This is a genomic window from Citrobacter sp. R-1.5.2 (genome assembly GCF_035064245.1).
GTDB lineage: Bacteria > Pseudomonadota > Gammaproteobacteria > Enterobacterales > Enterobacteriaceae > Citrobacter.
In genome coordinates, this window is sequence record NZ_JASEYC010000001.1 from 230,687 (window position 1) to 344,750 (window position 114,064).

Below are 114,064 nucleotides of genomic sequence, written 5' to 3' on the forward strand. Positions count from 1 at the left end.
TTATCACTGGTGAGTCTGGTCTTATACAGCCACTGAAAAAAGCCGATAACGACCGGGGCCAGTGTGCCAGAGAGGAAACACACCATGGAAAAAGCCATAATCAGCTTTTTCCAGAGCGGAGCTTTCTGCCGTTCATCGCTTTTCATTGATGCAAAAAACGGCATCGTCAGCCCCGCTAATAGCGCCAGTATTAGTTGCTGCTGTTGCACAAAAGCGAGCAGCGCCAGCATCCCGTTCACTATCGGTGACAGTGAAGCGGCAAGCTTATTTAAAATCATGATGCCTCCTTCGTCAGCTATTCGCCCCATGACATCGCCCCATCAATTCGCCCCACGGTGTCGGGCGAAAAGACGGGGCGAACGTAAGGGACGAAGAAGGTGACCGCTGTGCGGCCATGTGCCGGAAAGCATGCTTCCCTGCACGACACGGCGTGCGCCAGTACATGCGGGCTGGACGCCCTTATTGCCTGTTGCATGGGGGTAATGTCGCGGCTGAACGCCGCGTCAAAACCCCCAGGGTCAACGGCGGCACACCGTCGCACGCTACGCGCGACCACCCCCTTTAAGACGGTCGCTTTGGCCTTTTTCTTCCCTTTGCTCGTTCCTCGCAGCGGGAATAAAAGGGAAGCTGACCTTTAAAGAGGGTGGTCGCGCCACGCTACCGGCTTTGGGCCGGAGACTTAGCCGCGACGGTGTGCGGGGCTGTGCCCCCCAGATAAACCGCTGTCGTAGGCGACAGCTTTTCGCTCGCTGGGGCGGCGAAATTTATCCGGCTCCCCCCGGCCTGCAAAATCCGCGTGGGCGCGGTTGTTTGCAGGTGAGGCGCGGTGCCTGAATTATTTTCGCTCCTTAACCCGCGAAAATATTTCTGTCCGCTGCCTCATTTTTACGGCCCCTGTTTCTTCGCTCCTTAATCCGCGAAAAACAGAAGCCGTAAAAACCTGAAAACCGTCATGCCCCATGCCCGGTTTGTCAGTATTACCCCCGGATTCGACCAAATTTAGCGATAATCTGGATGATAGTCGCCGGGTCTGCCGAATCACATTCTCTTAAAAATGATTGTCTGGCATCAGCCGTATGGTCAGGAAGAAAGCCATGTTTATTCTTTTTCACGATATTAAAGAATACACGTTCAGCAGAATGACATTCACTGCCGCCGTCATTTCCGGTTGCTTTACCGTACATACATAACACCACTTCGCAGGCGTCCGCAGCCATTACAGATGTTGAATATGACGCTATAACGCAGAGAAATAATACGGATAGTATTACTATCTTCATTTCAGTCACCGTTATGATTAATGAAAGATTACGTATTTTGGGTAATGTTATTTGCCGGAGTTATTTTCTGAATGTCTCTTTAATGCTATTTAAATGGACTGGCTTAAAGTAAATATCACTCATCCGGCGCACATCGCCGTGTATATCAATACTGACGATGACATCAATGCTTTTAAGTACCTTGCGTAACAGCACATCAAAAGGAATGTTCCGGCAGTCCGGGTTTTCATAGCAGCGGTCAATGATCCCTTCAATACATTCTTCCGGGCTGCCCGCATGCATGGAGGTAATTAATCCTTCATGTCCTGATCCGATAATTTTCAGCGCATCCCACGCCTCCCGCCCACGAATTTCCGCCAGTAATATCCGGTCAGGGTTCATACGATAATTAGCCCGGATCAGTCTGCCGGGCGTGACAATGGCGTTATCTCCAGCATCCGCCGGATAAAAAAGATGAACATAATTGCCGTGGTGATAAAGACGAATTTCGGGAGTATCCTCAATCGTTACCAGCCGGAGATGCAACGGAATATAATGCAGCAGCGTTTTCATATAGGTGGTTTTGCCGGAGCCGGTTTCACCCACGATAAAAATCGTTTTGCCGTATTCCACCGCCTTTTCCATAAAGCGGGGAATATCTCCGCTATGATATATCCGGATCAGTGCATTATTCTGGCTTTCAGTTTTTTTCTGACCAGCCACGCGCTGATAAAATCCCGCATCAATCCATGACTGATGTGTTTTCTGCTCAAACGAGGGTTTGCGTAACGTAATGGACACCGTATTACGCTCGCAGGCCGGGGGAATAATCGCCTGAATACGTTCGCCGGATCCTAATGTTGCAGAAAGAATAGGTGATGTATCGTCGATATTATCGTCATGCCAGGACGCCAGCGCTCTGGCAAAAGCACGACACTGACGCAACGTGATGGGGGATGCCTGTTTTTGCCATTTTCCCCGAATTTTTGTATGCAGCTCACCCGGTCGGTTAACAGCAATTTCTGTCAGGCCATCCTGAGCAAGAAAATCACCAAACAGCCGGTTTTTCATAAAATCCAGTGACAGGTTTTCAGCGCTCATACCATTTCTTTTTCAGCCGTAGTTGATAAACAGAGGAAAAATCAATATCCGTGCCGGTCATGATGCCGATCACATCGCCCTGGTTCAGGTACATTGTGGGCGGGATACTGATGCTGTTTTCCAGCGTCGTTTTCGCCATTTCCGCCGTGGCGGCGCGGGTGTTTTCGGTATAGTCGGTATTGCGGTCTTTACCCGGCGCGGCATCTGATGCCGCTGCCGCCACGTCCTGCACGGTACTCAGCATCAGGGCGTTGCCGAAACGCTCCCAGAAATGGCTGTCGATCCAGCCCGCGATCCCCGCCTCACCGAGTGGGCCGGTGGCCTGCGTATCGGTGAGCGGGATTTGCAGGCTGCCGGGCTCCGGCGTGCGCAGCTCCGTCCACAGCACAAACATCCGGCTGCGCCCGTGTTGCAGTGCGCCAGTGCGGTAGACACCACGAGCGACCGTTCCTGCCGGGATCAGCTTCACATGGTTACTGGCGCTCCAGACATTCTCACCGATCAGGCAGGAGATATGACCGCCAACATCGGATACGAAGCGCCGCATCATCGAACACGGAATATAGCGATCCACCGGGATATAGAGATCAGGATTAAGGCCAAGCGGCCTGACACCGGTGATGCGGGCAACGCCCGGATTATCGTTGTTATTGCTGCCTGTCGGTGCTGTCGTATCCGGACAGCGCAGGCGTCCATCTTCGCCACTGACCAGTACCGACTGACAGGACGTGTACGCCGTGGAGGCTGACGGGCTGCCCGACGTTTCCGCGTTGCTGCGCGATCCGCTTCGGGGCGTGCGTATATCGTCGCCTGACCCTGTACTGCTGCTGTTCAGCCCGCCTGCCAGTGCTGCCGCCTTGTTCAGGGCGGTCGGCCCAAGCGGCAGAGCTGGAGTGGCCGGGGCGCTCTGACTGGCAGGGCCTGCGCTTTCCTGCTTCCCTGGGCCGAACAGGCCAAACGGGTTACTGTCCATGCCCAGATTCTTACGCTCCTGCTGCACCGCCCCGGAGGAAGGCGGCGGCGCGGTGTCAGATTCTTTCTCATCACCCCTTTTCAGGGCGCTGAGAAGACGATCGCCACCGGATGCCAGCGCGATGACCAGGACCAGACTCAGCAGGCTGACGATCAGTGTGCGGCGACCAGAAGCTTTACGGAAACGGGTCACTTCCGGCTGACCCGGCGGTGTTTTCTGCTCCGGCTCCTGATATGCCATTGCCGCTCGGGCGCGTTCGCGGGCTTCTGCTTCCCGTTCTGCGGTGGTTTTTTCCGGTTCGTCCGGGAAAGATTTGTCGGTCATTTTGCCTCCAGCGTAACGGACGGCGAAACGGTGTCACTGTTGGTCAGCGGGATACGCCCGAATCCGTCGTTTTCGATCCCCACCACTGAGGTACCGTAGCGCAGTACCAGCTGCGGCGATGCCGGAACCACCATCACGGTGTAGTTGCCCTGTTTACCCGTCCGGGGCGTGGCTGCCTGCTCTTGGCCGTTCACCACCCGGAAAACGGAAGGCAGGGTTTTCGAGGGAGAAAAACCGATATACGCAAAACGACCGTCATCCCAGGTAAAGTCCGGGGCGATGGCGGCGGAACCGGCGGCCACCCGTTTTGTATAGCGCCAGTTGCGCGGCGTGGTGGTCTGCCCGAATGCCGCCGCTATCCGCTGCCGGTCCAGTGCTTCCTGCTGATGTTGCTGACGGGCGGCGCTGGCGGCGGCAGACTTTTTCCGCAGTTCGTCGGGATAGCGGTAGCGGATAACAAAGGCCTGGGCGGGAGAATCGTTATCCAGCACGTTCAGCTCCAGGCTGTAATCGCGCTTTGATGTCACCACGAACAGGTTGGTTTTCCAGTCTTTTGCCGTCGGCAGAAACACCTGGCTGACGTTGTTGCCGCTGGCATCCGTGACCGGCTGGGTAATCGGGTTCGGGCTGACACCCACCCGGTTGTCGCTTTTCGTCACGGTCCAGCCTCTGGGAAAACCCGCCTGCGCATCGATAACGGCTTCATCATCGTCAAACACCAGCATGGTGACATAGCCGGGGCGGGTACTGACGACGGTGGTGTTCTGGCTGTTGTACGTGACGTTCTGCATCCGGCTGTCATACGCGCTGCCGCGCGGTGTCGCCGCGCTCCATGCCACGCATGACGCCAGTAAACCCGTGAGGAGCAGAATGTGTTTCAGCATCATTCCCCCCTCAGCTCTTTGTCGCGCTGGTAGCTGGTGACGATAAAGCCCAGCGGGTTCACTTCACGCTGGCTGTCGGTCAGTTGCCGGTGCGGAACGTAACGGTAAGTGAGACGGATATTCCAGACATCCGTTTTCACGGAATTATCAGCAATACGGCGGATAGTGCGCTTGATACGCAGGGTTGCCAGATTATCCGGCCCGGTGCCAGGCGCGTGTACATTGGATATAATGGCGATATCAACAACATATTCCGCCTTGTTAAAAATCACGTCCGGTGCCTGGTCGCCGTTAAACCCGTCCAGATAGTCCCGGTTCACGCTGTCGCTGTTAAATAACTGCACGTCATCATAATCATGCTGAAGGGAGAAATAATTATATCCCTCGCGGAGTCTGACATAGTGTGCTGCCAGTGAATGCGCCAGTGCCTTTTCAGAAGAAATATCCCGCTCCTTCACGCGGGTCATATATTCATAGCGCCCGGTCTGTTTATCCACTGACCATAATTCAGTGTCGGTGGTTTTCAGCGGCAGCAGAATAATAATGGCCGCAATCGCCATTGCAGCCAGAATCAGTCCGGCAACGGCCACCCGCCAGGCGGTTTTTCGGGAACGCTCTTCCTTTTCCAGCAGGATGGATTCAAAAGAGCGGGAGACATTAACAACGTTCTGAATATCAGACATGGTGAGTCAGCTCCCGAATGATGGTGGGGGAATTCACCGGCTCGGGTTCGCCGGATACCTGCGGGAGGTCGCCCTGATGCCGTGCGCAGCCCGTGAGTGCGCACAGCATCAGAAGGAAGATGCTGAATTTCATGGAAGCCCCTTATCGTATGGATGCAGGAATGCCGCACCGGTGGCGCAGGCCACGGCGTGACGGGGAAAGGAAATTAACAGTCGGAAGGATTAACGGTGACGCTGCCGGTTCAGGCGTTTCATGCTTTCGATGGCGGCGGCGCGTTTCTGCCAGGCGCTCACGGTTTTACCCACGCCTGCGCCGGTGAGCCTGCCGGTCGCCGCGGCGACGGCCATGCCGCCTTTCGCAGCCAGGCGGGCACCGCCCTTTACCCCCGGCCCGGCGAGGTCGGCGGATTTGTTCGCCAGTCCGCTCAGGCCTCTCATGGCTGCACCCTGCAGCACCGCCTGTACGGCGGCCCCGCTGAGTGCGCTGGCGAGCTTCGCGGAGAACCAGACCACCACACCTGCCGCTATCCCGGCCAGCAGGCACTGCGCCGCCAGCGTGACCATATTGGTTTCAGCGGATGTTTTTGTTGCAGCATCCAGTATATTATTCAGGTAATTAATGGCGATACGGATGGATAAGGCAGAAAACATGATCGTTAATATTGCCGCGAAAATTGTTTTCAGCCAGTTATCAAACATCGGTTTAAGAAAACCGTACAGCAGGCAGAAAATAAAGAGCGGCGCGGTGATGGTCATTAACAGGATGGTAATTTCAGCGAGCAGGTTGGCAAAGGTTGCAGCCAGTAGCAGGACGATTGCGCCACTCCATACCAGGACTTCAGCAAGGCCGCCATTCAGTTTGACGTAAGTTGAGGTGTCCATATTAAATAACTTTTGCCCCAGCGCCTGTGCCTTTTCCCAGACGGTATCGAGCAGCGCCCAGACGTTATCATCGCCGCTGATACCGTCTTTGAGTCCCTGGATAGCCGCTACCGCCAAATCCAGCCAGCCATCCCGGTTTAACGCAAAGGTGGTGATCAGCAACATTCGCCCCACATCCCAGGCGACATCTTCAACCGGGGTCCGGAGTTTGCCAGCCAGCGTTTGATAACCGCGAAACAGTATAAATAAGGTAAAAGAGCTGACAATGATGACGCTGATCATCGTGCCGTAAGTGGAAGACTGGCCTTCCAGTACGGCATTCAGTCCATCCATGATGTTTTTGTCCATACCAACAAAAATACCACCGGACATGGTGCCTCACCTGATATATAAAGAAAGGAAATAGAAAACAGGGAAGATTCCCTGTTTTGCTGGAGGAGAAATTACTGTGTCACTGCATTTCGTTTTTCAGCTTCCTGCTGAAATATCGCCTCAAATTTCTCCTTAACCCCGGGCTGGCCTTCCTGTGCAAACATAAGTGCTGCCCGGTGGGCAAATTCGCAGTTATCGCTTGCCTCGCCATCCTTCAGGCATTGCGTATAAACCTCATAAGTTTCGTCAGGATGCTGTTTATACCAGGCTTCGGATTTGGTTTCCTTGCAGCCGGAGAGCACGATAACGCCTGAGAGTGTGCATAAGGTGAATAAGGGTCTGAGCACGTATAACCTCCTTATAAATTATTAAGGTCAGCAACAGGTGCCGTTAGCTGCTGCTGTTCAAAGGCTTTCTGTCTTTGCTGTTCCAGCAAAGTCGTTCGCTGTTCAGCCTGTCTGACAGACATCTCCCACTGATTCGTCAGCGCATTTAACTGTACGCTTTTCGCCGCGATGGCGTTAGCCAGATCCTGAGACTCTTTAGAGTCCTGCGCATTCGATATACGGTCAGATAAGTCTGATATATCGCTGAGTGTGCCGTTAATCCTGTTTTCAACGTCAGTGGTATTCTCAATCGCCATTGCCTGATTGAGGATTATCTGTTTGCAACTGTCGGCCAGAGCCTGAGATTTTATTCCTTCCTGTTCCGGGCTGCATACGCTGAACGATTTGTATTTACTGTAAAGGTTTTGCAGTTCAGCAGAAAATGAACTGTTCTGCGTGGTCAGCAGATCATCCAGTGAAATACCGTCCTTACGGAGATTATCAATATCGGTTTTCAGGCTTCGGGCATCACTGAGAAAACCCTGAATATTCCGCACGCCGGTTGCTGTAGCCAGTTGCTTCTTATACGCATCAAGTTCACTTTTATAATGGGTAGCCGTATCCTCCCATTGCTGTAGTTTCTGCATCCACTGGTTAATGGATTCGGTATTCTGCACGGCGTCGAAAACCGGTATTCCGGCGCTGAACGCCTGTGTCGAGACAAATAACGATAACGCCAGAAGGTGATTCTTGGAACGCATTGATATTACCTCCGGTTGGCTTTCAGATTGCCCGGTCAAGAAACGTATCTTTCCATTCATCAGGTCGCATACCGTCCTGATAAATGGCATCGAATATTTTCAGGTTGTCCTCACTGCCGCTGAGAAGCCGGGTGAGCTTACCCAGTCCGGACAGATCCATTTTCGCCATTGCCACAAACGGGCGGGTTTCTCCGGCCTGCAACGGTGTTTTCAGGATGACCATATAATGCTCGCCCGGATCCAGGTTTCTGACCGTCTCATAAACGCTGTTCGGCACTTTCATTTTCTCCACGTAATCTGCATGACTGGCTTTCGGATTGGCGAGGAAAATCTGGGTACCGCACTGCTCAATAATTGCCGGGGCGATGGGGTGTTTGACGATTTCGTCCGGTGACTGTGTTGCCGGAACGAAGATACCGTTCAGCTTGCGGATGACTTTCAGCATATTGAGCGAGAAGCGGGAAAATTCGACATCGGCCAGCCAGCGCCAGAACTCATCCATAAACATCACCAGGCGGCGACCGTCCAGAAGACTGGTCACGCGATACAGCAGGTAAAAGGTCACGGGGCCGCGAATATCGTCATCATCCAGAAATTCGGTGCCGTCGATACCAAAGTTATCGACATCGCTGATGGTGAATGTATCGGTCTCGTTATCAAACACCCAGCCGAACTCGCCCCCCTGCGCCCACTGTTTCAGGCGAATACGCAGCCCGTTGGTGCGGGCATCTGTAGTCGGCGGCTCCGGCAGCACTTCCAGCAGCCGGGTGATCCCGAACCGGCGGTACTCTGGCGGATAGTCCAGCATGATGGTATCCACGGCGGCACTGATCCGCTCCTCATCGCGTGGATCGAGCGGCTTACCGTTGCGGCGGCACAGCATGCGCACCAGCCGTTTGATGAAACTGATGTTCCGGCGGGTTGGCTCCAGCGCAAACGGGTTAAAGCCGGTGGGCTCGCCGGTACGGATGCGGAAGTATCGTCCACCCACCTGGCGGATCGCCATCTCCGCCGCCCGGTCCTTATCGAAATACACCGTAGTCAGCCGTTTGATGGTGGCAGAAGGCGCAAACGACGCCGGGTTACGGTACTTCTGCATCAGTTGTTGCATGACGGTCATCAGCAGGGTTTTACCGGAGCCGGTTTTTCCGATAATCGCCGTATTCCCCGGCGTTTTCTCTCCGGTGTCATCCCTCCCGGCCTGGCTGTCGTGCAGGTTCAGGTAATACCCGCCACCGCCGGGAGATGTGAGGATGGCGATGGCTTCCCCCCACGGATTACCGCTGCGTTTGTGGTGATGGAAGTTATGCAGGCAGGCCATATCGGCAAAATTCTGGCTACTGACGGCCACCAGTCGGGGACGCAGCGTATAGACGCCCGGCAGTTGCGCCAGATACGCGGCGGGCAGTGACAGGGTGGAGAGCGTCGTCATAATACCCAGATCGGCGAAGGGCTGGGCCAGAACGTTAGTGTCCTTCACCACCTGTCCGGCACTGTCTGAGGAGATCAGCAGGGAAAAGTGGAATTTACCGCACGACACATGTCCGGACTGGAGCAGGTCGCGCAGGACAATCAGCTCTTCGCGCTGGGAAATCGCGTCGTCGTCCGTAGAGTTAAGCCGTTTTTCCGCCAGCCGGATATGATTCTGCGCCTCATCCCGTGCCATACAGGAAAAGGATTGCGTCAGAACATACTCGCTTTCAGCGTACAGCAGCGCATCCAGCATACCGGTATGGGTTTCCGGGGAATAATCCTTAATCTCCAGACTGCGAAAGAAGCGGGAACCGCTGACCGTCTGGCATTCACCGGTGTCGGTGGTGAAAAAGACATCTGGCGTACTGAGCGTTTCATAAAATGGTGAGCGCGTTACGGCCACCTTCTGCCACTGACCGGTAAGCAGACGATGGAAGAACGCCAGTTGTGAGGAATACACTCGACCGTTTTCTTCATATATCCCCAGCGGCGTTGCCATATAGCGGGATAATGAGGATCCCAGTGCTTCACGGTATTCCAGCATGATTTTGAGCGCGACATCCAGTGCTACCTGCCGTTCACCGGGTGGTTGCGCTTTCATGGTTTTTTTCTCAATTGCAGAGAACGGCGCGTAGCAGACGGTGAAAAACAGCCGGTGCCGCCAGAACGGTTTTTCTTTTAGCGGCTGGTAATACCGCCGGGTGACGTCATCGGAAAAGGGAATACCCGAACAGGCTTCAAAAGCATCATGGTATTTTTCACGGAGCCGGTGAATATAGAATGTTACCGGCAGACCCTCATACGAACGAATAACGTTATTCAGGTGCGTAGCCATCAGGGTCAGGTGATGTTCGTCTTCACATTCAAAGACTGTGCCGCCCAGCTCCCAGGTAGCAACCAAATCACGGTGACGGTTTCTGATGACGTAAGGGTGAATATGGGAGGAATACGGAATATATTTATCCAGCGTGATACGCTCGTTTAATTTCATTTTCTGAATAAACTCCGAGACATCAACGTTATCGTACTGGTTTGCCAGAAGGGCGTTCGCGCCAAAATGGGTATTGGTGAAAAGTCGTCCACGGGTTTTAAACGCCAGCCAGAGCAGACTGAAATAATGAATGTCCTTTCGGGTTTTATTTTTCATTTCCGCCCAGGCAGGAATGAGCAGAACCGCCAGGTAATAGCTGACATAGACTGCCAGCAGGACGATGGCCCCGCTGACAAGAACGAACGGCACCAGAGGAATACCCATAATGGCGGCAGGCCGCGTAAGTGCTTTATTCAGCGTAGCCATCGTTGCCTCCCTTATGACGCCCAGTAGGCACCGAAGCCGGATGCGCCGACAATCAGGATCGCGCCGATGATGATGTTACGCATGTCATGCAGGCTCTTGCCATCGAACAGCACCTTGTAGCCTACCCACATGGTTGCCAGCGTGATGGTGACGGCGGCCAGTCCCAGCAGTCCGGTTGAGGTATTGCTCAGTGTTTCATTCGCTTTGTTAAAACCACTGTCCGCCGCCAGCACCGGGGCAGACAGCAGGACGGAAGCAACAGCGGAGTAACGGCGTTTACGCATGATCATTTCTCCTCATCAGGGATAACAGGAACCGCGCCGCGAATGACGACACCGGGATAATGCCGAGAAGCCAGGACCGGCACAGTGGCACCGGAAGGTTCGCCGCGCAGGACAACGGCGGGATAATGGACAGACGGCGGCGTGCTCCGGTCGGGGTCACGCGGGCGATCTTGCTGCGTGGACGGAACGGCATAACCAACACGCTGCACGTAGCTGGTCTGGTTAAAGGCGGATTCCGGTCGCTGACCGGTTTCAAAATTGCCGGAGTAGTAACAACTGAGCGCCCGTTTCAGCGTTCCGCCACGCCGGTAACAGTCACTGAGAATGCGTTCAAAGACGGAAAGATTAATGCAGGGGTTAAGCAGGTCGCTAGCCGTTACGCCGTAATGGTGGAAGTTAGTGCTGGTGATTTGCATCAGCCCGACCGAATAGCGTCGGCCTTGTTCCGCCAGTCGCCGGATGATACCGACAGCATCCTCCCTGCTGGCGGGCCGATGGGAAATAACACCTTTACCGCCTGGCACAATCTCAGCGATGGCATATGGGTTAAATGAGGATTCAACTCGTGCCACATCAAACGCCGTGGACGGATGAACGCTGGCGGCACACTGCATGGCCGCCGCCAGAAAAACGGAAGGAGAAAGCATGATGGTCTCAGAATAGTCAGACAGGCAATGTATGCTGCCTTCGGGTGGCACATCACCGGAAACAGAGGTAAGGGGGGCTGCGTTGGGAGTCAGGCGGGCCCGTTAGCCGCCTCGCTGTCGTCTCTGGGTTCGAGGAGTACCAGTTTGCCGGTGACAGCGATACCGGGCGTCAGTACTACGTTCAGCCCGGGTTTGCCATGATGGGGGAAGGCCGCTCCGACCCTGGTCCAGTAGGTGATTTTTTCGCCCTGCGGATCGGGCTGACCTTCTTGGGTGACAAACGCGTGATAAACAGGTTTTCGCATAGTGTTTTCCTTTCATGAATAACAGCAGTCGATGAAATAAATAGGTCACATCCCGATTCTGCATTCCGGTTTTAACGGGTCAGCGAGAACATTCAGCGGCACCCTGAATTATGGTCACGTGATAGCCCGAACCCTGTTTTTAAAGAGCAGTATCTTGCTCGGACGAATAAATTTCCATAAAATTCGCCAGTGAAAGATGACGTGGTCAGGGTGCGCTATCTGAATCAGACGGGGAACAGAAAAATCAAATGCGAAATAAGAGAAAAAGCGCGATAGATATTAATTTATTCGGCAGGTTAAATAACGTTGTATCAGTTTGAATGTGTATGCCGGATGTTGAAAATAGGTATAGTGATTTATGCGGATAATAAAAGACGTGCGGAGAAAATAAGTTCTCCGCACTCATAACGTCATATTTTCAGCGCTGTCGAAGTTCAAGTGTGGTCTGGCATGTCGTGCAGGTTGTTACGCCCGGCAGTGTCTGACGCCGTTTATCGGGAATAGGCTTACCGCAGAAGCGACAGTAGAACAAGGATGGCGTCGGAGCCGGTCTGAAACGGTTTTGTTCAATCATTTCTTCCAGACGTTGTTCATTAAATTCCTGATCGCGGTCGATCTCATCAGGCATGGGATGACCTCCTTTCTGATGCTGCCGTTTCGCAAAGCGTGATGCGGTTCCAGACGGCGGTAAGAGATAGACCATCCACCAATGAACCAAGAGCTTCGGTGACTTGCATCATTACCTCCAGCGCGTCAAATGATTCGATGTTTTCCGGGCGACTTTTCTGCCATAACTGCCAGATTTCGATGTCGGTAGCTTCATTCGGAATAGGCGTTCTGCCATACGGAACTGTGACCCCTATCAATCGGCGTCGAGCGCAGACTTCATTAGAGGTGAGGCCGAAATAGTGGTTTAGGAGTGCAATAGATCCTCCCAATTTGATGGCCCGGTTAATTTGTTGTTGGCGTAAAACTTCCTGACTGGACAGCGCCAGGATCTGGCGTAACGCGTCATGGCGGACAGTGACAGTTATAAACTGTATCGACGTCCGGCTGATAATAAACAATTCATCGAGGGATAGCTGATTGAGAGCATTCAGTTCGTCAAATGTGAATCCTAATGTTTCGCAATAACGAAAATTGCCTTCCTTTAGCGCACATAGAGCGTTTGTTAATACAGCGTAATTCAGTGAGGGGATCATAAGGCGGTTTCTCCCTTCAGCGCGTTAAGCGGTTAGCTAATTTGAGGTTGATCCATTCATCAATTTCAGATTCGAGCCAGGCTACACTGGCTGGGCCGATTTTTATTGAGTGAGGAAAAATTCCATTTTTCATATACAGGTAGATTTGTGAGCGTTTCAGGCCAGTTTTTACTTCAACTTGCTTCAAACGCAATAACTGATGAGATGTCATAACTTCCTCCAGTACAAAAACGGGGAGTGCCCGGAGATAACAAAAAACATAGGGAAGGGCAAAGAAGGAAGTTTATAAGTCCGTATTACGGATTTCAGCGTCATTAATACGGACTTTCAGATAGGAGTTATTTAACTGGATGCAGAAGTTGTGGGGGAGCCACGTTCAAGTGCCGTTTTCAGCGTGTCGCCACTCAGTCGATCAGTGATGCCGTCATCTGATGCCCATTGTTCGAAAATTGACAACAGCTTATAAGGCTGTCTGATTAATGGACTAATGGTATGGTTGTGTTTGCAGGCAAGCCAGAACAGGCGAGATAATGGCGTAGATATTCGCGTTGAAGAGGGGGGTGTTTTTTTATGCGCGAAAGGTATTTCGATTAGTTTCTCTAACTCCGCATATCGGATGACAAAACAAGCATCTTTGGGAAGAGTATGAATCGGAAAATATCCTTCACGTTGAAGTCTGTTGATCGATTGTGATGTGATGAACGCATGAATTTTCTCTGTAATTTCTTTCGGGAAGTGAACAAGTTGTCGTTTTATTCTTTCCTCCCATGTTGTTTTTTCTAATACCTGAAATGTTTCTCCTGACAAAGTTACTGTAATCCCATAGTTGATCTTATTAGCACCAGTGATAGGTTGCGGAATACCTAGAGAACGAGCCAGCAAGCGTTGAGTAAGTACATATTCATATCCTGTTAACGTTGTATCAATAATCCGCTGAGTAGGATAAATGTATTTCCCTTCAGTGCTAAGGATTAAATTCCTCCCATTAAGAAAACAATTCTTTTCAAGTAGACAAATCCGGTTGATAAATGAAGGGGGTATCAGTCTTAGCTTTGTTTTGAGATCAGAGGTTCTGACTTTACGTAATATAACGGGAGATTGGAAGTAAATGGAAAGAGAAATGTCGCCACATAATGCGTGGCGGTAAATTCCGCTGTGCGTTAAATCCATATTTGTTCTCCGCCTAGCTATTTGAACAGCCTCATTTATAGTGAGCCAGTCTTGCATGCGATTCTGACAATTGAAACCATTGTTATTTTTTGGCATAATATATCTCCTTTCAAGAAGAAATATCGCTGAATACTGACGTCGTTATTGTTGTTTGTTGATTTTGTCAGTGCGAAACATTTGAGGCTGTATATAGGAGGAGTGCTGCTCATTTTTTTAATTAATGATGATGCTGAGCATACGAATGCGGCACCCTTATTTTTATACAACCAATTCCTGATCAGAGAATGAAATATGGTTCACTAAAACGAATAAGAGAGTAGAGACGGCGACAGACCCGAAACGAGATATCGAGGGGCTATTCTTGCTGTTAATTTTTTATTGGTAAAAAAATGGGCATTTAAATAATGCCCAAAAAATGCTTAGCTGCTACGCAGAGAGTCCCATCTTCGCAGGTGAATGACTTAGTTAATCAAGGCCCCGCCATCGATATCCACGACCGACCCAGTCACGAAAGGGTTATCAATAACGAATAAATAACCTTTTGCCAGATCTTCCGCGTGACCAAATGTTTTTGCCGGCAGATTTTCCGCTGCCCTTGAGAGCATTTGTTGACGAGCTTCCGGAGCCATGCTGGCATAAGCCTCGGTGTCTGTTAGACCTGGGCTGATAATGTTAACGCGCAGTGGCGACAGCTCTTTTGCCAGTATTTTAACTGCCGCTTCCAGTGCCGCATTCATGGTGGTTTTGACCATTGTCCCAGGGACCGTCCGCCGGGCCAGGAACCCGCTAGTCAGAGTCAGCGTGCCGCCTGGATTAATGTTATCGCTTAAATAGCGTGCGACGGCCAGGCCCCCCCAAAATTTGATATCAAATGCCTGTTTCGCTTTCTGAAAATCAAGGGAGGTAAAAATCCCGCCAGGAGCCTGAGAACCCGCTGTAACGACAATGTGATCCACTTTGCCCAACGTCAGGCTCAAATTCTTAAGCTGCTCCTCATCAGCAATATCAATTTCAAGTGCGTCTACTGTTGAGTCGATTGTCTGAAGTCTCTGGCTAGCATTACTGAGTTTATTAGCATTGCGACCGGCAAGAATAATATTGTCGCCTCGTTTAGCCATTAACTGCGCAACAGCAAAACCAATTCCCGTTGCGCCGCCGATAATCAATGTTCGTTGAGTCATAATTTATACCACTGCAACAGGTAAGTACGGATAGTCGGTGTACCCCACTTCGGTGCCGCCAAACAGCGTGGCCGCATCTCCGATACTTGCCAGTGGCAAGCATTCTTTCAGCCGACGGGGTAAATCTGGGTTAGCGATAAATGGACGACCAAAAGCGACAAGATCTACTACGCCAGCCATCAGCAGTTTCTCGGCTTTATCTTTGGTGTAATTCCCCGCAACAATAATGGTACCGCTGAAGGTAGCACGCAGCGTTTCACGAAATTCATAAGGTACCTGTGGCGCATCATCCCAGTCGGCTTCTGCCAGATGAATGAAGGCGATACCTTTTTTCTCGCACCAGGCCGCCAGTACCAGAATGGCTTCGATAGCCTGCGGATCATCCATGCCGCGCTGGGTAATGAAGGGGGCCAGGCGGATCCCGGTGCGATTGGCGCCAATGGCGTCACTAATGGCCTCCAGTACTTCCTGAGCAAAACGCACTCGGTTGGCCATACTGCCTCCGTATTCATCAGTGCGTTTATTGGAAGTGCGACGCAGAAACTGATCGATGAGGTAACCGTTACCGCCGTGTACTTCTATCCCGTCAAAACCCGATTCAATGGCATTGATAGCCGCCTGACGATAATCTGCAATCACATGATTAATATCATCATGAGTTAATGCACGGGGTACCGGACAGTCGACCATATGCCCAATACCTTCGCTGTCGACCACCCAGACCTGCGCGTTCGGTGACAGTGCAGAGGGCGCGACAGGTTTACCGTCAGGGTGAAAACTTTCATGAGACATACGCCCCACGTGCCATAGTTGAGAGAATATTTTGCCGCCAGCTTGATGGACGGCACTCGTGATGAGTTTCCATCCTGCAACTTGCTCAGCAGAATGAATACCTGGGGTCCAGGAATAACCCTGCCCCTGAGGGGAAATCTGCGTTGCTTCGGTAATAATCAAACCGGCGCTGGCGCGCTGGCGATAATATTCTGCCATCAACGCTGTAGGAACGTTGCCCGGCTGAGCTGTCCGTGCTCGTGTCATGGGCGCCATGACAATTCGATTCTTTAAATCAACAGACCCGATATGGACGGCATCAAAAATCGTACGTTGCTGCATTCTTTTATTCTCCAATGGAATACGTTCTATCTTGACTTTACGTCCCGTAGGCTGATTTGATAATGACGATAATAATTGATGGTATATTCAGGAAAAATGAATAATGGGAAAACTCGAAGATGTGGCATTGCTGGTCGCAGTAGTGGAAGCTGGTGGGCTGGCCGCTGCAGGCAGGCGAATGAACCTTTCTCCAGCGACTATGACTGCCAGACTGAAAGCGTTGGAAGAACGTTATCAGACCAGGCTATTTAATCGCTCCACCCGCGCCATAGCGCTGACTCGGGCCGGGGAGGAGTTTTATCACGCGGGGCTCCGGGTGCTGGAAGAGATGGCGCAAGCAGAATCAAAACTGACCCAAAAGGATGGGATGCTGAGCGGCAGCCTTCGCATTTCCGCACCAACAGATTTTGGCTGCCAGTATCTCTCTCCTGCGCTCCTGGAGTTTTCCCGCCAATATCCAGAGGTAAGAAGTTCCGTCTATCTGAGCGAAAACGTGGTGGATTTAATTGCCAACCGGCTAGATATGAGTATTCGTTTTGGCAACCTCCCCGACAGTAATCTGGTGACGAAATTCATTCGTCCTAATCACCGGGTTCTTGTCGCATCAAACGCCTATCTGGAAACATATGGCGTACCGCAAACAGCGCAGGATCTACACGCGCACCGTTGCCTTGTGCTGGAACAGCGCGGTACGTTAATGAATGAATGGCGCTTTGAGACCCAGGAGGAATCCAGCGTAGTTAGGGTCTCGCCAGCAATGATTTGTGAGGATGGTGCACTGTTACGCCAGTGGGTCCTTGCTGGGGCTGGTATTGCCAGCAAGTCCTGGTGGGATGTAAAACGTGATATTGAGCAGGGAAGGCTCAAGGTTCTGCTGGAGGATAGCTTTATTGGCTTCAGCCGCCACGATAAAAAAAAGGTCGGTCTGCAATTTGTTTATCCGCAGAGGCGCTTCCAGCCATTGCAGGTCACGGCATTTAGCGCGTTCTTTATCGAGTGGCTCAAGAACGAATAAAATATCGTATAGATTACATCCTGAATTTATTGGAACAGGAGAAGTTTTCCGGAAGGTTTTCCGACTATGGAAATGTATTCGGGTGAGTGGCTCATTCTTCTGTTATTTAAGAAAACTCAATATAGTCATGACGACTTTTTCCGGTTGCTCTTGTTGAACCCAATGACCTGCTCCTGATATCGTCTCAACGGACTTCATATGGGAGCAAGCAGTGTTTTGCATTTTTTGTAAGGCCCCCGGTAACTGGAATGCTCCCCAATCTTTCTCTCCATAGATAAAGCACGAAGGTACATCAATCGTACGCCCTGCAAACAGGCTCAATTCGTTTTCATGATCGGCTAGAAAACTGCACCGGTACCAGTTCAGCCCGCCTTGAAATCCGGTCCTGCGGAATTCTTGCACAAAAAATTCCAGGTCGTCTTCGGTGAGCCATTCACAGTTTTCTATCTCGACAGACGTTGGGGTACAGGTTCCAATTGCATCCGGCATCCCTTCGTTCAATCCCATGATGTAATAGGATGGCATTTTGACCAGTTCCTTAGGAGACCATGAATTTAACATAAAGGGTGAGTTTCCTGCCCAATCCGCACTCTTGACGTGAAAATACGTGCGTAAAAATACGGATAATCCCATCCTGGAATTGATCATGTCATCATTAGCTTCACGTGTGCAGTAATAGTTCTGGTAGTGTTTTTTGGGAGGGGAAAGGGCGGCAAGAAGTTTTGCCATATCAGGCTCGTTTAACGCTTCCTTGCTATCGCCTCTAAGATGAGGCAGCCCACTGAATGGCGCGCTCATCAGAACAACTGAGCGGAAAATATCTGGACGAATCAAGGCACAATATGCAGCGACCGGTGAGCCAAAGTCATGGCCCACAACCGCCGTGATGGCGTTCAGGTTAATTGCATTCACAAGAGCGACGGCGTCCCGAACCAGATTCAAAATGTAAAAAGGCCGTAAATCTGAATCATATCCATTACGCCACCCTGTCGTGCGTCCATAACCTCTCTGGTCAGGTGCAATGACGTAAAAGCCTTTTCGGGATAACCCGAGCATGACATTTCTCCAGCTATAGGCAAGCTCCGGGAAGCCATGAAGAAGCAAAATACAGGGGCGGCCCGGATCGGAAAAGCCGGCTTCAAGAACGTGCATGTTCAAGCCGTTGACGCCAGGAATGTGTCTGGAACGAATGCCTTCCGGTAATTTGATTTTTTCTGGGGTGCCCGAGTGAGTCATTACATAAATCCTTATTCTAACGGGATGGACGTAGGGAGTGAACTATCGCCAGGCCATGAGTATTTTGGTGCCGAGTCATTTCACAGTTAAAGATAAATCACCCTGCTTAACGGTAATACGAGAATGTCCTTTTTGCCAGGCATCTACTCATCATAAATCTCATCCTAAGAGCTGCTAAAATCACGCGCTGGCAATAATTTAAAGTATTTTTTAATAACATCTTCCAACGTTCAATTATCCGGATGCAGAACGGGAAATATCTGTTCCAGACGTTCAGCGTTTATTTAGATATTAGCGGCTTCCATGCCGCCATACTTCGTTTTACGATTGTGCTAAGTGGTCAGGGATATTCTGACCTTACGGAAAACGCCTTACAGGCTGCATCCGGTTTTCGAAGAACTAAGGACAGCGATAATCATAAGTTCAGTGAATCAGGCTCTGTACATAGCGCTCACCTCTGGTGGCAATAATAGGTATTGAGGAAGATCGTTAATAAGGAATGATCTTGATTACCGGAATATTTACAGACCAACCCTTTTTCCGTAGCTAATACAGGTGGCCGATAATTATGCTGTGCTCCATTGTTAATGCCGGATTGCAAGGAATCGAAGCGATTTAGGGAAGCGACCACTATTGATCAGTAGACTGTCTAATGAAAAACGACCCGCGCCAACGAAAGCAAAACTACCAATGCATGCCATCATGATCCCCGTGTATTCCCAGCCTCCCCCAAGCCAGATAAAGCCGGTGGAGAAATGGCCTCCTATCAGCGTGGCAAAGAAGTAATAAAGTGCGCCGCCTATGGCTGCTAAGCGAGTGCATAAACCCATGCCGATGCCGATGCAAGTAGCTAATTCGCAACATCCCGCTATGATTACGACGAGCCACGCCATAGGTACATGCCACAAATCGGCAAAAGCATTAACATCGGCCAGATAAGGTACCGAACCGGCAAACAGTTTTTCTGTGAAGTGGGGGACCAAATCAAAGCCCACGTACATCCTCAGGAATATGAGTTGCCACTCAATGGCACTTATAGCCGACGAGTCGCTGGCAGTACTATTTACTCGAATGGTGCCAACAAACTGCGCCAGATACGAAAGGAATGCGAGAAGACAAGGTATCCAGACCCAGGTTATCAACACAAAGCCGCCGATGCGCCAACCGATCAGCAAGGTGAGTAGCCCTGAGAGAAAGCCAATAACGAAGTTGCGTGGTGTCACAATAAGTGAGATTGCTGTCGATACCGCCAGCCAGGCGATCAGAAAGAACTGGCCCAGTGGCGAAATCCCTGGTGTTTTCCCGGTGGCCACCGCGTAGATGGCCCCTATTAGACCGAGTGCTGTTAGTCCCGCCGTGATATAAGGAGAAGTCCGGGGAGGAGCAATGGCTACTGGCCGCCCCGGTATAATTGTTTGTGTCATAATTTCCTCTCAGAATGTTGTTGAATATACGTTATGGCTTGATATCTAATAATTATCGGGACTGTAGTGCGGTAATAGAAGTGAGCCCTATACTATTCTGCTTAACTAAAAGTCTCATTAGTGCGGGCATTGTTTTGGCTTCAACATTTAATTTTTCAACGTTTAATGCATATAAGGTCATTACATACCGATGTATTTGCCCTTTTTGCGGACATGGACCCGTGTATCCTGGTTCTCCGAAATCAGTGAGGGTTTCCTGTGCGCCATTTGGTAACTTTTGAGGATGACCACCTGATCCAGCGTTAATTTCACTTGTTGTAGAAGGTATGTTGGCGACAACCCAGTGTGTCCAGCCTATGCCAGTAGGTGCATCTTCATCACTCATGATCAGGACGAAACTTTTCGTACCCTTAGGTGCATTTTCCCAGCTAAGTTGAGGAGATATGTTGCCACCGCTACAACCGAGGCCGTAGGACGCACTTAACGTCTGCGTAGCCGTAAATTTTCCTTCGTTCATATCACGACTATGCAACATGAATTCCTCGGCGAAAGCCGCTTTCGAGAAAATGAGTGCGACGACTGCAACGATACTCCATGATTTGATGTTCATTAAAATCTACCCCCCATTGACGAGGCGAGAAAGAGTGCCGGACGGATCGCGAGGGCGAGTCGGGCGGCAAGGGCCCTCACCGGTAGCCTTGATTCCAGGATGGTCAGCGTGCGCGGCGTCTGGCAGGTGACCAAAGCACCTAAGCCGGTTGCCGGATCGACTTCCCGCGTCATTTGACGGAGAGAAAAGGGGATTGCGGCTACTTCTATAACCTCAGGTGGTGTACAGCGTAATCACACCAGGAATATTAAACGCCAAGGTTAAATTATATAATTCAGCATTATCAGAATGCTTATTTCGGAATTATTGAATAATAGACCCACATAATCTACGGCTTTCTCTGATGCGTTTAGCAAGATCCAAATTGCCATCTCAGATGCGGCATGGAGGTCTTGGGACTGCGCGTAGATCCTGTATACGCAGTAGTCGAAATGCTGGTCGCACATCCCGCACTGAAGGTTTTGATTGAAGAGATACTTGGTGCACAGTTAGACCGGGCGCTTGTTTTTTCAGTGAGACGCAACGAATGTTTAAGGAGTAAAGCTGTGTTTAAAGTATCATTGGGAATGGGCGACGCGTAACGGTACTGATGCGCTAAGCGTCGCTTGATACCGTTTGCCATTATGGGATTAGTAGTAGTTTTCCACTAGTGGTCCGGCTTTCTATATCCGCATGTGCCTTGGCCGCTTCAGCCAGAGGATATTCACCGCCTATTCTGATCTTGAGTTGGCCTGTACGAATCCAGTCAAAGAGTTGCGCTGAATGTGAGCGCAGTAGTTCAGGTGTACGGACGTGATGGGCAAAGACGGCGTAGCCGATTTTGATACTTTTGGGGAGCGCCATTATATCCAGCGCGCCTGGCCCGCCGAGTACCGGGCCAAACCAGCAGAAGGTGCCCGATATCCGAAGCGAATCCAGCGAGGCTTGATATGTCTTCGGGCCCGAACCGTCATAGACGACATGCACACCTTCACCGCCTGAAAGGCGAATCACTTCCTGCGCGAAATGTCCTTCCGTGTCCACTATCACATGATCGGCGCCCGCTTCCCTGGCGATAGCAACTTTATCAGGTGAAGAGACACGCCCAATGACATGTCCCCCTCTCAGCTTGATGATTTGGGTTAAAAGCAGGCCGACGCCGCCAGCCGCCGCATGAACCAGAGCAATATCACCGGGCTGTATCGGGTAAAAATCCGTGGCGAAATGACTGGCGGTCAGGCCCTGCATCATCACAGAGGCTGCGGTTCGGTAATCAATCTCATCAGGTATCGCCACAAGAGATGAGGCGGGAATGACAACGTTCTCTGCATAACTTCCTGGCGCATAAACCCAGGCCACGCGTTGCCCTGGCGATATGTCTTCTACCCCTTCGCCGACCGCCAGAACTTGACCTGCTCCTTCGACGCCCAGGACCTTCGGATTGGGCTCGGTCCAGAAATTACCCTGCCTGACGCCGATGTCCATAAAGTTTATGCCAGAGGCGTGAACCTTCACGAGGACTTGCCCTGCGGCTGGAATCGGGGTAGGCATCTCGATCTGCTCAAGCACTTCATAACCCCCCGGCCTGTTCATGACAATTGCTTTCATTAACAACTCCTATTATTGAACGTTCAGTCCAGAATTAAGCAAAAAAATTTATTTAAGTGCCTTTAAAGCTAACCGTGCCAAGCCGGACAGCTCGGCCTGGCTCGCTCCACCACGCGCTGCAAGACGAATCGCCGTCACGTTTGCGAGCAAAAAGGCGACCCCATGTTCAGGATTGAGATCTGCACCCATATCGCCTTCCAGCTTCGCCCCGGCAATTTTGCTTAAGAGCGCAGCGCGTAGAGGCCGCCCGGCAGATAGGCGAATGTTAACGAGATCGGCTTGGCTGTCAGCAAATTCATTGATGGAACTCACCCCAAGGCAAGGGCGATGTGCTTGCGACACAATACGTTCGAGCATTCGCTCCACTCCTTCAATAGCTTTCACACCCTCCTGCAGAAGCTTAATATGTTCAGCCGTTTCCGCGCGGGCATATTTCTGAAGCGCAGAACAGTAAAGCTGCCATTTGTCACCGAAGGTGTCATAGAGGCTTTGCTTTCCGATCTGCATCGCCTTGGTCAGCATCTGCGTGGAGGTCCCGGCAAAGCCATGCTCGCGGAATACCTCGATTGCTGCATCAAGCGCTGTGTCTGTATCGAACTCTTTAGGTCTTGCCATAGATTCGATAGTAGATGTATTGGAATGATTGGTCAATAACGGGCGCTGACTTGTTGATTGAACGGCCAGAGGGCTATGCAGACATCACCACGGCCTGTGAAGGACACGCCAATGCGAGTTAAGGTAAACACTTCGAGTCATGGAGCCAGGAAAAGTTACACTGGCTCTCATTCCCTTATCGTTTTAGGTCCGGCAAGCCGTTACTCTTGCGAATCATCTGCACCAGATGTGTGAGATTGGCTGAAAGCTGGCGGCGGCTCGGGTAATACATAACGAAAGGCTCTTCCGGAGGCGTCCACTCGGGCATTACGATAACGAGCCGGCCTTCAGCCACATGCCGCTCGATGCGCTTATTCAGACAATAGGCGATACCTACATCCGCAAGCGCCGCCTTCACAACGGCATCGGTCTCGTTGAGCACGACCCGGCCGGGGACATCAATTGTGCACGCGTCAGCGCCTCGTCCCAGTTCCCAGTGATAGATGGACTCATCGCCAATACGCATGCGGATACAAGAGTGCTGTTTGAGGTCTTCAGGAGAGGTTGGCGTACCGTGTGCGCCAAGATAAGCCGGAGATGCGACGACCACCCATTTTAAATCAGGGGTAAGGGGAATACAGACCATGTCTTTGGGGACGCTGCGCCCATAGCGAATGCCGGCATCGAATCCACCTTTAATGATATCGACCATATTGTCGTCGACGACCACTTCTATCTGGGCCTTTGGAAACCGAGTGAGGTATTGGCCCAGCACAGGACTGATAAGCAACTGCGATGCATCGCGCGGGACGTTAATTCGAATCGAGCCTGTGGGCGCATTACGGAACTGGGAAAGCTCCGCCAGAGCGCTATTAATCTGCTCAAAGCCCACCTCAAGTCCTTTCGCCAGAACTGCGCCCGCTGATGTCGTTGATACCGCTCTGGTTGTTCTATTTAGCAACTTGACCCCTAGCTTTTCTTCCAGTGTCCGCATGCCGTGGCTTAGCGCAGAGGTCGTTACCCCCAGTTCTGTCGCGGCAAGTCGGAAGCTTTTGCGACGGCAGATTACCGAGAACGCGCTTAGCGTTGCCAGGTCATTACGATTATGTGCGGGCATGCGGTTTTCCTCGGGTATCAAAAGGCACCTAATAGTTGAATCTTACTCAACAGGGTAAGGCTATCAGACTCGGGCCAGATATCTTGGCCTGGTGTGTAAATCGGCCTGCCGAAGTCGATCGGTCGTGATTAATTTCAAGAGAATAATTGCATCGACGTGAGCCGGTTTTCCAAGACTGGTCCTCATGTGCAAACCAATATCACGTCGTGTCTTTGCGTGCAAATCACTATTACGTTGAATCTGACTCATCAAAAGACGCTGTATACTTTTCCTCGACGACACCTCACGCCTGCCAATTGGGGGTTAAACATTCCCGTTATCATCATTTATAGGAGTTTTTATGCGACTTTTGCACACGATGCTTCGTGTCGGCGACCTTGACGCCTCAATTAAATTCTACACAGATGTCTTGGGCATGCGTCTATTACGACGCAATGATTATCCTGAAGGACGTTTCACCCTTGCGTTTGTGGGCTATGGGCCGGAAAGCGATACAGCCGTAATCGAGTTGACTCATAATTGGGACACAGAAAAATATGAAATCGGCACAGGATATGGCCACATCGCCCTGGAGGTAGAGGATGCCTATCAAGCCTGTGACTCAGTACGGGAACAGGGAGGAAAAGTAACGCGAGAAGCAGGCCCGATGAAGCACGGGACAACGGTAATTGCGTTCGTTGAAGATCCGGATGGATACAAGATCGAGTTCATACAGAAGAAGTAAATGTGTGCGCCGCACCCGGTACTATCATTAATGTACAATTCAGTCCCTTATCTTTGAAGGAAAGTCATGTGGCGAGGGACCAAAGACGAGAAGAGGGGAAAGAGTTGGTGATAGTCCGGGTGTAGGGCCAGATGGATAGAGTTGCAGCCGATGGGCTGCAGCAACTCTCATCATTGAAATCAAATCAAATCAAATCAAAAGAATTTGACTGATATATGTCTTAATCTGCAAATATAAAACTTACATACTGTCACCCCTCGGTTAACTTTCTGTATTTCCCTCATGCCTGTCGCGCTGTTTACTCTAAAACTTCTTAGCGCCCCGTCTGGCGTCAATACGGCTGTTGTAACCCATAGCGGCAGGGCAGAAGCGACATAAAATGGACACGTCCTCTTCATCAAAGCCCTTAGAGAGGGGGGTATACTGAGAGCTTGACCGATGCTCTCGCTGATTGCCTTGAAGTCTCACTCCAGTGTCAATGTCGTATACCTCTGCCGCAAGTATTATTATCAACGACATTCCAGATAATGCGTTAACGAAAATAATAGTTATCTAAGTAAAAGACTTAAAATCAAAAAAATATCATTGCACTTGTTTTTTGATTTTAATCAATATTTTTTCATTCTATTATTCGGATTTATTGAATGGTGAATTAATTAGAGATTGATAGAAAAAGATAAAACGTTGAGTTTAAATCCTTAGAGTAAATACTGCTCAGTAAATCATCTTTGTCGTTAGGCATTTTCTAGCCATAAATGCTAGGGGGGCGGAAGTTTTGTTTATTGTTTTATATTTGATTGTCCGGATTATTATTGAAACAAGGTGACACGGAAATGAAAGTTAAGATTTATTATTTAACATTTTTACTGGGGTTTGTTTCATTGATTTCATCGGTGCTGTATACGAAGAATTATGATGGAACCTGGTCAGCTGTGGTCATGATTTTGTTTTCGTTATTCATTCCTCTTTCCGCACTATTATGGCGTAAAAAACGCTTAATAAGCTTTATGCTGGCTTTGTTTTTTACCATTATTGTGGTTAGAAATGCTGGTCAGCATAACTGGTTACTTGTTGGTTGGATCACAGCCCTAACTTTTATCCCGCTTCTGATTGAGGCTATCATTATTTTCAGAGATGGAATCAGAGAGTATGGCACCCAAGCGGTTGCACTTTCTTTTATAAGAATGGTTATCGGATTTAACTGGCTGACACACTGTACAGAGAAGTTGTTCCTTTCCCATCATGATGCTGGTTTGGTTGGTTTTTTCCAGAATGTTGTTGGTGTTCATACTTTCGGGATGGTACTCAGTGAGCAGTTTGCCGTTTCGATGATCATCGTCGGTGGATTGGTCGAATTTTCTTCTGCTATTTCACTTGGATTTGGCTTTCTGACCAGGGCTGGTGCTTTTATCAGTGCGATTTACCTTGTTGCGATTGAACTCATGAGCGGGCATTTTGGGGTGGGGTACACATGGATGCTCCCCGGAGGTGGATGGGAGTTACCCTTTTATTTCTTCATGGTCACAATTCCCTTTATTCTTCCTAACACAGCAGGACCATTATCCCTGGATCAAGAATGGGGAATAGATTCACAGCCAGTTTTGAATAAGCTTTCAGGTGTGGCTGCCCATTCTTCACGCAGGAATGTGTAAATAATATTGTTCCATAAATAAAAATAGTGAAATTATTGCTCCTAATTTAATAAGGATTGTTGTTGTGCTTTCGGAATGAAAATAATGATTTAACCCTGGCATCGAAATCATGGATTGTCAGTGTAAAATTATTAAAAATAATATTGGCTATTTCCCTATCTATTGCTAATACAGTTCCTCTGAAAGCCCGGTCACCCCATGAGGATGATCGGGCTTTGGTTTACCAGTTTGTTCTCTACTCTTATTCATTTGCCTCTAAGCGACGCAAGGCACCTCATATTTAACCTGATGCGTTACCTGTAACTGCTGAGAAGTAGCCTGCAGATGTTTACAACGCTTAGATCCTGCAGCTATTTAAACATGTTGTTGAGCTTGCATGTAATTCCATGTTCGGCTATTCAAGGAGGCATCAGGTTAAAGGAACGACGTCACAAATCCGAACTGATAAATTTCCACGCGGCTGACCCTATTGATTGAACAATTTATTCCTCAGGCTGGTTCAGTTTCAGAGCCGGTATTAACCGTGATGGTTTTCGGTCCCCACAGGCGGCGATAAGAGCCTTCGATGAGCTCCGAAATCAAATCGGGGCCTTTCGGTTCCCAACCCAATTCTTCGCGAGCCCGTCTGGCGTCAACGCGACTGTTGCAGCCCATGGCGGCAGTCCAGATGTGACCGAGTGTGGACACGCCTTCTTCTAAATCCGTGAAGGGGCGGGACGGCACGCCGAGAGCTTTGCCGATGGCTTCGCTGATTGTCTTGAAGTCACACTCCGATGCAGCGATGTTGTATGCCCCCCGCGCCTGCGGATTGTCAATAACAAGGGGATAAACCGCGGCAAGGTCATCAATGTAAACATTGCCATAACGATTGAGCCCAGGTGCTGAATATCCAGCGAATCCATGCTTGAGTGCGGCACGGAACAATACGGGAAGCTGTTCGCTGGCGCCCTGACCGTAGATCATCGAGGGGCGGATGATAACGGTCCTGAGGCCTTCCCCATCCGCTTGAAGAACCTTTTGATCAATCGAGAATCGGTGCTGCATCGGTGGTAGTGGTGTCCAGCCATCCTGCTCGTGATGAACAACCTCGTTAAGGGTTCCACCTTCAAGGCCCATATATATGCCGGTTCCGCTGGTTCGTACGTAAATTTTCCCTGTTCCAGAGAGGATATCAAGGAAGTGTTCTGCTGATTCCGCATGATCGGCTGAGGCGGTGTCGACAACGGCATCGATTCCCTCACATGCGGAACTCAGGCTGTTGCGATCATTAAGGTTGCCGACTTGAGCAGGAATGCCCATTGCGAGGATTGCTTTTTCGCTTCGGGCGCTGTGTGCCAGACCGATTACGTGGTGTCCGTGAACTGCGAGCGTGCGGGATACTACCGCTCCAATGTATCCGGCTGCGCCGGTAACGAGGATCTTCATCGATATCTCCAAATCTGATTAGTTGGTAGAGCAGGGGCCAGCGATGGCAACAGCCACCGTCAGATCAATCCGAGCCGATTAGTTTTGTGGTCAATCGAAATTTATCCCAGCGGCAACGAAGTATTAACGCTGTCCAGGAACTCAACTGTGCTGAAAACTAACTCGGTATCGCCGATGTTTTCAAGATCGTGCAGCAGGTACTCGCCTGCGCTAAAGGTGAAGTGCTTGTTGTCGCCCGCGGCGTAAGCAACGATTCGGGTTGTCCCATCTGAAGCGTGCTGTAGACTGCGGCCCGGCTCGATCGCGACCCAGAAGTAGTCCAGGACGTGCCGGTGAGCGGGCAAACGCTCGCCTGGTCTTAGCCGGATTTCCCACAACCGGACACGTTGGTTTTCGCTTAGCAGGCGGGCACCAACCTGGCCATTGAATACGTTGGTCTTAAACTCCTGCCGAAGCTCATCGTTCCAGCCCTCATAATCGGTGCCGATGAGCTCGCTTGTCAGTTCATTGCTGTTAGTTGACATCTACTTCGCTCCTTTCCAGTTGCGATGGTTCGCTGATACCGTGACGTGCCCGGCGGGCTACGCATCCGGATTTGCGCCCTCAATGAAATGTCCCGAGCGAAGAAGCTGGAGCATGTGTTGCGCAGCGTCTCGCGCTTGCTCGACAATCTCATCTTCTGAGGGCAGGCGTACCCCCAGTAGTGCTTCGTCGTAAATACGCGCCTTTAATAGCCCGGCAAATATCTGAGCCGCCGCGTTCCTGTCGTGAACCTGCCAGCCTTCATGGTCTGCCCAAATGTTGAGGTAGCCAGCGAACTTAGCATCGCGTCTTCCGGTCGTTTCCTGTAAATAGCGGCGGCCTAACTCAGGAAAGCGAAGCGCATCGCGGGTGACAACCCGATAGAGCGCCAACTGATCGCGGGACAAGACGTGGCGAAGGTATTCTTCTCCGATCATGGGAAACGCTACAGACGGCGCATCCTTGTACCAGCTTGGTGTGCTCTCCTCTCCGCTGGCATCAGCACCTGGCATATTGCCGCATGCGGCTTGCATAACCGCGCTGAATAAATCGTCCTTGCTCTCGAAATGCCGGTACAGCGTTTTAATAGATACCCCGGCATCGGCTGCAATCTGATTAACCGATGTTTCCGCATAGCCGGAACTTAAAAAGGCCGTGAGGGCAGCATCGACGATAAGAGCCTGCTTGCGTGCCATCAATGTCGCTTTGGGGTTGTCGGCTGACCACGTCTTCGCCATCTGTTTCTGTTCCTTCACTCTTGAGTTGACAAATCATACGACAGCGCTCATTGTCGTGTCAACGACAGTGATCACTGTCGTGTATCGTTATTTTCAGAACCAGATTGCCTGTCTGTGTGGCGATCAAGCTACCAGGAGTTTTTATGACTAACCCCCTTGCTCAATCTCTCGTTCTCCCGTGCGGCGCTAAGCTTCCCAATCGTCTCGCCAAGTCGGCGATGAGTGAAGGTCTGGCCGATTCGTTCAACCATTCCACACCTAAATTGGAAACGCTCTATCGACGTTGGGCTGGTTCCGGTGCCGGGCTTTTGCTCACTGGTAATATTCAGGTCGATCGTTGGCATCTGGAGCGTCCAGGAAATATCGTGATCGATGATACCAGCGGGCGCCACCAACTTGCCGATCTAGCCAGAGCCGGGACGTCGAAAGGCGCGCACTTCTGGGCTCAGCTTGGTCATACAGGACGCCAGGTCAGCGATATAATCAATCCCGCACCGCTCTCGTGTTCGGACGTAGAGATCGATGTGATCAGGAATGCGGGTTTCAGCTTTGCCAAACCCAGACCCATGAGCGAAGCGCAGATCCGTCATGCAATCGACCAATTTGCTTTTGCTGCCAGGGAAGTAAAGGATGCAGGCTTCACGGGGCTATCTCTGCATGCCGCGCACGGCTATCTCATTTCGCAGTTTCTGAGTCCGCTCTCCAACCGCCGAACTGATGAGTGGGGCGGCTCCCTGGAAAATCGGTCACGTTTTCTGTTTGAAGTCATCTCCGCGGTCCGCAGCGTGGTCGGACCGGCGTTCCCGATTGGTATCAAGCTTAACGCATCAGATTTTCAGCGTGGCGGCTTCACCAACGCCGAATGCATCGAGTTGGTGAAAATGCTCAATGACTCCAGCCTTGATCTATTGGAACTTTCAGGCGGTTCACTTGAACAACCCAAAGTGGTCGGTATTGCAGTCAAAGATGAAGGGGAGGATGGGGTGCTTGCCAGTAGTAGCGCTCGTGAAGCCTATTTTGTGGCCTTCGCCGGCGCGGTGCGCAACGTCGCTAAAATGCCAATAATGGTGACCGGTAACTTCCGCAGTGTCACGGGCATGCTCGAAGCACTCGAAGCGGGTGAACTTGATGTCATTGGTATAGGTCGTCCATTGATCGCTGATCCGGAAGCACCGAGTCGTCTGCTTGCTGGCGCAATCGAACGCCTTCCGTCCCCGGAAGCGAAATTGAACCTGTTCCACATCCTTCCCTGGAACAACATGCAGCTTGAACGGCTTGGTAACGGTCTCGACCCGGACCTCTCCATGAGTGGAGAAACGGCATCTGTCGCTTTCAGCGAATTAGAAGGCGGGATCATGGCTGCATTGCTTGCACAGCGCCAGATACTATGAATCATATTTTTATCCAGACGGAATCGTCTCCATCTAAGTTGAATGGATCCATGATATAAAAATTTACTATACCGTAAGTGTTCAGCGCTACAGTATTAGTGTGGCGAGCTATCATCGCTCTGTTGCGAAAGCGCTGGTTGACTTGTTTTTGTCGTTGGAATAGCTCATCTTACGCCGGGTTTGTACCCGGCGTTTTATCGGTTGTTGAATTTAACTATCCTTATTCTTTTCCCAACGATAAGGCGGGACATATGTGTTTTTGCATGTATGCAGATAATCCGACCACCATTGCATCATAGCTTTCCGGGCATACAGATGCTCTGCTTTATGGATATAAGCCGCACGTACTCCGTTGCGCTCCTGATGGCTCATTTGTCGCTCCACTGCATCCTGTGACCACAAACCGGATTCCATCAGGGCACTACAGGCCATTGTCCGAAAGCCATGGCCGCAGATATCATTTTTCGTACTATACCCCATCAAACGCAGCGCTTTGTTGACTGTATTTTCACACATTGGCTTATACGGATTATGGTCACCGGGAAACACCAGCTCCTGGTGGCCGGAAATTGCTTTAATCTGCTCTAAAATGGCGATGGCCTGCCGGGACAACGGTACGATATGTGGCGTACGCATTTTTGCTCCCCGTCCGGAGTAGCGAACACCAGGAAGAGCTTCGCGGGTGGCGGGAATGGTCCAGATTCGGTTTCTGAAATCAATCTCTGACCATCGGGCAAAACGCAGTTCACTGGAGCGGATAAACAGGTGAAGCGTCAGCAGAACGGCCAGACGGGTTAATTCCCGTCCCTGCTGATAGTCATCAATGCGTTCCAGCAGTTCCGGCAGACGCTCCAGTGGCAGGGCTGGGTAGTGGCGCGTAACGGGTGGGGCTGTCACGCCATCCAGATTCGCCGCCGGGTTGTTTTCTATTAACCCCTGATGCACGGCATAGCGCATGACGTTACAGAGATGCTGCCTCGTGCGGGACGCGACTTCCAGCAGACCTTTCGCCTCGATATCTTTCAGCAGATCGATGAAATGACGGGGTTTCAGTTCTGTTACCGGCAGATGACCAATTACCGGAAAGATATGATTTCTCATGCTGGCAAGCAGGCGGTCTGCAGTATTCTGCGACCACTTCTTATTATTTTTATGCCAGCCCAGTGCCACGGTCTCAAAGACTTTTTCCGGCGAGCGAGCTGCCCTTTCGGCGATACGTTGTTGGGCAGGGTTAATATTCTGCGCCAGCAGCTTGCGGATACCGTCGCGCTGTTGTCGTGCGCCAGACAGGGATACATGGGGATAAGCGCCTAAACCAAGACGGGATTCTTTACCGTTGATACGGTACTTGAGATACCAGAGACGTGAACCGCCTGGATTGATCAAAAGATACAAACCGTGTGAATCGGAGATTTTGAAAGGTTTATCAGAAGGCTTGAAACTGCGGATTTTCGTGTCGTTGAGAGACATATGGGGGTCACTCCATTATCGAACCAACCTGACCCCAAATCTGACCACCAATTTTTCCCGATGCAGAGGGAAAACTGAAAACGCATCGGGAAGATTTTTCACGCTAACTTATTGAATCTGAATCACATAAGAATTCGCAAAGAGGCATGAAAACAAGAAATTGGCTCCTCTGACTGGACTCGAACCAGTGACATACGGATTAACAGTCCGCCGTTCTACCGACTGAACTACAGAGGAATCGTGTGAACGGGGCGAATATTAGCGATGCCTGTCTGCGTTGTCAAAGCCTGAATGGATATTTGCGATCGTTTGCTGAAATATTCTTCATTTCGTCGCTTATTCAGACGCAGACGGTTGTTTTATACACTTTTCACGTTCAGGACGTGGGTATTTCCACAGCCAACGGCCTGTGACCATGCGCCAGTAAAATAACGCGGCCCGTACTGCCCAGTCGAAGAACATCCCCATCCAGACGCCTACGACACCCCATCCTAATACGATCCCGAGGGTGTAGCCGGCGACAACACGACAGCCCCACATCCCCAACATGGAGACCCACATAGCGAAACGGGCGTCACGTGCACCTTTAAATCCAGCAGGAAGAACCCATGATGCTGCCCATATCGGCATAAATGCCGCGTTCAGCCAAATCAGGATGACAATGACCTCTTTTACATCCTGATCGTGGGTATAAAACGAAGCCATCACGCCAGCAAACGGGGCGGTTAGCCAGGCGATGGCGGTTAATCCGATTGTGGAGAGCCAGAATACATGCCGCAGCTGGATTTCCGCTTGAGCAATCTGTCCATTTCCCAGACGTCTGCCGGTAATGATGGTAGACGCGGAACCTAAAGCGTTTCCCGGCAGGTTGATCAGTGCCGCTATCGAAAAGGCAATGAAGTTACCGGCAATGACGCTGGTACCCATACCTGAAACAAACATCTGCGTAAGTAACTTGCCACCGTTAAACAGGACGGACTCTATACTGGCAGGAATACCAATCCCCATGACCTCCCAGATGATGGCAAGATTCAGCGGTTTAAAATAGCTCTTCAGGGGAATGCGCAGCGCGGGGTTAAATCCAATCATCAGCACCCATACAATGGCGATGGCACCAATGTAACGTGAAATCGTCAACCCCAGACCTGCGCCGATGAATCCCAGCCCTTGCCAGGAAAAAATTCCGTAAATCAGGATGCTACTGATGATAATGTTCAGGATATTCATACCACCGTTAATCAATAACGGTATTTTGGTATTCCCGGCACCGCGCAGTGCTCCGCTGCCAATTAACGCGATTGCCGCAGCAGGGTAGCTAAGCACGGTTAATTCCAGATAGGTTAGCGCCAGCGCTTTTACATCAGGGGTGGCTTCTCCTGCAACGACATCAATAATCTGCTTACCGAAATAGTGAATCACCGCCGCCAGTACGACAGCAAATATCGTCATGATCACCAGTGATTGTCTGGCTGCGGCTCTGGCGCGTCGGCGATCGCGCTTTCCGAGACTAAAAGCAACCACCACCGTCGTGCCAAGGTCGATGGCGGCGAAAAATGCCATGATGACCATGTTGAAACTATCGGCAAGCCCGACGCCTGCCATCGCTTCTTTACCCAACCAACTCACCAGGAAGGTGCTCAGTACTCCCATCAAGAGTACACAGGTGTTTTCCAGAAAAATGGGGACAGCAAGCGGGGTAATTTCGCGCCAAAAGAGAACTTTATAACGCTTGCGTTTGGCATACCAGGGCGTGCGGGATGCGACCTGGCGTAAGGCTGCGGAGACGTTCAAAGTGGACCTTAATGAAGAAAGTTGAAACCTCATTTCAAATGATGAGGGAGAATCAAAAAAGCTGCAAAGTTTTTTCCATTTAAAATGTCTGTAAATGCAACAAACTGTCGAGAGAAGCATCAATTGATCCCCAATGTAGGAATTGGGGTTTGACAAAAGTTTTTTCGCCGCTAAGATAAGCCTCCACAACGATTCCTCTGTAGTTCAGTCGGTAGAACGGCGGACTGTTAATCCGTATGTCACTGGTTCGAGTCCAGTCAGAGGAGCCATATTTAAGAAGCCTGCTTAAGGAAACTTGAGCGGGCTTTTTGCTTTTTAGCTTTTCGGTAAATCCACCTGACATGCAGGTGGATACTTTACAGACTGGGTATTATCAGAACTGGTAGCTGGCGGTGAGGCTGACGTTACGCGGCTCACCATAGACGATAGAGCCTTCGACATTGGTATCGTAGGTTTTATCGAACAGGTTGTTGATGTTGCCCTGGATGGCGAAGTTCTTCGTTACCTGGTAGCGAGTGAATAAATCCACCAGCGCGTAGCTTCCCTGTTCTGCACGGAACGTGCCGTATGGCGTCACGGTATCGCTATACACGCGATTCTGCCAGTTAACTCCACCCCCCACGGTCAGTGCCGGCAGGGCAGGCAGGTTATAACGGGTGAACAATTTTACCGTAGTACGCGGCAGGTTCGGATTGACGGCATTGCCTTCGTTGTCATCCGCAACGTACCGCGTTGCACCGAAAGTCATCTGCCAGTTATCCGTGATCGCACCGTTTACTTCGAATTCAACGCCTTTGCTGACCGTTCCATCCATCGCTTTATAGGCGGTGTCGCCATTGCTACCGGCGATTGGTACGCCGGTTGATTGCGCCACGTTATCCTGCTCAATGCGGAATACAGCGAGGGTTGTGGTTAAACGGCTGTTCATCCAGTCTGATTTCAGACCAACCTCGTAGTTGTTGCCGGTAATCGGGGCGAGATATTTACCGGAACTGTCGCGTTTGTTTTGCGGCTGGAAGATAGAGGTATAGCTGGCGTAAGTGGACCAGTTATCATCGATGTCATAAACCAGACCCGCATAGGGCGTAGTGTGGTTTTGTTCCATGCTGTAGGTCAGGGTATCGATACGCCAGTTGGTATAACGCGCGCCGACGATCAAATGCAATGGGTCGGCCAGCGAAATGCGTGTCGCGGCATACAGCGATTTCATGTGCGTGGTATCGTCCTGGGCCAGCGATTGTGGATTCCAGTTGGTTTCCGGGAAGTTACCGTCGTAGGTATAGAAGCTACCTATTTCGTTAGGGAATACATTTGCCCACGAGCTTTCATAACGGTTATTTTGCTTGCTGTAACTGCCGCCCAGCATCAGGTTATGCTGACGACCAAACAGGTCGTAGCCACCATCGGCAAAGAGATCGACGGCATCGACTTTACGTTTTCCGCTGTTCCAGCCTGTTCCACCAACGTAATCATAGCCCGGTCCATAGTTGCCATAGGGACCAATCAGTGTGCCGTCAGCTTTATTAACGTAAGCGTCGACGTACATCATCTTGCTGTCGAACTTGACCTCGGAGTGTGTGGCATTCAGGGTTGTTTGCCAGGTATCCGCGAAACGCTGTTTGAGTGTCACGAAGACCTTGTTGATGTCCTTGTCATTGTAGGTCCAGTCCGGCGAGGTGCTGCGCGAGCGGTCGTAGCTGTTTTTGCTGCCATCGGTATTCCAGCGTGGCAAGCCGCCCCAGGTTGGACTGTTGATATCAATACGCTGGTATTCGTAACCTGCCGACAGGCTGGTGGTGTCGCCCAGATCGGCATCGACAATCCCCGAGAAAAACATTTTTTCATTGTTGTAGCGGTCAAGCCAGGAATCGTTATTTTGATAACCTGCCACGATGCGAGCGCGCACGTTGCCGTCTGCCGTCAATGGGCTTTGCAAATCCGTCACATAGCGTTGCTTATTCCAACTGCCGTATTCCGCGGAGACATTCCCCGTGAACTCGCGGCTGGTTGCATGTTTACGGATCATGTTAATCGATGCCGAAGGATTCCCCGTGCCGGTCATTAACCCGTTTGCACCACGAACCACTTCTACACGTTCAAACAAAGCCGTGTCAGAAAGGGCATCGCCGAGATTCCAACGGGATTCAAAATAGGTCGGGATCCCATCGACCATGTAGTTATCGATCTGGAATCCGCGAGAGAAATAGCTGCTGCGGTCAGAGTCCGCCTGGCTTTTGTTGATCCCCAGTGTATTGTCCATCACATCGCCCAGTGTCTGGAGCTGCTGATCTTCCATACGCTGTTGGCTGACGATGCTGACGGATTGCGGGATATCTCGCTGTGTCATCTGCATTTTTGTGCCTGCGGATGTCGATTTAACGCTGTAATCCTGCTCATCACTGGATGTGGCGGAGGCTGAACCATCAACGATCACCGTCTCTTCTGCGGAGGCGGCGAGGCTGGTACAAGGCAATAACGCAGCCGCGATGCAGGCAGTCAGGAGGGATGGGACAATGGCAGAACGATGCTGTTCGTCCCTATAGTGTGTTGTGAAAGACATCGGAAAGTCCTTGATAATTATTAATATTAAGTTCGAATCACGTGAGTGCGTAATGAACCCTTTGGCTGTTAATTATTTTTCTTGCATGAGAATGCAAATGCGAAATATACGCATTCACATTCAATGTGTAAACAAATGCTACGCATAAATGAAATATTGTTTCAGTACTATGTCTGAGCCATAGCGCCGGGAAATGGTTATAAGAACAGCACTGGCAGGGCTTTTTGCTTAAAAAATCGAGGGTTAAAGTTGAAAGAGCGTGAGTAACTCGCTCATACTCTATACTCGCAGAGTCACCCGGCGTAGCATGACACAACGCATGGGCTCTTAATGAAAAAGGAAAACGTCGTGGCAGAAGAAACTATATTCAGCAAAATTATTCGTCGTGAAATTCCGTCGGACATCGTATACCAGGATGAGCTGGTCACTGCGTTTCGTGATATTTCACCTCAGGCACCAACGCATATTCTGATCATCCCTAACGTTTTAATCCCAACCGTCAACGATGTGACGGCAGAGCATGAGCAGGCGCTGGGACGAATGATCACAGTGGCGGCGAAAATCGCTGAGCAGGAAGGCATTGCCGAAGATGGATACCGTTTGATTATGAATACCAACCGTCACGGCGGTCAGGAGGTGTATCACATTCATATGCATCTGCTGGGTGGACGTGCGCTTGGTCCAATGCTCGCGCATAAAGGTCTTTAATAATGACCAGAGGATGCATTGCGCTTACGTTGGGTCTGCTGTTGCTGGCTGGCTGCCGTTCACACCCGGAAATTCCGGTCAGTGATGAACAGTCTCTGGTGATGGAATCAACAATACTGGCGGCGGGTATCACCGCAGAGCCGCCTGAGTTAACAACGTCTGATATTCAGGCCTCTGCATCCTCACGACTCTATAACGAAAGACAAGAACCTGTCACCGTTCATTATCGGTTTTACTGGTATGACGCCAGAGGGCTGGAGATGCACCCTCTGGAAGCGCCACGCAGCATCACTATTCCGGCTCGTTCGTCGGTAACGCTGTACGGCAGCGCCAATTATCTGGGGGCGCACAAGGTTAGGCTTTATCTTTATTTGTAAGGGGTGAATCTTGAAGATCAAAATGAATCGCTACGCATTGATTGCCGCGCTGGCGATGTTTCTCTCTGGTTGTGTGGTTCAACGTGAGCCAGCGCCAGTAGAGGAAGTGAAGCCGGTGCCGGAACAACCCGTACAACCGCAACAGCCAGTTCCGGTTGTACCAACGGTGCCAACCATACCGCAGCAGCCGGGGCCGATTGAACACGAGGACCAAACGGCGCAGCCAACTCCACGTCAGCGTCATTATGACTGGAACGGGGCAATGCAGCCGATGGTCGGCAAAATGCTGCAGGCTGAGGGTGTGAAAGCTGGGGGCGTATTGCTGGTTGATAGCGTAAATAACCGTACCAACGGCTCGTTAAACGCGGGTGAAGCCACCGAGACTTTGCGAAATGCACTGGCGAATAATGGTAAATTTACCCTGGTTTCTGCGCAGCAGTTGGCAGTAGCCAAGCAGCAGTTAGGTCTGTCGCCGAACGACAGCCTGGGAACACGCAGCAAAGCGATTGGTATTGCCCGTAACGTTGGCGCTCAGTATGTGCTCTATTCCAGCGCTTCTGGTAACGTCAATTCACCTGCTCTGCAAATGCAATTAATGCTGGTACAAACTGGCGAGATAATCTGGTCAGGTAAAGGTGCCGTTCAGCAACAATAACAGACTGACGCGCGATGAAGTTCTGTCGCGCTATTTCCCGCAGTATCATCCCGTCGTCTCCAGCCAAAGCGGTTTGAGCGGCGGGAGCTGCATCATCGAACATCAAGCCCACCGTTTAGTGCTGCGCTGTCATCACGATCCTTACGCGCCAGAATCGCATTTTCTACGTCAGTATCACGCGTTAAAACATCTGCCTGAGAATCTTGCCCCCAGACCCCGTTTTTATACACGGGGATGGATGGCAGTCGATTTTTTTTACGGTAAGGTAGAATCCAGATTACCGGAAGCCGACGAACTCGCAGGCTTGCTGTATTATTTGCATCAGCAACCCCGTCTGGGCTGGCGAATCAACCTGTTGCCACTGCTCGAACAGTACTGGCAGTGTAGCGATCCGGCGCGCCGAACGCCGCGCTGGTTGCAACTGCTAAAGCGACTAAGAACCAAAGGTGAGCCGCATCCCTTACGTTTGGGACCATTGCATATGGATGTTCACGGCGACAATATTGTACGCACGGCGTCGGGACTGCGGTTAATCGACTGGGAATACGCCGGAGACGGTGATATTGCTCTTGAACTCGCGGCAGTGTGGGCCGCGGATGAATCCCAGCACCGACAGTTGGTCGATGCCTATGCCAAACATGCGCATATTGAACCCGATGCCCTGTGGCGGCAGGTCAGACGTTGGCAGCTGTGGGTGATGATGCTGAAGGTGGGATGGTTTGAGTATCGCTGGCAACAAACCGGCGATCGGCAATTTATCAGGCTGGCCGATGAAACCTGGCGGCAGCTAACAATAAAAGGATAAGGAGAGCAGTGTGGGCCCAGTAATGTTGGATGTCGAAGGGTATGAGCTGGACGCTGAAGAGCGTGAGATTCTGGCGCATCCACTGGTAGGCGGGTTAATCCTCTTTACCCGAAATTATCATGACCCGGAACAGCTACGTGAACTGGTTCGCCAGATCCGTGCCGCGTCGCGCAATCATCTGGTAGTGGCAGTGGATCAGGAAGGGGGACGCGTCCAGCGCTTTCGTGAAGGTTTTACCCGTCTGCCTGCGGCGCAATCTTTTGCTGCACTGCATGGGCTGGAAGAGGGGGGCAAACTGGCTCAGGAAGCTGGATGGCTGATGGCCAGTGAAATGATCGCAATGGATATTGATATTAGCTTTGCGCCCGTTCTGGATGTGGGACATATCAGTGCTGCGATTGGTGAACGTTCTTATCATGCCGAACCCGCGAAAGCGTTGGCGATGGCAACCCGCTTTATTGATGGCATGCATGCGGCTGGAATGAAAACGACCGGTAAACACTTCCCAGGACATGGTGCAGTGACGGCGGATTCGCATAAAGAAACGCCAACCGATCCGCGTCCGGAAGCCGAGATCCGTGCGAAAGATATGTCGGTATTCCAGACGTTAATCACTGAAAACAAACTGGATGCAATTATGCCGGCGCACGTTATTTACAGTGATGTAGACCCGCGACCCGCGAGCGGCTCACCCCACTGGCTGAAAACAGTGCTTCGCCAGGAGCTCGGTTTCGATGGCGTGATTTTCTCCGACGATTTGTCGATGGAAGGCGCAGCAATTATGGGGAGCTACGCAGAGCGCGGGCAGGCATCACTGGATGCAGGTTGCGATATGATCCTGGTCTGCAATAATCGTAAGGGTGCGGTCAGTGTTTTAGATAATCTGTCGCCGATCAATGCAGAACGTGTTACACGTTTGTATCATAAAGGTTCATTTTCACGTCAGGAACTGATGGACTCGGCTCGCTGGAAGACAGTAAGCGCCCAGCTCAACCAGCTTCATGAGCGTTGGCAGGAAGAGAAAGCAGGTCATTAACGCAAGTTTGGCGAGGATGCGATGATTATCTATTTACACGGTTTTGACTCTAACAGTCCGGGCAACCACGAGAAAGTATTGCAACTGCAATTCATTGACCCGGATGTCAGGCTGATTAGCTACAGTACGCGGCATCCTAAACATGATATGCAGCATCTGCTGAAAGAAGTGGACAAAATGTTGCAGCTTAATGTGGATGATCGACCATTGATTTGCGGCGTTGGGTTGGGAGGGTATTGGGCTGAGCGGATTGGTTTCCTGTGTGATATTCGTCAGGTGGTGTTTAACCCTAACCTGTTTCCGTATGAGAATATGGAAGGGAAAATCGACAGGCCGGAAGAGTATGCTGATATCGCTACAAAATGTGTGACCAACTTCCGCGAGAAGAATCGCGATCGCTGCCTGGTTATTCTGTCACGCCATGATGAAGCCCTGAACAGCCAGCGTTCGTCGGAGGAACTGCATCATTACTATGAAATTGTATGGGATGAAGAACAAACCCATAAATTCAAAAACATCTCCCCGCATTTGCAGCGAATCAAAGCGTTCAAGACGCTGGGTTAATCTCCAATGAACGTTTAAAAAACCAGCCTTCGGGCTGGTTTTTTTGTCCTAAAAGTTTGCGTTGTCTATCTTTTCAGCATCAAAACTTGATACATATCAATTTTGGTATGACCAATGCACCGTTCGTGTTATTCTCAGTCTCGAAGAACATTTTCATTGTCGTAACTTGTTGTTAATTAAAGGCTATGCGCATAACTTTTAATTAACAATTGGTTAATAAATTTGAGGGGGTCACGTTGACTACACCATTGAAAAGGATCGTGATTGTCGGCGGCGGTGCTGGCGGACTGGAAATGGCGACGCAGTTGGGTAAAAAACTGGGTCGTAAGAAAAAGGCAAAAATCACGCTGGTAGACAGAAACCACAGCCACCTGTGGAAACCGTTGCTGCACGAAGTGGCAACAGGATCGCTGGATGAAGGTGTTGATGCGCTGAGCTATTTGGCGCATGCCCGTAACCACGGGTTCCAGTTCCAGTTGGGGTCGGTGATGGATATCGATCGTGAAGCGAAGACTATCACGATTGCTGAGCTGCGAGATGAGAAGGGCGATCTGCTGGTCCCCGAGCGTAAAGTGCCGTATGACACGCTGGTGATGGCGCTGGGCAGTACGTCCAACGATTTCAACACGCCAGGCGTCAAAGAAAACTGTATTTTCCTCGATAACCCGCACCAGGCGCGTCGCTTCCACCAGGAAATGCTGAATCTGTTCCTGAAGTATTCCGCAAATCTGGGCGCGAACGGCAAAGTCAATATTGCCATCGTCGGTGGTGGTGCAACGGGGGTAGAACTCTCCGCTGAGCTGCACAATGCGGTAAAACAGTTGCACAGCTATGGTTATAAAGGGCTGACCAACGAAGCGCTGAACGTCACACTGGTGGAAGCCGGGGAACGTATTCTGCCAGCGTTGCCGCCACGGATCTCCAGTGCTGCGCATAACGAGTTAACTAAACTGGGCGTACGTGTACTGACTCAGACGATGGTAACCAGCGCTGACGAAGGTGGGTTGCATACCAAAGATGGCGAGTACATCAAAGCCGATCTGATGGTGTGGGCAGCAGGTATCAAAGCGCCAGACTTTATGAAAGAAATTGGTGGTCTTGAAACCAACCGTATCAACCAGTTGGTGGTTGAACCGACCCTGCAGACGTCGCGTGATCCGGACATCTATGCGATTGGTGACTGTGCTTCCTGTGCGCGTCCGGAAGGGGGTTTTGTGCCGCCGCGTGCCCAGGCTGCGCACCAGATGGCATCCTGCGCGATGAACAACATTCTGGCACAGATGAACGGTAAACCGCTGAAAGCGTATCAGTATAAAGATCACGGTTCTCTGGTTTCTCTCTCCAACTTCTCTACTGTGGGTAGCCTGATGGGGAACCTGACGCGTGGCTCAATGATGGTGGAAGGGCGTATTGCGCGCTTTGTCTACATTTCACTGTACCGTATGCACCAGATTGCGCTGCACGGTTACTTCAAAACCGGCCTGATGATGTTGGTTGGCAGCATCAACCGTGTGATTCGTCCGCGTCTTAAACTGCACTAATACTGGCTTGTAATGCCGGATGGAAAGGTTCATCCGGCACTTTCTTTCAGAGTTCTCTGAATCATGCTGCTTTCCCCCTTATCCCCGCGATTTTCATCCGTAATCTGATTGGCATTATTTACCTTCTGTTGCAAAGTTGTTGCTAATAGCAAAAAAGGAGGAAGTCCCGTGAATAAATCAATGTTGGCGGGTATAGGGATTGGCGTAGCTGCTGCGCTGGGTGTGGCAGCGGTGGCCAGTCTAAACGTTTTTGAGCGTGGCCCACAGTTTGCACAAGTCGTCTCTGCAACACCGATTAAAGAAACGGTAAAAACACCGCGCCAGGAGTGTCGTAACGTGACGGTTACTCACCGTAAACCTGTACAGGATGAAAACCGTATTGCCGGTTCCGTGCTGGGTGCGGTTGCCGGGGGCGTAATTGGTCATCAGTTTGGTGGTGGACGCGGAAAAGACATTGCGACCGTTGCTGGTGCGTTAGGTGGCGGTTATGCAGGTAACCAGATTCAGGGTTCAATGCAGGAAAACGATACGTACACGACAACACAACAACGTTGTAAAACAGTGTATGACAAATCAGAAAAAATGCTGGGCTACGACGTCACGTATAAAATTGGCGATCAGCAGGGCAAAATCCGTATGGATAAAGATCCCGGTACGCAAATTCCGCTGGATAACAACGGCCAGTTGGTTCTGAATAACAAGGCGTAAAATAGCGTTATCCTGAACATTAGCCCCCCATCGCTCAGGCTGGGGGGCTTTTTTTATTAGAAGGTTAAGGCATAGTTCAAACCAAAGGTGCGACCCCGGCCTTTGTATTCATACAAGGATGGACTGCCATAGGTCGGGCTGTAGAGTAACGGTGCACGCTGTCCCAGAGGGTGGTGTACTCTTCATTCAGCAGGTTCTCAACGCTAAAGGTCAGTTTACCCAGCGGGAGCTGATAGCTGCCGATAAAGTCCATCGTATTGTACCCATCCAGCTTGTTGCCGCTGGCGTCGCTTAGGTCAAATGTCTGCTGACTCTGTACACGCAGCGACCACGGTTCCGGTGCCCAGCCAACCCATGCGGTGGCTTTAGATGGCGAAGCCAGAGTGACATCCCATTTTTGCCATTTACCGTTTTGCTTCACTTCCGATTTAATGATGTTGAAGTTACTTCCCAGACTCCAGTCCGTATCAGCAATGAAATAATCCACCGCGCCTTCAAGGCCATAAATCCGGCGATCGTCGGGCTTTACGTTAATGGTCATATCGTCGCGGTTAACGACGATCGATTTATCAGACGTGGAATAGTAAGCGGCGAGCTGTGTACGCAGATTATCGCCGGTGTAGCGCCACCCCAGTTCGTAAGAGTTAACTTTAATGCCTTCCAGGCGTGAATCCGCTACGTTAACGCTGCGCTGGAGCTGATAATGATCGCCAACCAGCGAGTAGGTACCGTTGCCGTAGTATTTTCCGGGGTCGGGAAGTTCCACACCTTGAGAGAAGTTGAACCAGGTCTGCTGGCGGTCGGTCAGGTGTGCGAGGATGCCCGCGTTAAACAGGAAGTTATCATAATCTGCTTTGCCACCCGGGATACTATCAGCAGAGTTCGCCAGGCCCGTGGCGATGCCTTGCTGCTGCGTATAGCCGACAAAATCATCAACGCGGTTTTCAGTCCACTGGTAGCGGATACCGCCGCTGAGCGTAAAGATGTCATTAATGTCGTAGCTGTTTTGCAGAAAAGGCGCAAAGTTGGTGATGCTGTAACCGGGATAGCGCCCGGTGGTGTAGGCCGTTCGGTTATCCATACCGCCGGAGGGGAGAGAATAAGCCAGATCGAAGAATTCTTGATTGGAATCGAATGTTTCGTGATCGGCGTCGATCCCCCATGTCAGTTCCCAGTTTTCCATCAGCTGGCTGTTGAGGGTGATTTTGGCACCAAACTGGTCAGTATCCTGTTGTGATGCGGAGAAACTGGTGACCTTACCTTTGCTCAGCGTAGGGAAAGGATAGAATTTGAGTGATTCGTCACGGTAATAGATCTGGCTGACCAGATTCTGACCGAAGAAATTAGCATCGGAATATTGCAGACTGATCAGATGCCGTTCCGTGCCGGGGATTCGGTCGGAATTGAGACCACTGCTGGTATTCGCGTTACCGGTTCCCGTCACGGCGGACATGTTCTTGCCGAGATCCAGTCCGTAGTCGTCATCGCCCTGACTTTTGTAGTACTGCGTAACCAGCTGCAGCTGGCGGTCGTCATCAAGCTCAATCGTCCCGGTACCCATCAGGTCCAGGCGATCGGAATGCTGCAGCCCGGTTTGGGTATTATCGAGCATTAAGGCATCGTGGTTGGCATCATACCAACCACCAAATCGTTGATAAGCGACAGACATGCGTCCGGATGCGCGGTCGGTTCCTCCGCTAACTGCGGCGGCAACCCGTTCGTCATGATCGTTACTGTTGTTGAATCCGCTTTTGCTGCCCAGCTCGAGTTCAACTTCACGCTCAGGCTGACCTTTTTTGGTGACGATGTTGATCAAACCACCGGTACTTCCGCCGCCGTACAGCGATGTTGCCCCGGAGATGACTTCAATGTGTGCAATATTAAACGGATCAATGGAGTCGAGCTGACGGCTGTCAGTGCGGGAAGAGTTGAGACGAACACCGTCAATAAGCACAACGATGGCGCGACCACGCATGTTCATCCCGTAGTTGGTCCGTCCCTGGCTGCTGACGTCGATTCCGGGGATCAACTGAGCAAGAACATCCTTAAACTCTTTCCCCCCCTGAACCTGCTGTTCAATCTCTCTACCTTCGATAACCCATGTAGTTTGTGCCATTTGAGACACGGTACGTTGACTACGGTTGGCGCTGACGATGAGATCTTCTTCTTCTGCTGCCATTGCCGGTAGGGTTAAAGACAGTAACAGAGGATTGAGCACCCAGAGATGCTTATTCATTTGTATTCCTTATAAAATTTGTTGGTCTGTTTTTATTTTTACGGCGATAGAAACCGATCGTTACATTATGAAATGGGCATTAAAACAAATGCGAATATTGCTGATAATGATTGACGTTATCAATGTATTTTACAAAAGAAATGCATTAACCCAATGAAAACAATAAAGAATGTAGGGGTTAAGAAGTGCCGTTATCACCGGGAACGGCGTAAGATCCCGGTGATGACAGTAAGACGTGGGGAGTGTGGAGAAGGTTAATCTTTAATCAGTTCAGGCCACAATCGTAACGTGGTGTGCGCGATCTGCATCAGTTTTTCGAATGTGGCTCCTTCGCGGGCGCTGATCGACATACCCTGCAAAATACAGTTCAGATACTCAGCCAACTTTTGTACATCGCAGTGTGCCGGTATTTCACCATGTTCCTGTCGTTGATGCAGAAACTGAGCCAGCGTCTGCTCCTGCATGGCGTGACGGGATTTAACCGTGTGCGCAATGTCCCGGGAGGAGGCGGCCAGCGTAGCGGATGTGTTAATCATAAAACATCCCGCGGGCGTGTCTTTGCTGGTGAAGCAGGTCGCTATTGCGGTGAAATAGTCCTCAAGTGCGGATTCGAGGCTTTTTTCTTCACAAAACAGTTGGGCTTCGTGTTTTGCCGCGAAGCGACTGATATAGCGGTCCAGCACGGCACGAAACAGTCCTTCCTTATTGGTAAATTCTGCATACAGCGTAGGCGCTTTTGCCCCGGTTGCTTCTACGAGATCGGCGAGCGATGTCGCTTCATATCCGTGCTGCCAGAAGAGTGTCATGGCCTTATCAAGCGCGGCTTCCCTGTCGAACACTTTTGGTCGGCCACGGCTTTTTTTTGCACAACTTGTCGTTTCAGTTGTCATGGTGCCGTTGTACCTGGTTGGGTTTATTGAATAACCATTATAAAAATAATCGTGCAGACACTCCAGTGCATTCACGATAAAAATAATTCAATGCTATTGATATGAAAAATAAGGCCTTTATGTTTTAAATAACAATCGTTATAAAAAAATGTTGACGTGTGACCTGGATCACATCTATGATTTACCTATCGATCGTTAAGTTAATCACTTACGGCATACATTCATCTGCTAAAGGTCACTATCATGAAAAACGTAAAAACTCTTTTTGTCGCTGCTGTCCTGAGCTCACTTTCATTTGCAAGCTTTGCCGCTGTTGAAGTTCAGGCTACACCTGCAGGCCAACAGAAAGTCGGTATTATCTCTGCCAACGCCGGGACTAACTTAGGTTCTCTGGAAGATCAACTGGCACAGAAAGCCGATGAAATGGGTGCGAAGTCATTCCGTATTACTTCTGTTACCGGTCCTAACACCCTTCACGGGACTGCAGTTATCTACAAATAAGTTGTAAACCCTCGCATGCCACTGCGAATTCAATAAAAAACCCCCGCGGGAACAAACCGGCAGGGGTTTTTTTATGACCTGAATTTACAGCGTTTGTGCGGGAACATCGCGGTGGCGTGTCACGTCTACCGGCATGCCTGAGCGTAGCTCCATTGCATGCTCCATTACAGCGGCGTCTGTCTGTGCCGCATTTTTAAAGCTCTGCATTGATGAATTCAACACGATTGGCAGTAACTGCGGGTCGTCATTAATCTTTTCTGACAGCGGTTGGTGTACTTCAACCAGGCGCATACCGTTAGGTTCAACGGAGGCTTTAATCGGCGTGTTGATGATGTTCACTTTGGTTCCCGGCGTAACCTGACGGAATAAGGTTTCAATATCACCGTCACGCAGGCGAATACACCCAGAACTGACACGCATACCGATGCCAAAATCCGCGTTGGTCCCATGCAGCAAATACACACCGCCGTAAGCCGCTAAGCGGATAGCATGATGCCCCATCGGGTTATCTGGCCCGGCAGGTACTACAGCAGGGAGGTCGATACCATTGGCTTTATACCGTGCGCGGATATTCGCCGTTGGTGTCCAGGTCGGGTTGGCACGCTTATCAGAGATGGTGGTGACCATTGTTGGGGTCAGGGTGTCGCCGCCTAACTGGCCAATGCCAATGGGATACACGGTCACCGATTTTGTCCCTGGCTGGTAATAGTAAAGACGCAGTTCGGCGAGGTTAATGACAATCCCTTCGCGTGGGGCATCCGGCAGCAGAGTTTGCAATGGGATGGTTAAAACACTGCCCGGGCGAGGTACGTATGGATCGACGCCGGGGTTAGCCTGCAGCAGCGCTAAAAAGCCGACGTTGTATTTTTTCGCAATGGCTTCCAGCGATCCGCCGTTGTTTTCGACAACGTGAGTGGCATTTTCACCCACCAGTTTACTGCCTGGCGGCGGGAGCGGCCAGGTATTCGCTTTAGCCGGAAGCGCTAACGCGACGGTCGCCGCGAGCGTAAAAAGCGTTAGCCAGCGAGAGAGTTGTTTATTGTTTAACATCACCATAAATCCATTGTTTTTACGTGGTTTTTATAATGTAAAAGTAAACAGGAATTATGGCGGTTTGCTGTGTCGGGAAGTGCAGGGAAGTGCAAAGAGTTTGTAAATTCATCGGCCGGGTAAGCACCGCGCTCACCCGGCCGGAACGCTACGCTATGGCGTTTTCTTCAAGTTGACGCATAAATTGACGTACCCAGTCGATACGGGTTTTACGCTCGCTCAAATCTTGCATGAACTTCAGCCGGGTTGGGCCATCCAGACGGAAGTGTTGGGGTTGCTTTTGTAGTAAGCCAATCAGCCACACCGGGTTGACGTGGTTCTTCTCGGCAAACTCAATCGTCCCGCCTTTTTCATTGCCTTCCAGCTTTCTGATACCCAGTTTTTGCGCTTGCTGGCGCAAACGGGCAATATCCAGCAGCGTACGGGCCGGGTCAGGCAACAAACCAAAACGGTCAATCAGTTCAACTTTAATCTCTTCCAGCTCGTTTTCGCCTTTCGCACTGGCAATACGCTTGTAGAACGACAGTCGCGTATTCACATCGGGAATGTAGTCATCTGGCAGTAACGAAGGCATCCGCAGCTCGACTTCAGTTTGCTGGTTGGTGAGATCTTCGAGCGACGGTTCGCGTCCCTCTTTTAGCGCATCAACCGCATTTTCCAGCAGTTCCATGTACAGTGAGAAGCCGATGGTTTCCATCGAACCGCTCTGATCTTCACCCAAAAGTTCTCCCGCGCCGCGGATCTCGAGGTCGTGAGTGGCCAGCGCAAAACCTGCACCCAAATCTTCCAGTGAGGCAATTGCCTCAAGGCGTTTTTGTGCATCGGTGGTCATCGCTTTCGGATGCGGCGTCAACAGCCAGGCATAGGCCTGATGATGTGAACGTCCCACGCGGCCGCGTAGCTGGTGCAATTGTGCCAACCCGAAATGGTCAGCGCGCTCGATAATAATGGTGTTAGCGGTTGGAATGTCGATCCCGGTTTCGATGATGGTGGTACACACCAGCACGTTGAAGCGCTGATGGTGGAAATCGTTCATCACACGTTCCAGCTCGCGTTCGCGCATTTGCCCGTGTCCAATCCCGATACGTGCTTCCGGTACCAGCTCTGCCAGCCTGTCAGCGGTTTTCTGGATGTTTTCAACATCGTTGAACAGGTAGTAGACCTGCCCGCCGCGTAGCACTTCACGCAGGATAGCTTCGCGCACCACCAGATTGTCATACTCGCGCACAAAGGTTTTGACGGCCAAACGACGCGCTGGCGGTGTGGCGATAATTGACAGATCGCGCATGCCGCTCATCGCCATATTGAGCGTACGCGGGATAGGGGTTGCGGTCAGCGTCAGAATATCGACATCGGCGCGCATCGCTTTAATACGCTCTTTGTGACGGACACCGAAGCGGTGCTCTTCATCAACAATCAGCAGACCCAAATCTTTGAGTTTCACATCGCTTTGCAGCAGTTTGTGCGTGCCGATGAGAATATCGATTTTACCTTCGGCAACCTGCTCCAGAATCTGCGCTTGCTCTTTGGCGCTACGAAAACGGGACAGCATCTCAATGCGCACGGGCCAGTTGGCAAAGCGGTCACGGAAGTTGTCGAAATGCTGCTGAGCGAGCAGGGTAGTCGGCACTAAAACGGCCACCTGTTTGTGGTTCTCGACGGCGAGGAATGCGGCGCGCATCGCCACTTCGGTTTTACCGAAGCCGACGTCACCACACACCAGACGGTCCATTGCCAGCGGTTGGCACATATCGCTTAGTACCGCGTTGATGGCCTGCGCCTGATCGGGCGTGGTTTCAAACGGGAAGCTGTCACAAAACAGCTGATACTGCTCGCGGTCGTGCTTAAAGGCAAAACCTTCTTTTGCCGCACGCTGGGCGTAAATATCCAGCAACTCCGCCGCGACGTCACGCACCTTCTCGGCGGCTTTCTGCCTGGCGCGCGACCAGGCATCTCCGCCAAGTTTATGCAGCGGGGCATTCTCTTCCGCACCTCCGGCATAGCGGCTTATCAAATGCAACGATGACACCGGTACATACAATTTGGCGTCGTTGGCATAGGTGAGCATCAGGTATTCGCCCGTAATGCCGCCCGCTTCCAGTGTGGTCATGCCGGCATAGCGACCCACGCCGTGCTCAAGGTGCACGACGGGCTGCCCCGGATGCAGCTCAGCGAGGTTTCGGATCAATGTATCCGGGTTAATCGTGCGGCGGGAATCCTGGCGGCGGCGTGCCACGCGCTCACCAAGGAGATCGCTTTCGCAAATCAGTGCCAGGTTGCGTTTGGTATCAATGAAACCATGTTCTGCCGCACCAATCATCAGATAACGACCGCTGTCGGCGGCTTCATCAAGGCGTAAAATACGTTTTGGCGCAACTTTGATGCGAGCCAGAAGTTCGCCGAGTGCTTCACGGCGGCCTTCACTCTCTACCGAGAAAATGACCGGACCGTTAAAGGTTTCCAGAAATTTACGCAGCGCATCCAGCGGCGACTTCTGTTGCGCTTGTACGGCGATGTCCGGCAGCTTCTGGAATCCCAGATTAGTGTTTGCCGCTTTGTTTGCCAGACTTTCGGTTTTGAGCTGGACGCGAGGCCAGCGTTTAAGTTCAGAAAAAAGCTCATCAACCCGTAGCCACAGCGATTCTGGCGGCAGCAGTGGGCGCATCGGATCGACACCCCGATTCTCAAAGCGTGACAGTGTATCTGCCTGGAAACGTTCTGCGCTGGTTTCAATATCACCGGTATTCACTAACAGCGTATTGGCAGGGAAGTAGCTGAACAGCGGTGGTAGCGGTTCACTGAAAAACAGCGGTTGCCAGTATTCAATCCCGGCAGGTAACGTGCCTTTACTGACCTGCTGGTAAATATGCTCGGCGTCACGTTTAACTTCAAAGGTATCGCGCCACTGGCTGCGGAACAGCTCAATGGCTGTTTTATCGGTAGGAAATTCGTGGGCAGGCAGCAAATTAATGGCGTCGACTTCTTCCAGCGTGCGTTGTGTATCGGTGTCAAACAGACGCAGGCTGTCGATTTCGTCATCAAAGAAATCAAGGCGATAAGGCAGTTCACTGCCCATTGGGAACAAGTCCAACAACGCACCGCGTGTGGCGTATTCACCGTGCTCCATAACCTGATCAACATGGCGATAACCGGCGCTGTCCAGTTGCTCACGCAGGGCATCACGCGACAGGCGCTGACCCTTTTTCATCACCAGTGCATGACCGTGTAGATAGCTGTGCGGGCAGACGCGCTGCATCAACGTGTTGACCGGTACGATCAGCACACCGCGTTGCATCGCAGGCAGTTGATACAACGTGGAGAGTCGCGAGGAGATAATTTCCTGATGCGGGGAAAAACTGTCATAGGGCAGTGTTTCCCAGTCAGCCAGATTCATCACCATCTGGTCGGTAAACTGACGAATTTCATCATGCAGACGCAAGGCATTTTGCATGTCTGGCGCGATAAGCGCCACTGGTCCCGGATGGTGTTCGGCGATTTCTGCGACCAGCGTCGCGCAGGCGGCACCGGTAAGTTCACCCAACTGGCGCTGATCGGAAGCGCCGGCTGGAAGCGTGTAACGATGTTGTTCAGGCATTCGGTTGTCAGGATCTCGTTTGGATATACGTCTGATAAGCAATGTTTCTTTATTATCCGTGATCGTTTCTCATAAGCAAATTGATTCGCCCCCGAATGGGGGCAAAAAGCGCGTAAGGTTTAGCGGAAAACGATGGAGAAAGACGGCGGTGAGAAGAGCAGATCGGCAACGATTTTTTGTGAAATTTTTCGAACCATTAGTCCGACCAGCGTACACAACAGTAAGCAGACGAACGGGTACATCAGTAGCAGGGCCAGCTCTACGTTTGCGGACCAGACGGTATGATTGAGTTTGGGAAGTAGCGTTAAGCTAATCAGTTCCACCAGAATTCGGTGGGTGGTGTAGATGGCGATAGTATTGGAACCTATCACGCTCAATGGACTGGATGCACTCATGCCAAAACGTTGTTCAAATTGATAAAACAACTTCATGATGAGTACGATGGAAACCAGTGAGAGTAATAGCGAAATATTTGCCCGCCAGGCGATGACAGCCACCAGTGTACTCACCGTTACGATGACTGCGTGACGGCGAAGGGGAACGTCTTTGATCCACGTCATCAGCGTTGCGCCAAACCAGGCGCCGAGACTGTACCAGGGCAAATTACGTATTACGCTGTTTAGCCCCCACCATGGGGTCGGGAAAAAGTTGATTGCCACACTCAGCAATGCAAACAGTCCCAGTAGCGGTAATGCCCAGCGGCTGAAGATCTTACACAAGACAAAATAGACAATCAGCGCATACAGATACCACAGACTGGTGCTGGCTGTGAGCATTCCCCATGTAAAGTCTCCCAGTGAACCGGCATAGGCTGCATTGGCCGCATGGCCCAGCTCACGTTGCGGAGCCAGCCAGTTATTGAGCGTGGTCAACGCCAGCCATTGCACGATTCCCCACAGTATCAGCACCCAGGCAATACTCCAGATGCGTTTGTCTACACAGGTTGTCCACGGGATGTTTGCAATGTAGCGGCGGATCAGATAGCCCGAAATAAAGAAAAAGACTGGCATGCGAAACGGTGCCAGATACAGATTGAGGTAGATCCAGCATTTGGTTAGCACCTGTGAGAGTGGATGCTGAAAGGCGGTGAGATGGGGATAAAAGGTAATGACCGAGTGGTAAATAACTACCAGGCAGATACATAACCCTTTGATTTGATTAATCCATAACTCTTTTTTATTCATTGCAGTGGCGTATCCATAGTGTGTGAGATAGCCTGCCATCCTGCAAAACCCTTCCTTCGCTGTAATGCGTAACCGTCTGCTTTTTATTTTTTTAAGATAAAGATCAGGAACAACGGATGAGGGAAAAGTGGAAACTTTAGCGAATTGATTTGGTTATACTTTTCAGAACAATGCTGACGAACACTTACGGTTCAGTCATTTACCCATCCCGCTTTCGCTTATATACTCGTGACTTTGCTAACAGCAACCAGACGGATTTCATGTACCAACCTGTCGCTCTATTCATTGGCCTGCGTTATATGCGTGGGCGTGCAGCAGATCGCTTCGGTCGTTTCGTTTCCTGGCTCTCTACCATTGGCATTACTCTTGGGGTAATGGCGCTGGTCACGGTATTGTCGGTGATGAACGGTTTCGAGCGCGAGCTGCAAAATAACATCCTTGGTCTGATGCCTCAGGCTATTCTCTCGGCTGAGCAAGGCTCTCTTAACCCGCAGCAGTTGCCGGAAAAAGCCGTGGTATTGAACGGCGTCAACCGTGTTGCGCCGCTAACAACGGGCGATGTGGTCCTGCAGAGTGCGCGTAGCGTGGCAGTCGGGGTGATGCTGGGCATCGACCCGGCGCAAAAAGATCCGTTAACGCCGTATCTGGTCAATGTGAAGCAAACAGATCTCGAACCGGGTAAGTATAATGTCATCCTCGGTGAGCAGCTTGCCGGACAGTTAGGTGTGAATCGCGGCGATCAAATTCGCGTGATGGTGCCTTCTGCCAGCCAGTTTACGCCAATGGGACGCTTGCCGAGCCAGCGTTTGTTTACGGTGATTGGTACCTTTGCCGCCAATAGTGAAGTCGATGGTTATCAGATGTTGACCAACATCCAGGATGCGTCACGTCTGATGCGTTATCCGGCAGGCAATATCACCGGCTGGCGTCTGTGGCTAAATGAACCGCTCAACGTTGATACGCTGAGTCAACAAACGTTACCGCAAGGCACCAAATGGCAGGACTGGCGCGAGCGTAAAGGTGAGCTGTTCCAGGCGGTGCGAATGGAAAAAAACATGATGGGGCTGTTGCTGAGCCTGATCGTGGCGGTAGCGGCGTTTAATATTATTACCTCGCTGGGTCTGATGGTAATGGAGAAGCAAGGGGAAGTGGCGATTTTACAAACGCAGGGGCTCACGCCGCGGCAAATAATGATGGTGTTTATGGTTCAGGGGGCCAGTGCCGGGATTATCGGCGCGCTGCTGGGGGCCGTGCTGGGCGCGTTGCTTGCCAGCCAACTGAACAACCTGATGCCGATTATCGGCGTGCTGCTGGACGGTGCCGCGTTGCCTGTCGCTATTGAGCCGTTGCAGGTGATCGTTATTGCACTGGTGGCAATGGCCATCGCACTGCTGTCTACGCTTTATCCTTCCTGGCGCGCTGCCGCCACTCAACCCGCTGAGGCTTTACGTTATGAATAAGATCCTGTTGCAATGCGACAACCTGTGCAAACGCTATCAGGAAGGCACGGTGCAGACTGATGTTCTGCACGATGTCAGTTTTTGCGTCGGCGAGGGTGAGATGATGGCGATTGTCGGCAGCTCAGGCTCCGGCAAAAGTACATTGCTTCATCTGCTCGGCGGGCTGGATACGCCGACTTCCGGCGACGTCATTTTTAGCGGTCAACCGATGAGCAAACTCTCGTCAGCGGCGAAAGCGGAACTGCGTAATCAGAAGCTCGGATTTATTTACCAGTTCCACCATTTGTTGCCAGACTTTACCGCGCTGGAAAACGTGGCGATGCCGCTACTGATTGGCAAGAAGAAGCCGGCTGAAATTACCGAGCGCGCACGTGACATGCTGAAAGCGGTTGGGCTGGATCACCGTGCCAGCCACCGTCCGTCCGAACTCTCAGGCGGCGAGCGTCAACGTGTTGCGATTGCCCGTGCGCTGGTGAATAACCCGCGTCTGGTGTTGGCAGATGAGCCAACAGGTAACCTTGATGCGCGTAACGCGGACAGTATTTTTGAGCTTCTGGGTGAGTTGAACCGTTCTCAGGGCACAGCATTTCTGGTTGTGACGCACGATCTGCAACTGGCGAAGCGCATGAGCCGCCAGCTTGAAATGCGCGATGGTCGCCTGACGGCCGAACTGAGCCTGATGGGAGCAGAGTAATGGCTTCGCCTTTATCGTTATTGATTGGGTTACGTTTTAGCCGTGGTCGGCGGCGCGGCGGTATGGTTTCGCTGATTTCCGTCATCTCCACCATCGGTATTGCATTAGGTGTGGCGGTATTGATTGTCGGTTTGAGCGCCATGAACGGTTTTGAGCGCGAGCTGAACAACCGCATTCTGGCGGTCGTGCCGCACGGTGAGATAGAAGCGGTGAACCAGCCGTGGAATAACTGGCAGGACGCGCTGGCCAACGTGCAAAAGGTACCGGGTATTGTCGCGGCTGCGCCGTATATCAATTTCACCGGGCTGGTGGAGAGTGGCGCGAACTTGCGTGCCGTACAGGTAAAAGGCGTGGATCCGAAGCAGGAGCAACGTTTAAGTGCGCTACCGTCATTTGTGCAAAACCATGCCTGGGATAATTTCAAAGCGGGTGAGCAGCAGGTCATTATTGGCAAGGGGATTGCTGACGCGCTGAAGGTGAAGCAGGGGGATTGGGTGTCGATTATGATCCCCAATGCCAGCGCCGATCACAAGCTACAGCAGCCTAAACGTGTGCGTTTGCACGTTACCGGTATTCTGCAACTGAGCGGTCAGCTCGATCACAGCTTTGCCATGATCCCAATGGAAGACGCGCAGCAGTATCTGGATATGGGCTCCAGCGTTTCCGGGATTGCCCTGAAGGTCAACGATGTCTTTAACGCCAATAAGTTGGTCAGAGACGCCGGTGAAGTGACCAACAACTATGTCTACATTAAGAGCTGGATCGGTACTTACGGCTATATGTATCGCGATATCCAGATGATTCGCGCCATTATGTATCTGGCCATGGTGTTGGTGATTGGCGTTGCCTGTTTCAATATCGTTTCAACGTTAGTGATGGCGGTAAAAGACAAGAGCGGTGATATTGCGGTATTAAGAACGCTGGGGGCGAAAGACGGGCTGATCCGCGCTATCTTCGTCTGGTATGGACTGCTGGCGGGTCTGTTCGGTAGTCTGATAGGTGTGGTTATTGGTGTTGTTGTTTCTCTGCAGCTCACACCGATCATCAATGGTATTGAGGCGCTTATCGGCCATCAGTTCCTTTCGGGCGATATTTATTTTATTGACTTCCTGCCATCTGAATTGCACTGGCTGGATGTGATTTATGTGTTGGTGACAGCATTGTTGCTGAGTCTTTTGGCAAGTTGGTATCCGGCGCGTCGCGCCAGCAATATTGACCCTGCGAGAGTACTTAGCGGCCAATAACAACAAGATATACACTAAGGCATTCATGCTGTCTCAAGGCGGCAAGCCCGAAAATCACCAGACGCATAAACAACGATGTGACGGGGTGTGAGGGTGCAGCCAACGCAGAGGCAGCCTGAAGGAAGACGTGTATCAAGGAGCGGTGATGTATTACGGGTTTGACATTGGCGGAACAAAAATTGCGTTAGGCGTCTTCGATAATCACCGTCGGTTGCAGTGGGAGAAACGTGTCCCTACGCCACGCGACAGCTATGACGCTTTCCTTGATGCGGTGTGCGCTCTGGTGACAGAGGCGGACCAGCGCTTTGGCGTTAAGGGGTCAGTAGGGATTGGTATTCCGGGCATGCCCGAGACCGAAGACGGCACGCTGTATGCGGCTAACGTTCCTGCCGCCAGTGGCAAACCGCTGCGGGCCGATCTCAGCGCACGACTGGATCGCGATGTGCGTCTGGATAATGATGCCAACTGTTTTGCACTCTCCGAAGCCTGGGACGATGAGTTCACCCAGTATCCGTTAGTCATGGGCTTAATCCTCGGCACTGGTGTCGGTGGTGGCCTGGTGCTTAACGGAAAGTCTATCACTGGACGTAGCTATATTACCGGCGAGTTCGGCCATATCCGTTTGCCTGTTGATGCGTTGACGTTGATGGGATTTGATTTCCCACTGCGTCGATGCGGATGTGGTCAACTGGGGTGCATCGAAAGCTATCTTTCCGGTGGCGGATTTGCATGGTTGTACCAGCATTACTACCATCAACCTCTGGATGCCCGTGAAATTATCGCCCTCTGGGAGCAAGGCGATGAGCATGCGCGTGCGCATGTAGAGCGTTATCTGGATTTGCTGGCCGTTTGCCTGGGTAATATCCTGACTATCGTCGATCCAGATTTAGTGGTGATTGGCGGTGGCTTGTCGAACTTTACCGCTATTACGACGCAACTGGCGGATCGACTGCCACGTCATTTGCTGCCCGTTGCCCGTGTGCCGCGTATTGAGCAGGCACGACACGGTGATGCGGGTGGGATGCGCGGAGCCGCTTTCCTACATCTTACCGATTAATACAAAGAGGTTGTTATGCTGTCGCGTCGGGGTCATCGATTAAGCCGTTTTCGTAAAAATAAACGCCATTTGCGCGATCGCCTGCGTCAACGGATCTTTTTCAGAGACAGAGTGGTGCCTGAGCTGGTGGAAAAACCAAGGGTATTAGTCCTGACTGGTGCGGGGATTTCTGCTGAATCAGGGATTCGTACTTTCCGTGCTGCAGATGGTCTTTGGGAAGAACATCGGGTTGAGGATGTGGCAACGCCGGAAGGATTTAGCCGTAATCCTGGATTGGTTCAGTCATTTTATAACGCCCGTCGTCACCAGTTGCAGCAGCCCGAAATTCAGCCAAACGCGGCGCATATCGCGTTGGCAAAACTCGAAGCCGAGCTGGGTGATCGCTTTCTACTGGTAACGCAAAATATCGATAATCTGCACGAACGTGCGGGTAGCCAGAACGTTATCCATATGCACGGCGAGCTCCTTAAGGTTCGCTGTTCGCAAAGCGGGCAGATTTTAGACTGGACAGGGGACGTCACGCCGGAAGACAAATGCCATTGCTGCCAGTTCCCAGCGCCACTGCGACCGCACGTTGTCTGGTTTGGTGAAATGCCTCTGGGGATGGATGAAATTTATATGGCACTGGCGATGGCAGATGTTTTCATTGCCATTGGCACGTCAGGACATGTTTATCCGGCTGCGGGGTTTGTCCACGAAGCGCGTCTGCATGGAGCGCATACGGTGGAGTTAAATCTTGAGCCAAGCCAGGTGGGTAGCGAGTTTGAAGAGAAGTATTACGGCCCGGCAAGCCAGGTGGTGCCTGAGTTTGTTGAGAAGTTATTAAAAGGGCTGTGAGCACGGATGGCGTAGGCCCGATAAGCGTCGCGCCATCGGGCAGTGACGATACGCCGGATGCGACGCTGGCGCGTCTTATCCGGCCTACGAGGAGGGCAATTAGCGTCCTGCTTTCAGCTTCTGATAATACTCTTCATAGATAGCGCTGGCGGAACCGACATCGTTCTGCCATTCCCCCTTATTGATGATTTCTGCATCCGGGTAGAGCGTTTTATCGTTCGCCACTTCCGGGCTTAACAGCTTACGTGCCGCCAGGTTTGGCGTCGGGTAACCAATGGTTTCCGCGACTTCTTTCGCCACATCCGGGCGCAACAGGAAGTTAATTAGCTTCAGCGCACCTTCTTTGTTTTTAGCATTTGCCGGAATAGACAGGCTGTCCATCCAGAAAATACCCCCTTCTTTCGGCCAGACGACTTCCAGCGGTGTACCCGCCTGACGGGCCACGAACGCAGAACCGTTCCACACCATCCCCAGATTAACTTCGCCTTCCATATACGGATTAGCCGGGTTATCGGAGTTGAAGGCTGCAACGTTAGGCATTAGCTTCTTGAGCTCGTTATACGCGGCTTCAATCTCTTTCGGGTCGGTGGTATTCCCGGAGTATCCCAGCTTGCGCAGCGCCATCTGGAATACTTCGCGGGCATCATCCGTTAACAGCAGGCTGCCTTTGTATTCCGGTTTCCACAGGTCAGCCCAGCTGGTCACGGTTTTGGGATCAATGGCATCACTGTTAATACCAATGGCTGTCGCACCCCAGATATACGGGATTGAGTAGTCGTTGTTCGGGTCAAACGGCTTATTGAGCATTTCCGGATCGAGGTTGTGGAAGTTGGTTAACTTCGACTTATCGATCTTTTGGATCATGCCTTCCTTGCGCATTTTGTCGACGTAATAGGTGGAAGGCACCACCAGATCGTACGCACCGTCTTTGTAGGTTTTGAGCTTGGCGTACATGGTCTCATTCGACTCGTAGGTCGAATAGATGACCTTGATCCCGGTCTCTTTAGTGAACTGTTCCAGTAGCCCAGGCGGCACGTACTCGGTCCAGTTATAGAAATACAGCGTGTTGTTATCATCAGCGTGAGCGGCGCTCATGCCCAGTGCCAGAGCACCCGCCGCGAGCAGGTGGCGTGACCATTTTTTCATTTAACGTCCCCTGAATGAAGGGCCTCAACGGCCCTTGGTTTTATCACGTGCAATAAGCTGGCTGGCGATCACCATAACCAGCGACAGAACCAACAAAATGGTTGCCAGTGCGTTCACTTCTGGTGATACGCCGACTTTAACCATTGAGTAGATTTTTAATGGCAAAATTTCATAGCCGGGTCCGGTGACGAAGGACGAAACCACGACATCATCCATCGACAGCGTAAAGCTCAGCAACCAACCCGCAGCTACCGCAGGCATGGCCAATGGCAGAATGATTTTGCGCAGAATAGTCACTTCACTGGCACCCAGGTCTTTTGCTGCTTCAAGCATACGTACGTCAAAGCCTTTCAAACGTGAGTAGACCGTCACCACCACAAAAGGCAGGCAGAAGGTAATATGCGAAAACAGCAACGACCAGAAGCCCAACTGAATGCCAATCAGCATAAACAGCACCAGCAGCGAAATTGCCATCACGATATCCGGCGACATCATCACCACAAACAACATGCCGCTGACAAATGGCTTGCCACGAAAACGGTAACGATACAGAGCGACCGCAGTCAGTGAACCGATCAGTGTGGCAAAGGTCGCGGAGAGCACGGCCATCGTCAGTGAGTGCTGTGCCGCCTGCAGCAAACTGTCGTTGTTCATCAGCAGGCCGTACCATTTGGTGGTAAAGCCTTGCCAGTTAATGCCAAAGCGCGAGCTGTTAAAGGAGTTCACAATCAAAATGATGATTGGAATGTACAGGTACGCGTAGATAGCGGTCATAAAACCGCCGCGAAGCAGTCGACCGATCATTCGAGTTCCACCTTCTTGTTCAGCAAGCGGGAAGCGCGCCAGTAGATCAGCAGCATCAGCCCCATGACGATGGTCAGGGTAATACTGGTGGCGGCCCCAAACGGCCAGTCGCGGATGTTCAGGAACTGCACTTTAATCACATTACCAATCAGCAGGTTTTTCGCGCCGCCCATCAGGTCGGATACGTAAAACAGCCCCATGGCTGGCAGCATAACCAGTAAACATCCGGCAATAATTCCCGGCATTGTCAGCGGGATAATAATGCGGGTGAAGGTCTGAAGTTTGCTGGCACCCAGATCGCGCGCAGCTTCGAGTAACGGTTTATCCAGTTTCTCAATGCTGGAGTAGAGCGGCATCACCATAAATGGCAGCAGGATATACACCAGGCCAATAATTACCGCGCTGGGGGTAAACATAATGCGAATGGGCGTATCAATCACGCCGAGCCAGAGTAGAAACTCGTTGAGATAGCCTTTGGTACTGAGGAAAATTTTGAGTCCGTAGATGCGAATAAGCGAGTTGGTCCAGAACGGAACAATCAGGAGGAAGAGCAGCAGTGGACGCACTTTCTCCGGCAGCTTTACCAAAAACCAGGCAAACGGATAGCCGAGTACCAGGCAGGCGAGTGTGGCAATCAGCGCCATATTGAGGGAGTGAACCAGCACCTCAAAATAGAGCGGATCGAGCAGGCGAGCATAGTTTTCCAGCGTAAAGACCATTTTGACGAAATTAGCGTCGTCACGGGTCAAAAAGCTGGTGCCGATGATCATCAGGTTGGGCAGAAAGACAAACAACACAAGCCAACCGACAATGGTGACGATCACCACACTCTGGAATTTACTTGTGTTCTTCATCAGCCAGTACGACCTCCCAGCTTTCTACCCAGTTAATCGCCATTTTCTGGTCGAGCGAGTGGTCGAAGTCAGGATCGTCTTCGTTGAAGAATTCGCTGACCATTACCATCTTGCCGTTTTCCAGTTCAACAACTGACTCCAGCGTCATGCCTTTATAGTTACGTTCACGCACGTAACCGATAAGTCCTTCAATATGATTATCGTCGTTGATCTCGTCAACACGCAGATCTTCCGGACGCAACAGTACGTGTAGCTTCTGTCCGGGGACTACCGCGAAGTTCACGTAAATATTACACTCGCGACCTTCAACGTTAGCACGGACACGCTGTTCGTCCAGACGTTCAATGACCGTCGCGTTAAACATATTGATTTCACCGATGAACCCGGCGACGAACAGATTCTTCGGTTCTTCGTAGATTTCTCGCGGTGTGCCATCCTGCTCAATTTTGCCATCACGCATGACCACAATACGGTCTGACATTGTCAGTGCTTCTTCCTGATCGTGGGTGACAAAAACAAAAGTGATACCGAGTTTACGCTGTAACGCTTTCAGTTCGTTCTGCATCTGCTTACGCAGTTTATAGTCCAGCGCAGAGAGAGATTCATCCAGCAGAAGCAAACGCGGTTTATTGACCACTGCACGGGCAATCGCCACGCGTTGCTGTTGGCCACCGGAGAGTTGATGCGGTTTTCGCTGAGCGAACTCTTCCAGTTGCACCATGCGCAGGGCTTCGGTGACGCGCGGAGGAATATCGGCTGCGGGGGTTTTTTGCATGCGTAAACCAAAGGCCACATTTTCAAAAACGGTCATGTGGGGGAATAGGGCATAACTTTGGAATACGGTATTCACGTAGCGGTTTTCCGCAGGAACGTGAGTGATGTCCTGGTTGTCCAGCATAATATGACCGGAATCAACCGTTTCCAGACCGGCAATCAGGCGAAGAACGGTTGTTTTACCGCAGCCAGAGGGGCCAAGTAGCGTGAGAAATTCGCCATTATTGATGGTCAAATCCAGGTTGGAAATCACCTCTTTGCCATCGAAACTCTTGCGAATTCCCGCTAGTTGCACCAGTGGAGAAAGCGAACGCGGTTGTTTATTCAATTTTTTACTCTGTCCCATGTAAACGCAACGGATGGCTGACCGATGCGGGGTTTGTGGTTAACCACCTTGATGACTCTTAATGAGGGCCGTTATTCTACGGCAAAGCGTTGTAATCGCCAATCCTTGTTGCGAATTACTGACTTAGCTTTATATTCAGAAGGATGTCATGGCGAAATATTCTCACTTGCGGGGATAAAAGTGACCTGACGCAATATTTGTCTTTTGTTGCTTATTGATAATGTTGTCACAAAAAGTGAGGGTGACTGCATGGATAAACTACTTGAGCGTTTTTTACACTACGTGTCGCTGGACACCCAATCAAAATCGGGCGTGCGGCAGGTACCCAGCACTGAAGGACAGTGGAAGTTATTGCAGTTGCTCAAGCAGCAACTCGAAGAGATGGGGCTGGTCAATATTACCTTGAGCGACAAGGGGACGTTGATGGCAACGTTGCCCGCAAACGTTGCCGGCAATATTCCCGCTATCGGTTTTATTTCCCATGTGGATACCTCACCGGATTTCAGTGGCAAAAACGTCAATCCGCAAATCGTTGAAAATTACCGTGGCGGCGATATTGCGCTCGGTATTGGCGATGAGGTTCTGTCGCCGGTAATGTTCCCGGTGCTGCATCAACTTCTGGGCCAGACGTTGATCACCACAGACGGCAAAACGCTGCTGGGTGCGGATGATAAAGCCGGTATTGCGGAAATTATGACCGCACTGGCCGTGTTGATACAAAAAGATATTCCACACGGTGATATCCGCGTGGCCTTTACGCCAGATGAAGAGGTCGGTAAAGGCGCGAAACATTTCGACGTTGCAGCATTTGACGCGAAGTGGGCCTATACCGTCGACGGTGGCGGTGTGGGTGAACTGGAGTTTGAAAACTTCAACGCAGCGTCGGTCAATATCAAGATCGTCGGTAACAATGTGCATCCGGGTACGGCAAAAGGGGTGATGGTGAACGCACTGTCGCTGGCGGCTCGCATCCATGCCGAAGTTCCTGCCGATGAAAGCCCGGAAGCGACGGAAGGCTATGAAGGTTTTTACCATCTGGCAAGCATGAAAGGGACGGTTGATCGGGCTGATATGCACTACATTATCCGCGATTTTGACCGTAAGCAGTTTGAAGCGCGTAAACGCAAAATCATGGATATCGCCAAAAAGGTCGGTAAAGGGTTACATCCGGACTGCTATATCGAGCTGGTGATTGAAGACAGTTACTACAATATGCGCGAGAAAGTGATCGAGCATCCGCATGTGCTGGATATCGCCCAGCAGGCAATGCGTGATTGTGACATTGAGCCGGATCTTAAACCCATTCGTGGCGGCACCGACGGCGCGCAACTGTCGTTCATGGGATTACCTTGCCCAAATCTGTTCACCGGTGGCTATAACTATCATGGTAAGCATGAGTTTGTGACACTGGAAGGCATGGAAAAAGCCGTACAGGTGATTGTGCGTATTGCGGAATTGACGGCGAAACAGTAGCCGCTTTTGTCGGTGGATGCCGGATGGCGCTTCGCTTATCCGGCCTACGGGATACGATATTTGTAGGCCGGATAAGCGAAGCGCCATCCGGCGCACTCTCAATAGTTTATCCTTCGAAGAACCAGTATCCGCTATTCACCAGTGCGGCAAGCATGGCGAGGAAAGACGGATCTTCCAGTGCATCCTCAAAGTTTTCCGCTGTCAGCGCAATATGGCTGGCGAGTGCGTCCAGCGCCGGACGGTGCGGTGAGTCAATTTTCTCACCATTTACATAAACGTCATCGCCAATGCGCAGTACGCGCAACCCACCCAGACGGACCAGGACATCGCCTTGTTTCAGGGCATCATAGATTTCATCAGGCTGATAAGGCGGCTCAGGCGGAGCAACGTCCAGTTCATGACGCGACTGAGAGATAAACTCGCCAAACCACTGTTTAAAATGCTCCGGCTGGTTAATGAGCCCCAACATCATTTCGCGCAGCTTGTCCATTTCCTGTGGCAGCACGTCTGCCGGATGGTCGCGCGGTGGCAGATCGGGATCGCTGTAGTACGTGCTACCCAGTTCGCGTTGCAGAACGTAATCAGCAAATCCGCTAATCAGCTCCCGGGTATTCGGTGCGCGGAAACCTACCGAGTAATTCATCGCGTTTTCCAATGCGTAGCCTTCGTGCGGGAATCCAGGTGGAATATACAGAATATCGCCTGGCTCCAGCTCTTCATCAATGATGGCTTCAAACGGATCGACCTGGAGCAGGTCAGGGTGCGGACAATGCTGCTTCAACGGCAGTTTTTCACCCACACGCCAGCGACGGCGACCGGTTCCCTGGATGATGAACACATCATATTGATCCAGATGCGGGCCAACGCCGCCGCCGGGTACAGAAAATGAGATCATCAAATCGTCAATGCGCCAGTCCGGCAATTCACGGAATGGCCGCATCAGCGCTGCGGTAGGTTCGTGCCAGTGGTTTACGGCCTGGACCAGCAGTGACCAGTTGTTTTCACCAAGATGGTCATAGCTCTCGAAAGGACCGTGGCTAACCTGCCATTTGCCATCCTGGTGGCTGACCAACCGGCTGTCGACTTCGCTTTCCATTGCCAGCCCAGCCAGTTCGTCAGGGGAGAGTGGATCAATAAAGTTATTAAAGCCGCGTTTTAAGACCACCGGGCGTTTTTGCCAGTGACGTTCAAGAAAATCGGGCCAGTTAAGAGTGAGTTGGTATTCCATAATGAGCATCCCGCAGGCTGGTATCTGCAACCGATTATAACGGATACTTAACCGCAAGCGTGAAGTCAGTACATATTTATTACATGTAAAGATTACTCGTCTTTTTGTCCAGGATGTTGGCGGCCGAAAATAACTTCCATGCGCGCTCCGCCCAGCAGACTGTCGCCAGCGATAATCTGCCCGTCATATTGCTCGGTGATCTCACGTGCGACGGCCAGGCCCACACCTTGCCCGGGGCGTAAGGTATCCACACGCTGACCACGGTCGAACACCACTTCACGTTTACTGCGTGGAATACCGGGGCCGTCATCCTCTACCACAATGTGCAGATGATCTTCCGTTAATTGCGCTGAGATCTCGACAAATTCCAGACAATATTTACAGGCGTTATCCAGGACGTTGCCCAGTACTTCGACGAAATCGTTCTGTTCACCCACAAAGCTTGTCTCAGGCGAAATATCGAGATTAATGTTAACCCCTTTACGCTGGTACACCTTGTTTAATGCAGAGGTCAGTTTATCCAGCAACGGTGCAACCGGATGCAATTCCCGGCTGAGAAGGGCGCTACTACCGCGCATGCTGGCACGATGCAGATAATAGCCAATTTGCTGAGAAATACGGCTGATTTGCTCCAGCATGACGGGTTCAGCATCGCTCACGCTCATTTTCTCATTACGCATCGAACGTAGCGTGCTTTGCAACACGGCCAACGGTGTTTTCAGGCTGTGGGTGAGATCCGTTAACGTGGTGCGGTATTTATCGTAGCGCTCACGTTCGCTCTTTAATAAGCGGTTGAGGTTGCGCACCAGACTAGTGAGTTCACGCGTGGTGGCAGGATTAAGCATCTCGCGATGATGCTCTTCAAGCTCACGGACTTCGCGCGCCAGTGATTCGATTGGTCTCAGACTCCACCAGGCTGCGACCCACAGCAGCGGGATAACCAACAGCAAATTGGCAACCAGCACATAAATAAACCAGCTCCAGACCATATATGAGCGTTTGAGCTCAATAGGAATGGTATCAACAACCACAATGGTCAGTTGTGGCATTCTGGCGGTGGCAGGGTAGATGTTCACTGCCACGGAGTGGGTCATTTCTGCGTTATCGTCATCTTCTCTGACTTCTCTTAGCTTCTGTTGCGCCGAATGATCTTCGCGTAGCAATGTGCTGGTGGCGTCGACATTGGCTTCAATCTCATGAAAACCATTTGTCTTTAGCCAGTCTGGTTGAATACGTTGTACCAGCCAGGGAACGTCGCGTTGGGCCCAGAGCAGTTTGCCGTTTTCATTATAAATCAGCGACATTGTGGGGCTTTGCATATCGAGATTTTCAGGTAGCTCGACATTGATTTTGCCGTTTTCCCATTTGGCCAGTGTATAGAACAGATTACTTTCGCCACGCAGCAGACGAAATGTTGTTTTATCAAAGCTGACGCTGTAGCCAACCAAAGCCACCATGCCGTAAGCCAGCGAGAGGACCAGTACAACGCCTGCGGTTGCCAGCAAAAAGCGCACCCGCAGTGATAACGGGAAAAAATGACGCAGTAATTTATTCATCAGCGCAGTTCAAAAAGATAACCCTGTCCACGTACCGTGGTGATCACATCGTCCGGATATTGCGCCTGAATTTTTTTGCGCAGACGTCCCATTAAGACATCAATGGTGTGACTTTCTCGCAGTTCAGCATCCGGGTAGAGCTGTAACATAAGCGAATCTTTACTAACGACTTTGCCGCTATTACGGATCAGCGTTTCCATAATGGTGTATTCGAACGCCGTGAGTTTGATCACTTCATCGTTCACGGACAGTTCGCGGCGAGAAAGGTCCACCTGAAATGGCGGAAGCGAGATTATCTGCGAGGCCAGACCACTATTGCGGCGCATCAGTGCCTGCATTCTTGCAGCCACTTCTTCAATGTGAAACGGTTTTGTGACGTAATCATCTGCACCGGCGCTGAGCACTTCCACTTTGTCCTGCCAGCCTTCACGGGCGGTTAATACCAGAATGGGCAATGAAACGTCATTACTGCGCCAGCGGCGGATCAGTGACAGTCCGTCTTCATCGGGGAGCCCTAAATCGACGATCGCAATATCCGGCAGGTGTTCATTAAGAAAATAGTCTGCTTCCTTTGCATCTTCTGCATCATCCACCTGATGGCCTAAGTCATGTAGCTGAACCTTAAGGTGGTGGCGTAATAATGCATTATCCTCAACAACCAGCACGCGCATCATTGTTTCTCCCTAAATTCATGGTACGAATAGTTTAACGCTGATTATGTATATTGTAAGCAGCGCTATGAAATTAAATAACTTTTTTCATGTTCCCTCGCCCGTGGGGGCGTCCTGGGGGCAGTGCTGTTGGCATCTGATTGTTCAGCATGTTGACCTGATCCTGGTTCATGTCGCCAATCCACTTGGAGTAAACCTCGTACACCATTCGCGCATCTTCATGTCCCATCTGACTCGCTATGAATGACGGGTTCGCTCCGGCCATCAACGTCCAGCAGGCATAGGTATGCCGTGACTGATAAGGATTCCTTTCGCGGATATTGGCAAGTTTAGTACCTCGCTTCCAGCCATAGGCAATCGAGTTTTTGGAAAAGAAACTGCCTTTCTTTGACGAATATGCTGTCGGTGAAAAAACGAAGCGAAGAGATTGCTGCTCAGTTTTTCCGATCTCCCGATGGTGAAAGCGAATTTCTTGCTTTGGATTAGTACCGGTGATCTCGTATTGTTCCTTCAGCGCATCCAGAGCAGGTCTAAGCAACGTTATTGTCCTTATTCCGGCATCTGTCTTAGGAGGTACAAATACTCGCTTATTCGTCAAACTTCTGGATACGTGGATTTCACCTTTTGCCAAATCAATATCTTCCCATGCCAGGGCGCATATCTCGCCTGGCCTCATCCCCGTATGTACGGCAACAATGATGATTAATGCCTGGCTACGGGGAAGGGCGGCTATCAGTGCCTGATACTCATGAAGTAAAAGTGGGTCGGGATCATTTTTAGATAACTTGAGTCGCGACACGCCTTCATAAGGAGCGTGCAATATAAACTGGCTTCGGTTTGCGAGCTTAAGCATTTCTGATAAAACTGCCATCTGTTTATTGACTGTTGAGGGCGCGCGACCCTGCCTGGCCAGATTTGGCATTGCCGGGTTAATAATTGTCCCGGTCAATAACTCCTTTCGGTAATGCAAAATGTCGGCATGCTCAATATCTACCAGACGGGTATTTTCTCCGATTACACGTAGTAACGTATTTACGACCGAAGTAAGCGATAGCAGTGTTGCACCAGATACTTCTAAGGCTTTGGTGTCTATAAAAAAATCACTCAGCTCTTTAAACGTGGTGATTTTTTTGGTTGTGATGAACTTCTTAAGCGCTTTGGATTCCGGGAAACGTTCCGCATAGTCGAACTTACCGAGCTGTATTTCACTTGTGATGAGCGCGCGAAGATTTCCAGCTTTTTTGATGTTGCTGCTGTTCACCGTCCAGCCCCGAAGGACTTCGCGGCAACGTCTGCCGCGATAGGTAAAAGTGATCCGTATTTTTCCATTATGCAGCTCAACGCCGGTTGGAAAGTCCATCATGCTTCCTGTACTAATTGGTTAATCTTTGGATAGTTGTACCAAAGCAGACCTTTAGAATTGTCAGTTTCGCCGAGAGCTGTCAGATGTTTGAAATGCACTCCTTCGATCCACAAATTCAACCGATAACTTTTAATTTGTCTTTCAGACAAGCCGGTCTTTTCTGTTAGTCGCGCTTCAACCATCCACTCTTCGCTGAAAATGAGTTGCGACATACATAACTCCGATGCCGCCAGCCACAACAGTACATGCTGCAACTGGCTGTAAGTGAAAACCTAAAATCAGTTTTTTGTCAGGCGCTGCCAGATTGCAGATACGTATTTGACCTGATGCCGGGCGTCAGAAAGCGCATTGTGCATGTCGCCTTCAAACGGGATGTCGAAGCGTGGGTTGATGCCGACAGATTTACCCAGTTCAACCATGGTCCTTACGTCCCTGTCATTCCAGAACGGAACAGCAAAAGGAGTTTCTGTTAACGTATACGCGCGGCGGAGAATAACGTTATCAAACGAGCATCCATTACCCCACAACTGAACGGTGTGACTACCGTTAGCAGCATTTTCAGCAATAAAGTCAGCCAGTAGTTCAAGGGTTTCACGCAGTCCCATGGCCTCATCAACCAGAATTGCAGAACGGGCTTCAGATGATTGTTTCAACCACCACTGAATTGTTGACGCATCCGGTTTCATGCCAAACGACATCGATGATTCAAGACTGACAACCTGGTAAAATTCGGCACCAGTGTTACCAGTTGAAGGATCAAAATATACGGCGCCGATAGAGACTATTGGTGCATCCGGACCGCTGCCCATAGTTTCCAAATCAACCATCAGGTGAGTATAAAAAGCGTTCAGGTGATCCGTATCTATATGGTGAACGGGTTCATTATTCAGGGAAGCTGGAGGCTCACCAGTTGCATCAGTGCTTTCAACTGGCAAAGCAGCTACTTCGCCCTGAGGCACTTCAGCATTAGCTTTGATTTCGCTGTCGTCAGTTTTTTCCATCTGCACATCGCTGGTGGTTTCCTCGGTATTGGCTGGATGTAATTTTTCTTCGACGGCGCGCTGGCGTACCTGGTCTACGACAGAAAGCGCTGGCGCCGGCTGGTTACCCATCAGGCCATCAATGGAGAAAACACCGTTGCCCATGTTGGCGATTTCTGGTTGTTCGGCTATTGCCTTCTGTTCAGCTGTGGACTTCTCTTTAATCTCGTTTTCCCAGCTTTTTTCTGGTACGTGACCGGCTGCCGCCAGGGTTTCTTCAGTTGGGTGCTGGTGGTCGGTTTCAGTCAGGTTTTTGTTGATGTAACGGCTCAGCAGTTCCGGGAAATGGTGAGTGTTTTCTTCTGCACTACGAATAAGCGCGAAAATAGCGGCGCGGGAATAATCCAGGATGCCAGCGCGTTTGCGCAGGGCGGCGGACCACTCCTTGAACGGGCTTTCGTTTTTAGAAATGATCTCTTTTGCACGACGGAAAACGCCACCAGGAATATCGTAGATGTTGAAATCCATTGGAAGTGTGGCCAGCGCAATATCAATGTCCAGAGTATCCAGCGTGTGGGCAAGTTCCGGGTTGCGATCGGTCTTATTGCCTCCACCAGCGTTGGTTCCGGAGTCAGTGCGCTGAATCTGCGACACATGATTGCCTTTACACCACTCTTTAACCAGCAGCCCACGGTCAATGTGCCCAGTATTGAACCAGGCCTTAAAGAACTGGATAACGGTGACCAGATCAACCCGTTTTCCATCAACCGGAAAAACGGTTTTCAGCGCACTGACAATCTTCCAGATATCGATCTCTGGCGCTTTCCTGAATGGTTCTACATTCTCTGCGGCAAGTAGCAGGTTTTGCACATAGCTGTTATCCACATCCAGCTCGAGTTCCTGAATGGTTTTCTTCTGCTCAGTATCAATATGGTAAGCATATTCTTCAGAAATAAACTGAGCTAAGAGGCGCTGGCGTAGCGGCAGAGTCGCAACGGTAATAAGCTCTGGCGTTACAGGAGGAGTGGATTGTTCATCACCCACAACTCGTGCCTTCTTATCATTAACCCACTCCTGAACTATAAGAGCCCGCGTTTCTGGTTCTGCAATCCATTCGGTAATAAATTGCTCAAATGAAGCAACGGTATAGACCTGCTCACGGGCAAAGACTTCTTTTACAGCGCTTGCCAGCTTCCACTCGACATGAGCAGAAAGCTCTTTCACCGCTGGCACATTCGCAACGGCCTGTAACAGGTTTTGCACATAGAGATCATTTTCGTCCAGTTCCATTTGTCCGATCTGGATGTGCTGCGCTTCACTGATTTCCTTCTCTTCAGTGTCATTGACCAGGTGCGCAATCAGTCGCTGAGACAGGCGCAGGCGAGATATTGGGCGGAGCAACTCTTGTGCATCGCTGGTGGGTACATTGGCACTGGTAGTTTCAGGTTTTTGCTGGCTGCAAGTCTCCTGATTTTCATTATCAGGCTTCTGTTTCAGTTGCCACGTTTGCTGGTCTTCTGCCAGTTCGTAACGATCGCACCATGTGTCATCGAGTGTGCTTTCCTCAGGAAGACCGTCAACAACAAACCAGTTGGTGCGAACTGGTAATTGATAATCGGCACCACGACCGACGGCAATACCATTGTCTTCGAGAATATTGAGGATTTCGCGTTCTGCACGGGAATCTGATTTCGCAGAGAACCAGCAAAACAGGTTTTTTGCCTCAGTTGCTTTCGCTTTGGCTTTAATAAGATACGCATACGTTAACATTGCGTTCGGGCTCCATTGGATTGTAAGATACCCGGCAGCTGATGATCGCCGCCTAAGGTAGTGGTTATTGGTCAAAACTCGTTCCGGAAAGCTTTGGTCGGCTGACCGGGTACTTAACCCGCCTTGCGCGGGTTTTGTGCTTTATGGGGTAGGGGATTTTCCCTGCGCCAGCTGTGCGACGGGGACCCACTCCAGAGCATTCAGCACGGGTTCGAATGAATCAGGCGTGTAAGTAACGGCGCGGACGACGTCAGCCACGCTGGGGTTTGCTTTGCTAAGATGGTACCCGCCACCAGCGCCACGCTGGCTGGTGACGATTTCACTACTGCGCAGCTTCGAGAAAATCTGCTCGAGGTAAGAAACAGACAGCTTTGATTCCTTACTGATAGATGCGATGGAAACAGGGCTGCCGTTGTAAATCCTGTTGAGGATGGCAACCACCTGAACAGATGCCACCACGCGTTTCATTCCAAACTCCATCATGCATCCTTTGCCGGTTCGCGACCGTATCCTGGGTTATCGTTTAAGGCGTCATTCAAAACCTGCATTGCCTCATTATGTGGGAGAGTCAGAGCAAGTTTGATCGCCGTTCCAAGAGCTTCAGCTGCACATTCAAACTTACGAGCGAGCCTGGCTGTTTCATCAACTTGTTCGCCCATCGCTTCCATTTCAAAGTTGTGCTCAGTCCAGACTTCATCCATCACATCGCTTTCAACTTCTTCGCGTAATGCTTCTTTTACTTCCAGAACAGGCAAAACTCCGATTAATGCTTCTGCTGGTGCGCTGCTGAAGCGCAATGCCAGATCGTTAGCTGACATAAAAACCTCCGGAAAAAAGCCCGCCACGGGACGGGCAAAGAACACTTTTCCAATTTAACCAGAACAGGTCTTCGTCTCCTGTTTGGTTACGATGGTGGTATTACCATCACAATGCCCTGTGCACCGGGCATGAGGCTGGCAACAGCCATTGGTCAAACTCGTTATGAACGAACTGCAGTCTGTTGGTCAGCAGACGGGTCGCCTTTCTGGGCGAGCATGTAGCAAATCAGTCGAATGACTACTTCAATGCGATTTAGATGACTGCGAGTTGTACAACGACATGTTGCTGGGTTGGACCAAAACCAAAAAGGCATCACGTATCAGTGCAGGGCGCGGTACGAAAGTGCGCACTGAATGCCTCTGGTTTAATCCGGCAACACAGCGTGAAGCGGCGGCCGCTGGCATTGGCGTGAAGGGGGAGTGATGGAACCTCAACTGGAATACGCTACAAAGCGCATCGCCGAACTGGAAATCTTGCTACTGGTGGATAGCAAAGACGTTGCTAGCATGCTTCAATAGACGAGATGTGGGGTGATGGTTATTAAAATGACTTATTTTGGCTGGTTAGTGGGTGAAAATGAATATTAAGACGCTCTTAATTAAGGCTTTATGTGGCACGTTAATCACATTGCTGGTACTTGCGGGTATCTTGAGTGTCTACATTTACGGTAAGGGTGCTGATGCTATTATCATCTGCATTGCGTTTTATGCCGTATTGATTGATTGGGCAAAAACAAGAGGGTGCTGGGAAAGAACTCGACTATTAAAATATTACGTGGTTCTTCTCTCACTGGCTGCAATAAATGCCTGGCAAGTTTTGAGCCACTTAGATGTGACTGGGGCGTATAACATAAAACTGGCTCTTCTCATCACGTTAGGTGTGGTTATAAAAATGACGTTTTTTTCTTTACTTCTTCTGCCGTGGAGAAATGAAAAGGCTGTGGTTCGGGTGATATAGAAGAATTTCATAGAACTTTAGGGTTACATCATAGTAATCAATTTCTCTATTTAAACCCGCTACGGCGGGTTTTTCACTCTCTATTATATATGCTATTTTTTATGCAATAAGAGCGATTCGTAGGACACTTCTGGGGAAGGCATGGATTCAACGAACGACGAAGAAAAACGTATAGAATTTGAAAAATTCATCATTGAAAGGTTTGGTGATGCAGTTGATCTCCGCAGGGCGAAACATGGCAATAATGGATATATATCATGGGAAGCGACTGTAGCATGGATTGTCTGGCGGGAGCGCTCATCCCATCATGAAACAACGTCTACCTCAGGCGGGAACTGATTTAGTACGGTGCTGCCCGGAGCATCCTGTCATTCACTATGTACTCCCGCTTAACACGTCATTTTTAGATTTGATTTTGGTCCGCTATGAGCGAGGAGCTGACATTGTGCTTAAATAATGATGGCTCTGGCAGGATGGGTGTTCAATGATTGCAAGGTGACCACTAATTCAGGTGACGTAAATGTGTAGCAATCCCCCACTTTAGGCCGATACATTTTCCATTAATCAGGTCGATAACAGAATAACTTGCATTGGGGTGAGCATAGCGAGGGAAACTATTGACAGTCCCTTCTTTAAGAATTGCCAGAGTGCCCTGACTGACATGCCCGTGAGACACAATACATATTGTTTGTTGATGTGATGAAGTATCTTCCAGGTTTTGTAAAAAACGCATAACTCGCTGAGAAGCATGCGCCAGTGACTCCCCCCCAGGTGGACAATACTCTGCATCAAGCCTGAATAACGCATTTGCATCGTTCGGATGTTTTTGTCTGAGTAGTTCTAACGGCATACCTTCAAACTGACCAAAGGCCTGCTCTTTAAGGGCCGGTTCAGCCGTCAGTGAACAGCGAAAGTGTTCAGCCAGGCTTTGCCCCATTTGCCAGGCACGTCCAAGCGGAGAAGCGTAAACACGCTCTATTTGATACTCACTTGCACTAAACGCTGCTAGTAGGATGGATGTTTCACGCAAACCCCGGCAGGTCAAGGAGCTATCGCTGTGCCCCTGAATAATTCCTTCCAAATTCCACTCTGTTTCTGCGTGTCGAACAAGTATCAATTTCATCGTTAGCGGGCCATGCTCGTTGTTGATCAAAATGCCCCAACAGCGCGATGTCAAACACACACCGTTGAAGCAGCGGAAGGCTTTCCTGTTTTGGAAATAATGAACAAGTGTAGCTTATTGCCGTTATGCAGCGGCTCTGGGGGTGAGGCGCTGAATTTTATACGTAGTTAACTTCCGCTTTTGGCACTAAGCGGGCGATTTGACTGAACTAAAGGCTCTCCGTGAGTGAACTGCGGACATTATAAAAAATATGGTGTATGAAAAACAGATGGAAGGTCAGGTGCTTTTAAAGCGCCACGTTAACAACGTGGCGACTGAAAGGCTTGAGTTAATCGTCGTACTTATCGTTAATCATTTGACGAAGGTTTTCTCGTTCGGCTCCACTTCGCGTTGTATCTGACAAAACAGATCTGCCATGGATGGCTATATCCGTTTTTGACTCTGTCAGGGTAGAATAAGGCTTATAAGTAGTTCCGTTTGGATATGCATTCCCTTTAGTCAATGGTCCACCCAGACCTCGGTTGTAAGCCAATGACAGAACCCCCACAGCCAGTAACACTGTTATCAACGGATAAAAAAAGTCAGGTGGTACTTGCCCGATAAAGACTAACAGTCGTACGACTGGAATAACCGAACATAGAATAAGGGCGCTACTTGCGAGAAACCATGCCTTTAGTCTTCTATTTTCGCGTCCGTGTATGAACCCAAAACAAAACAAACCTACAAACCCTATGACGATAGAAATGATAATCAGCGTCACGTCTACCTGACGATAAGTCCGGTATATGGAAGTTCCAACAGTGTATATGATTGAAAAGAGAACTAATGGAGCCAGTCGTTTAATGCTCTTACCCACGGCAAAATACAACACTAATACCGGAATAGCGTTAATGATGCTACCTATTAATATAGGGATAAAGGGGATAGTCATATTGAACCTCGAAAATTTAAGTTAAATTAAAACTTCAATGAATCTGGACTGCAATGACTATATTTGGGCCCCAGGAGACCGTCAAGCCTCCCAAAAAAAGCAGCATTATTGCGCGATAACTTTCGAGCTTCAGAATCTCCCCAGCTAAGATAGTGAACGGACAGGTAGGGGGTCAGTTAGGATAAGGTCCGCTTTTGGCACTAACCAGCCCTTTGCTGATTGAAAATACGGATGAAAGTTGGATAACGCTTTGCCTCATGGTCACACAGTTACTCATTGATAAGGCGTTAGTAAGGGCGAATCTCACGGGATTGTGCCAGCAGAAAGAATAAAATATTGCTAATTCAACCCGCTACGGCGGGTTTTCTTGTTTTACTACCGACAGTAAATTAACAATTTGTGCTCTTAAACCGTTGATCATTTCCGTGTATCGGTATACTGTATAAAAACACAGTGTATGCAATGGGGACCATTATGAAAGTTGAATTAACCATTGATCGCATGAAAGAACTTCCTAAAGGCGCGGTACCAGCGCTGGAGAAAGAATTGCTTAAGCGTCTGAATGATCACTATGACAATTGCAGGCTCACAATCCGCCGCGCTGGTGCGGATGGTTTAAGTGTTTTTGGTGGCGACAAGGAAGATAAAAAGAAAATAGAGACTATCCTCCAGGAAACCAGGGAAAGTGCGGACGACTGGTTTTATTAATTTTTTGGGTGTTACTTTGATCCCGTTTGCATGGGGGAGTTTAAGTGAAAGAAAAAGTAGAATTGCCCAAAAAAGGCTACGCAGTCATCAGATGTCACGATGGGGTCATCGTTGCCAGACTGCAATCATTTCCTGAGTGTGAGCGCGCCCTGATGTACCGCCGCGGTAGCATGGTGTCTTTCATGCCTCTTCAGGATAATGAAATTATTGGTACACCAACGTTGTTTACTCAGATGCTGGAAAGGGCTGGTTATCGCGTTACCCAGAATTCTGTTACACTCCCGTCATAGGCCTGAACAACCTATACCTGCTGCGCCACAGGAGAAAAGCCCATGGCGCAAGATCAATTCAAGCAATCCCACATACTGACGTTAACCAACGCCAGCGATTTTCTTTTTGTCGCATCCAGAGGTGCGTTATGAAGAAAAGCTGGTTTCAACATACCCAACTCACCACTGAGCAGGCTGACGAACTGGAAGCCCGCTATCGCGCAAAGCAGATTAAGACCGAGCGTAGTCTGGATAATGACTTCATTCACTGGACGATCAGCGCGTTCTTGCCAGAAGTATCTAGGCCTCCGCGTCAGGACAGAACCTGGCAACAACGGATCTGGAGGTGAATGTGAAAATCTACAATATCACCCCCATGGGCAAGCCGAGAATGACGCGGGCTGACAAATGGAAAAAGCGCCCCGAGGTTCTGCGTTACCGGGCTTTCTGTGATGAAGTTCGTCTGCAGGGTGTTGAGCTGCCGGAAAGCGGTTCGCATGTCACCTTTATTCTTCCGATGCCAGCGAGCTGGAGCAAAAAAAAACGGACTGATTTCAACGGTAAACCACACCAGGCTAAACCTGATTTCGACAACATGATGAAAGCCCTGATGGATGCCATTTACGAAGATGACGCTCACATCTGGGATTCACGCGTCACTAAATTATGGGGAGAGAAGGGACAAATAATTATCGGGGAGATTGCAGAATGAGGGCGCTGCTTAAACCTGTGGTGGCTCGTGAGCTTGGAATTGTGCTGCTTAAGCCAGGCAGCGAACTGATGCCATTATTCAGTTGTGAGCGTGTGCTGGTGGAAAGCCAGCCGGCAGACATGGAACGGCTGCCTGTTGGCCGTGTTCCTGATGTTCGCCAGCCGCTTGCCAGTGATGAATCCCTGTGGCCGTTCTTCCTGGATGAAAAGGTTATAAAGGCTGCTGGTGGTTTTAGTGGTCTTGATTACTGGCTTCTGCGTTATGGCGGTAGTCGCTGCCAGTGGCCACACAGCGATTACCATTATCACGAGTTAACCACTCTGCGCCATGAACCAGGATCGGTTCTTCTGTGTGGGCATTGTGATAACCATCTGCGTGACCACTACAGCGAACAACTTGCAGGGCTGGCGAGACGTAATGTTATTAACTGGATTATCAATAGCATTATGGTGGCTCTGAATCAGGACCCTTCCAGAGAGCTGTCGCTGGCGGAGCTTTGCTGGTGGGCTGTGCGCATGGGGGTTTGCGACGCAATTCCCGAAACAGTAGCCAGTCGGGCGCTTCATATTCCTTCGGAAGAGCATCAGTCAGTTATGCGTGAATGCGATATCGAACCCGGTGTAACCGCCACCAGCATCATTGCAGCCAAAGCCAGCGCAGTAACCGTGAACATGGAACCAGCACAGGTTCCAGCGGTAAAGCCAGTAATTGGTGTTCTGGTCGATCCTGAGTCCCCGCAAACCTATATGAAACGTCCAAAACGAATCCGCTGGATGGCCCCCCGATATCTGGAATGGATTAAAACACAGCCCTGTGAATGCTGCGGCAAACCATCCGATGACCCACACCATTTAATTGGCTGGGGGCAGGGAGGTATGGCAACGAAGGCGCATGATATTTTCGCGATCCCTTTGTGTCGCCAGTGCCATACAGAATTACATAACGACCCGGTGAAGTTTGAGCGAAACCATGCACCTCAGCCGGTAATGATAATCAGAGTGCTGGACCGGGCTTATAGGCTTGGCGTTCTGGCGTAAGGAGAAGAACGGGATGACACCACGTCAACGCCGCAATCATTTTGAAGCACTTGGTAAAGCTGCATCTGCGCCGCGTAAAAGCTGGCTGGGTAAATGCATTCTTCTGACGGGGATTCAGTCCGGATGGATTAAATCCCTGCTCACTACATGGGGCGAGGGTGTGGGAGGAAAAACAGCACCCCGTATGCCGCGGGGCCATGCGTGCTGGAATGTGCTTAAGGGACGGAACTGGTCAGATAAGGCGCTTGAGCGTTTCACTGCTGCGTTGAATCAGGCGAGAGAAGAGGGATTCCGTGGACAACAGGCAATGAACAGGGCGCATAGCATTCTCTGGCCTCAGTCACCCGCCAGTGTGATTGACGAGGCCCTGCATAATGACGATGTCGATTTTGTTGAGCAATGCGTACTGCAGGCGCTGGATATAAATGATCCGGTTTATATAGTCGGTCTTCAGTATTACACCACCCGAAGAAAAATATCAGACATAACCCGGGAATTGCAGGCTATTGCGCCATGGCTAACTGACGGGGAGGCGAGGAAGCGCGTGCGCTGGTGTCTGGAAATATTCAGAGCAAAGGTCTTTCTGGAAGCACGCAAACTGTTATCTGAATAGACTCACTGAAATCAATTTTAGCTATTAGTGCTATTTTTAGATTGTGGTGTTGAAAATGGGCCAGAAAATCAGATAATCCATTCATGCTTGGCAGAGCTGCGCCACGATGGCAGCAAAGAAAAGCAAACAATTTGAATATAACGAGAACCCCGCCTGTGCGGGGTTTTTGCTTTCCGGCGATACGACAGGGGTATTCGCGAGGTGTATTACACCAGTACCCCTGTCATATCGCCGAGCTGAAATCGTTAACTTGAAAACAAGTTCTCACAATGCTCCAATGCTTTTTCGTTTCTGGCTCAGAGGAAAAATGAGAGGGGGGCAATTGCTAAACGTAGACATCAATATTATTAGTGTTATTCCCTGCAACGTTTGAACTTGATTTGTCACTTACCGTAGGTATTGCTCCCGATTCCATTTGGTTTTTTTCTGCTTCTTGTTTTTGTAATTGAGCAATTTTTGCGTATATAGACTCGATTTGCCTTTGAATCATCTCCATCTGCTGCTTAAGCAGTTTTGCCTCATCTTCGGAGGTTACTTCATTTATTTTTGAACCCATGGCGCTGAGCTCTTTTGTCAACTCACCAATTTGTTTTTTCAGGTTTTGAATTTGTTGTGAAACAGAGTTGCCAGTACTTGAAGGTGCTTGTTTTGCTGTGCTTTGCAGTATGTCCTGACCCAAAGTGCTAACTGTCATGCTCATGGTGGTTCCTCCGGCCTTACATTTATTACCCATTATCGTCATTTTTCGAAATTACTTTATTAGCAAAGGTTAAGTTGTGGCTTCCTGCACCACAGCATTATTTGTGCCGCTCTATACTATCTGCTGAGTATCTCGGAGGAGCTTATGAAAGAAGGGTATTACTGGATTCAGCATGTCGGAGTTGTACAGGTAGCGTACTACACGAATGACACTGTTGATGATCTGGAAACGGGGAAAATAATCACAGGTGTTTGGCATCTGACCAGAGGTGATGACATTTGCCATAACGGTGAAGCAGAGGTGTTAGAAGGTCCTCTCACTCCACCAATGTAAACAACCGTACTTGCTTCGAGGCTGCCGCATGGCGGCCTTTTTCATTTCAGGCTCACGGGAATCATCCGCTACGTGCTTTGTTGATAAATCCAGCCCGTGAAGCCTGACCCTTTCATCACACACAGCGCCATCCGAAGAATCGGAGGTGAGGCTATGACCAGAATGATCACCATTTACAGCAGACTTTCATATGGATCAGGAACCACGCTTGCCGGCTGCGGTGTATCAGCGAAGGCGTATGCCGAAACAGCTAAAACAGCAAAAGAGGTGTCCTGGATGTTGGCCGACAGAATTGCAGGGTTAAGCCTGAGCGACTGGGCAATTATTGTCGGTATCGCATGCACTGTTATCACCTGTGCAGTGAACTGGTATTTCCGCTGGAAAGAACGGGAGGATCGGCGCAATGGCTATGCCACCAAAGCTGAAGAATAAACTGAGCGCAGCGGTCGTTGGTTTGATTCTTGCCGGGGCTTCCGCACCCGTTATTCTCGATCAGTTTCTGGATGAGAAAGAGGGTAATAGTCTGACGGCGTATCGCGACGGCGGAGGAATCTGGACAATTTGCCGTGGCGCCACGATGGTTGATGGCAAGCCGGTAGTGCAGGGCATGAAGCTGTCAGCTGAGAAATGCGCCCAGGTAAACGCCATTGAACGCGATAAAGCGCTGGCCTGGGTGGACCGCAATATCAAGGTACCACTGACAGAACCACAGAAAGCCGGGATCGCGTCTTTTTGTCCCTACAACATCGGCCCCGGTAAATGTTTCCCGTCTACGTTTTATAAGCGAATAAATGCTGGCGACCGTGAAGGCGCCTGTGAAGCGATCCGCTGGTGGATTAAAGACGGTGGCCGAGACTGTCGCCTGACCAAAGGCCAGAAAAATGGCTGCTATGGGCAGGTAGAAAGACGAGACCAAGAAAGCGCTTTGACGTGCTGGGGGATAGACCAGTGAGCCTGCGCTATCGGTTTATTGCCATTTTGCTGCTGGTGGCCGTTGCATTCATTGCTGGGAATGTATGGAGCAGCCGCGGTTGGGAAAAGAAGTGGGCCGAGCGTGACAGCGTAGAATCATCGCAAACAGCGAACGCACAGACCGCAGCCCGCATGATTGAACAAGGGCGTATTATTGCCCGTGATGAGGCTGTAAAAGATGCACAAGCACAAGCGGCTAAATCAGCTGCCACTGCTGCTGGTCTGTCTGCTACTGTTAGCCAGCTGCGCACCGAAGCAACAAAGCTTGCCGCCCGCCTGGACGCCGCAAAGCACACCGCAGATCTTGCCGCTGCCGTCAGAAGCAAAACAGCCGGAGCCGACGCCGCAGTGCTCGCCGACATGCTCGGACGCCTTGCAGAAGAAGCTCGATATTATGCTGAGAGATCTGACGAAAGCTACCGGGCTGGAATGACATGTCAACGCGTTTACGGTTCGGTGATAGAGTCAAACAGCAGAGTTGAACAATATTTCTCTAAAAATAAATACCGAAAGCCCGGTAGAGCCGGGCATGTTAAAACCAAGAACTAAATTGAAGGCTGGAACCTTGCATTTAGTATTTCAATAAATTTCTCCTTGGGGATCCCTCGGTTTTCAATCCATGAATCATAAGCCGGTAAAAAAACAGATAGCATACGTTTATATATTTCTACTTTAGGGCTATGAGAGTTTTTTGTTATATCTTGATCTGGGAAATGCCCCATCATTTTTAATAGGCTGGCAACTCCCATGTATTCATTTTCATTATTACCATCAAAACCAGGGAATATAAATGTTGTGGCTGCATTAAAATGAGCTACTTCATTAGCGACATCAGTTTTGTCAGATATGCTTAAGTCGTCATAGATATTTTTTAGAATGTCATACATTTCTAATGTATCTGCCACAAATTTCACATGCTGTGGTGTTTCTTCTCCAGACCTTAAAGAGTCATATTTCCAGTCTATGGCCCAAGAACTATCAGTAGTAACAGCTTCTTCAATGAGGTCTACATCGAAGCTATTTTTTATACCGAGAGTACGAAAAACTTCACATAGCATTAGTAGTTGGAGTTTTTCCGGTTGAGAGTATTTCATTGTTGATCCTTGTGATTAAAACCGCTTCATGCGGTTGCATAACTATCACTTATATAATTTTTTGTGCAACGTGTTCTTAACATAGTTTAGAGCAATGTCGCATTCATATGAAATTCCGGTTTACTTCTATGACAATGCGTTCAACTTGTTGGGAAAATTCTGAAAACGGTTCTCAACAATAGTATGAATATTGCAATTGATAACTATTGTCGTTTACGGGTCCTTTCTGGCGATCCGCCCTGTTACGGGGCGGCGACCTCGCAGATTCTCGCTATTTATGAAAATTTTCAGGCATTTGCCGTTTCCGTTCTTCTTCTCGCTAATTCATTGTTTTAACTGTAAACACCCCCTGAAAAGAAAGGAAATGATAAGCCTAAAAAACGGCTAAATAGCCATTGGGCGTTTCCTTTCTCTGTTTTTGTGCATGGAGTGAGCTATGGAGGTCAACAAAAAGCGTCTTTCTGAAATATTTGGGGTCAGCGTGCGAACCATTCAGAATTGGCAGGATCAGGGAATGCCTGTAGCACGTGGTGGTGGAAAAGGTAATGAGGTCCTCTATGAATCTTCCGCGGCTATTGAATGGTATTCCGCACGCGACGCGGCGATTGAGAATGAGAAATTACGGAAGGAGGTGGAAGACCTTCGTCTTGCATCGGAATCCGACCTTCAGCCAGGTACGATTGACTATGAGCGTCACCGCCTCACCCGAGCGCAGGCAGATGCCCAGGAACTAAAAAATGCAAAAGATTCCGCTGAGGTGGTGGAAACCGCATTCTGCACGTTCGTGCTGTCGCGGATGGCCGGAGAAGTAGCCAGCATTCTTGATGGAGTTCCTCTGTCTGTTCAGCGGCGCTTCCCGGAGCTGGAAAACCGACATATTGATTTCCTCAAGAAGGACATCATTAAAGCCATGAACAAAGCAGCTGCGCTGGATGAAATAATACCGGGGTTGCTGAGTGAATATATCGAACAGTCAGGTTAAGGGGCTGCAGCACTCTGCGCGCGCGGGTCTACTTTCGCTGTACCGACCTGAGCCGCAAACGGCGGTTGAATGGGCAGACGATAATTACTATCTCCCCAAAGAGTCGGCCTACCAGGAAGGGCGCTGGGAAACGTTGCCGTTTCAACGCGCGATCATGAATGCAATGGGTAACGATTACATACGTGAGGTCAACGTTGTTAAGTCTGCCCGTGTTGGCTATTCAAAAATGTTGCTGGGTGTTTATGCGTATTTTATTCAGCACAAGCAGCGAAATTCCCTTATCTGGCTGCCCACTGATGGTGACGCCGAAAACTTCATGAAGTCGCATGTTGAGCCGACGATTCGCGATATTCCGTCACTTCTGGCGCTGGCCCCCTGGTATGGAAAAAAGAACCGGGACAATACGCTCAGTATGAAACGCTTCTCCAACGGTCGCGGGTTCTGGTGTCTGGGTGGTAAGGCGGCGAAAAACTATCGTGAAAAGTCAGTGGATATTGCCGGCTATGACGAACTCGCTGCTTTTGATGAGGATATTGAGAAAGAGGGTTCCCCGACATTTCTGGGTGATAAACGTATTGAGGGCTCTGTCTGGCCTAAATCTATTCGTGGATCGACGCCAAAAACAAAGGGGACCTGCCAGATTGAGCGTGCTGCCAGCGAATCCGGGCATTTCATGCGCTTTCATGTTGCCTGTCCGCACTGTGGTGAAGAGCAGTACCTTAAGTTCGGCGACAAAGAAACCCCGTTCGGGTTCAAATGGACACCGGGTGAACCCTCCAGCGTCTTTTACCTGTGTGAACATAATGCCTGCGTCATTAAGCAGCAGGAGCTGGATTTCAGTGAGGCTCGTTACATCTGCGACACCACCGGGATCTGGACGCGTGATGGTTTATCCTGGTTTTCATCAACAGGCACCGAAATCGACCCGCCTGACAGCGTGACGTTTCACATCTGGACGGCATACAGCCCGTTTACCACCTGGGTGCAGATAGTCAAAGACTGGCTAAAAACGAAAGGAGATACCGGAAAGCGTAAAACCTTCGTGAACACTACGCTGGGCGAAACATGGGAACCTAAAATTGGTGAACGCCCTGACGCGGAGCTTATGGCCGAACGCAAAGAGTTCTTCGGGGCATCCGTACCGGAACGTGTCGCTTATCTGACTGCCGGGATCGATTCCCAGTTGGATCGTTATGAAATGCGCGTCTGGGGATGGGGACCCGGTGAGGAAAGCTGGCTGATTGACCGGCAGATTATTATGGGCCGTCATGATGATGAAGCGACCCTCGTCAGGGTGGATGAGGCGATTAACCGAATCTATTCCCGAAAGAATGGCGTGGAAATGTCGGTATCCCGTATCTGCTGGGATATTGGCGGTATTGACCCCACCATTGTCTACAATCGCTCAAAAAAGCATGGCCTGTTTCGCGTGATACCGATTAAAGGGGCTTCCGTTTACGGTAAGCCCGTCGCGAATATGCCGCGTAAACGCAACAAGAACGGCGTTTATCTGACGGAAGTGGGGACTGATACCGCAAAGGAGCAGATTTATAACCGCTTCGCACTTCAGCCGGAAGGGAGTGAGCCTCTTGCCGGAGCCGTGCATTTTCCCAATAACCACGAAATTTACGATCTGGCTGAGGCTCAGCAACTGACTGCTGAGGAGCAGGTTGAAAAATGGGTGGACGGGCGTAAGAAAATCGTCTGGGACAGCAAAAAGCGACGAAATGAGGCGTTGGACTGCTTCGTTTATGCGCTGGCGGCCCTGCGGATTAGTATTTCGCGATGGCAACTGAATCTTGATTCACTGCTCGCGAGCCTGCAGGAGGAAGAGGGAAGCCGGACCAATAACAAAACCCTGGCTGATTATGCCCGGGCATTATCTGGAGATGAATAATGGCGACACAGACAGATCTGGATGCCGCCCGCGCTGCGTTGCATGACCTCATGATGGGAAAGCGGGTAGCCACGGTGCAAAAAGACGGCCGGCGGGTTGAGTTCACTGCGACCTCCGTCAGTGACCTGAAGAAATACATTGCCGAACTTGAGTCACAGGTTGGCACCACTCCACGACGCCGGGGACCGGCAGGATTTTACGCATGAAAACACCTGCTTTGTTAGGACCGGACGGTAAAACCGCTTTGCGGGATTATGCCGGATATCATGGCGGTGCTGGTGGCTTTGGCGGTCAGCTCCGCGCCTGGAATCCACCGAGAGAAAGCGCAGATGCTGCGTTATTGCCTAATTTTTCCCGTGGTAACGCGCGCGCTGACGATCTGGTCCGCAATAACGGTTATGCGGCAAACGCGGTACAGCTCCATCAGGACCACATTGTCGGATCGTTTTTCCGGCTCAGTTATCGCCCCAGCTGGCGTTTTCTGGGCATTGGAGAAGAAGAGGCCCGGGCGTTCTCCCGTGAAGTTGAGGCGGCCTGGAAAGAATTTGCGGAGGATGATTGCTGCTGCATTGATGCGGAACGTAAGCGTACATTCACCATGATGATCCGCGAGGGTGTTTCCATGCATGCGTTTAACGGTGAGTTATGTGCACAGGCCACCTGGGACAGTGATTCCACGCGTCTTTTCCGCACACAGTTCAAAATGGTGAGCCCAAAACGCATCAGCAACCCCAATAACGCCGGAGACACGCGAAACTGCCGGGCAGGTGTCAGAACAAATGACAGTGGCGCCGCGCTAGGATATTACGTCAGCGAGGATGGCTATCCGGGGTGGATGGCGCAGAAGTGGACCTACATCCCGCGTGAACTGCCCGGCGGGCGGCCTTCCTTTATCCACGTGTTTGAACCCCTGGAAGATGGTCAGACACGCGGTGCCAACGTGTTTTACAGCGTCATGGAGCAAATGAAAATGCTCGATACGCTGCAGAATACGCAGCTCCAGAGCGCGATTGTCAAGGCGATGTATGCCGCCACGATTGAAAGTGAGCTGGATACGCAAACCGCGATGGACTTTATTCTCGGCTCAGACAGTAAAGAGCAGCAAAGCAAGATGACCGGCTGGCTGGGGGAGATGGCCTCGTACTATACCGCGGCGCCGGTTCGTCTCGGGGGCGCGAAGGTGCCGCATCTGATGCCGGGCGACTCCCTGAATCTTCAGTCAGCGCAGGACACTGACAACGGCTATTCGACGTTTGAACAATCTCTGCTGCGCTACATTGCTGCAGGGCTGGGGGTGTCGTATGAGCAACTCTCTCGCAACTATTCGCAGATGAGTTATTCCACCGCCCGCGCCAGTGCTAACGAGTCCTGGGCGTACTTTATGGGGCGTCGCAAATTTGTTGCCTCCCGCCAGGCCTGTCAAATGTTTTTATGCTGGCTGGAAGAGGCCATTGTCCGCCGCGTGGTGACATTACCGTCTAAAGCCCGGTTCAGTTTTCAGGAGGCGAGAAGCGCCTGGGGAAATGCTGACTGGATCGGCTCCGGGCGAATGGCCATTGACGGACTGAAGGAGGTGCAGGAGGCCGTCATGCTCATTGAGGCGGGGCTGAGCACCTATGAGAAGGAATGCGCCAAACGCGGGGAAGACTATCAGGAAATCTTTGCCCAGCAGGTTCGTGAAACGATGGAGCGCCGCGCTGCGGGACTTAAACCGCCAGCGTGGGCGGCTTCGGCCTTTGAGTCTGGACTGAAAAAATCGAATGAGGAGGGGACCGATGACGCCAGAGCTGCGTAATCTCCCGCACATTGCCAGTATGGCTTTCAATGAGCCGCTTTTACTTGAACCCGCCTATGCGCGGGTTTTCTTTTGCGCGCTCGCTGGTCAGTTAGGTATCACCGGTCTGACCGACATCGTGTCGGGCGTTACGCTTGGCGCAGAGCAGATGACTGAACCGCTGGCACTCTTTGGTGATGATGAGGAAATGGGGCCAAAGCCGGCGCGAAGCTACCAGGTCACTGATGGTATCGCGGTGCTGCCTGTTTCCGGGACGCTGGTCAGTAAAACCCGCTCACTCCAGCCGTATTCGGGGATGACGGGGTACAACGGCATCATCGCCCGCCTCCAGCAGGCCATCAGTGACCCGGGTGTAGACGGCATTCTTCTGGATATGGATACGCCAGGTGGAATGGTGGCGGGTGCTTTTGACTGTGCGGACATCATCGCCCGCATGCGGGATATCAAACCCATATGGGCGTTAGCCAACGATATGAACTGCAGCGCTGGCCAGCTGATTGCCAGTGCCGCATCGCGTCGGCTTGTGACGCAGACGGCCAGAACGGGATCCATCGGGGTCATGATGGCACACAGCAATTACGGCGCCGCCCTTAAAACCAGCGGCGTTGAGGTCACGTTGATTTACAGCGGCGATCACAAGGTGGACGGGAACCCCTACGAGAAATTACCCAAAGAGGTACGTGCAGATTTTCAGGCGCGTATCGACGCTACCCGGCAGATGTTCGCTGAAAAGGTGGCGGGTTATACCGGCATGTCGGTTCAGGCCGTTCTTGATACTGAAGCCGCTGTGTTTTCAGGCCAGGAATCAGTAGACAACGGCCTGGCGGAGCAGCTGGTCAACAACATGGATGCGCTGAACGTTATGCGCGATGCAATTAACAAACGAACAATGATTTCCCGAGGAGGAAGCATGAAAGGTACTACTGCATCCGCAGATACCACTCAACCAGCAGCATCTGCTGACCAGACCGTGACCACCGTTGACGTGCCTGCTGCGGTCGTTACTGACCCTGCAGCGGGTGCAACTGTTGATATCAGCAGCCAGCTGGCAGCGGCGGTCGCAGCCGAAAACGGTCGCATTATGGGGATCCTGAACTGTGAAGAGGCGAAAGGGCGTGAATCACAGGCTCGCGCGCTGGCGGAAACGCCAGGGATGACGGTGGAAAGTGCCCAGCGCATCCTTGCCGCGGCTCCTCAGAGTGCCCAGGCGCGTACGGATACCGCGCTGGATCGTCTGATGGAAACCGCACCCGGCACCGTAACGGCAGGTAGCGCTTCTGCCGAAGCGGGTGACGATTTGTTAAATACGCCTGTTTAAGAGGTCAACATGTCTAACACAGAACAATTTACGCACAATCAGCCCCTCGGGAACAGTGATCCGGCGCATACCGGTTTTGCTCCTGGTGAACTGACGAAAGCAGTACCGGCGATGACGCCCCTGATGCTGGATGCCACTTCCGGCAAGCTGACCGTCTGGGATGGCCAGCATGCTGGGGCTGCCTGTGGCGTTCTGGCGGTGTCTGCCGACCAGAGCAGCACTGAGCTGGCATTCTATAAGTCCGGCTCTTTCCGTATTGAAGATGTGCTCTGGCCGGATGCGGTGACGGATGAACACATCAAACGCAACGCATTCGCAGGTACAGCCATCAGTATCGTCTGACATCCGACTTAATACTAACCATCATCCACAGAAGCCGCCATCGCGGCTTTTTTTACAGGAAACATCTATGTCAACTTACACAACGGCCCAACTGCTGGCGGTCAATGAGAAGAAATTCAAGTTCGATCCGCTTTTCCTGCGTATCTTCTTCCGTGAAAGCTATCCCTTCAGCACCGAGAAGGTGTATCTGTCGCAAATCCCGGGCATGGTCAACATGGCGCTGTACGTCTCGCCTGTTATTTCCGGCAAGGTTATCCGCTCCCGCGGCGGCGCAACGTCAGAGTTTACGCCGGGTTACGTCAAGCCCAAGCACGAGGTAAACCCGCAGATGACGCTGCGTCGCCTGCCGGATGAAGACCCGCAAAATCTGGCTGACCCGGCCTACCGCCGCCGCCGTATTATCCTGCAGAACATGAAGGATGAGGAGCTGGCGATTGCCCAGGTGGAAGAGAAACAGGCGGTGGCTGCTGTTCTCAACGGTAAATACACCATGACCGGCGAAGCGTTTGAACCGGTTGAGGTGGATATGGGACGCAGTGCCGGAAACAACATCATCCAGGCAGGCGCTGCGGCATGGAGCACCCGCGACAAAGAAACCTATGACCCCACTGACGATATCGTCATTACCGCGCTTGACCCCAAAACCACATCAACCCCTGCCAGCTTCAGCCTGATTTCACCTTCTGCGGAGGATATTGCCGACGATGAACCCGGTGACGCTGTGCTGATGGCAAAGGCCGAGGGCATTTCAGGAGGTGTTCGCTATGGCCCAGACGGCAGTGGGTGACCTGGTCGTTAACCTTGACGTTAATTCGTCAAAGTTCAACGAGCAGATGGAGTACGTAAAAAGGCAGTTTAAGCAGACGGGGGACGCAGCGAATGACTCGGCGCTGAAGGTGCAGCAGTCATTTACCCGCCAGGAGAGCGCCGCGAAGAAGGCCGGTATTTCTGTCGGCCAGTACAACGCGGCGATGCGTATGCTGCCTGCGCAGTTTACGGATATCGCCACCCAGCTGGCCGGTGGGCAGAGTCCGTGGCTTATCCTGCTGCAGCAGGGCGGTCAGGTGAAAGACTCCTTCGGCGGTATTATGCCGACCTTTCGGGCGCTGCTGGGCACCATATCGCCAGTGATGGTGGGGGTTGGCGCGCTGGCTGCCGCCACTGGCGCGGTGGTTTACGCATGGTATCAGGGCTCGTCCACGCTGTCTGATTTCAATAAAACGCTGGTTCTGTCCGGTAATACTGCCGGGCTGACCTCAAACCGCATGCTGGTGCTGGCGAAATCTGGCGAGCAGGCGGGACTCACGTTTAACCAGACCAGCAGTGCGCTGACGGAGCTGGTTAACGCCGGAGTGCGTGCCGGTGCCCGGTTCGATGAGATGAGCCAGGCGGTAGCGAAATTCACCGATGCGTCGGGTGTGCCGGTCGATAAGGTGGCAGCGGCATTCGGCAAACTGACGAACGATCCGACCTCTGGTCTGATTGCCATGGCGCAGCAGTTCCACAACGTTACAGCGGAACAGATTGCTTATGTGGCGCAACTGCAGCGTGCCGGTGATGAGGCCGGGGCTCTACAGGCAGCTAATGATGCGGCGACGAACGGTTTTCGAGAGCAGACAAAGAGCCTGCGCGACAATATGGGGGCGATTGAAACTGCTGCCGACAGCCTGAAGCGTGCCTTTAAATCGATGTGGGATGCGGCGCTCGATATTGGGCGGCCTGACACCACGCAGGAGATGGTTGCCAAAGCGGAAGCGGCCTTTAAGCGGGCGGATGAAATCTGGAATCTGCGTAAAGGTGATGGTTATGTCAATGATGATGCGCGCGCCAGCTACTGGAACGATCGGGAATCTGCACGCCTTGCACTGGAAATGGCGCAACAGCAGGCCAGTGTGGCAAAGGCAACTGAGGATAACGCAGCCCGCGAGGCGGTGATTGAATCTGACCGGCAGAAGTATGCCGCGCAGGCGCAGTCGAATTATGCAAAGACGCAGACTGCGCTGGAGAAGTACACGGCCCGTCAGAATGAACTGAACAAGGCGTTGAAAGACGGACGGATCCTCCAGGCTGACTACAACATCAATCTGGAAGCTGCGAAAAAAGAATACGACGACTCGCTGAAGAAACCCAAAGCCCCTTCAGCGGTAAAAACACCTGCAGGTGTAAAAAGTGTCGATACTGCCAGCGCGCAGACGCTGGAGCTGGAGGCGCAGTTACGCACTCTGCAGGAGCATAAGAGCATCACGGATACCATCAGCCAGCAGCGGCAGGAATTGTGGAAACAACAATCCCGCTTTTCGGTGCTGGAAGAGGCTGCCAAAAAGCGCGCGCTGACCGCCGATGAAAAATCGGTGCTGGCGAACAAAGACGAGGTACTGGCGCGGGCCGAAGTGAATGCCCGGTTGGGCGATCAAATTGTTGCCCAGGAACGGTTAAACCGCCTGCAGGACAGCTCGCAGAAGTATGTTACCCAGATTGGGGAGAAAACCCGGGCGCTTGTGGCCGGGGGCAGCATGAGCAGTCGCGGCGCGCAGCGGCAAAACGAAGAGGCACAGCTGCGGCAGGGCTGGATGAATGCCGGCGGTACGGACACCGATCAGGGTTATCAGAACGAACTGGATGCACTGAAGAAATATTATGCCGCACAGGACGAGCTCCGCGGCAACTGGCAGGCCGGGGCGAAATCAGCGTGGGCTGACTATGCCGATTCAGCAGCTGATGCCTATGGCTCGATGAAGTCCGCTGCTTCAGCCACATTCGATGGTATCAGCCAGAATATGGCCGATATGCTGACGACTGGGAAAGCAAACTGGGCAGATTTCACCCGTACCACGTTGTCGATGCTGACGCAGATCCTGATGAAGCAGGCCATGGCTGGCCTGGTCAGTTCTGCCACTTCTGCGCTGGGTTTTGCTGGCGGTGGTTTTACCGGGACCGGCGGTAAGTATGAGCCTGCAGGTGTGGTGCACCGTGGAGAGTTTGTCTTTACGCAGGAAGCCACCAACCGAATCGGTGTCGGCAACCTTTATCGCATGATGCGTGGCTATGCGACTGGTGGTCTGGTCGGTGGGAGTAGCGGTGGCGTTGCTTCTCCTTTTGGTGTCAGTGTGTATGCGCCGGTTTCGGTTACAACAGGCCAGGGGGATTCCGGTCAACAGAAAGGAAGTGGCGATGCGCTGGGGAAAGCCTATCAGCAGGTGATCAACAGCTCCATCAGGGAAGGGATCACCAGAGAAGTCCGGCCCGGTGGCATCATCTGGAATGCAACAAAACAGAGGTAAGCAATGGCGATCGAGCATTTTGCATGGCGGATTAAAGCATCCAGCCAGCCGACCTTGAAAAGTAAGGATACCATCCGTACGGCGCAGTTTGGTGATGGCTATAAGCAGGTTTCAGGTGCCGGGCTGAATGATGAAACGCTAAGTTATGAGTTTTCATTTACCGGCGAACCGCAAACCGTCCGGGATATTTATGCTTTCCTACGGCGCCATAAGACGAAATCATTTTCGTTTACCCCGCCAGGCGGTGATCTTGCGCTGTGGCGCGTTGAGGCAGAAAGCCTGCAGCGCGTCACCAAAAGTAAAACAGTGGAAACCGTATCAGCCACCTTTGAACAGGCGTTTGCACCATGAGCTTAAACAGTGATTATCAAAAACTTGAGCCGGGCAATGTTGTCCGGCTTTTTGATGTCGATGGCACCGCATTTGGTGTTTCCGACGTTCTCCGCTTCCACGCCCACAATATTGCCCACACTCCCGATGAAATTGCCGCTGCTGGTGGAGATGAAAATAAGCTACCGGCGAAATCGATCTGGTGGCAGGGGCAGGAATATAAAGCCTGGCCCTGCCAGATAGAGGGAATTGAGACTGCGACCGATGGGACCAGTGCGCAGCCAACGCTCTCGGTCGCTAACCTGGATAGTTCCATTACGGCGCTGTGTCTTGCTTATGATGACCTGCTGCAGGCAAAGGTCACGATTCATGACACGCTGGCGCAGTATCTGGATGCGAAAAACTATCCGGAGGGTAACCCGTCGGCGGATCCTCAGCAGGAAAAACTGAAGGTGTTTTACATCGATGCAAAGAGCAGCGAAACCAATGAAGTGGTTGAGTTTGCGCTAACCAGCCCGATGGATCTGCAGGGGCTGATGATCCCGACGCGGCAGCTACATTCGCTTTGTACCTGGTGTATCCGAAACAAATACCGCTCAGGTGATGGATGCGACTATGCCGGGACGCGTTATTTCGACAAGCACAACAACCCGGTTAACGATCCGTCGCTCGATGAATGCCCTGGTACACTCACTGCGTGCAAGTTGCGGCATGGCGAGGGGAACGAGTTGCCATTCGGTGGTTTCCCTGGCACATCCCTGATCAGGAGCTGATATGCGTCAGAAAATTATCGACGCCATTATGGCGCATGCTGCCGCTGAATATCCGCGGGAGAGCTGCGGTGTGGTGGTACAAAAAAGCCGGGTTCAGAGATACATTCCCTGCTGCAATTTGGCTACGGAACCGACCGAGCATTTTCACCTGTCGCCGGAAGATTACGCCGCTGCTGAAGACTGGGGAACGGTGATTGCCATTGTCCACAGCCACCCGGATGCCACAACGCAGCCGAGCGAACTGGATAAAGCCCAATGCGATGCAACATTTTTGCCCTGGCACATCGTGAGTTGGCCAGAAGGGGATTTACGGACAATCCAGCCTCGGGGAGAACTTCCGCTACTGGAGCGCCCGTTTGTTCTCGGTCACTTTGACTGCTGGGGACTAGTAATGAGTTACTTCCGGCAGACGCATGGTATCGAACTGACGGATTACCGTGTTGATTATCCCTGGTGGGAAGACTGCTACCCTGAAAACTTCTACCACGATTGCTGGTATGAATGCGGATTTCGTGAATTCAGCGGTGTACCGCGGCCTGGTGATATGGTTATCATGCAGGTCCAGGCTAATAAGTGGAATCATGCAGGGATCCTGCTGGAAGGTAACATGTTACTCCACCATCTTTATGGCCATTTGAGTCAGCGTGTACCCTATGGTGGATACTGGCAGGAACGGACGATGAAGGTTCTACGGCATATGTCTATGTGCTAATTTTCTGAATTATCAAAAATGGATAGGGATATGAAAAAAAACATATTATTGATTTCGTTACTGGGTTTATTTGGTTGTAGTGCAGCTTCCTTACAGGAAGGACAGCCTATTTATTCTGGTCATACCTCAAAAAGTGCTGCACAACTTAACAAATGCATGTCCCCTAAGTGGCAGGATCTGCACCCACAGGCAACAAGTATAGAAACTGAAACTGGATATAGAATATCAGCCTCTGATGATTTATTCGGCGTTCTTTCGATGGCTATTATACAAGATAGCTCTCAGGGCGGGGCTGATGTGAAGGTCTATGTTGCAAGTAAAGGTATCGGTGACCCGTGGGGTAAAATAGCTCGATCATGTATTTAATTTGTTTCTGTTCTTTAAAGCCTCTTTATGTGGCTTTTTTATTGGAGTAAGCATGCAAGAAATAATGACTAGAATTGAACTAGGTGGCGCATTAGGTAAAACATTTGGTAGAGCCCATGATAGACTAATACGAACAACAGCAGAGGCTATCAATGCTTTATCAAAAACAATTTGTGGATTTGAACAATATTTAAATACGAGTAAAAAACGTGGTCTAACGTATGCTGTATTTAAAGGTAAAAAGAATATTGGAAAAGATTATTTAGGTTTTCCAGTTACAGGAGAGGTGATAAGAATTGTCCCTGTTGTAATTGGCAGCAAAAAAGCAGGCCTGCTCCAAACAATTTTAGGGGCTGTACTTGTTGTTGTTGGTGCCTTGGGGGCTACTATCGGCCAAGCATGGGGCGGTGCAGCTTGGGGCCCTGACGCTATGAAAATCGGTGCAGCAATGATGCTTGGTGGTGTTGTTCAAATGCTATCACCTCAACCATCGGGTCTTGCCAGTAAGCAGAGTGCAGACAACCGGGCTTCGTATGCGTTCGGAGGAGTAACTAATACAGCCACGCAGGGGTATCCAGTTCCCCTTTTATACGGTCGGCGGCGTATAGGTGGCGCTATTATATCGGCAGGTATTTACGTTGAAGATCAGCAATAACCGTGTTGTAATTATGCTATAGATAATAGGCCTAATATCAAGGTGATAGGGTATATGAATAAATTATATGTTTTGTTACTCAGTACAGTTTTGATTTCTGGGATGAGTCACGCCGAAAATGGTTATATCCCTGTATTATATAATCTATCAACGATGTTCGATTTTAACCCTGTTAAAGGACCAGTTAAATCACTTAGTACTATAGTGGAGAGTAATGGCAAGATTACTTATAAGGTATTATTAAAGTTAAATAAGAAAGGTTGTATTGAAAGCCTGAGTTTGGATAATATTTCAAATGGTTTTAAAACAGTTCTTAATAATGATGGGGTGAATCTTGTAGGCAAAAGAGGTGAAAACCCGTACTTTGTTGGTCTAACGGAAGATTGTAATATACTTTCTCAGAGTGATAATGGTGATAAAAATACATTCTCCCTCACTACAAGTGGAATGATTAAAGATACTTATTATTTAGGTCAAAAAATAGCAACGCATTTCTATGATGATAATGATAATTTAATACGTTCTGAGTTTTATGGTTCGGGTAAAATTTTGTCCAGAAATGAAGTTACCTATTTTGATAAGAATACAAAACCTCTTGACTACAAGATTATAAACGAAAGTAGCTATGCACAAGGATACAGTGCGACAACAACTTGTAAATACAACGCGAAACATGTTCCAGAGTTATGTGATTTGATAATACAGAATGCAGGGAATCCGCTACCTAAACCGACAGTAATGACAGCACATACAAGCGTGGAATTTTATTAAATATCAACCTTCATACATACCGCCTACGGGCGGTTTTTTTATGGGCGAGAAATGGCTAAAGCAACCGCTATCAAAGGCCGAAAGGGCGGCAGTTCCAGTTCCCGAACCCCGACTGAACAACCAGATGATCTCCAGTCTATAGCCAGGGCAAAAGTACTTGTAGCACTGGGGGAAGGTGAGTTTTCAGGACAGTTAACCGGCAAGGATATTTACCTCGATGGTACACCGCTGGTGAATGCTGATGGCTCGCAGAACTTTAGTGGTGTGGCGTGGGAGTTTCGTTCCGGAACGCAGGCGCAGAAATATATTCAGGGTATTCCTGGTACTGAAAACGAAATTAATGTTGGTACTGAGGTTTCAAACTCAACAGCCTGGACGCGTACCTTCACCAACACCCAACTATCAGCTGTTCGCCTGCGACTGAAATGGCCTTCGCTGTTTAAGCAGGAGGACAACGGCGATCTGGTAGGGTATTCCATCAATTATGCGATAGACCTGCAGACTGATGGTGGAACCTGGCAAACCGTTCTTAATACCAGTGTAACCGGCAAAACGACGTCTGGTTATGAGCGCAGCCACCGTATTGATTTACCGCAGGCTGGAAGCACCTGGACAATCCGACTGCGTAAGATTACCGCTGACGCAAACAGCGCCAAGATCGGCGACACGATGACGCTGCAAAGCTTCACGGAAGTGATTGATGCCAAGCTGCGCTATCCGAACACCGCGCTGCTGTACATCGAGTTCGACTCAAGTCAGTTCAATGGTTCGATTCCACAGATATCCTGTGAACCACGTGGCCGGGTGATCCGCGTGCCTGATAACTATGACCCCGATACGCGGACTTATAGTGGTACATGGCAGGGCGCGTTTAAGTGGGCCTGGACCGATAACCCGGCGTGGATATTTTACGATCTGGTTATTACCGATCGCTTTGGTCTGGGCAATCACCTGAGTGCAGCCGACATCGATAAATGGACGTTGTACCAGGTATCGCAGTATTGCGATCAGCCGGTACCGGATGGAAAGGGTGGAAGCGGGACAGAGCCACGCTATACCTGTAACGTCTATGTTCAGGAGAGGAATGACGCTTACACTGTGCTGCGTGACTTTGCTGCTATATTCCGGGGTATGACGTACTGGGGCGGTGATCAGATTGTTGCGCTTGCCGATATGCCAAGAGATGTGGATTACGCTTACACCCGCGCTAACGTTATCGACGGACGCTTTACCTATTCCAGCAGTACGACAAAAACGCGGTATACCACAGCGCTGGTTTCCTGGTCTGATCCGGGTAACGCCTATGCGGATGCGATGGAGCCGGTATTTGAGCAGCCTCTGGTGGCTCGGTACGGATTTAATCAGCTGGAAATGACAGCCATCGGTTGTACGCGTCAGTCTGAGGCAAATCGTAAAGGTCGCTGGGGCATCCTCACCAATAACAAAGATCGGGTTGTGTCGTTTGATGTTGGTCTCGATGGCAATATTCCCCAGCCTGGCTATGTCATCGCAGTGGCTGATGAATTGCTCTCAGGCAAAGTTATGGGGGGCCGTATCAGCGCTGTCAACGGTCGCGCCATCACGCTGGACAGAAATGCCGATGCAGTCGTGGGGGGACGGTTGATTCTGAATCTTCCCTCTGGCGCATCGCAGAGTCGAACGATTCAGGCAGTGAATGGCAATGTGGTAACAGTCACCACGGTATACAGCGAAACACCGCAGCCCGAGGTCGTTTGGGTGGTCGAGTCCGACGCACTGTACTCGCAGCAATATCGTGTTATCAGTGTCACCGATAACAATGACGGAACCTTTTCGATTGCAGGTGCCTGGCATGATCCTGATAAATATGCCCGTATCGATACAGGAGCCATCATTGACCAGCGGCCAGTGAGTGTGATCCCTCCAGGTAACCAGTCTCCGCCAGCCAATATCGTAATCAGCTCATTTTCAGTGGTTCAGCAGAATATCAGCGTCGAAACCATGCGCGTGAGCTGGGACCAGGCGCAGAACGCTATCGCATACGAAGCACAATGGCGGCGTAACGACGGGAACTGGGTGAACGTGCCGCGCAGCTCCACAACGTCTTTTGATGTTCCTGGTATTTATGCCGGGCGCTACCTCGTACGTGTGCGCGCCATTAATGCCTCTGAAATATCCTCTGGCTGGGGTTTTTCCGAAGAGAAAACGCTGACGGGCAAGGTGGGGAATCCGCCAAAACCAGTTGGGTTTGTAACAACGCCGATTAACTGGGGTATTCGCCTGAACTGGGGATTCCCGGCTAACACAGGGGACACGCTGAAAACGGAAATCCAGTACACCGCGAACAGTGATTTCTCAAATCCTCTTTTGCTGTCAGATGTGCCTTATCCGTCTGCCGAATACACCCAACTGGGGCTGAAGGCGGGGCAGGAATTCTGGTACCGAGCGCAGCTGGTAGACAGAACGGGTAATGAATCAGGCTGGACCGACTGGATTCGTGGTGAATCCAACGCGAATGCTGACGACTACCTGGGCGATATTGCCGATGATTTTCTGACGTCTGCCGATGGCGACCGCCTTACGGGGGATATTGATACCAACCTTGAAGGTATTCTGCAGAATGCGCTGGCCAACCATGGAACCGTTGAACATCAGTTTGCGCAGTACGGCGAGGTCCGCGCAGACATTCTGGTGGTGAAAACCACGATCGCCGATGTGAGTCAGGCTATGGCGGAAATGTCCACGCAGGTGCAGGCCCAGTTTAATGGCGTGACCGCCGCACTGGAAGATAAGCTCACCGCTGTCGTTGACGCTACCGGGGCATCTGCGATTTATACCCTCAAAACCGGTGTCCGTATTAACGGCGTGATGTATAACGCCGGGATGTCGATAGCAGTGCTGGCTGACGCGGGTAAGCCGGTAGTCACCCGTGTCGGGTTTAATGCTAATCAGTTTGTCCTGATGAGTGGTAGCGGTGATACGCAATATTCTCCGTTTGCTGTTGTTAATGGTCAGGTGTTTATCAGTGATGCGTTTATTCAGTACGGAAATATAACGCTGGCAAAAATTGGTGAACTACGGTCTGCAAATTATGTACAGGGGCAAACGGGAACCATCATGAAATCAGACGGAACGTTTGAGGTTAATGGGGCTGTGGCCGGTGAGGGGGCAATGAAAATCACCAACACAACCCAGAGCGTTAAGGACGGGAATGGCGTTCTCCGTGTACAAATTGGAAAAATAACAGGAGTGTTCTGATGGTATGGGGCGTACAAACATGGAACGCGGGCGGCGTCCCTAATAACTATGGCATAAAGCCTGTTTCGGTATACGGGACGCAAGTATTAGCCAATGGGCAGAAGTCAGGTTCATGGACTGTCCCCGTGCCGCCAGGCTTAAAGTTAAATTATTACCACGTCGCAAACGCATCGGAGACGAGCTCTGGAGGGATGGGCAGTGGCAGACGCAGAGTTAGCGTGTCAGGTAATACGATAACAGTGTCCGCTGCCGGCGATACGGAGTACGCCGCCGATACATTCCAGGCAGCCCGCGCATTCCTGGTCATTACCATAGAGAAGGGGTGATATGTCATACGGGGTTTTATTAGCAACATCATCCAGTGAAGTATGGGTTAGTCCGGAAAGTATTCCTCTGGCGCTGTTTGCGAAGAAAAGCGTTACCGTTCCAACGGCGTCCACAATCACCTCAGTAACACAAAGTTATGATGTCAGTCAGCCTATAATCCCGTTTGTCTATACCACTGGACAAGGGGCGCTATGGTCAGATATTGCCAACGGAACCTGCACGATATCATTGCGCAACGCCGCAGTCGGTACGCGGATGGACGTTTATTTCTTCTCTATATTTCCGCAGTCGTTGCCTGATTATGGTCTCGCCATCTGGGATGCATCCAGAACCTGCATTTTAACCAACGAGACTCGAACCTTATCCGACCTGGAAAAAGTAGGGGGGGGCGGAACGGCGTCAGATAACGGGATTAATACCAATATATTAAAATCAGGCAAGTGGGGTGTTGTACCTGAGTATCTGGGGATTGCTGTCGGGGTTATTAATGACCCGTTACCGCGCCCCTGGCAGTCGAATATACGCGTCATAGCGTGCGGTGAGGGGGCGGGCACACGGATAGTTGCTTACAGTGATGGTGGCTCCTCGACAGGAGTGTCAGGGCTTGGATTTACCAACGGGCATGGGAATGTCATTATCACCAGAGTTGATATTTATGATTAATTGATCGTTTCTGACGATCAATATCATTAAAACGATCTGTTAAATCAATTATCTATTATTACATGCTGTTGTTATTTTCATTATAAATAACTCACGTTGAGTGAAAATATGAAAACTTTATTAATTATCCCTGCGGTTTTAGCCTTGTCTGCATGCTCTGGTATTCTCGAACGACAATCGCCAGTATGCACCGCAACCGCGATAGTTGGTGGTCAGAAAACGGCTGTTTTTATTTATGGTGTCCGCAAGGTTGCAAACCAGACACAATATCAGGCTGGCTATCCGTTTAACTGGAAATGGGTCAGTAAGACTAATTTCACACGTACCACATGTCAGTAATCAAATTATGAATATCGAACCCTGCTCCGGCAGGGTTTTTTATTATCTAAATTCAGGAAAAATCTATGTCAGCAGGAACACTCACCCTGACGAATAACTCTGCCCAGGTATCAGGGGCAGGGACTTCATTTACTACCGAACTCGCGGTAGGCGATTTTGTTGTTGCTACTGTAGGCGGCATCTCGTATACGCTCCCGGTCAAAACAATCGAAAGCAATACAGGGCTGACGCTGGTCAGTAACTTTACCGGTCCCACGCAATCGGGTGCAGCATGGTCAGCAGTTCCACGTGTGGCACTGAATATGGTTACTGCCGCGCTGGTGACCCAGAGCGCGGAGGCGCTTCGCGGCCTGAACTACGACAAACAGAACTGGCAGCAATTTTTCACTGCAGATGGTGATGTAACCATTACGCTCCCTGATACCAGCCAGACAACAGGACCATCAGCGAAAAAGTTAATCAGTAGTGTAAACCTTAAGGCGGATAAGTCTGCTCTCAATGATTACGCCAAAAAAGGGGCTAACTCTGACATCACCAGTCTGGAAGGACTCACTACCCCCCTGAGTATTACGCATGGGGGAACTGGAAGTAATAGTGAATCCGGGGCGAGAACTAAACTTGGTCTGGGAACCTCGGCAACCAGAAATGCGGGCACAGATGACGGAAATGTACCTATTGTAGGGAGTATGTGGGGTTTTGGGCATGGTACAGCGGGGCATATTGTTATAAATGCCACTTCGAATAATGACATCTATTCGGCACTTATTAATTATGGAAGTTGTGTTTTCAGAAACAACGCTTCTATCCCTTCCACACCTTCTACAACATTCGGTGCTGGTATCTGGTTACAAACAGGGGATACGGCGGGAGCGATTCAGATACCCTACTCTCCAGGGGGGGGCGTCACAGTCGTATCGGCCCAGGCAGGTGTCGGAGTATTCTCGCGGACAATGTACGACACTGCCAACACCACAGTAGACGGTAATGGTTTCATTAAAAAAGCATCTCCGATTGTTAAACTGAAAGGCGACGGATCGGCGGAAGTTAACTACCAGGCAGAGGGGGCCTTCACAGAACGTCTTGACGTTGGCGTTTATCGTATTTCTGGTGTTTTGGGCTTCAACTCAGCTCCAGTATGGGGTGGTATCGATGGCGGCATTGAGATACCGCTCGACCGAAACAAACAGCCCCTGTTGTGGGTGGATTATAAAGTTGAGTCAGATGGTTCCATTCTGCTGAAAACGTACCACCGAACACATCCATCGGCACCGGAGTTTGCCCGTAATTTAATTGGCCACGCATCTGATAATGAGACTTTTATTGAAACCGTAAAAGACGGGGAACCTGTTGATATCCCTGCAGGACGCTGGGTGGATCTGCGTGTTGAAATGCCAGCAGACAGTATCTTTAATCAGCGTCAGGAAGAAATGAGGATAGCAATGGAACAGGCTGAGCAGGCTCGTTCTGAAAATCAGCAGAGCGCCCAGCCGTTATAGTTGATGTAATAATGCTACAGCCAGGCACATCTGCTTGTTAATCTTCAGCTAACCAGAACTCAGCCTCTTCAAACATTTCCTGGACAGTACGGCTTATCTGCTCTTTCTCATGCTTGCTGGCATCAGTGTTGATCGCCGGCAATGCCATCATCGGTTTTACCCGGACATCAGCATCCGGGAAAATCCGGTGAACCCTCTTACTCAATTCGCCCAGAATGATGTCTTTTGCACCGGGCAGACCATCAAAATTCCTTTTGTCATAAACGAGTTCCACAAACATGCTTTAGCTCCTCTTTACTGTATATAATGACAGTATATACTGTATGTATAAACAGTATCAATGAGAGTGAGTTTATTATGAAGTTTTATTCACCAGTCGAGCTACGTCAGATAGTTGCGCTTCCCTTATTTGGCGATTTGGTTCCATGCGGATTTCCTTCGCCAGCGCAGGATTATGTTGAGAAACGTATTGACCTCAACGAGCTGTTAGTGCAACACCCAAGTGCGACCTATTTCGTAAAATCATCTGGCGATTCCATGATCGGTGCGGGTATCGGTAATGGCGATTTGCTGGTCGTCGATCGATCAAGAAAGCCTGCACATGGAGACATTGTTATTGCTGCCATTGATGGTGAGTTTACTGTTAAACGTCTGCAGTTAAACCCGGTCGTTATGCTTGTACCTGAAAATAGTGCTTATGCACCCATCAGGATAAACAGCGAAGATACGCTGGATATCTTTGGTGTTGTGACATTTATCGTGAAAGCGGCAAGCTGAACATGTTTGCTCTGGTTGATGTGAACTCGTTTTATGCCAGTTGTGAGACTGCATTCCGGCCAGATCTGAAGGGAAGGCCGGTTGTGGTTCTCTCAAACAACGATGGCTGTGTTATTGCCCGTAACGCTGAAGCCAAAACGATTGGTGTGAAAATGGGAGACCCGTATTTCAGGCAAAAGGACTTATTCCGTCGATGTGGTGTTGTTTGCTTCAGCAGCAATTATGAACTGTATGCGGATATGTCCAGCAGGGTAATGGCCACGCTGGAGGCATTATCACCACGATGCGAAATTTATTCGATAGACGAGGCTTTCTGTGATGTTTCCGGCGTGAGGAATTGCCGTGTGCTGGAGGATTTTGGGCGTGAGTTAAAAGATGCGGTTTATCAAAATACGGGCCTGGCTGTTGGCGTTGGTATTGCTCAGACAAAAACGCTGGCCAAGCTGGCAAATCACGCCGCTAAAAAATGGCAGAAACAGACGGGAGGCGTGGTGGATTTATCAAACCTCGAACGCCAGCGTAAGCTTATGGCTGCGCTTCCGGTTGATGGGGTCTGGGGTATCGGGCGACGAATTGGCAAGAAGCTGGAGGCTATGGGGATCAAAAAGGTTCTTGATCTGGCAGATACTGACATCCGTTTTATCCGTAAGCACTTCAATGTTGTCCTGGAGAGAACAGTGCGCGAGCTTCGTGGAGAACCCTGTCTTGAACTGGAGGAGTTTGCGCCAGTAAAGCAGGAAATTGTCTGTTCCCGGTCATTCGGGGAGCGCATTACCGATTATGACGCTATGCGGCAGGCCATCTGCAGTTATGCGTCGCGCGCCGCAGAAAAGTTACGTGGAGAGCATCAGTATTGCCGCTTCATATCGACCTTTGTCAAAACGTCACCCTTTGCGCTGAACGAACAGTACTACGGTAACAGCGCATCAGTGAAACTGCTCACCCCGACACAGGACAGCCGGGACATTATTGCAGCAGCGACGCGAAGCCTGGATGCAATATGGAAAGACGGACATCGATATCAGAAAGCGGGGGTCATGCTGGGAGACTTCTTCAGTCAGGGTATAGCCCAGTTGAATCTGTTCGATGATAATGCGCCGCGCCGGGGTAGTGGGAAATTGATGGAAGTTCTGGATCATCTGAATGCAAAGGAAGGCAGAGGGGCGCTTTATTTCGCCGGACAGGGGATTCAGCAACAATGGGCGATGAAGAGAGAAATGTTGTCACCACGTTATACCACCAGGTATTCTGATATTCTTAGTGTCAGATGAGTTTCATCAGGTCGATGCAGCGACCAGAATTAAATTATTATGGTTCAAAAAATAAGCGTATTATTATCTATAAAGGCTAGAGAACTGATAAAATTATCATGATGGATGATTTTTCTAAGTGGGAAATTAAGAATTCTCAAACCATTCATTAAATAGATGTCGCATTTTTGCATTGCTGTGTTAATGACTATTCGTTCGATATTACTTAATGCATAATTACGACACTTCTCTCTGTTGATTTTGTTGTCTAGCTCCATGCTGGCAACCATTTCACCAGTAGTATTCCCTCCTCTGGACTTGAGGGTCCTTAATCTCAATTCGCCATCGCGCAATTCTTTACTTAGGACTCTGACTCTATTTGCTAATTCTATGACATCCGGAGCTATCTGAAGTGCGTCAAGAAGGTGATTAATCTTTATATGAATATCAACCAAATAGTGCTCAAGTTGTTTGATTGCATTTTTACCTGAAAAACTAGCCTGTAAAAAATCCATATTTGCTAACAATACGCCGACAAGAACTTGGTCAGTAAAGTCTCGCCTGATTGGAGGTGTGCTGCAACGATGGAGTCTCCTCATCGGACAGACGTAATACCCCATTCCTTTGTTATCTATCCCTGTCATGATTATCGAACATCCACACGAACTGCAACGAAGAATAGAACGAAATAAATTGATTAAATAAGGATTGTCATATGATTTATCGCGTCCAAATGGAGTTAATCTAATCTCTTGTACATCTTGGAATAATTTATGTGAAATAATGGGTGGGTAATATTTGTCTATATTTTTTACACCCTTAGACATTGTTCTGTATGATGGACAATATGTGCCAGTTACAGCTTTGTTTCCGAGGATTTTTTCAATCGTCGATGGATTCCATATGCCTGGATTTCCTGTCAGCGTTTGAGTTTTTTTATCATTAAGAATTTTTGTAATTCCATTCAGTGAATGGCCTTTTAAACGTAGTTTGAAAATATATTTAATAGTCTTGGCGTGTTGAGGTAAAACTTCAAACCCCCCTCCATCTTCTGTTGCTTTTAACCATCGAGGGCATGATCGTGTTAAAAGCTTTCCATTATTTTCCGCGTCCTCTCTTTTTTTCTGCCAGACAGACCGCATACGCTTAGACTTAATCTCACTCTCCTCGTTAGCGCGTTGCGCAATCAAAATAGCTTTAATTAGAACATAAGGATCATCCAGTGATTCCTCATTGTAATGCGTCTGATCAGATAAAGTTACAACTTCGACTCCCGCTTTTAAAATATGCCGTAGCCGTTCAGTAGCGTCACCTATTTTTTCTCTTGAAAGTCGGTCAAGACTCTCAACCAGCAAAACTGTACCTTTTTTGATGAAACCATGTTCGATTGCATCAAGAAAGTCTGATAGAGCGCCACGAAGAGCATTTACTCCATTAAAAGCGCTGAGCCCCAAGTCTTGGTAAGTCAGATTATCTAACTCATATTCAGGATTTTGGGCTATCCATTCATCAATTAGCTGATTCTGACGTCGGAGTGAATCACCATATTGCTGAATTGGCGCGGAGAATCGAATGTATGCAATGGCTTCTTTTTCATATCATAGCCCCTCTGTAATCTGAAAAGATACTCTCACGCCATAGACGTGAGTAATGTGAGTGCGCTCAATTTTTGAACACAATGATAAACTGCTAAGCGTATGGATGTAGATGCGTAGCAGTGTTATAGCTTGTAGGGAAGATAGATAATTTCATATTTCTATGAAGGTTAGTGACAAAATTTCCGCAGCTTGCACCCTGCAGGTATTCTCTCACTGTCGTTTCGTGCATCAACGTATAGTTTCTATTAACTCCGGTCCTTGATTTCCAACATTCCCAACGGCACGTGTTACGGCGTGCCATATAAATTTTTCAGCCGGCACGGCACCGTCGACTGCAATTTCCGCAGCTTCTTTCCCTCCAACATCCTGCCTCATCCATTCGCGAGCTGCATCTGGCGATAGTACTAGCGGTCGCCTGTCGTGAATATCAAGCAGTCCTTTGTCAGCTGCAGCTGTAACTATCAGAAAACCTTCTGCTTCATCACCTCGTTCAAATGGTGTGCTGCCAATTGCCGCTATGAATATTGGCTGACCATCGGTCCGATGAATGAAGTAGGGCTGTTTATTATCGCCTTCCTTTTTCCACTCGTACCAACCATCAGCAAAGCAAATTGCGCGGCCATGCTGCCAGAGCGGTTTAAACATTCTACTGGTGGCCGCAGTTTCAGACCTTGCGTTAATTAGCGGTGATTTATCCCACCACCCAGGGGCGTATCCCCAGATAACTGGATCAAGATGCAGTTGTTCATCACGTTCACTCAGAAGCAGAACTTTGGTGCCTGGCGCTACGTTGAAACGCCCGATGGGTTCTGGATCGTATGGAATATCGCGCTCAGCTTCATCTGAGAGCAGGGCGAGATAGTCTTCACGTGTCATTGACTGTGAAAAGCGTCCACACATAGAAACCTCCAGTTAACTGTCAGACTGAAAGTATAGGATATTGGTTAGTACGAGAGTATTTGAACCTCCACACCACTAATATTCCATTACGTCTTGCTACCTTTTCGAGGCTGTTATATGGGCGATAAACCACTACCCTGGGGGCAAATTTGGGGGCAAAAATCAGTTAGGGGCATGATTTGGGGCGATGAAATGACTCATATTGCCTGTGATTGTCTAAATTCATTTTTTACTAACTGATTGATTTTATGATAATTAACTGTATTTACTGAATTTTCAAAATCGATTTTATAGTCTAACGCTGATTATGTGGCTGTGGGGATAAACATTTAATAAACCGGGGGGAATCGTTAAGGCGATAAAATTAACAAGCCGGATAGCGTTCGCGCGTATCCGGCCTGGGTATGACATCAGCGGTGGGTCGAATGAGGCGAAATCGCTATCCGGCACCAGTCCTGATTATTTCAGTTCATCAACCATGGTGATGGCGCGGCCAATATAGTTAGCCGGTGTCATCGCTTTCAGGCGGGTTTTCTCGTCTTCCGGCAGAGCCAGTCCGTCGATAAATTGCTTCATGCCTTCAGCATCAACGCGCTTGCCACGGGTCAGTTCTTTCAGCTTCTCGTATGGTTTCTCAATGCCATAACGACGCATCACAGTTTGAATCGGCTCAGCCAGAACTTCCCAGTTGTGATCCAGTTCGTCCAACAGGTGATCGCGGTTTACTTCCAGTTTGCTTACCCCTTTCAACGTAGACTGGTAGGCGATCAGCGCATAGCCGATACCCACACCCAGGTTACGCAGTACGGTAGAGTCTGTCAGGTCACGCTGCCAGCGGGAAACCGGCAGTTTGCTTGCCAGGTGCTGCAGAACCGCATTGGACAGACCCAGATTACCTTCGGAGTTTTCGAAGTCGATCGGGTTAACCTTATGCGGCATGGTGGAAGAACCAATCTCACCGGCGATGGTTTTCTGTTTGAAGTGGTTCAGTGCGACATAACCCCAGACATCGCGGTCAAAATCGATAAGGATGGTGTTGAAACGGGCAACACAATCAAACAGTTCGGCAATGTAGTCGTGCGGTTCAATCTGTGTGGTGTACGGGTTCCACTGAATGCCCAGGGATGTGACAAATTCTTCACTGAACTGGTGCCAGTCAACTTCCGGGTAAGCGGCGATGTGGGCATTATAGTTACCGACGGCACCGTTGATTTTACCGAGAATTTCGACCTGATTGAGCTGGCGATACTGGCGCTCCATACGGTAAGCCACGTTAGCCATTTCTTTGCCCAATGTGGACGGGGTGGCCGGTTGACCGTGGGTACGGGAGAGCAGTGGAATGTCGCGATACTGCACGGACAAGTCTTTCACCGCATCGATCAGTTGGCGCCAGTACGGCAGGATCACTTCATCGCGCGCCGTTTTAAGCATCAGCGCGTGAGACAGGTTGTTGATGTCTTCAGAGGTGCAAGCGAAGTGGATAAACTCGGCAACGGCATGCAGCTCCGGGATATCCGCCACTTTCTCTTTCAGGAAATACTCTACTGCCTTCACATCATGGTTGGTCGTACGCTCGATGGTTTTGATACGTGCAGCATCTTCTTCATTGAAGTTAGCAACGATCGCATCAAGGAAACCGATTGCGTCGGCAGCAAAAGCAGGAACTTCCTTGATCGCTGCGTGCGCGGCCAGTTTTTGCAGCCAGCGTACTTCAACCTGTACACGGAATTTCAGCAAACCATATTCGCTGAAAATCCCGCGCAGCGCGCTGACTTTATCGCCGTAGCGTCCATCGACAGGGGAAACGGCGGTCAGTGAGGATAATTCCATAGATCACAACTCCGGGGTTAAATGAGCAAGAATTTGTTTTGCCTGAGTCGTCAGGCGATTACGAGAAAACATGAGTTGCAGACGGCCTCCACCAACCTGATGCCAGAGCACGGCAGCGCGAATGCCAGCCAGAAGCGATGCGCGTACCTTAGCCTGAACCTGCGGGCTCTGGAGGATGGCCGGAGAACCCGTAACCTGAATACGCGGGCCGAGTGGGCTGATGACGTCAACATAGATACCAGCCATCGCACTCATCAACGTTTCTGACTGCAAATCAAAATGGTCCAACTGGCGCTGCAAGCCGTTGATACGGTCTCCCAGCGTGTCCATAGCGCCTTTGGCTGCTGACAGCTTACGCTCCAGCACCATCAGGCTTAACGTGTAGCGGGTGAGTTCTGCATTCAGCCCCTGACGACTGCTGGCATTAAGCACGCCGAGCAGTGTTTCAAGGCCAAGGCGCAGATTGGCTTCACTGCCGCCGAACACGCCCAGCGTTGAGCTGGGGTTCATATCGATGACACTGTTCAGTGAAACGTGTAGTGCATCGGCATCACAATGCCCCTGGTGCGCCAGTTCTTGTACCAGGCGTGCCGACTGGCAAATACCTGCCAGGGCGAGGGTGATGTCATAATAATTCTTTGCCACGTTCACTGCTTCCTTGTATCAAATGTGTAAATAATTATACCGGCAGAGGCAGACGCTGCTCGATAATGCCGCCGCCGAGGCACACTTCACCGTTGTAAAATACCGCCGACTGACCCGGTGTTACCGCCGCGACGGGTTCGTCAAAAATGACTTCAATACGCTCAGCATCCAGTGCTTTAACGGTGCACGGAATGTCGGTTTGACGATAGCGGGTTTTCACTGTACAGCGCAGGGTGCCGGTGAACGGTTGACGGTCGACCCAATGTAATTGCTGTGCAATCAGGCCAACGGACATCAGGCGTGGGTGTTCATGACCCTGAGCCACAACCAGAATATTGTTCTCAACGTCTTTATCCACGACATACCATGGATCTTCAGTACCTTCTTTTGTTCCGCCAATACCCAGACCTTTACGCTGACCCAGGGTGTGATACATCAGCCCCTGATGCTGGCCAATTTCTTCACCGTCAACGGTAATGATCTTGCCAGGTTGTGCCGGCAGGTAACGACCGAGGAACTCGCGGAATTTACGCTCGCCGATAAAGCAAATACCGGTGGAGTCTTTTTTCTTCGCAGTCACCAGACCCAGATCTTCGGCAATTTTACGTACCTGTGGTTTTTCCAGTTCACCCACTGGGAACAGACTTTGTGCGATCTGCTCATGGCCGAGGGTATAGAGGAAGTAGCTCTGGTCCTTGTTACCATCGAGTCCCCGCAGCAGGCGGCTTTTGCCTTCCACGTCCGCGCGACGCACGTAGTGGCCAGTAGCGATGTAATCGGCACCTAAATCTTCAGCGGCAAATTCGAGGAAGGCTTTAAACTTGATTTCTTTATTGCACAGAATATCCGGGTTCGGCGTACGACCCGCTTTGTACTCTTCAAGGAACAATTCAAAGACGTTGTCCCAGTATTCTGCAGCAAAGTTAACGGTATGCAGTTCAATGCCGAGTTTGTCGCAGACAGCCTGCGCATCCGCAAGATCGGCGGCCGCTGTACAGTATTCCTCACCATCGTCCTCTTCCCAGTTCTTCATGAACAGGCCTTCTACCTGATAACCCTGTTGTTGCAACAGCCAGGCAGAAACGGAGGAATCGACACCGCCGGACATGCCGACGATCACTTTTTTTTGGCTTTCAGACATAGGAATACTCACGACATTGAACTTCAAGGCGGCATATTCTAGCACGCAGCCCTTTACTTGACACCCTCTGTAAACGGCCAGTTAAATTCGCCAATCATTGCGAGTGGATAACGCTGTCCGCTTTGATAACAACGAATACTCTCGGCAACCAGCGGCGAACGCAGGTTTGGCGCAGAGAAGATCTCTTGCGCACTGACCCAACGACAACAATCTATATCGTCGTCATGAGGTTCAGTAGCGCACATATTGGCAAGCTCAATAGAAAACAGAAAACGTAAAAAAGGTGTTCTGTCTGGGGCAATCCATTGATGCATTCGGATGAAGTGTTGTGGTTGCGCTTTTATCCCGGTTTCTTCCCACAGTTCGCGTGCAGCGGCTTGAATCAGGGTTTCATCGGCTTCCAGGTGCCCGGCGGGTTGATTCCACAACGCTTTGCCGTTGATGGTTTCCTCAACGACTAAAAACTTATCTTCTGCATGCACAATGCAGGCAACGGTGACGTGCGGTTTAAACATACCTGTTCCTTATACAGTTGCATCCCGCCATTGACCATTAGCGAGATTATCCAGCGTGTAATTCCCCATCGCATAACGAATTAACCGCAGTGTAGGAAAGCCGACGTGTGCTGTCATGCGACGTACCTGACGATTGCGGCCTTCATATAAGGTCACTTTTAACCAACGGGTAGGGATATTTTTCCGTTCCCGAATAGGCGGGTTTCTCGGCCATAGCCATGCGGGTTCTTCTACCACTTCGATACTCGCAGGCAGGGTGGGGCCATCGTTCAGCGTTACGCCGGTGCGCAGAGCATCCAGCGCTTCGGGGGTTGGCTCACCTTCCACCTGGACATAATAGATTTTCCCCGTACGTTTACCGGGTTGCGTCAACCGGGCCTGCAGCGCGCCGTCGTTGGTCAGTACCAGAAGTCCTTCGCTGTCGCGGTCAAGACGACCAGCAGCATAGACACCCTGAACAGGAATAAAATCTTTTAACGTTTTGCGTCCTGCTTCGTCAGTAAATTGTGGCAAAACATCGTATGGTTTATTGAACAAAACCACCCGTTTTGGCTGGTTTTCTTTACGCTGTTTAGTGACTTGTCGTGAGCTGAATCGCTCAACCCGGTGATTTCTAAAAGAAGTTTTTTGCATGGTATTTTCAGATTATATCAATTGCCGCATTATAGCCTAAGAACGAGTGTCTTTCATGGCGACGAACAATAGGGTAGTATTGACACGCTCATTACAAATCATTAACAAAAAGTTGCTCTAACGCATCCGTGTAGCAGGACGCAAATGCACATGCAGCGTGATGACAGACGAGCAGAACCAGAAGCGCTCGAAGGAGAGGTGAATGGAAAGCAAAGTAGTTGTTCCGGCGGAAGGTAAGAAGATCACCCTGCAAAACGGCAAACTCAACGTTCCTGAAAATCCGATTATCCCGTTCATTGAAGGCGACGGTATCGGCGTTGATGTAACCCCACCGATGATCAAAGTTGTCGATGCTGCTGTCGAGAAAGCCTATAAAGGCGAGCGTAAAATCTCCTGGATGGAAATCTACACCGGTGAGAAATCCACTCAGGTTTATGGCCAGGACGTCTGGCTGCCTGCTGAAACCCTTGATCTTATTCGTGAATATCGTGTTGCCATCAAAGGCCCACTGACTACCCCAGTTGGCGGCGGTATTCGCTCTCTGAACGTTGCACTGCGTCAGGAACTTGACCTGTACGTTTGCCTGCGTCCTGTTCGTTACTACCAGGGCACTCCAAGCCCGGTTAAACATCCTGAACTGACCGATATGGTCATCTTCCGTGAAAACTCAGAAGACATCTATGCGGGTATTGAGTGGAAAGCTGACTCCGCTGATGCTGAGAAAGTGATTAAATTCCTGCGCGAAGAGATGGGCGTGAAGAAAATCCGTTTCCCGGAACATTGCGGTATCGGTATCAAGCCATGTTCCGAAGAAGGGACTAAGCGTCTGGTTCGTGCAGCGATTGAGTACGCTATCGCTAACGATCGTGATTCTGTTACCCTGGTTCATAAAGGTAACATTATGAAATTCACCGAAGGTGCGTTCAAAGACTGGGGTTACCAGTTGGCGCGCGAAGAATTCGGTGGTGAACTGATCGATGGCGGTCCGTGGGTTAAAATCAAGAACCCGAAAACCGGTAAAGAGATCGTGGTGAAGGACGTTATCGCCGATGCGTTCCTGCAACAGATCCTGCTGCGTCCAGCAGAGTACGACGTTATCGCTTGTATGAACCTGAACGGTGACTACATCTCTGATGCGCTGGCTGCACAGGTTGGTGGTATTGGTATCGCACCGGGAGCCAACATTGGTGACGAATGTGCACTGTTCGAAGCCACCCACGGTACTGCACCGAAGTACGCGGGTCAGGATAAAGTGAACCCAGGTTCCATCATCCTGTCTGCAGAAATGATGCTGCGCCACATGGGGTGGGTCGAAGCGGCTGACTTGATCGTTAAAGGTATGGAAGGCGCGATTAACGCGAAAACCGTAACCTATGACTTCGAACGTCTGATGGACGGCGCTAAGCTGCTGAAATGTTCAGAGTTTGGTGACGCGATCATCGAAAACATGTAATCCAGATTCTGGGTTGTATGAGAACGGGAGCCGGGTGGTTCCCGTTTTTTTAATGAAATTTGCTGGCGATTAAAACAGCTATAAACCGGCTGTGGCTCGGGGCGAATATAGGGGGCACTGCGCAAGATTTGTATTTTGTACCCTCATCTGGATATCTCTACCCGTCTAGCAATCATATTTTTTATGGATAAGCAGCAAAACCAGGTCCTGGTGATTCATTGCGCAACACGCATTCGATGAGAGGTGCGAAGCGCTCGGTTGGAAAAACAATATCCTGTTGTTGCATAAAAAAATAGACCTTTATATTCGTGTGTGTTTATTTTTACTGACTAAACAGGTGGCTTATTTTTTGTACGGCGATAGTGAAATTTACTGTGCCTCAAATAACATCAACAGCCTTTTTTAAACAATATTAAAAAATGAATGATGGTTAACTTATTGATTTCAATGAATTAAAAAACGGATGGGCTTTCTGCATCAATAATCGCTGGGTAGCATGTGTAAATAGCATAATAACTAAATTATAATTCTCTTACATTCGATAGATTGGTGAGGTTAGAATGCGGTTAATTGTTATGTTGTTAAGCTTCGTTGTCACTACTCAGGTCTGGGCTGGTGAACTTCCCAAGCCTGTCGGTAAAGTCCTTTTAACACTGTCCGGTAATATAGAAAATACCAATGAAGACGGGAAAGCCGTTTTTGATATCGCCAGTCTCGAGAAACTGGGCACGGTAAGTTTCCAGACTACCTCACCCTGGTATAATGGACGCACTACCTTTACGGGTATCTCTCTGCAAAAGCTCATGGATTATGTCGGGGCAAAAGGTTCTGTTGTTAAGGTCACTGCGCTCAATGACTACACCACCGCTATCCCACTCAGTGATTTCAAGAAATATAATGTTATTCTTGCGCTAAAAATCAACGGAGAATATATGCGCATCCGTGATAAAGGCCCGCTATTCATCGTGTATCCCTATGACAGTATTCCTGAACTGAATAATCAGATTTTTTATTCAAGGTCAGCATGGCAGGTCAGCTCAATGAAAATTGAGTAGAGGTTCAGAGGACCATCATGAACAGAATACTGGCTGGCATTATATTCTTCCTTTTTATATCTACCGGATATATATCTTTCCTTGTGCACGAAAGACAACAAGAGCTACAGAAACTGACCCACTATGCCGACTCATGGTCTGCTGTTCAAATGGTATCAGAATATTACCGATTTGAATCGTGGCTTGGTCTCTACATTAGTGATGATACGATGACGCTTGATGCTGTACGCCTGCGTCTCGACATTATGCTCAGCCAGAGCGATTTAATAAAAGAAGGTGATTTAGGACATTATATAGAAAGTAATCCAGCGCATTATGAACTGGCTATACAGCTTGAGAAAATGCTTAATTATCTGGATGTTCATCTTGAGAAAATGAACCGTTCAGAACTCAAGACATATTTGAAAGAAATGCATGCGCTTGATGCACCGCTAGCCCATCTTTCATCCGGTGCATTAGATAAAGATGTTAGCTCGATTAATAATACAAATACGAATATTCAAACCCTGTATTATATATATTCGGCGACTTCAGTATTGCTTATAATATTGAGTGCGATACTGGGGATTCTGATTTTTTTCCAGAACAGAAATATTTTGAGAGCACACCTCCAGGTTAAGTGCCTTGCTGAGGAACTTCAGGAATCTAAAGAAAAACTGCAGATCCAGAATGCAAAACTGGAGTATGACGTCTATCACGACTCGCTCACCGAAATGAATAATCGCCAGTTGTTCTGGGGGGATTTAAGTAAAACCATCGCGATGGCAGAAAAAAACAATGACTCTGTGACGGTGATGTTGTTCGATTTAGATCGATTCAAAGAGGTAAATGATACGTATGGCCATGACGCCGGGGATATGTTATTGCGTCAGATATCCCATCGTTTGATTTCTATGAGCCAGGGTTCAGACACGCTATATCGCTTAGGTGGCGATGAGTTTGCGTTTCTTTCGAGCGGTCTGACAGAGAGCCGTGCCGTTTCCCGAGCTCAAAAAATATGTGATTATATCAACCAACCCTACACTATTTATAACGCAATTATAAATATAACCACTTGTGTTGGTATTGTTATCTCAGAAACTGAGCACCGTTCCGACTACCTTTATAAATTTGCCGATCTGGCGCTTTATGAAGCGAAAAATGAAGGCTCGGGTAAAATAAAAGTCTTCCGGCAGCGGATGTTAGAAAAGCTGCAAGAAAGCAGAACCCTTGAACATGATATGGCAATGGCCATAGTGAATAAAGAATTCGTGGTTTATTACCAACCTATTGTTGATTCTTTCAGCCGGGAAATTTACAGCTATGAAGCTCTTATTCGTTGGATACATCCTCTAAAGGGACTGCTGCCGCCGGATAGTTTTATTCCTGTCGCTGAAAAAACAGGCATGATTAACGAGATGGGAAAATCTGTGCTTGAAATTGCTTGCAGGGAAGCGGCTTCCTGGGTGGTACCGGTTAAAATTTCAGTCAATGTTTCACCTGTCCAGCTAAGTAGCAAGGCCTTTGCCGGAATCGTGCTGTCCATTCTGAAAGAAACCGGGCTTCCGGCAGAGCGTCTTGAGCTGGAAGTGACGGAATCCTCTCTCTTTACCGAGAGCAATACGCCGATGAATACACTTAACAAGCTCAGAGCTCTGGGGGTAAAAATCTCCATCGATGATTTTGGCACCGGATACTCTTCTCTTTCGCGACTGAGTCGACTTGCCTTCGATAAAATCAAAATAGACAAGTCCTTTGTGCATTCGATATCCACACAGGAAGACGCCCTTAATATCATCAGGCTTATTACGGGTATGGCGAAATCGCTGAATATGAAAGCTGTTGCAGAAGGTGTTGAAACAGAGGAACAGCTGGCGAGCCTTCAGGCTCTGGGCTGCGATTTCGCGCAAGGGTATCTGTTTGGTAAACCGCAGCCGGGTATCAATGGGAAAATCAGAAACGGTTAAATCGCGCACGTTCCTCTTGCTCGGGTGATACGCTAAATCAGCGTAACGACGACGCACTTGCCAGCGCTAAGACGTTGGCAATTGCCGCTTTCGCTTGCGGACTGTTTTTCCAGCACGTTGAGCCGACCATAGACGCCGCTTGCTGGGTAATATCCTCGACAGTAGAGTTTTTGAGATCGGCAAGCGAGTGGAAACCCAGTTGCTCAAGCCGCTCGATGACTTTGGGGCCAACGCCATTTAATGACAGGAGTGCCTGACGTTCAGTGGTTGAAAAGGGCATTGTCTCTCCTTACGTATGCGCAATACTGACAATCCGCTTACGAAAACACGCTGATAGCGGCCAGGCTATCAGTTATAGCCTGGCCAACAGAGGTAAGCAAAACTAGAACTGGTAGTTTAAGGAGACCCAGTAGTTACGGCCGGGGTTGACGTATCCGGTCGTGGATTGTGCAGTCTGATAGTAGTCGCCCGCATAAGTACTATTGCGGCCAACCTGGTACAGTGTGACGTCACTAAAGTCTTTATCCAGTACGTTGTTCACCGCTGTATTCAGCGTCAGTTCTTTGGTCA

At 50.2% G+C, this 114,064-nt stretch carries 117 protein-coding genes, 2 tRNA genes and 2 pseudogenes (2 of these 121 cut by a window edge); 56 read left to right on the plus strand and 65 right to left on the minus strand.

Features of this window, described 5'->3' with window-relative positions:
- The 20 genes from QMN38_RS01030 to QMN38_RS01125 form a co-directional block, all read right to left on the minus strand.
- A protein-coding gene (locus QMN38_RS01030; protein ID WP_323604279.1) for a type IV secretory system conjugative DNA transfer family protein crosses the window boundary here: on the minus strand, nt 1-278 show its start. It extends 1,582 nt beyond the left edge of the window; 278 of the gene's 1,860 nt are visible here — the first part of the coding sequence; it begins with the start codon at nt 276-278; the stop codon falls past the left edge of the window.
- A 699-nt stretch (nt 279-977) separates the two neighbouring features.
- Nucleotides 978-1,280, minus strand: a complete 303-nt coding sequence (locus tag QMN38_RS01035; protein ID WP_323604280.1) for a TrbM/KikA/MpfK family conjugal transfer protein — start codon at nt 1,278-1,280, stop codon at nt 978-980.
- 60 nt (nt 1,281-1,340) lie between these two features.
- Nucleotides 1,341-2,360: a P-type DNA transfer ATPase VirB11 gene (gene virB11, locus QMN38_RS01040; RefSeq protein ID WP_323604281.1), complete on the minus strand. Its 1,020-nt coding sequence runs from the start codon at nt 2,358-2,360 to the stop codon at nt 1,341-1,343.
- Nucleotides 2,350-3,657, minus strand: a complete 1,308-nt coding sequence (gene virB10 / locus QMN38_RS01045; RefSeq protein WP_323604282.1) for a VirB10/TraB/TrbI family type IV secretion system protein — start codon at nt 3,655-3,657, stop codon at nt 2,350-2,352. Before virB10 ends, virB11 begins: the two co-directional genes overlap by 11 nt.
- Nucleotides 3,654-4,544: a P-type conjugative transfer protein VirB9 gene (virB9, locus tag QMN38_RS01050; RefSeq protein WP_323604283.1), complete on the minus strand. Its 891-nt coding sequence runs from the start codon at nt 4,542-4,544 to the stop codon at nt 3,654-3,656. Before virB9 ends, virB10 begins: the two co-directional genes overlap by 4 nt.
- On the minus strand, nt 4,541-5,224 hold the full coding sequence (locus QMN38_RS01055; protein ID WP_323604284.1) for a VirB8 family type IV secretion system protein: 684 nt from the start codon (nt 5,222-5,224) through the stop codon (nt 4,541-4,543). Before QMN38_RS01055 ends, virB9 begins: the two co-directional genes overlap by 4 nt.
- Nucleotides 5,217-5,357 (minus strand): hypothetical protein, encoded by a 141-nt coding sequence (locus QMN38_RS01060; protein ID WP_323604285.1) that lies wholly within the window; start codon nt 5,355-5,357, stop codon nt 5,217-5,219. The genes QMN38_RS01055 and QMN38_RS01060 overlap by 8 nt, the downstream gene beginning before the upstream one ends.
- An 89-nt stretch (nt 5,358-5,446) precedes the next feature.
- Nucleotides 5,447-6,478 carry a TrbL/VirB6 family protein gene (locus tag QMN38_RS01065; RefSeq protein WP_323604286.1) on the minus strand — a complete coding sequence of 344 codons (1,032 nt, stop codon included), beginning with the start codon at nt 6,476-6,478 and terminating at the stop codon, nt 5,447-5,449.
- Nucleotides 6,479-6,549: 71 nt separating this feature from the next.
- Nucleotides 6,550-6,825 (minus strand): EexN family lipoprotein, encoded by a 276-nt coding sequence (locus QMN38_RS01070; protein ID WP_323604287.1) that lies wholly within the window; start codon nt 6,823-6,825, stop codon nt 6,550-6,552.
- A gap of 11 nt (nt 6,826-6,836) precedes the next feature.
- Nucleotides 6,837-7,565: a TrbJ/VirB5 family protein gene (locus QMN38_RS01075; protein ID WP_323604288.1), complete on the minus strand. Its 729-nt coding sequence runs from the start codon at nt 7,563-7,565 to the stop codon at nt 6,837-6,839.
- Between the two features lie 22 nt (nt 7,566-7,587).
- On the minus strand, nt 7,588-10,335 hold the full coding sequence (locus QMN38_RS01080; protein WP_323604289.1) for a VirB4 family type IV secretion/conjugal transfer ATPase: 2,748 nt from the start codon (nt 10,333-10,335) through the stop codon (nt 7,588-7,590).
- Nucleotides 10,336-10,346: 11 nt separating this feature from the next.
- The gene (locus QMN38_RS01085; RefSeq protein ID WP_045418700.1) at nt 10,347-10,625 is read right to left on the minus strand and encodes a TrbC/VirB2 family protein; all 279 of its coding nucleotides are present in this window, start codon (nt 10,623-10,625) and stop codon (nt 10,347-10,349) included.
- Nucleotides 10,622-11,266, minus strand: coding sequence for a lytic transglycosylase domain-containing protein (locus QMN38_RS01090; protein WP_323604290.1), 645 nt, complete (start codon nt 11,264-11,266; stop codon nt 10,622-10,624). Before QMN38_RS01090 ends, QMN38_RS01085 begins: the two co-directional genes overlap by 4 nt.
- Nucleotides 11,267-11,355: 89 nt before the next feature.
- Nucleotides 11,356-11,571, minus strand: coding sequence for a hypothetical protein (locus QMN38_RS01095; RefSeq protein ID WP_323604291.1), 216 nt, complete (start codon nt 11,569-11,571; stop codon nt 11,356-11,358).
- Nucleotides 11,572-11,989: 418 nt separating this feature from the next.
- The gene (locus QMN38_RS01100; RefSeq protein ID WP_323604292.1) at nt 11,990-12,199 is read right to left on the minus strand and encodes a TraR/DksA family transcriptional regulator; all 210 of its coding nucleotides are present in this window, start codon (nt 12,197-12,199) and stop codon (nt 11,990-11,992) included.
- Complete coding sequence (locus tag QMN38_RS01105; protein ID WP_323604293.1) at nt 12,192-12,773, minus strand: DUF2857 domain-containing protein; 582 nt, start codon at nt 12,771-12,773, stop codon at nt 12,192-12,194. Before QMN38_RS01105 ends, QMN38_RS01100 begins: the two co-directional genes overlap by 8 nt.
- 16 nt (nt 12,774-12,789) lie before the next feature.
- Nucleotides 12,790-12,984: an AlpA family transcriptional regulator gene (locus tag QMN38_RS01110; protein WP_323604294.1), complete on the minus strand. Its 195-nt coding sequence runs from the start codon at nt 12,982-12,984 to the stop codon at nt 12,790-12,792.
- Nucleotides 12,985-13,115: 131 nt separating this feature from the next.
- Nucleotides 13,116-14,039: a hypothetical protein gene (locus tag QMN38_RS01115; protein WP_323604295.1), complete on the minus strand. Its 924-nt coding sequence runs from the start codon at nt 14,037-14,039 to the stop codon at nt 13,116-13,118.
- A gap of 365 nt (nt 14,040-14,404) precedes the next feature.
- Complete coding sequence (locus QMN38_RS01120; protein ID WP_416348248.1) at nt 14,405-15,127, minus strand: SDR family oxidoreductase; 723 nt, start codon at nt 15,125-15,127, stop codon at nt 14,405-14,407.
- Nucleotides 15,128-16,237, minus strand: coding sequence for an alkene reductase (locus QMN38_RS01125; protein WP_323604297.1), 1,110 nt, complete (start codon nt 16,235-16,237; stop codon nt 15,128-15,130).
- 103 nt (nt 16,238-16,340) lie between these two features.
- On the opposite strand from QMN38_RS01125, the gene QMN38_RS01130 reads away from it, so the two are divergent.
- On the plus strand, nt 16,341-17,252 hold the full coding sequence (locus QMN38_RS01130; protein ID WP_323604298.1) for a LysR family transcriptional regulator: 912 nt from the start codon (nt 16,341-16,343) through the stop codon (nt 17,250-17,252).
- Nucleotides 17,253-17,354: 102 nt separating this feature from the next.
- On the opposite strand, the gene QMN38_RS01135 is transcribed toward QMN38_RS01130, so the two are convergent.
- The 6 genes from QMN38_RS01135 to QMN38_RS01160 all read right to left on the minus strand — a co-directional run bounded on the left by QMN38_RS01135 (nt 17,355) and on the right by QMN38_RS01160 (nt 23,820).
- The gene (locus QMN38_RS01135; protein WP_323604299.1) at nt 17,355-18,488 is read right to left on the minus strand and encodes an alpha/beta hydrolase; all 1,134 of its coding nucleotides are present in this window, start codon (nt 18,486-18,488) and stop codon (nt 17,355-17,357) included.
- Nucleotides 18,489-19,072: 584 nt separating this feature from the next.
- Complete coding sequence (locus QMN38_RS01140; RefSeq protein ID WP_323604300.1) at nt 19,073-19,912, minus strand: DoxX family protein; 840 nt, start codon at nt 19,910-19,912, stop codon at nt 19,073-19,075.
- A 52-nt stretch (nt 19,913-19,964) separates the two neighbouring features.
- Nucleotides 19,965-20,522 carry a YbhB/YbcL family Raf kinase inhibitor-like protein gene (locus QMN38_RS01145; protein WP_323604301.1) on the minus strand — a complete coding sequence of 186 codons (558 nt, stop codon included), beginning with the start codon at nt 20,520-20,522 and terminating at the stop codon, nt 19,965-19,967.
- Between the two features lie 621 nt (nt 20,523-21,143).
- Nucleotides 21,144-22,109, minus strand: a complete 966-nt coding sequence (locus QMN38_RS01150) for a quinone oxidoreductase family protein (protein ID WP_323604302.1) — start codon at nt 22,107-22,109, stop codon at nt 21,144-21,146.
- 48 nt (nt 22,110-22,157) lie between these two features.
- Nucleotides 22,158-22,724 carry a TetR/AcrR family transcriptional regulator gene (locus QMN38_RS01155; RefSeq protein ID WP_323604303.1) on the minus strand — a complete coding sequence of 189 codons (567 nt, stop codon included), beginning with the start codon at nt 22,722-22,724 and terminating at the stop codon, nt 22,158-22,160.
- 175 nt (nt 22,725-22,899) lie between these two features.
- A complete protein-coding gene (locus QMN38_RS01160) occupies nt 22,900-23,820 on the minus strand; it encodes a LysR family transcriptional regulator (RefSeq protein ID WP_323604304.1) in 921 nt (306 codons plus the stop codon).
- Nucleotides 23,821-24,160: 340 nt separating this feature from the next.
- On the opposite strand from QMN38_RS01160, the gene gloA reads away from it, so the two are divergent.
- Nucleotides 24,161-24,544, plus strand: a complete 384-nt coding sequence (gene gloA, locus QMN38_RS01165; protein ID WP_323604305.1) for a lactoylglutathione lyase — start codon at nt 24,161-24,163, stop codon at nt 24,542-24,544.
- Nucleotides 24,545-25,377: 833 nt separating this feature from the next.
- Entirely contained in the window at nt 25,378-26,196 is an 819-nt protein-coding gene (locus QMN38_RS01170) for a DoxX family protein (protein ID WP_323604306.1), read from the plus strand.
- A 489-nt stretch (nt 26,197-26,685) separates the two neighbouring features.
- On the opposite strand, the gene QMN38_RS01175 is transcribed toward QMN38_RS01170, so the two are convergent.
- From QMN38_RS01175 to QMN38_RS01185, 3 genes are all read right to left on the minus strand, one after another.
- Nucleotides 26,686-27,621, minus strand: coding sequence for an NAD-dependent epimerase/dehydratase family protein (locus QMN38_RS01175; RefSeq protein ID WP_323604307.1), 936 nt, complete (start codon nt 27,619-27,621; stop codon nt 26,686-26,688).
- 101 nt (nt 27,622-27,722) lie between these two features.
- A complete protein-coding gene (locus QMN38_RS01180) occupies nt 27,723-28,145 on the minus strand; it encodes a cupin domain-containing protein (RefSeq protein WP_323604308.1) in 423 nt (140 codons plus the stop codon).
- Nucleotides 28,146-28,202: 57 nt separating this feature from the next.
- Nucleotides 28,203-28,880 (minus strand): TetR/AcrR family transcriptional regulator, encoded by a 678-nt coding sequence (locus QMN38_RS01185; RefSeq protein ID WP_323604309.1) that lies wholly within the window; start codon nt 28,878-28,880, stop codon nt 28,203-28,205.
- Between the two features lie 143 nt (nt 28,881-29,023).
- On the opposite strand from QMN38_RS01185, the gene QMN38_RS01190 reads away from it, so the two are divergent.
- Nucleotides 29,024-30,271 carry an NADH:flavin oxidoreductase/NADH oxidase family protein gene (locus QMN38_RS01190; protein WP_323604310.1) on the plus strand — a complete coding sequence of 416 codons (1,248 nt, stop codon included), beginning with the start codon at nt 29,024-29,026 and terminating at the stop codon, nt 30,269-30,271.
- Nucleotides 30,272-30,481: 210 nt separating this feature from the next.
- Here QMN38_RS01190 and QMN38_RS01195 read toward each other — a convergent pair whose 3' ends face one another.
- From QMN38_RS01195 to QMN38_RS26935, 4 genes are all read right to left on the minus strand, one after another.
- Nucleotides 30,482-31,741 carry a tyrosine-type recombinase/integrase gene (locus QMN38_RS01195; protein ID WP_323604311.1) on the minus strand — a complete coding sequence of 420 codons (1,260 nt, stop codon included), beginning with the start codon at nt 31,739-31,741 and terminating at the stop codon, nt 30,482-30,484.
- 161 nt (nt 31,742-31,902) lie between these two features.
- Nucleotides 31,903-31,978, minus strand: a tRNA-Asn gene (locus QMN38_RS01200).
- A gap of 99 nt (nt 31,979-32,077) precedes the next feature.
- A complete protein-coding gene (locus QMN38_RS01205) occupies nt 32,078-33,565 on the minus strand; it encodes an EmmdR/YeeO family multidrug/toxin efflux MATE transporter (protein ID WP_323604312.1) in 1,488 nt (495 codons plus the stop codon).
- A 46-nt stretch (nt 33,566-33,611) separates the two neighbouring features.
- Nucleotides 33,612-33,719 carry a DUF5951 family protein gene (locus QMN38_RS26935; protein ID WP_353655416.1) on the minus strand — a complete coding sequence of 36 codons (108 nt, stop codon included), beginning with the start codon at nt 33,717-33,719 and terminating at the stop codon, nt 33,612-33,614.
- Nucleotides 33,720-33,725: 6 nt separating this feature from the next.
- On the opposite strand from QMN38_RS26935, the gene QMN38_RS01210 reads away from it, so the two are divergent.
- Nucleotides 33,726-33,801: transfer RNA gene (locus QMN38_RS01210), tRNA-Asn, on the plus strand.
- Between the two features lie 104 nt (nt 33,802-33,905).
- Here QMN38_RS01210 and fhuE read toward each other — a convergent pair.
- A complete protein-coding gene (gene fhuE / locus QMN38_RS01215) occupies nt 33,906-36,092 on the minus strand; it encodes a ferric-rhodotorulic acid/ferric-coprogen receptor FhuE (RefSeq protein ID WP_323604313.1) in 2,187 nt (728 codons plus the stop codon).
- A 348-nt stretch (nt 36,093-36,440) separates the two neighbouring features.
- Here fhuE and hinT point away from each other — a divergent pair, with 348 nt between their 5' ends.
- The 8 genes from hinT to QMN38_RS01255 all read left to right on the plus strand — a co-directional run bounded on the left by hinT (nt 36,441) and on the right by QMN38_RS01255 (nt 42,486).
- Nucleotides 36,441-36,800 carry a purine nucleoside phosphoramidase gene (gene hinT / locus QMN38_RS01220; protein ID WP_005121105.1) on the plus strand — a complete coding sequence of 120 codons (360 nt, stop codon included), beginning with the start codon at nt 36,441-36,443 and terminating at the stop codon, nt 36,798-36,800.
- Nucleotides 36,801-36,802: 2 nt separating this feature from the next.
- Nucleotides 36,803-37,177, plus strand: coding sequence for a YcfL family putative periplasmic lipoprotein (locus QMN38_RS01225; protein WP_137382959.1), 375 nt, complete (start codon nt 36,803-36,805; stop codon nt 37,175-37,177).
- Between the two features lie 22 nt (nt 37,178-37,199).
- Nucleotides 37,200-37,832, plus strand: a complete 633-nt coding sequence (gene lpoB, locus QMN38_RS01230) for a penicillin-binding protein activator LpoB (protein ID WP_202039715.1) — start codon at nt 37,200-37,202, stop codon at nt 37,830-37,832.
- Nucleotides 37,813-38,637, plus strand: coding sequence for a thiamine kinase (gene thiK, locus QMN38_RS01235; RefSeq protein WP_323604314.1), 825 nt, complete (start codon nt 37,813-37,815; stop codon nt 38,635-38,637). The genes lpoB and thiK overlap by 20 nt, the downstream gene beginning before the upstream one ends.
- A 10-nt stretch (nt 38,638-38,647) precedes the next feature.
- Nucleotides 38,648-39,673 (plus strand): beta-N-acetylhexosaminidase, encoded by a 1,026-nt coding sequence (gene nagZ, locus QMN38_RS01240; protein ID WP_137382957.1) that lies wholly within the window; start codon nt 38,648-38,650, stop codon nt 39,671-39,673.
- Between the two features lie 21 nt (nt 39,674-39,694).
- Entirely contained in the window at nt 39,695-40,237 is a 543-nt protein-coding gene (ycfP, locus tag QMN38_RS01245) for an alpha/beta hydrolase YcfP (RefSeq protein WP_061067733.1), read from the plus strand.
- Between the two features lie 236 nt (nt 40,238-40,473).
- Nucleotides 40,474-41,778: an NADH-quinone dehydrogenase gene (gene ndh / locus QMN38_RS01250; protein ID WP_048211961.1), complete on the plus strand. Its 1,305-nt coding sequence runs from the start codon at nt 40,474-40,476 to the stop codon at nt 41,776-41,778.
- Nucleotides 41,779-41,946: 168 nt separating this feature from the next.
- On the plus strand, nt 41,947-42,486 hold the full coding sequence (locus QMN38_RS01255; protein WP_048211960.1) for a glycine zipper 2TM domain-containing protein: 540 nt from the start codon (nt 41,947-41,949) through the stop codon (nt 42,484-42,486).
- A 56-nt stretch (nt 42,487-42,542) separates the two neighbouring features.
- On the opposite strand, the pseudogene QMN38_RS01260 reads toward QMN38_RS01255, so the two are convergent.
- Together QMN38_RS01260 and comR are read right to left on the minus strand one after the other, a co-directional pair.
- Nucleotides 42,543-44,722, minus strand: a pseudogene (locus QMN38_RS01260) (TonB-dependent siderophore receptor).
- A gap of 254 nt (nt 44,723-44,976) precedes the next feature.
- Nucleotides 44,977-45,612: a TetR family copper-responsive transcriptional repressor ComR gene (gene comR / locus QMN38_RS01265; protein ID WP_271448924.1), complete on the minus strand. Its 636-nt coding sequence runs from the start codon at nt 45,610-45,612 to the stop codon at nt 44,977-44,979.
- A gap of 243 nt (nt 45,613-45,855) precedes the next feature.
- Between comR and bhsA the strand changes: the two genes are divergently transcribed.
- Entirely contained in the window at nt 45,856-46,113 is a 258-nt protein-coding gene (gene bhsA, locus QMN38_RS01270) for a multiple stress resistance protein BhsA (protein WP_040231961.1), read from the plus strand.
- Between the two features lie 84 nt (nt 46,114-46,197).
- On the opposite strand, the gene ldtC is transcribed toward bhsA, so the two are convergent.
- The 3 genes from ldtC to QMN38_RS01285 form a co-directional block, all read right to left on the minus strand.
- The gene (gene ldtC, locus QMN38_RS01275) at nt 46,198-47,163 is read right to left on the minus strand and encodes a L,D-transpeptidase LdtC (RefSeq protein WP_323604315.1); all 966 of its coding nucleotides are present in this window, start codon (nt 47,161-47,163) and stop codon (nt 46,198-46,200) included.
- A gap of 148 nt (nt 47,164-47,311) precedes the next feature.
- Nucleotides 47,312-50,758: a transcription-repair coupling factor gene (gene mfd, locus QMN38_RS01280; protein ID WP_323604316.1), complete on the minus strand. Its 3,447-nt coding sequence runs from the start codon at nt 50,756-50,758 to the stop codon at nt 47,312-47,314.
- Between the two features lie 119 nt (nt 50,759-50,877).
- Nucleotides 50,878-51,942 carry an acyltransferase family protein gene (locus QMN38_RS01285; protein WP_323604574.1) on the minus strand — a complete coding sequence of 355 codons (1,065 nt, stop codon included), beginning with the start codon at nt 51,940-51,942 and terminating at the stop codon, nt 50,878-50,880.
- Nucleotides 51,943-52,202: 260 nt separating this feature from the next.
- Here QMN38_RS01285 and lolC point away from each other — a divergent pair, with 260 nt between their 5' ends.
- The 5 genes from lolC to cobB all read left to right on the plus strand — a co-directional run bounded on the left by lolC (nt 52,203) and on the right by cobB (nt 57,234).
- Complete coding sequence (lolC, locus tag QMN38_RS01290; RefSeq protein WP_323604317.1) at nt 52,203-53,402, plus strand: lipoprotein-releasing ABC transporter permease subunit LolC; 1,200 nt, start codon at nt 52,203-52,205, stop codon at nt 53,400-53,402.
- Nucleotides 53,395-54,096 carry a lipoprotein-releasing ABC transporter ATP-binding protein LolD gene (lolD, locus tag QMN38_RS01295; RefSeq protein WP_003832278.1) on the plus strand — a complete coding sequence of 234 codons (702 nt, stop codon included), beginning with the start codon at nt 53,395-53,397 and terminating at the stop codon, nt 54,094-54,096. The genes lolC and lolD overlap by 8 nt, the downstream gene beginning before the upstream one ends.
- Complete coding sequence (gene lolE / locus QMN38_RS01300; RefSeq protein ID WP_271448921.1) at nt 54,096-55,340, plus strand: lipoprotein-releasing ABC transporter permease subunit LolE; 1,245 nt, start codon at nt 54,096-54,098, stop codon at nt 55,338-55,340. Before lolD ends, lolE begins: the two co-directional genes overlap by 1 nt.
- 145 nt (nt 55,341-55,485) lie before the next feature.
- A complete protein-coding gene (nagK, locus tag QMN38_RS01305) occupies nt 55,486-56,397 on the plus strand; it encodes an N-acetylglucosamine kinase (protein ID WP_137382946.1) in 912 nt (303 codons plus the stop codon).
- A gap of 15 nt (nt 56,398-56,412) precedes the next feature.
- On the plus strand, nt 56,413-57,234 hold the full coding sequence (gene cobB / locus QMN38_RS01310) for a Sir2 family NAD+-dependent deacetylase (protein ID WP_040231971.1): 822 nt from the start codon (nt 56,413-56,415) through the stop codon (nt 57,232-57,234).
- A 99-nt stretch (nt 57,235-57,333) separates the two neighbouring features.
- Here cobB and potD read toward each other — a convergent pair whose 3' ends face one another.
- Genes potD through potA form a run of 4 tightly spaced genes read right to left on the minus strand, consistent with a single transcriptional unit; the run spans nt 57,334 to nt 61,158 of the window.
- A complete protein-coding gene (gene potD / locus QMN38_RS01315; RefSeq protein WP_323604318.1) occupies nt 57,334-58,380 on the minus strand; it encodes a spermidine/putrescine ABC transporter substrate-binding protein PotD in 1,047 nt (348 codons plus the stop codon).
- A 24-nt stretch (nt 58,381-58,404) separates the two neighbouring features.
- Nucleotides 58,405-59,184 (minus strand): spermidine/putrescine ABC transporter permease PotC, encoded by a 780-nt coding sequence (gene potC, locus QMN38_RS01320; RefSeq protein ID WP_003030794.1) that lies wholly within the window; start codon nt 59,182-59,184, stop codon nt 58,405-58,407.
- Nucleotides 59,181-60,038 carry a spermidine/putrescine ABC transporter permease PotB gene (gene potB / locus QMN38_RS01325; RefSeq protein WP_137382944.1) on the minus strand — a complete coding sequence of 286 codons (858 nt, stop codon included), beginning with the start codon at nt 60,036-60,038 and terminating at the stop codon, nt 59,181-59,183. The genes potC and potB overlap by 4 nt, the downstream gene beginning before the upstream one ends.
- Complete coding sequence (gene potA, locus QMN38_RS01330) at nt 60,022-61,158, minus strand: spermidine/putrescine ABC transporter ATP-binding protein PotA (RefSeq protein WP_202038886.1); 1,137 nt, start codon at nt 61,156-61,158, stop codon at nt 60,022-60,024. Before potA ends, potB begins: the two co-directional genes overlap by 17 nt.
- A 249-nt stretch (nt 61,159-61,407) precedes the next feature.
- On the opposite strand from potA, the gene pepT reads away from it, so the two are divergent.
- Nucleotides 61,408-62,631: a peptidase T gene (gene pepT / locus QMN38_RS01335; RefSeq protein WP_137382942.1), complete on the plus strand. Its 1,224-nt coding sequence runs from the start codon at nt 61,408-61,410 to the stop codon at nt 62,629-62,631.
- Between the two features lie 106 nt (nt 62,632-62,737).
- On the opposite strand, the gene roxA is transcribed toward pepT, so the two are convergent.
- From roxA to QMN38_RS01375, 8 genes are all read right to left on the minus strand, one after another.
- Nucleotides 62,738-63,859, minus strand: coding sequence for a [50S ribosomal protein L16]-arginine 3-hydroxylase (roxA, locus tag QMN38_RS01340; RefSeq protein ID WP_323604319.1), 1,122 nt, complete (start codon nt 63,857-63,859; stop codon nt 62,738-62,740).
- Nucleotides 63,860-63,951: 92 nt separating this feature from the next.
- Nucleotides 63,952-65,415 (minus strand): two-component system sensor histidine kinase PhoQ, encoded by a 1,464-nt coding sequence (gene phoQ / locus QMN38_RS01345; protein WP_271440871.1) that lies wholly within the window; start codon nt 65,413-65,415, stop codon nt 63,952-63,954.
- Nucleotides 65,415-66,086 carry a two-component system response regulator PhoP gene (gene phoP / locus QMN38_RS01350; RefSeq protein ID WP_323604575.1) on the minus strand — a complete coding sequence of 224 codons (672 nt, stop codon included), beginning with the start codon at nt 66,084-66,086 and terminating at the stop codon, nt 65,415-65,417. Before phoP ends, phoQ begins: the two co-directional genes overlap by 1 nt.
- 73 nt (nt 66,087-66,159) lie before the next feature.
- Nucleotides 66,160-67,446 (minus strand): site-specific integrase, encoded by a 1,287-nt coding sequence (locus QMN38_RS01355; RefSeq protein ID WP_323604576.1) that lies wholly within the window; start codon nt 67,444-67,446, stop codon nt 66,160-66,162.
- The gene (xisR, locus tag QMN38_RS01360) at nt 67,446-67,661 is read right to left on the minus strand and encodes an excisionase family protein (RefSeq protein ID WP_003832298.1); all 216 of its coding nucleotides are present in this window, start codon (nt 67,659-67,661) and stop codon (nt 67,446-67,448) included. The genes QMN38_RS01355 and xisR overlap by 1 nt, the downstream gene beginning before the upstream one ends.
- 66 nt (nt 67,662-67,727) lie before the next feature.
- Complete coding sequence (locus QMN38_RS01365) at nt 67,728-70,199, minus strand: 3'-5' exonuclease (RefSeq protein ID WP_323604320.1); 2,472 nt, start codon at nt 70,197-70,199, stop codon at nt 67,728-67,730.
- Nucleotides 70,200-70,340: 141 nt separating this feature from the next.
- Nucleotides 70,341-70,667: an RrF2 family transcriptional regulator gene (locus QMN38_RS01370; RefSeq protein ID WP_323604321.1), complete on the minus strand. Its 327-nt coding sequence runs from the start codon at nt 70,665-70,667 to the stop codon at nt 70,341-70,343.
- Between the two features lie 11 nt (nt 70,668-70,678).
- Nucleotides 70,679-71,017 carry a hypothetical protein gene (locus tag QMN38_RS01375; protein ID WP_135107954.1) on the minus strand — a complete coding sequence of 113 codons (339 nt, stop codon included), beginning with the start codon at nt 71,015-71,017 and terminating at the stop codon, nt 70,679-70,681.
- Nucleotides 71,018-71,285: 268 nt separating this feature from the next.
- Between QMN38_RS01375 and QMN38_RS01380 the strand changes: the two genes are divergently transcribed.
- The 3 genes from QMN38_RS01380 to QMN38_RS01390 all read left to right on the plus strand — a co-directional run bounded on the left by QMN38_RS01380 (nt 71,286) and on the right by QMN38_RS01390 (nt 72,314).
- Complete coding sequence (locus QMN38_RS01380; RefSeq protein WP_323604585.1) at nt 71,286-71,441, plus strand: hypothetical protein; 156 nt, start codon at nt 71,286-71,288, stop codon at nt 71,439-71,441.
- Between the two features lie 147 nt (nt 71,442-71,588).
- Complete coding sequence (locus tag QMN38_RS01385) at nt 71,589-71,975, plus strand: hypothetical protein (protein WP_271440856.1); 387 nt, start codon at nt 71,589-71,591, stop codon at nt 71,973-71,975.
- 141 nt (nt 71,976-72,116) lie between these two features.
- A complete protein-coding gene (locus QMN38_RS01390) occupies nt 72,117-72,314 on the plus strand; it encodes a hypothetical protein (protein ID WP_323604322.1) in 198 nt (65 codons plus the stop codon).
- A gap of 163 nt (nt 72,315-72,477) precedes the next feature.
- Here QMN38_RS01390 and QMN38_RS01395 read toward each other — a convergent pair whose 3' ends face one another.
- Both QMN38_RS01395 and QMN38_RS01400 read right to left on the minus strand, forming a co-directional pair.
- Nucleotides 72,478-73,098 (minus strand): histidine phosphatase family protein, encoded by a 621-nt coding sequence (locus QMN38_RS01395; protein WP_154022175.1) that lies wholly within the window; start codon nt 73,096-73,098, stop codon nt 72,478-72,480.
- A 328-nt stretch (nt 73,099-73,426) separates the two neighbouring features.
- Nucleotides 73,427-74,029 (minus strand): hypothetical protein, encoded by a 603-nt coding sequence (locus tag QMN38_RS01400; RefSeq protein ID WP_323604323.1) that lies wholly within the window; start codon nt 74,027-74,029, stop codon nt 73,427-73,429.
- 474 nt (nt 74,030-74,503) lie between these two features.
- On the opposite strand from QMN38_RS01400, the gene QMN38_RS01405 reads away from it, so the two are divergent.
- The 6 genes from QMN38_RS01405 (at nt 74,504) to QMN38_RS01430 (ending at nt 77,368) form a co-directional block, all read left to right on the plus strand.
- Nucleotides 74,504-74,737 (plus strand): DinI family protein, encoded by a 234-nt coding sequence (locus QMN38_RS01405; protein ID WP_323604324.1) that lies wholly within the window; start codon nt 74,504-74,506, stop codon nt 74,735-74,737.
- Between the two features lie 44 nt (nt 74,738-74,781).
- The gene (locus QMN38_RS01410; protein ID WP_048221170.1) at nt 74,782-75,027 is read left to right on the plus strand and encodes a hypothetical protein; all 246 of its coding nucleotides are present in this window, start codon (nt 74,782-74,784) and stop codon (nt 75,025-75,027) included.
- Nucleotides 75,028-75,155: 128 nt separating this feature from the next.
- The gene (locus QMN38_RS01415; protein WP_323604325.1) at nt 75,156-75,356 is read left to right on the plus strand and encodes a hypothetical protein; all 201 of its coding nucleotides are present in this window, start codon (nt 75,156-75,158) and stop codon (nt 75,354-75,356) included.
- 2 nt (nt 75,357-75,358) lie between these two features.
- On the plus strand, nt 75,359-75,718 hold the full coding sequence (locus QMN38_RS01420) for a RusA family crossover junction endodeoxyribonuclease (RefSeq protein ID WP_323604326.1): 360 nt from the start codon (nt 75,359-75,361) through the stop codon (nt 75,716-75,718).
- Nucleotides 75,715-76,755: a DUF968 domain-containing protein gene (locus QMN38_RS01425; RefSeq protein ID WP_323604327.1), complete on the plus strand. Its 1,041-nt coding sequence runs from the start codon at nt 75,715-75,717 to the stop codon at nt 76,753-76,755. The genes QMN38_RS01420 and QMN38_RS01425 overlap by 4 nt, the downstream gene beginning before the upstream one ends.
- A gap of 13 nt (nt 76,756-76,768) precedes the next feature.
- Nucleotides 76,769-77,368 (plus strand): hypothetical protein, encoded by a 600-nt coding sequence (locus tag QMN38_RS01430; protein WP_323604328.1) that lies wholly within the window; start codon nt 76,769-76,771, stop codon nt 77,366-77,368.
- A 325-nt stretch (nt 77,369-77,693) separates the two neighbouring features.
- Here QMN38_RS01430 and QMN38_RS01435 read toward each other — a convergent pair whose 3' ends face one another.
- Nucleotides 77,694-78,068, minus strand: a complete 375-nt coding sequence (locus QMN38_RS01435; RefSeq protein ID WP_162926020.1) for a FlxA-like family protein — start codon at nt 78,066-78,068, stop codon at nt 77,694-77,696.
- A gap of 144 nt (nt 78,069-78,212) precedes the next feature.
- On the opposite strand from QMN38_RS01435, the gene QMN38_RS01440 reads away from it, so the two are divergent.
- From QMN38_RS01440 to QMN38_RS01455, 4 genes are all read left to right on the plus strand, one after another.
- Nucleotides 78,213-78,401: a hypothetical protein gene (locus QMN38_RS01440; protein ID WP_249418927.1), complete on the plus strand. Its 189-nt coding sequence runs from the start codon at nt 78,213-78,215 to the stop codon at nt 78,399-78,401.
- A 153-nt stretch (nt 78,402-78,554) separates the two neighbouring features.
- Entirely contained in the window at nt 78,555-78,833 is a 279-nt protein-coding gene (locus QMN38_RS01445; RefSeq protein ID WP_323604329.1) for a phage holin, read from the plus strand.
- Nucleotides 78,805-79,353: a lysozyme gene (locus QMN38_RS01450; protein ID WP_271440851.1), complete on the plus strand. Its 549-nt coding sequence runs from the start codon at nt 78,805-78,807 to the stop codon at nt 79,351-79,353. Before QMN38_RS01445 ends, QMN38_RS01450 begins: the two co-directional genes overlap by 29 nt.
- Nucleotides 79,350-79,922, plus strand: a complete 573-nt coding sequence (locus tag QMN38_RS01455) for a DUF2514 domain-containing protein (protein ID WP_323604330.1) — start codon at nt 79,350-79,352, stop codon at nt 79,920-79,922. Before QMN38_RS01450 ends, QMN38_RS01455 begins: the two co-directional genes overlap by 4 nt.
- Here the strand turns inward: QMN38_RS01455 and QMN38_RS01460 are convergent.
- Nucleotides 79,919-80,467: a YfbU family protein gene (locus tag QMN38_RS01460; RefSeq protein ID WP_323604331.1), complete on the minus strand. Its 549-nt coding sequence runs from the start codon at nt 80,465-80,467 to the stop codon at nt 79,919-79,921. The two genes, QMN38_RS01455 and QMN38_RS01460, sit on opposite strands and share 4 nt — an antisense overlap.
- A gap of 436 nt (nt 80,468-80,903) precedes the next feature.
- Here QMN38_RS01460 and QMN38_RS01465 point away from each other — a divergent pair, with 436 nt between their 5' ends.
- The 18 genes and pseudogenes from QMN38_RS01465 to QMN38_RS01555 all read left to right on the plus strand — a co-directional run bounded on the left by QMN38_RS01465 (nt 80,904) and on the right by QMN38_RS01555 (nt 99,751).
- Nucleotides 80,904-81,449 (plus strand): terminase small subunit, encoded by a 546-nt coding sequence (locus QMN38_RS01465; RefSeq protein ID WP_000453624.1) that lies wholly within the window; start codon nt 80,904-80,906, stop codon nt 81,447-81,449.
- Nucleotides 81,424-83,346 (plus strand): phage terminase large subunit family protein, encoded by a 1,923-nt coding sequence (locus tag QMN38_RS01470; protein WP_323604332.1) that lies wholly within the window; start codon nt 81,424-81,426, stop codon nt 83,344-83,346. Before QMN38_RS01465 ends, QMN38_RS01470 begins: the two co-directional genes overlap by 26 nt.
- Complete coding sequence (locus QMN38_RS01475) at nt 83,346-83,552, plus strand: phage head-tail joining protein (protein ID WP_003034782.1); 207 nt, start codon at nt 83,346-83,348, stop codon at nt 83,550-83,552. The genes QMN38_RS01470 and QMN38_RS01475 overlap by 1 nt, the downstream gene beginning before the upstream one ends.
- Entirely contained in the window at nt 83,549-85,141 is a 1,593-nt protein-coding gene (locus tag QMN38_RS01480) for a phage portal protein (protein ID WP_323604333.1), read from the plus strand. The genes QMN38_RS01475 and QMN38_RS01480 overlap by 4 nt, the downstream gene beginning before the upstream one ends.
- Nucleotides 85,122-86,459 (plus strand): S49 family peptidase, encoded by a 1,338-nt coding sequence (locus QMN38_RS01485; RefSeq protein ID WP_323604334.1) that lies wholly within the window; start codon nt 85,122-85,124, stop codon nt 86,457-86,459. The genes QMN38_RS01480 and QMN38_RS01485 overlap by 20 nt, the downstream gene beginning before the upstream one ends.
- Before the next feature lie 9 nt (nt 86,460-86,468).
- Nucleotides 86,469-86,801, plus strand: coding sequence for a head decoration protein (locus tag QMN38_RS01490; protein ID WP_003826193.1), 333 nt, complete (start codon nt 86,469-86,471; stop codon nt 86,799-86,801).
- Between the two features lie 67 nt (nt 86,802-86,868).
- Nucleotides 86,869-87,438: pseudogene (locus QMN38_RS01495) on the plus strand (major capsid protein); the annotation flags it as partial.
- Between the two features lie 127 nt (nt 87,439-87,565).
- A complete protein-coding gene (locus QMN38_RS01505) occupies nt 87,566-90,082 on the plus strand; it encodes a phage tail tape measure protein (RefSeq protein ID WP_323604335.1) in 2,517 nt (838 codons plus the stop codon).
- 3 nt (nt 90,083-90,085) lie between these two features.
- Nucleotides 90,086-90,433, plus strand: coding sequence for a phage tail protein (locus QMN38_RS01510; protein WP_003826213.1), 348 nt, complete (start codon nt 90,086-90,088; stop codon nt 90,431-90,433).
- Nucleotides 90,430-91,185, plus strand: coding sequence for a phage minor tail protein L (locus QMN38_RS01515; RefSeq protein ID WP_323604336.1), 756 nt, complete (start codon nt 90,430-90,432; stop codon nt 91,183-91,185). Before QMN38_RS01510 ends, QMN38_RS01515 begins: the two co-directional genes overlap by 4 nt.
- A gap of 1 nt (nt 91,186) precedes the next feature.
- On the plus strand, nt 91,187-91,897 hold the full coding sequence (locus QMN38_RS01520) for a C40 family peptidase (protein ID WP_323604337.1): 711 nt from the start codon (nt 91,187-91,189) through the stop codon (nt 91,895-91,897).
- A gap of 30 nt (nt 91,898-91,927) precedes the next feature.
- On the plus strand, nt 91,928-92,263 hold the full coding sequence (locus QMN38_RS01525) for a hypothetical protein (RefSeq protein WP_323604338.1): 336 nt from the start codon (nt 91,928-91,930) through the stop codon (nt 92,261-92,263).
- A gap of 52 nt (nt 92,264-92,315) precedes the next feature.
- Nucleotides 92,316-92,918: a tail assembly protein gene (locus QMN38_RS01530; protein ID WP_323604339.1), complete on the plus strand. Its 603-nt coding sequence runs from the start codon at nt 92,316-92,318 to the stop codon at nt 92,916-92,918.
- 54 nt (nt 92,919-92,972) lie between these two features.
- The gene (locus QMN38_RS01535; protein WP_323604340.1) at nt 92,973-93,689 is read left to right on the plus strand and encodes a YnfC family lipoprotein; all 717 of its coding nucleotides are present in this window, start codon (nt 92,973-92,975) and stop codon (nt 93,687-93,689) included.
- A 51-nt stretch (nt 93,690-93,740) separates the two neighbouring features.
- A complete protein-coding gene (locus QMN38_RS01540) occupies nt 93,741-96,926 on the plus strand; it encodes a TipJ family phage tail tip protein (RefSeq protein WP_323604341.1) in 3,186 nt (1,061 codons plus the stop codon).
- A gap of 327 nt (nt 96,927-97,253) precedes the next feature.
- The gene (locus QMN38_RS01545) at nt 97,254-97,916 is read left to right on the plus strand and encodes a hypothetical protein (protein WP_323604342.1); all 663 of its coding nucleotides are present in this window, start codon (nt 97,254-97,256) and stop codon (nt 97,914-97,916) included.
- Between the two features lie 108 nt (nt 97,917-98,024).
- The gene (gene cor, locus QMN38_RS01550; RefSeq protein ID WP_323604343.1) at nt 98,025-98,255 is read left to right on the plus strand and encodes a phage exclusion lipoprotein Cor; all 231 of its coding nucleotides are present in this window, start codon (nt 98,025-98,027) and stop codon (nt 98,253-98,255) included.
- Nucleotides 98,256-98,320: 65 nt separating this feature from the next.
- Entirely contained in the window at nt 98,321-99,751 is a 1,431-nt protein-coding gene (locus tag QMN38_RS01555; RefSeq protein ID WP_323604344.1) for a phage tail fiber protein, read from the plus strand.
- A 37-nt stretch (nt 99,752-99,788) separates the two neighbouring features.
- Here the strand turns inward: QMN38_RS01555 and QMN38_RS01560 are convergent, their stop codons facing one another.
- Complete coding sequence (locus tag QMN38_RS01560) at nt 99,789-100,031, minus strand: DinI family protein (RefSeq protein WP_323604345.1); 243 nt, start codon at nt 100,029-100,031, stop codon at nt 99,789-99,791.
- A 77-nt stretch (nt 100,032-100,108) separates the two neighbouring features.
- On the opposite strand from QMN38_RS01560, the gene QMN38_RS01565 reads away from it, so the two are divergent.
- Both QMN38_RS01565 and QMN38_RS01570 read left to right on the plus strand, forming a co-directional pair.
- The gene (locus QMN38_RS01565; RefSeq protein WP_323604346.1) at nt 100,109-100,528 is read left to right on the plus strand and encodes a translesion error-prone DNA polymerase V autoproteolytic subunit; all 420 of its coding nucleotides are present in this window, start codon (nt 100,109-100,111) and stop codon (nt 100,526-100,528) included.
- Between the two features lie 2 nt (nt 100,529-100,530).
- Nucleotides 100,531-101,799 (plus strand): Y-family DNA polymerase, encoded by a 1,269-nt coding sequence (locus tag QMN38_RS01570; RefSeq protein WP_323604347.1) that lies wholly within the window; start codon nt 100,531-100,533, stop codon nt 101,797-101,799.
- 44 nt (nt 101,800-101,843) lie between these two features.
- On the opposite strand, the gene QMN38_RS01575 is transcribed toward QMN38_RS01570, so the two are convergent.
- From QMN38_RS01575 to rluE, 7 genes are all read right to left on the minus strand, one after another.
- Nucleotides 101,844-103,361 (minus strand): recombinase family protein, encoded by a 1,518-nt coding sequence (locus QMN38_RS01575; protein WP_323604578.1) that lies wholly within the window; start codon nt 103,359-103,361, stop codon nt 101,844-101,846.
- 243 nt (nt 103,362-103,604) lie between these two features.
- Nucleotides 103,605-104,276, minus strand: coding sequence for an SOS response-associated peptidase family protein (locus QMN38_RS01580; RefSeq protein WP_182269973.1), 672 nt, complete (start codon nt 104,274-104,276; stop codon nt 103,605-103,607).
- 459 nt (nt 104,277-104,735) lie between these two features.
- Entirely contained in the window at nt 104,736-106,106 is a 1,371-nt protein-coding gene (gene purB, locus QMN38_RS01585) for an adenylosuccinate lyase (RefSeq protein WP_271442715.1), read from the minus strand.
- Between the two features lie 3 nt (nt 106,107-106,109).
- Nucleotides 106,110-106,751 (minus strand): high frequency lysogenization protein HflD, encoded by a 642-nt coding sequence (hflD, locus tag QMN38_RS01590; RefSeq protein WP_005120991.1) that lies wholly within the window; start codon nt 106,749-106,751, stop codon nt 106,110-106,112.
- 34 nt (nt 106,752-106,785) lie between these two features.
- Entirely contained in the window at nt 106,786-107,892 is a 1,107-nt protein-coding gene (mnmA, locus tag QMN38_RS01595) for a tRNA 2-thiouridine(34) synthase MnmA (protein WP_271457397.1), read from the minus strand.
- Nucleotides 107,893-107,945: 53 nt separating this feature from the next.
- Entirely contained in the window at nt 107,946-108,407 is a 462-nt protein-coding gene (locus tag QMN38_RS01600) for an NUDIX hydrolase (RefSeq protein WP_137382937.1), read from the minus strand.
- Between the two features lie 9 nt (nt 108,408-108,416).
- Nucleotides 108,417-109,040 carry a 23S rRNA pseudouridine(2457) synthase RluE gene (gene rluE / locus QMN38_RS01605; RefSeq protein ID WP_323604348.1) on the minus strand — a complete coding sequence of 208 codons (624 nt, stop codon included), beginning with the start codon at nt 109,038-109,040 and terminating at the stop codon, nt 108,417-108,419.
- Between the two features lie 202 nt (nt 109,041-109,242).
- Here rluE and icd point away from each other — a divergent pair, with 202 nt between their 5' ends.
- From icd to QMN38_RS01620, 3 genes are all read left to right on the plus strand, one after another.
- The gene (gene icd, locus QMN38_RS01610; protein ID WP_003030769.1) at nt 109,243-110,493 is read left to right on the plus strand and encodes an NADP-dependent isocitrate dehydrogenase; all 1,251 of its coding nucleotides are present in this window, start codon (nt 109,243-109,245) and stop codon (nt 110,491-110,493) included.
- 560 nt (nt 110,494-111,053) lie between these two features.
- Nucleotides 111,054-111,548, plus strand: a complete 495-nt coding sequence (locus QMN38_RS01615) for a putative pterin-binding protein (RefSeq protein WP_271442719.1) — start codon at nt 111,054-111,056, stop codon at nt 111,546-111,548.
- A 17-nt stretch (nt 111,549-111,565) separates the two neighbouring features.
- Nucleotides 111,566-113,494, plus strand: coding sequence for a putative bifunctional diguanylate cyclase/phosphodiesterase (locus QMN38_RS01620; RefSeq protein ID WP_323604349.1), 1,929 nt, complete (start codon nt 111,566-111,568; stop codon nt 113,492-113,494).
- A gap of 37 nt (nt 113,495-113,531) precedes the next feature.
- Here QMN38_RS01620 and QMN38_RS01625 read toward each other — a convergent pair whose 3' ends face one another.
- Both QMN38_RS01625 and QMN38_RS01630 read right to left on the minus strand, forming a co-directional pair.
- Nucleotides 113,532-113,774: a helix-hairpin-helix domain-containing protein gene (locus QMN38_RS01625; RefSeq protein WP_271450564.1), complete on the minus strand. Its 243-nt coding sequence runs from the start codon at nt 113,772-113,774 to the stop codon at nt 113,532-113,534.
- A gap of 102 nt (nt 113,775-113,876) precedes the next feature.
- Nucleotides 113,877-114,064: the 3' portion of a TonB-dependent receptor gene (locus tag QMN38_RS01630; protein ID WP_271455642.1), read on the minus strand. It continues 1,900 nt past the right edge of the window; 188 of the gene's 2,088 nt are visible here — the last part of the coding sequence; its start codon lies off the right edge, out of view — the gene reads right to left on this strand; the stop codon is at nt 113,877-113,879.

Bases quoted from the DNA above. Each gene is read 5' to 3' on its own strand.
- QMN38_RS01035 (WP_323604280.1), bottom strand. From the start codon at position 1,280: ATGAAGATAGTAATACTATCCGTATTATTTCTCTGCGTTATAGCGTCA.
- virB11 (WP_323604281.1), bottom strand. From the start codon at position 2,360: ATGAGCGCTGAAAACCTGTCACTGGATTTTATGAAAAACCGGCTGTTT.
- virB10 (WP_323604282.1), bottom strand. From the start codon at position 3,657: ATGACCGACAAATCTTTCCCGGACGAACCGGAAAAAACCACCGCAGAA.
- virB9 (WP_323604283.1), bottom strand. From the start codon at position 4,544: ATGATGCTGAAACACATTCTGCTCCTCACGGGTTTACTGGCGTCATGC.
- QMN38_RS01055 (WP_323604284.1), bottom strand. From the start codon at position 5,224: ATGTCTGATATTCAGAACGTTGTTAATGTCTCCCGCTCTTTTGAATCC.
- QMN38_RS01060 (WP_323604285.1), bottom strand. From the start codon at position 5,357: ATGAAATTCAGCATCTTCCTTCTGATGCTGTGCGCACTCACGGGCTGC.
- QMN38_RS01065 (WP_323604286.1), bottom strand. From the start codon at position 6,478: ATGTCCGGTGGTATTTTTGTTGGTATGGACAAAAACATCATGGATGGA.
- QMN38_RS01075 (WP_323604288.1), bottom strand. From the start codon at position 7,565: ATGCGTTCCAAGAATCACCTTCTGGCGTTATCGTTATTTGTCTCGACA.
- QMN38_RS01080 (WP_323604289.1), bottom strand. From the start codon at position 10,335: ATGGCTACGCTGAATAAAGCACTTACGCGGCCTGCCGCCATTATGGGT.
- QMN38_RS01085 (WP_045418700.1), bottom strand. From the start codon at position 10,625: ATGATCATGCGTAAACGCCGTTACTCCGCTGTTGCTTCCGTCCTGCTG.
- QMN38_RS01090 (WP_323604290.1), bottom strand. From the start codon at position 11,266: ATGCTTTCTCCTTCCGTTTTTCTGGCGGCGGCCATGCAGTGTGCCGCC.
- QMN38_RS01095 (WP_323604291.1), bottom strand. From the start codon at position 11,571: ATGCGAAAACCTGTTTATCACGCGTTTGTCACCCAAGAAGGTCAGCCC.
- QMN38_RS01100 (WP_323604292.1), bottom strand. From the start codon at position 12,199: ATGCCTGATGAGATCGACCGCGATCAGGAATTTAATGAACAACGTCTG.
- QMN38_RS01105 (WP_323604293.1), bottom strand. From the start codon at position 12,773: ATGATCCCCTCACTGAATTACGCTGTATTAACAAACGCTCTATGTGCG.
- QMN38_RS01110 (WP_323604294.1), bottom strand. From the start codon at position 12,984: ATGACATCTCATCAGTTATTGCGTTTGAAGCAAGTTGAAGTAAAAACT.
- QMN38_RS01115 (WP_323604295.1), bottom strand. From the start codon at position 14,039: ATGCCAAAAAATAACAATGGTTTCAATTGTCAGAATCGCATGCAAGAC.
- QMN38_RS01125 (WP_323604297.1), bottom strand. From the start codon at position 16,237: ATGCAGCAACGTACGATTTTTGATGCCGTCCATATCGGGTCTGTTGAT.
- QMN38_RS01130 (WP_323604298.1), top strand. From the start codon at position 16,341: ATGGGAAAACTCGAAGATGTGGCATTGCTGGTCGCAGTAGTGGAAGCT.
- QMN38_RS01135 (WP_323604299.1), bottom strand. From the start codon at position 18,488: ATGACTCACTCGGGCACCCCAGAAAAAATCAAATTACCGGAAGGCATT.
- QMN38_RS01140 (WP_323604300.1), bottom strand. From the start codon at position 19,912: ATGACACAAACAATTATACCGGGGCGGCCAGTAGCCATTGCTCCTCCC.
- QMN38_RS01145 (WP_323604301.1), bottom strand. From the start codon at position 20,522: ATGAACATCAAATCATGGAGTATCGTTGCAGTCGTCGCACTCATTTTC.
- QMN38_RS01150 (WP_323604302.1), bottom strand. From the start codon at position 22,109: ATGAAAGCAATTGTCATGAACAGGCCGGGGGGTTATGAAGTGCTTGAG.
- QMN38_RS01155 (WP_323604303.1), bottom strand. From the start codon at position 22,724: ATGGCAAGACCTAAAGAGTTCGATACAGACACAGCGCTTGATGCAGCA.
- QMN38_RS01160 (WP_323604304.1), bottom strand. From the start codon at position 23,820: ATGCCCGCACATAATCGTAATGACCTGGCAACGCTAAGCGCGTTCTCG.
- gloA (WP_323604305.1), top strand. From the start codon at position 24,161: ATGCGACTTTTGCACACGATGCTTCGTGTCGGCGACCTTGACGCCTCA.
- QMN38_RS01170 (WP_323604306.1), top strand. From the start codon at position 25,378: ATGAAAGTTAAGATTTATTATTTAACATTTTTACTGGGGTTTGTTTCA.
- QMN38_RS01175 (WP_323604307.1), bottom strand. From the start codon at position 27,621: ATGAAGATCCTCGTTACCGGCGCAGCCGGATACATTGGAGCGGTAGTA.
- QMN38_RS01180 (WP_323604308.1), bottom strand. From the start codon at position 28,145: ATGTCAACTAACAGCAATGAACTGACAAGCGAGCTCATCGGCACCGAT.
- QMN38_RS01185 (WP_323604309.1), bottom strand. From the start codon at position 28,880: ATGGCGAAGACGTGGTCAGCCGACAACCCCAAAGCGACATTGATGGCA.
- QMN38_RS01190 (WP_323604310.1), top strand. From the start codon at position 29,024: ATGACTAACCCCCTTGCTCAATCTCTCGTTCTCCCGTGCGGCGCTAAG.
- QMN38_RS01195 (WP_323604311.1), bottom strand. From the start codon at position 31,741: ATGTCTCTCAACGACACGAAAATCCGCAGTTTCAAGCCTTCTGATAAA.
- QMN38_RS01205 (WP_323604312.1), bottom strand. From the start codon at position 33,565: ATGAGGTTTCAACTTTCTTCATTAAGGTCCACTTTGAACGTCTCCGCA.
- fhuE (WP_323604313.1), bottom strand. From the start codon at position 36,092: ATGTCTTTCACAACACACTATAGGGACGAACAGCATCGTTCTGCCATT.
- QMN38_RS01225 (WP_137382959.1), top strand. From the start codon at position 36,803: ATGACCAGAGGATGCATTGCGCTTACGTTGGGTCTGCTGTTGCTGGCT.
- lpoB (WP_202039715.1), top strand. From the start codon at position 37,200: ATGAATCGCTACGCATTGATTGCCGCGCTGGCGATGTTTCTCTCTGGT.
- ycfP (WP_061067733.1), top strand. From the start codon at position 39,695: ATGATTATCTATTTACACGGTTTTGACTCTAACAGTCCGGGCAACCAC.
- comR (WP_271448924.1), bottom strand. From the start codon at position 45,612: ATGACAACTGAAACGACAAGTTGTGCAAAAAAAAGCCGTGGCCGACCA.
- bhsA (WP_040231961.1), top strand. From the start codon at position 45,856: ATGAAAAACGTAAAAACTCTTTTTGTCGCTGCTGTCCTGAGCTCACTT.
- ldtC (WP_323604315.1), bottom strand. From the start codon at position 47,163: ATGTTAAACAATAAACAACTCTCTCGCTGGCTAACGCTTTTTACGCTC.
- mfd (WP_323604316.1), bottom strand. From the start codon at position 50,758: ATGCCTGAACAACATCGTTACACGCTTCCAGCCGGCGCTTCCGATCAG.
- QMN38_RS01285 (WP_323604574.1), bottom strand. From the start codon at position 51,942: ATGAATAAAAAAGAGTTATGGATTAATCAAATCAAAGGGTTATGTATC.
- lolC (WP_323604317.1), top strand. From the start codon at position 52,203: ATGTACCAACCTGTCGCTCTATTCATTGGCCTGCGTTATATGCGTGGG.
- lolD (WP_003832278.1), top strand. From the start codon at position 53,395: ATGAATAAGATCCTGTTGCAATGCGACAACCTGTGCAAACGCTATCAG.
- lolE (WP_271448921.1), top strand. From the start codon at position 54,096: ATGGCTTCGCCTTTATCGTTATTGATTGGGTTACGTTTTAGCCGTGGT.
- nagK (WP_137382946.1), top strand. From the start codon at position 55,486: ATGTATTACGGGTTTGACATTGGCGGAACAAAAATTGCGTTAGGCGTC.
- cobB (WP_040231971.1), top strand. From the start codon at position 56,413: ATGCTGTCGCGTCGGGGTCATCGATTAAGCCGTTTTCGTAAAAATAAA.
- potD (WP_323604318.1), bottom strand. From the start codon at position 58,380: ATGAAAAAATGGTCACGCCACCTGCTCGCGGCGGGTGCTCTGGCACTG.
- potC (WP_003030794.1), bottom strand. From the start codon at position 59,184: ATGATCGGTCGACTGCTTCGCGGCGGTTTTATGACCGCTATCTACGCG.
- potB (WP_137382944.1), bottom strand. From the start codon at position 60,038: ATGAAGAACACAAGTAAATTCCAGAGTGTGGTGATCGTCACCATTGTC.
- potA (WP_202038886.1), bottom strand. From the start codon at position 61,158: ATGGGACAGAGTAAAAAATTGAATAAACAACCGCGTTCGCTTTCTCCA.
- pepT (WP_137382942.1), top strand. From the start codon at position 61,408: ATGGATAAACTACTTGAGCGTTTTTTACACTACGTGTCGCTGGACACC.
- roxA (WP_323604319.1), bottom strand. From the start codon at position 63,859: ATGGAATACCAACTCACTCTTAACTGGCCCGATTTTCTTGAACGTCAC.
- phoQ (WP_271440871.1), bottom strand. From the start codon at position 65,415: ATGAATAAATTACTGCGTCATTTTTTCCCGTTATCACTGCGGGTGCGC.
- phoP (WP_323604575.1), bottom strand. From the start codon at position 66,086: ATGCGCGTGCTGGTTGTTGAGGATAATGCATTATTACGCCACCACCTT.
- QMN38_RS01355 (WP_323604576.1), bottom strand. From the start codon at position 67,446: ATGGACTTTCCAACCGGCGTTGAGCTGCATAATGGAAAAATACGGATC.
- xisR (WP_003832298.1), bottom strand. From the start codon at position 67,661: ATGTCGCAACTCATTTTCAGCGAAGAGTGGATGGTTGAAGCGCGACTA.
- QMN38_RS01365 (WP_323604320.1), bottom strand. From the start codon at position 70,199: ATGTTAACGTATGCGTATCTTATTAAAGCCAAAGCGAAAGCAACTGAG.
- QMN38_RS01370 (WP_323604321.1), bottom strand. From the start codon at position 70,667: ATGAAACGCGTGGTGGCATCTGTTCAGGTGGTTGCCATCCTCAACAGG.
- QMN38_RS01375 (WP_135107954.1), bottom strand. From the start codon at position 71,017: ATGTCAGCTAACGATCTGGCATTGCGCTTCAGCAGCGCACCAGCAGAA.
- QMN38_RS01390 (WP_323604322.1), top strand. From the start codon at position 72,117: ATGGATTCAACGAACGACGAAGAAAAACGTATAGAATTTGAAAAATTC.
- QMN38_RS01395 (WP_154022175.1), bottom strand. From the start codon at position 73,098: ATGAAATTGATACTTGTTCGACACGCAGAAACAGAGTGGAATTTGGAA.
- QMN38_RS01400 (WP_323604323.1), bottom strand. From the start codon at position 74,029: ATGACTATCCCCTTTATCCCTATATTAATAGGTAGCATCATTAACGCT.
- QMN38_RS01405 (WP_323604324.1), top strand. From the start codon at position 74,504: ATGAAAGTTGAATTAACCATTGATCGCATGAAAGAACTTCCTAAAGGC.
- QMN38_RS01415 (WP_323604325.1), top strand. From the start codon at position 75,156: ATGAAGAAAAGCTGGTTTCAACATACCCAACTCACCACTGAGCAGGCT.
- QMN38_RS01425 (WP_323604327.1), top strand. From the start codon at position 75,715: ATGAGGGCGCTGCTTAAACCTGTGGTGGCTCGTGAGCTTGGAATTGTG.
- QMN38_RS01430 (WP_323604328.1), top strand. From the start codon at position 76,769: ATGACACCACGTCAACGCCGCAATCATTTTGAAGCACTTGGTAAAGCT.
- QMN38_RS01435 (WP_162926020.1), bottom strand. From the start codon at position 78,068: ATGAGCATGACAGTTAGCACTTTGGGTCAGGACATACTGCAAAGCACA.
- QMN38_RS01440 (WP_249418927.1), top strand. From the start codon at position 78,213: ATGAAAGAAGGGTATTACTGGATTCAGCATGTCGGAGTTGTACAGGTA.
- QMN38_RS01445 (WP_323604329.1), top strand. From the start codon at position 78,555: ATGACCAGAATGATCACCATTTACAGCAGACTTTCATATGGATCAGGA.
- QMN38_RS01450 (WP_271440851.1), top strand. From the start codon at position 78,805: ATGGCTATGCCACCAAAGCTGAAGAATAAACTGAGCGCAGCGGTCGTT.
- QMN38_RS01460 (WP_323604331.1), bottom strand. From the start codon at position 80,467: ATGAAATACTCTCAACCGGAAAAACTCCAACTACTAATGCTATGTGAA.
- QMN38_RS01465 (WP_000453624.1), top strand. From the start codon at position 80,904: ATGGAGGTCAACAAAAAGCGTCTTTCTGAAATATTTGGGGTCAGCGTG.
- QMN38_RS01475 (WP_003034782.1), top strand. From the start codon at position 83,346: ATGGCGACACAGACAGATCTGGATGCCGCCCGCGCTGCGTTGCATGAC.
- QMN38_RS01480 (WP_323604333.1), top strand. From the start codon at position 83,549: ATGAAAACACCTGCTTTGTTAGGACCGGACGGTAAAACCGCTTTGCGG.
- QMN38_RS01485 (WP_323604334.1), top strand. From the start codon at position 85,122: ATGACGCCAGAGCTGCGTAATCTCCCGCACATTGCCAGTATGGCTTTC.
- QMN38_RS01490 (WP_003826193.1), top strand. From the start codon at position 86,469: ATGTCTAACACAGAACAATTTACGCACAATCAGCCCCTCGGGAACAGT.
- QMN38_RS01505 (WP_323604335.1), top strand. From the start codon at position 87,566: ATGGCCCAGACGGCAGTGGGTGACCTGGTCGTTAACCTTGACGTTAAT.
- QMN38_RS01510 (WP_003826213.1), top strand. From the start codon at position 90,086: ATGGCGATCGAGCATTTTGCATGGCGGATTAAAGCATCCAGCCAGCCG.
- QMN38_RS01515 (WP_323604336.1), top strand. From the start codon at position 90,430: ATGAGCTTAAACAGTGATTATCAAAAACTTGAGCCGGGCAATGTTGTC.
- QMN38_RS01520 (WP_323604337.1), top strand. From the start codon at position 91,187: ATGCGTCAGAAAATTATCGACGCCATTATGGCGCATGCTGCCGCTGAA.
- QMN38_RS01525 (WP_323604338.1), top strand. From the start codon at position 91,928: ATGAAAAAAAACATATTATTGATTTCGTTACTGGGTTTATTTGGTTGT.
- QMN38_RS01530 (WP_323604339.1), top strand. From the start codon at position 92,316: ATGCAAGAAATAATGACTAGAATTGAACTAGGTGGCGCATTAGGTAAA.
- QMN38_RS01535 (WP_323604340.1), top strand. From the start codon at position 92,973: ATGAATAAATTATATGTTTTGTTACTCAGTACAGTTTTGATTTCTGGG.
- QMN38_RS01540 (WP_323604341.1), top strand. From the start codon at position 93,741: ATGGCTAAAGCAACCGCTATCAAAGGCCGAAAGGGCGGCAGTTCCAGT.
- QMN38_RS01545 (WP_323604342.1), top strand. From the start codon at position 97,254: ATGTCATACGGGGTTTTATTAGCAACATCATCCAGTGAAGTATGGGTT.
- cor (WP_323604343.1), top strand. From the start codon at position 98,025: ATGAAAACTTTATTAATTATCCCTGCGGTTTTAGCCTTGTCTGCATGC.
- QMN38_RS01555 (WP_323604344.1), top strand. From the start codon at position 98,321: ATGTCAGCAGGAACACTCACCCTGACGAATAACTCTGCCCAGGTATCA.
- QMN38_RS01560 (WP_323604345.1), bottom strand. From the start codon at position 100,031: ATGTTTGTGGAACTCGTTTATGACAAAAGGAATTTTGATGGTCTGCCC.
- QMN38_RS01565 (WP_323604346.1), top strand. From the start codon at position 100,109: ATGAAGTTTTATTCACCAGTCGAGCTACGTCAGATAGTTGCGCTTCCC.
- QMN38_RS01570 (WP_323604347.1), top strand. From the start codon at position 100,531: ATGTTTGCTCTGGTTGATGTGAACTCGTTTTATGCCAGTTGTGAGACT.
- QMN38_RS01580 (WP_182269973.1), bottom strand. From the start codon at position 104,276: ATGTGTGGACGCTTTTCACAGTCAATGACACGTGAAGACTATCTCGCC.
- purB (WP_271442715.1), bottom strand. From the start codon at position 106,106: ATGGAATTATCCTCACTGACCGCCGTTTCCCCTGTCGATGGACGCTAC.
- mnmA (WP_271457397.1), bottom strand. From the start codon at position 107,892: ATGTCTGAAAGCCAAAAAAAAGTGATCGTCGGCATGTCCGGCGGTGTC.
- QMN38_RS01600 (WP_137382937.1), bottom strand. From the start codon at position 108,407: ATGTTTAAACCGCACGTCACCGTTGCCTGCATTGTGCATGCAGAAGAT.
- rluE (WP_323604348.1), bottom strand. From the start codon at position 109,040: ATGCAAAAAACTTCTTTTAGAAATCACCGGGTTGAGCGATTCAGCTCA.
- icd (WP_003030769.1), top strand. From the start codon at position 109,243: ATGGAAAGCAAAGTAGTTGTTCCGGCGGAAGGTAAGAAGATCACCCTG.
- QMN38_RS01615 (WP_271442719.1), top strand. From the start codon at position 111,054: ATGCGGTTAATTGTTATGTTGTTAAGCTTCGTTGTCACTACTCAGGTC.
- QMN38_RS01620 (WP_323604349.1), top strand. From the start codon at position 111,566: ATGAACAGAATACTGGCTGGCATTATATTCTTCCTTTTTATATCTACC.
- QMN38_RS01625 (WP_271450564.1), bottom strand. From the start codon at position 113,774: ATGCCCTTTTCAACCACTGAACGTCAGGCACTCCTGTCATTAAATGGC.